Origin of the sequence: Pseudomyxococcus flavus (assembly GCF_050038885.1) — a bacterium.
GTDB lineage: Bacteria > Myxococcota > Myxococcia > Myxococcales > Myxococcaceae > Myxococcus > Myxococcus flavus.
On sequence record NZ_CP143624.1, the window covers coordinates 7,071,813 to 7,187,155 of the forward strand.

84 protein-coding genes and 1 pseudogene (2 of these 85 cut by a window edge) are annotated in these 115,343 nt (G+C 70.8%); 44 read left to right on the forward strand and 41 right to left on the reverse strand.

What is annotated here, in order from left to right; translation table 11 throughout:
* A protein-coding gene (locus VZL07_RS29435) for a hypothetical protein (RefSeq protein WP_426751194.1) crosses the window boundary here: on the forward strand, positions 1–559 show its 3' portion. Its footprint begins 398 nt before the window's first position; the window shows 559 of its 957 coding nt (coding positions 399–957); the start codon falls outside the window, past its left edge; its stop codon occupies positions 557–559.
* 5 nt (positions 560–564) lie between these two features.
* Here VZL07_RS29435 and VZL07_RS29440 read toward each other — a convergent pair whose 3' ends face one another.
* Both VZL07_RS29440 and VZL07_RS29445 read right to left on the reverse strand, forming a co-directional pair.
* Positions 565–1,626, reverse strand: coding sequence for a BamA/TamA family outer membrane protein (locus VZL07_RS29440; RefSeq protein WP_426751195.1), 1,062 nt, complete (start codon positions 1,624–1,626; stop codon positions 565–567).
* Positions 1,627–1,635: 9 nt separating this feature from the next.
* Positions 1,636–2,946: an alpha/beta hydrolase family protein gene (locus VZL07_RS29445; protein ID WP_426751196.1), complete on the reverse strand. Its 1,311-nt coding sequence runs from the start codon at positions 2,944–2,946 to the stop codon at positions 1,636–1,638.
* A gap of 156 nt (positions 2,947–3,102) precedes the next feature.
* On the opposite strand from VZL07_RS29445, the gene VZL07_RS29450 reads away from it, so the two are divergent.
* Positions 3,103–3,702 (forward strand): TetR/AcrR family transcriptional regulator, encoded by a 600-nt coding sequence (locus VZL07_RS29450; protein ID WP_426751197.1) that lies wholly within the window; start codon positions 3,103–3,105, stop codon positions 3,700–3,702.
* 80 nt (positions 3,703–3,782) lie between these two features.
* Here VZL07_RS29450 and VZL07_RS29455 read toward each other — a convergent pair whose 3' ends face one another.
* Positions 3,783–5,873 (reverse strand): lamin tail domain-containing protein, encoded by a 2,091-nt coding sequence (locus tag VZL07_RS29455; protein ID WP_426751198.1) that lies wholly within the window; start codon positions 5,871–5,873, stop codon positions 3,783–3,785.
* Positions 5,874–6,269: 396 nt separating this feature from the next.
* A complete protein-coding gene (locus VZL07_RS29460) occupies positions 6,270–6,599 on the reverse strand; it encodes a hypothetical protein (protein ID WP_426751199.1) in 330 nt (109 codons plus the stop codon).
* A gap of 305 nt (positions 6,600–6,904) precedes the next feature.
* Between VZL07_RS29460 and VZL07_RS29465 the strand changes: the two genes are divergently transcribed.
* Positions 6,905–8,101: an AI-2E family transporter gene (locus VZL07_RS29465; protein WP_426751200.1), complete on the forward strand. Its 1,197-nt coding sequence runs from the start codon at positions 6,905–6,907 to the stop codon at positions 8,099–8,101.
* A 94-nt stretch (positions 8,102–8,195) separates the two neighbouring features.
* On the opposite strand, the gene VZL07_RS29470 is transcribed toward VZL07_RS29465, so the two are convergent.
* The 3 genes from VZL07_RS29470 to VZL07_RS29480 all read right to left on the reverse strand — a co-directional run bounded on the left by VZL07_RS29470 (position 8,196) and on the right by VZL07_RS29480 (position 14,176).
* The gene (locus VZL07_RS29470; RefSeq protein ID WP_426751201.1) at positions 8,196–11,768 is read right to left on the reverse strand and encodes an endopeptidase; all 3,573 of its coding nucleotides are present in this window, start codon (positions 11,766–11,768) and stop codon (positions 8,196–8,198) included.
* A gap of 253 nt (positions 11,769–12,021) precedes the next feature.
* Positions 12,022–13,524, reverse strand: coding sequence for an ArnT family glycosyltransferase (locus VZL07_RS29475; RefSeq protein ID WP_426751202.1), 1,503 nt, complete (start codon positions 13,522–13,524; stop codon positions 12,022–12,024).
* An 88-nt stretch (positions 13,525–13,612) separates the two neighbouring features.
* Entirely contained in the window at positions 13,613–14,176 is a 564-nt protein-coding gene (locus tag VZL07_RS29480) for a ferritin-like domain-containing protein (protein ID WP_426751203.1), read from the reverse strand.
* Positions 14,177–14,433: 257 nt separating this feature from the next.
* Between VZL07_RS29480 and VZL07_RS29485 the strand changes: the two genes are divergently transcribed.
* Together VZL07_RS29485 and VZL07_RS29490 are read left to right on the forward strand one after the other, a co-directional pair.
* Positions 14,434–16,029, forward strand: a complete 1,596-nt coding sequence (locus tag VZL07_RS29485) for a xylulokinase (RefSeq protein WP_426751204.1) — start codon at positions 14,434–14,436, stop codon at positions 16,027–16,029.
* A gap of 17 nt (positions 16,030–16,046) precedes the next feature.
* On the forward strand, positions 16,047–17,576 hold the full coding sequence (locus VZL07_RS29490; protein ID WP_426751205.1) for a pyridoxal phosphate-dependent decarboxylase family protein: 1,530 nt from the start codon (positions 16,047–16,049) through the stop codon (positions 17,574–17,576).
* A 15-nt stretch (positions 17,577–17,591) separates the two neighbouring features.
* Here VZL07_RS29490 and VZL07_RS29495 read toward each other — a convergent pair whose 3' ends face one another.
* The 3 genes from VZL07_RS29495 to VZL07_RS29505 form a co-directional block, all read right to left on the reverse strand.
* The gene (locus tag VZL07_RS29495) at positions 17,592–18,773 is read right to left on the reverse strand and encodes an iron-containing alcohol dehydrogenase (protein WP_426751206.1); all 1,182 of its coding nucleotides are present in this window, start codon (positions 18,771–18,773) and stop codon (positions 17,592–17,594) included.
* Positions 18,767–19,084: an antibiotic biosynthesis monooxygenase gene (locus VZL07_RS29500; RefSeq protein ID WP_426751207.1), complete on the reverse strand. Its 318-nt coding sequence runs from the start codon at positions 19,082–19,084 to the stop codon at positions 18,767–18,769. The genes VZL07_RS29495 and VZL07_RS29500 overlap by 7 nt, the downstream gene beginning before the upstream one ends.
* A gap of 85 nt (positions 19,085–19,169) precedes the next feature.
* Positions 19,170–20,468, reverse strand: coding sequence for a heparin lyase I family protein (locus VZL07_RS29505; RefSeq protein ID WP_426751208.1), 1,299 nt, complete (start codon positions 20,466–20,468; stop codon positions 19,170–19,172).
* Between the two features lie 496 nt (positions 20,469–20,964).
* On the opposite strand from VZL07_RS29505, the gene VZL07_RS29510 reads away from it, so the two are divergent.
* The gene (locus VZL07_RS29510) at positions 20,965–23,235 is read left to right on the forward strand and encodes an AAA family ATPase (RefSeq protein ID WP_426751209.1); all 2,271 of its coding nucleotides are present in this window, start codon (positions 20,965–20,967) and stop codon (positions 23,233–23,235) included.
* Between the two features lie 129 nt (positions 23,236–23,364).
* Here VZL07_RS29510 and VZL07_RS29515 read toward each other — a convergent pair whose 3' ends face one another.
* Entirely contained in the window at positions 23,365–24,720 is a 1,356-nt protein-coding gene (locus tag VZL07_RS29515) for an IS1182 family transposase (RefSeq protein WP_426751210.1), read from the reverse strand.
* Between the two features lie 100 nt (positions 24,721–24,820).
* On the opposite strand from VZL07_RS29515, the gene VZL07_RS29520 reads away from it, so the two are divergent.
* On the forward strand, positions 24,821–25,978 hold the full coding sequence (locus tag VZL07_RS29520) for an LOG family protein (protein ID WP_426751211.1): 1,158 nt from the start codon (positions 24,821–24,823) through the stop codon (positions 25,976–25,978).
* A 2-nt stretch (positions 25,979–25,980) separates the two neighbouring features.
* Here the strand turns inward: VZL07_RS29520 and VZL07_RS29525 are convergent, their stop codons facing one another.
* The 3 genes from VZL07_RS29525 to VZL07_RS29535 form a co-directional block, all read right to left on the reverse strand.
* Positions 25,981–26,256 carry a hypothetical protein gene (locus tag VZL07_RS29525; protein ID WP_426751212.1) on the reverse strand — a complete coding sequence of 92 codons (276 nt, stop codon included), beginning with the start codon at positions 26,254–26,256 and terminating at the stop codon, positions 25,981–25,983.
* On the reverse strand, positions 26,253–26,642 hold the full coding sequence (locus VZL07_RS29530; protein ID WP_426751213.1) for a flagellar export chaperone FliS: 390 nt from the start codon (positions 26,640–26,642) through the stop codon (positions 26,253–26,255). Before VZL07_RS29530 ends, VZL07_RS29525 begins: the two co-directional genes overlap by 4 nt.
* Positions 26,643–26,881: 239 nt before the next feature.
* Positions 26,882–27,916 carry a sigma-54 interaction domain-containing protein gene (locus VZL07_RS29535; RefSeq protein WP_426751214.1) on the reverse strand — a complete coding sequence of 345 codons (1,035 nt, stop codon included), beginning with the start codon at positions 27,914–27,916 and terminating at the stop codon, positions 26,882–26,884.
* Between the two features lie 1,189 nt (positions 27,917–29,105).
* Here VZL07_RS29535 and VZL07_RS29540 point away from each other — a divergent pair.
* Positions 29,106–29,297, forward strand: a complete 192-nt coding sequence (locus VZL07_RS29540; protein ID WP_426751215.1) for a hypothetical protein — start codon at positions 29,106–29,108, stop codon at positions 29,295–29,297.
* Between the two features lie 55 nt (positions 29,298–29,352).
* On the opposite strand, the gene VZL07_RS29545 is transcribed toward VZL07_RS29540, so the two are convergent.
* Both VZL07_RS29545 and VZL07_RS29550 read right to left on the reverse strand, forming a co-directional pair.
* Positions 29,353–30,021: a sensor histidine kinase gene (locus VZL07_RS29545; protein ID WP_426757402.1), complete on the reverse strand. Its 669-nt coding sequence runs from the start codon at positions 30,019–30,021 to the stop codon at positions 29,353–29,355.
* Between the two features lie 27 nt (positions 30,022–30,048).
* A complete protein-coding gene (locus tag VZL07_RS29550) occupies positions 30,049–31,296 on the reverse strand; it encodes a PAS domain-containing protein (RefSeq protein WP_426751216.1) in 1,248 nt (415 codons plus the stop codon).
* A 264-nt stretch (positions 31,297–31,560) separates the two neighbouring features.
* On the opposite strand from VZL07_RS29550, the gene VZL07_RS29555 reads away from it, so the two are divergent.
* The 4 genes from VZL07_RS29555 to VZL07_RS29570 are packed head-to-tail and all read left to right on the forward strand — an operon-like array spanning position 31,561 to position 35,262.
* A complete protein-coding gene (locus tag VZL07_RS29555; RefSeq protein ID WP_426751217.1) occupies positions 31,561–32,244 on the forward strand; it encodes an HAD family hydrolase in 684 nt (227 codons plus the stop codon).
* Positions 32,235–33,044 (forward strand): STM4013/SEN3800 family hydrolase, encoded by an 810-nt coding sequence (locus tag VZL07_RS29560; protein ID WP_426751218.1) that lies wholly within the window; start codon positions 32,235–32,237, stop codon positions 33,042–33,044. The genes VZL07_RS29555 and VZL07_RS29560 overlap by 10 nt, the downstream gene beginning before the upstream one ends.
* Positions 33,041–34,357 carry an STM4012 family radical SAM protein gene (locus tag VZL07_RS29565; protein WP_426751219.1) on the forward strand — a complete coding sequence of 439 codons (1,317 nt, stop codon included), beginning with the start codon at positions 33,041–33,043 and terminating at the stop codon, positions 34,355–34,357. Before VZL07_RS29560 ends, VZL07_RS29565 begins: the two co-directional genes overlap by 4 nt.
* Positions 34,354–35,262, forward strand: coding sequence for an STM4011 family radical SAM protein (locus VZL07_RS29570; RefSeq protein ID WP_426751220.1), 909 nt, complete (start codon positions 34,354–34,356; stop codon positions 35,260–35,262). The genes VZL07_RS29565 and VZL07_RS29570 overlap by 4 nt, the downstream gene beginning before the upstream one ends.
* 28 nt (positions 35,263–35,290) lie before the next feature.
* Here the strand turns inward: VZL07_RS29570 and VZL07_RS29575 are convergent, their stop codons facing one another.
* Genes VZL07_RS29575 through VZL07_RS29620 form a run of 10 tightly spaced genes read right to left on the reverse strand, consistent with a single transcriptional unit; the run spans position 35,291 to position 48,172 of the window.
* A complete protein-coding gene (locus VZL07_RS29575) occupies positions 35,291–36,427 on the reverse strand; it encodes an STM4014 family protein (RefSeq protein WP_426751222.1) in 1,137 nt (378 codons plus the stop codon).
* A gap of 6 nt (positions 36,428–36,433) precedes the next feature.
* A complete protein-coding gene (locus VZL07_RS29580; RefSeq protein WP_426751224.1) occupies positions 36,434–37,789 on the reverse strand; it encodes a WGR domain-containing protein in 1,356 nt (451 codons plus the stop codon).
* 51 nt (positions 37,790–37,840) lie between these two features.
* Positions 37,841–39,340 carry a hypothetical protein gene (locus VZL07_RS29585; RefSeq protein ID WP_426751225.1) on the reverse strand — a complete coding sequence of 500 codons (1,500 nt, stop codon included), beginning with the start codon at positions 39,338–39,340 and terminating at the stop codon, positions 37,841–37,843.
* Positions 39,341–39,347: 7 nt separating this feature from the next.
* Positions 39,348–40,370: an AAA family ATPase gene (locus tag VZL07_RS29590; RefSeq protein ID WP_426751226.1), complete on the reverse strand. Its 1,023-nt coding sequence runs from the start codon at positions 40,368–40,370 to the stop codon at positions 39,348–39,350.
* On the reverse strand, positions 40,367–43,639 hold the full coding sequence (locus tag VZL07_RS29595; RefSeq protein ID WP_426751227.1) for a hypothetical protein: 3,273 nt from the start codon (positions 43,637–43,639) through the stop codon (positions 40,367–40,369). Before VZL07_RS29595 ends, VZL07_RS29590 begins: the two co-directional genes overlap by 4 nt.
* Positions 43,639–43,905 (reverse strand): hypothetical protein, encoded by a 267-nt coding sequence (locus VZL07_RS29600; protein ID WP_426751228.1) that lies wholly within the window; start codon positions 43,903–43,905, stop codon positions 43,639–43,641. Before VZL07_RS29600 ends, VZL07_RS29595 begins: the two co-directional genes overlap by 1 nt.
* Positions 43,898–46,018, reverse strand: coding sequence for an AAA family ATPase (locus VZL07_RS29605; RefSeq protein ID WP_426751230.1), 2,121 nt, complete (start codon positions 46,016–46,018; stop codon positions 43,898–43,900). Before VZL07_RS29605 ends, VZL07_RS29600 begins: the two co-directional genes overlap by 8 nt.
* Positions 46,015–46,581 (reverse strand): hypothetical protein, encoded by a 567-nt coding sequence (locus VZL07_RS29610; RefSeq protein ID WP_426751231.1) that lies wholly within the window; start codon positions 46,579–46,581, stop codon positions 46,015–46,017. The genes VZL07_RS29605 and VZL07_RS29610 overlap by 4 nt, the downstream gene beginning before the upstream one ends.
* Complete coding sequence (locus VZL07_RS29615; RefSeq protein WP_426751232.1) at positions 46,578–47,654, reverse strand: hypothetical protein; 1,077 nt, start codon at positions 47,652–47,654, stop codon at positions 46,578–46,580. The genes VZL07_RS29610 and VZL07_RS29615 overlap by 4 nt, the downstream gene beginning before the upstream one ends.
* A complete protein-coding gene (locus VZL07_RS29620; protein WP_426751233.1) occupies positions 47,651–48,172 on the reverse strand; it encodes a 4Fe-4S single cluster domain-containing protein in 522 nt (173 codons plus the stop codon). The genes VZL07_RS29615 and VZL07_RS29620 overlap by 4 nt, the downstream gene beginning before the upstream one ends.
* 333 nt (positions 48,173–48,505) lie before the next feature.
* On the opposite strand from VZL07_RS29620, the gene VZL07_RS29625 reads away from it, so the two are divergent.
* Positions 48,506–50,296, forward strand: a complete 1,791-nt coding sequence (locus VZL07_RS29625) for a sigma 54-interacting transcriptional regulator (protein ID WP_426751234.1) — start codon at positions 48,506–48,508, stop codon at positions 50,294–50,296.
* Positions 50,297–50,303: 7 nt separating this feature from the next.
* Here the strand turns inward: VZL07_RS29625 and VZL07_RS29630 are convergent, their stop codons facing one another.
* Entirely contained in the window at positions 50,304–51,647 is a 1,344-nt protein-coding gene (locus VZL07_RS29630; protein ID WP_426751235.1) for a hypothetical protein, read from the reverse strand.
* A 533-nt stretch (positions 51,648–52,180) separates the two neighbouring features.
* On the opposite strand from VZL07_RS29630, the gene VZL07_RS29635 reads away from it, so the two are divergent.
* Entirely contained in the window at positions 52,181–53,035 is an 855-nt protein-coding gene (locus VZL07_RS29635) for a ThiF family adenylyltransferase (protein WP_426751236.1), read from the forward strand.
* 22 nt (positions 53,036–53,057) lie between these two features.
* On the opposite strand, the gene VZL07_RS29640 is transcribed toward VZL07_RS29635, so the two are convergent.
* Both VZL07_RS29640 and VZL07_RS29645 read right to left on the reverse strand, forming a co-directional pair.
* Positions 53,058–53,504, reverse strand: coding sequence for a DofA protein (locus tag VZL07_RS29640; protein ID WP_426751237.1), 447 nt, complete (start codon positions 53,502–53,504; stop codon positions 53,058–53,060).
* Positions 53,505–53,678: 174 nt separating this feature from the next.
* Entirely contained in the window at positions 53,679–56,216 is a 2,538-nt protein-coding gene (locus tag VZL07_RS29645; protein WP_426751238.1) for an acylase, read from the reverse strand.
* 145 nt (positions 56,217–56,361) lie between these two features.
* Here VZL07_RS29645 and VZL07_RS29650 point away from each other — a divergent pair, with 145 nt between their 5' ends.
* From VZL07_RS29650 to VZL07_RS29710, 13 genes are all read left to right on the forward strand, one after another.
* Entirely contained in the window at positions 56,362–57,006 is a 645-nt protein-coding gene (locus VZL07_RS29650; protein WP_426751239.1) for a CDP-alcohol phosphatidyltransferase family protein, read from the forward strand.
* Between the two features lie 156 nt (positions 57,007–57,162).
* Positions 57,163–60,129, forward strand: a complete 2,967-nt coding sequence (locus VZL07_RS29655) for a choice-of-anchor D domain-containing protein (protein WP_426751240.1) — start codon at positions 57,163–57,165, stop codon at positions 60,127–60,129.
* Between the two features lie 108 nt (positions 60,130–60,237).
* Entirely contained in the window at positions 60,238–60,624 is a 387-nt protein-coding gene (locus tag VZL07_RS29660; RefSeq protein WP_426751241.1) for a hypothetical protein, read from the forward strand.
* A 128-nt stretch (positions 60,625–60,752) separates the two neighbouring features.
* On the forward strand, positions 60,753–63,065 hold the full coding sequence (locus VZL07_RS29665) for a protein kinase domain-containing protein (RefSeq protein ID WP_426751242.1): 2,313 nt from the start codon (positions 60,753–60,755) through the stop codon (positions 63,063–63,065).
* A 19-nt stretch (positions 63,066–63,084) separates the two neighbouring features.
* Complete coding sequence (locus VZL07_RS29670; protein ID WP_426751244.1) at positions 63,085–65,559, forward strand: protein kinase domain-containing protein; 2,475 nt, start codon at positions 63,085–63,087, stop codon at positions 65,557–65,559.
* Positions 65,560–65,847: 288 nt separating this feature from the next.
* Positions 65,848–66,372 (forward strand): MerR family transcriptional regulator, encoded by a 525-nt coding sequence (locus VZL07_RS29675; RefSeq protein ID WP_426751246.1) that lies wholly within the window; start codon positions 65,848–65,850, stop codon positions 66,370–66,372.
* A gap of 42 nt (positions 66,373–66,414) precedes the next feature.
* Positions 66,415–66,906, forward strand: a complete 492-nt coding sequence (locus tag VZL07_RS29680) for a sigma factor-like helix-turn-helix DNA-binding protein (RefSeq protein WP_426751248.1) — start codon at positions 66,415–66,417, stop codon at positions 66,904–66,906.
* Between the two features lie 105 nt (positions 66,907–67,011).
* The gene (gene purH, locus VZL07_RS29685; protein WP_426751249.1) at positions 67,012–68,556 is read left to right on the forward strand and encodes a bifunctional phosphoribosylaminoimidazolecarboxamide formyltransferase/IMP cyclohydrolase; all 1,545 of its coding nucleotides are present in this window, start codon (positions 67,012–67,014) and stop codon (positions 68,554–68,556) included.
* A gap of 5 nt (positions 68,557–68,561) precedes the next feature.
* Complete coding sequence (locus VZL07_RS29690) at positions 68,562–71,402, forward strand: tetratricopeptide repeat protein (protein WP_426751251.1); 2,841 nt, start codon at positions 68,562–68,564, stop codon at positions 71,400–71,402.
* A 1-nt stretch (position 71,403) separates the two neighbouring features.
* Positions 71,404–72,669 carry a phosphoribosylamine--glycine ligase gene (gene purD / locus VZL07_RS29695; RefSeq protein WP_426751252.1) on the forward strand — a complete coding sequence of 422 codons (1,266 nt, stop codon included), beginning with the start codon at positions 71,404–71,406 and terminating at the stop codon, positions 72,667–72,669.
* Positions 72,666–73,778: an LptF/LptG family permease gene (locus tag VZL07_RS29700; RefSeq protein WP_426751253.1), complete on the forward strand. Its 1,113-nt coding sequence runs from the start codon at positions 72,666–72,668 to the stop codon at positions 73,776–73,778. Before purD ends, VZL07_RS29700 begins: the two co-directional genes overlap by 4 nt.
* Entirely contained in the window at positions 73,775–74,890 is a 1,116-nt protein-coding gene (locus VZL07_RS29705) for an LptF/LptG family permease (RefSeq protein ID WP_426751254.1), read from the forward strand. The genes VZL07_RS29700 and VZL07_RS29705 overlap by 4 nt, the downstream gene beginning before the upstream one ends.
* Before the next feature lies 1 nt (position 74,891).
* A complete protein-coding gene (locus VZL07_RS29710) occupies positions 74,892–76,217 on the forward strand; it encodes an O-antigen ligase family protein (protein WP_426751255.1) in 1,326 nt (441 codons plus the stop codon).
* Positions 76,218–76,307: 90 nt separating this feature from the next.
* Here the strand turns inward: VZL07_RS29710 and VZL07_RS29715 are convergent, their stop codons facing one another.
* Positions 76,308–77,432 (reverse strand): glycosyltransferase family 4 protein, encoded by a 1,125-nt coding sequence (locus VZL07_RS29715; RefSeq protein WP_426751256.1) that lies wholly within the window; start codon positions 77,430–77,432, stop codon positions 76,308–76,310.
* 89 nt (positions 77,433–77,521) lie between these two features.
* On the opposite strand from VZL07_RS29715, the gene VZL07_RS29720 reads away from it, so the two are divergent.
* Positions 77,522–78,667 carry a glycosyltransferase gene (locus VZL07_RS29720; RefSeq protein WP_426751257.1) on the forward strand — a complete coding sequence of 382 codons (1,146 nt, stop codon included), beginning with the start codon at positions 77,522–77,524 and terminating at the stop codon, positions 78,665–78,667.
* Between the two features lie 218 nt (positions 78,668–78,885).
* Positions 78,886–80,280, forward strand: coding sequence for an undecaprenyl-phosphate glucose phosphotransferase (locus VZL07_RS29725; protein ID WP_426751258.1), 1,395 nt, complete (start codon positions 78,886–78,888; stop codon positions 80,278–80,280).
* A 66-nt stretch (positions 80,281–80,346) separates the two neighbouring features.
* On the opposite strand, the gene VZL07_RS29730 is transcribed toward VZL07_RS29725, so the two are convergent.
* On the reverse strand, positions 80,347–82,305 hold the full coding sequence (locus VZL07_RS29730; RefSeq protein WP_426751259.1) for a trypsin-like serine peptidase: 1,959 nt from the start codon (positions 82,303–82,305) through the stop codon (positions 80,347–80,349).
* Positions 82,306–82,777: 472 nt separating this feature from the next.
* On the opposite strand from VZL07_RS29730, the pseudogene VZL07_RS29735 reads away from it, so the two are divergent.
* Together VZL07_RS29735 and VZL07_RS29740 are read left to right on the forward strand one after the other, a co-directional pair.
* Positions 82,778–82,984, forward strand: a pseudogene (locus tag VZL07_RS29735) (hypothetical protein); the annotation flags it as partial.
* Positions 82,985–88,735: 5,751 nt separating this feature from the next.
* Positions 88,736–89,923: a hypothetical protein gene (locus VZL07_RS29740; RefSeq protein WP_426757403.1), complete on the forward strand. Its 1,188-nt coding sequence runs from the start codon at positions 88,736–88,738 to the stop codon at positions 89,921–89,923.
* A gap of 81 nt (positions 89,924–90,004) precedes the next feature.
* Here the strand turns inward: VZL07_RS29740 and VZL07_RS29745 are convergent, their stop codons facing one another.
* Complete coding sequence (locus tag VZL07_RS29745) at positions 90,005–92,794, reverse strand: vitamin B12-dependent ribonucleotide reductase (RefSeq protein ID WP_426751260.1); 2,790 nt, start codon at positions 92,792–92,794, stop codon at positions 90,005–90,007.
* 606 nt (positions 92,795–93,400) lie between these two features.
* Between VZL07_RS29745 and VZL07_RS29750 the strand changes: the two genes are divergently transcribed.
* The 7 genes from VZL07_RS29750 (at position 93,401) to VZL07_RS29780 (ending at position 101,446) form a co-directional block, all read left to right on the forward strand.
* On the forward strand, positions 93,401–93,742 hold the full coding sequence (locus VZL07_RS29750) for a (2Fe-2S) ferredoxin domain-containing protein (RefSeq protein ID WP_426751261.1): 342 nt from the start codon (positions 93,401–93,403) through the stop codon (positions 93,740–93,742).
* Between the two features lie 155 nt (positions 93,743–93,897).
* On the forward strand, positions 93,898–95,694 hold the full coding sequence (locus VZL07_RS29755) for a glycosyl hydrolase family 18 protein (protein WP_426751262.1): 1,797 nt from the start codon (positions 93,898–93,900) through the stop codon (positions 95,692–95,694).
* Positions 95,695–95,805: 111 nt separating this feature from the next.
* Positions 95,806–96,900 carry a hypothetical protein gene (locus VZL07_RS29760; protein ID WP_426751263.1) on the forward strand — a complete coding sequence of 365 codons (1,095 nt, stop codon included), beginning with the start codon at positions 95,806–95,808 and terminating at the stop codon, positions 96,898–96,900.
* Between the two features lie 44 nt (positions 96,901–96,944).
* Entirely contained in the window at positions 96,945–97,538 is a 594-nt protein-coding gene (locus VZL07_RS29765) for an RNA polymerase sigma factor (protein ID WP_426757404.1), read from the forward strand.
* Positions 97,535–98,707 carry a tetratricopeptide repeat protein gene (locus VZL07_RS29770; protein ID WP_426751264.1) on the forward strand — a complete coding sequence of 391 codons (1,173 nt, stop codon included), beginning with the start codon at positions 97,535–97,537 and terminating at the stop codon, positions 98,705–98,707. Before VZL07_RS29765 ends, VZL07_RS29770 begins: the two co-directional genes overlap by 4 nt.
* Entirely contained in the window at positions 98,704–99,921 is a 1,218-nt protein-coding gene (locus tag VZL07_RS29775) for a DUF7305 domain-containing protein (protein WP_426751265.1), read from the forward strand. Before VZL07_RS29770 ends, VZL07_RS29775 begins: the two co-directional genes overlap by 4 nt.
* Positions 99,922–100,147: 226 nt before the next feature.
* Complete coding sequence (locus VZL07_RS29780; protein WP_426751266.1) at positions 100,148–101,446, forward strand: hypothetical protein; 1,299 nt, start codon at positions 100,148–100,150, stop codon at positions 101,444–101,446.
* A gap of 72 nt (positions 101,447–101,518) precedes the next feature.
* On the opposite strand, the gene VZL07_RS29785 is transcribed toward VZL07_RS29780, so the two are convergent.
* The 3 genes from VZL07_RS29785 to VZL07_RS29795 form a co-directional block, all read right to left on the reverse strand.
* Positions 101,519–102,673, reverse strand: coding sequence for a lytic polysaccharide monooxygenase (locus VZL07_RS29785; RefSeq protein ID WP_426751267.1), 1,155 nt, complete (start codon positions 102,671–102,673; stop codon positions 101,519–101,521).
* Positions 102,674–102,811: 138 nt separating this feature from the next.
* Entirely contained in the window at positions 102,812–103,522 is a 711-nt protein-coding gene (locus tag VZL07_RS29790) for a Bax inhibitor-1/YccA family protein (protein ID WP_426751268.1), read from the reverse strand.
* A 99-nt stretch (positions 103,523–103,621) separates the two neighbouring features.
* Positions 103,622–105,094, reverse strand: coding sequence for a hypothetical protein (locus tag VZL07_RS29795; RefSeq protein ID WP_426751269.1), 1,473 nt, complete (start codon positions 105,092–105,094; stop codon positions 103,622–103,624).
* A gap of 327 nt (positions 105,095–105,421) precedes the next feature.
* Here VZL07_RS29795 and VZL07_RS29800 point away from each other — a divergent pair, with 327 nt between their 5' ends.
* From VZL07_RS29800 to VZL07_RS29825, 6 genes are all read left to right on the forward strand, one after another.
* On the forward strand, positions 105,422–105,856 hold the full coding sequence (locus VZL07_RS29800) for a hypothetical protein (RefSeq protein WP_426751270.1): 435 nt from the start codon (positions 105,422–105,424) through the stop codon (positions 105,854–105,856).
* 274 nt (positions 105,857–106,130) lie between these two features.
* Positions 106,131–106,637 carry a hypothetical protein gene (locus VZL07_RS29805; protein WP_426751271.1) on the forward strand — a complete coding sequence of 169 codons (507 nt, stop codon included), beginning with the start codon at positions 106,131–106,133 and terminating at the stop codon, positions 106,635–106,637.
* A gap of 81 nt (positions 106,638–106,718) precedes the next feature.
* On the forward strand, positions 106,719–107,093 hold the full coding sequence (locus VZL07_RS29810; RefSeq protein WP_426751272.1) for a hypothetical protein: 375 nt from the start codon (positions 106,719–106,721) through the stop codon (positions 107,091–107,093).
* A gap of 20 nt (positions 107,094–107,113) precedes the next feature.
* Complete coding sequence (locus tag VZL07_RS29815) at positions 107,114–107,716, forward strand: hypothetical protein (RefSeq protein ID WP_426751273.1); 603 nt, start codon at positions 107,114–107,116, stop codon at positions 107,714–107,716.
* Between the two features lie 10 nt (positions 107,717–107,726).
* Positions 107,727–109,460, forward strand: a complete 1,734-nt coding sequence (locus VZL07_RS29820; protein ID WP_426751274.1) for a hypothetical protein — start codon at positions 107,727–107,729, stop codon at positions 109,458–109,460.
* A 124-nt stretch (positions 109,461–109,584) separates the two neighbouring features.
* The gene (locus tag VZL07_RS29825) at positions 109,585–110,136 is read left to right on the forward strand and encodes an isochorismatase family protein (RefSeq protein WP_426751276.1); all 552 of its coding nucleotides are present in this window, start codon (positions 109,585–109,587) and stop codon (positions 110,134–110,136) included.
* A gap of 6 nt (positions 110,137–110,142) precedes the next feature.
* Here VZL07_RS29825 and VZL07_RS29830 read toward each other — a convergent pair whose 3' ends face one another.
* The 6 genes from VZL07_RS29830 to VZL07_RS29855 all read right to left on the reverse strand — a co-directional run.
* Positions 110,143–111,015 (reverse strand): metal ABC transporter permease, encoded by an 873-nt coding sequence (locus VZL07_RS29830; protein ID WP_426751277.1) that lies wholly within the window; start codon positions 111,013–111,015, stop codon positions 110,143–110,145.
* The gene (locus tag VZL07_RS29835) at positions 110,996–111,808 is read right to left on the reverse strand and encodes a metal ABC transporter ATP-binding protein (protein ID WP_426751278.1); all 813 of its coding nucleotides are present in this window, start codon (positions 111,806–111,808) and stop codon (positions 110,996–110,998) included. The genes VZL07_RS29830 and VZL07_RS29835 overlap by 20 nt, the downstream gene beginning before the upstream one ends.
* Positions 111,795–112,652, reverse strand: coding sequence for a hypothetical protein (locus VZL07_RS29840; RefSeq protein WP_426751280.1), 858 nt, complete (start codon positions 112,650–112,652; stop codon positions 111,795–111,797). The genes VZL07_RS29835 and VZL07_RS29840 overlap by 14 nt, the downstream gene beginning before the upstream one ends.
* A 3-nt stretch (positions 112,653–112,655) precedes the next feature.
* Positions 112,656–113,585: a metal ABC transporter substrate-binding protein gene (locus VZL07_RS29845; RefSeq protein ID WP_426751281.1), complete on the reverse strand. Its 930-nt coding sequence runs from the start codon at positions 113,583–113,585 to the stop codon at positions 112,656–112,658.
* Between the two features lie 17 nt (positions 113,586–113,602).
* The gene (locus VZL07_RS29850) at positions 113,603–114,958 is read right to left on the reverse strand and encodes a zinc-regulated TonB-dependent outer membrane receptor (protein WP_426751282.1); all 1,356 of its coding nucleotides are present in this window, start codon (positions 114,956–114,958) and stop codon (positions 113,603–113,605) included.
* 76 nt (positions 114,959–115,034) lie between these two features.
* Positions 115,035–115,343, reverse strand: partial view of a hypothetical protein gene (locus VZL07_RS29855; protein ID WP_426751283.1) — the 3' portion only. Its footprint extends 117 nt past the window's final position; only the last 309 of its 426 coding nucleotides appear in the window; the start codon falls outside the window, past its right edge; it ends in the stop codon at positions 115,035–115,037.

Sequence of the window (115,343 nt, forward strand, 5' to 3'; positions counted from 1 at the left end):
GTGCTTCTATGGCAATCAGACGCGAGTGGACTCGCGCTGCACGCCGTCGGAGGGACAGCTCCCGCTGAACGAGGTGACGGGCAGCTTCACCACCAATCTCTTCAGGATGGAGCTCCACACCCGGCTGGCGTTCGACGTGAAGCCTGACCTGCGCAGCGCATGGATTGTGGGTGGGTTCGCGGCCATCGAGCTGAACACGTCCGTGGGCCCCGGCCGCATCACCCGCTCGCAGCGCATCGTCTATGGCGACGGGCAGTGGGCCGCCGGCCTCATGGGGCAGCGCACCTGGAATGACCACCGCTTCCCGCTGGAAGCATCGCTGTCGAACCCCTTCGGAGAGACGCCGGCGCGGCGCGCCACGCTGAAGGTGGAGCTGGGCGCCTATCCACGCTGGGGCGCGGGCTTCGGTGTGTTCGCGCGGTACGTGAAGGGGCAGGACTACTACAACATCCTGTTCCTGGAGCCGGTGGCGCTCTGGCAGTTCGGGCTCGCCTTCGAGCTCAATCCGGGCGCACGCCTGCGGAGGGCCGAGGAAGGGCGGCCACCGGGTTTCCCCTAGAGGACTCAGAAGGCTTCGCCCACGTTCAGGTAGAAGCTCGGCTCGTTGCCATAGGCCACGTCGAGCCGGAGGTTCACGGGCACATCGGAGAGCGGCGCGAAGCGCAGGCCCACACCGGCCGCGGGCTTGATGTCGCGCGCGTCGAAGTCGCGCGGACTGCGAGCCACGGTCGCCGCGGAGACGAAGGCCACGCCACCCAACCGCCAGAAGAGCGGGGCGCGGTATTCGAGCTGGGCGCCCAGGTGCTGGCGCTCTCGGAAGCGGCCCTCCAGATAGCCCCGGCTCAGCTCCATGCCGCCCAGGCGCCCGGTGTCGTAGAAGGGCGGCTCGCCGTCGCGCAGCTCCACCAGTCCCTGCAGCGCGAGCACGTGGCGCTGTCCCCAGGGCAGCGTGAGGTAGCGCCGGACATCCAGCCGGAGCACGTCGAAGGCGTAGTCGGAGCCCCAGGCACCGCGCGCCCGCCGCAGGTTGAGCCGCGCCAGGACTCCTGTCACCGGGTTCAGGGTGTTGTCCCGCGAGTCATACAGCGCGGTGATTCCGAGCTGGAGGGTGGTGCCGCCCTCGGCCCCTGTCGTGAGCCGGACGGCGCCGTCCTCCGCCATGTGGGTGAAGCGCGCGCGTTGATAGCGCACGGTGGGGCCCACGTAGAGCCGGGGGGCGACGCGCCACTTCGGGCTCAGCTCGAGCTCGAGGAAGATGGGCGTGAAGTCCTCCTCGTCCTCCGCCCGCGTGCGCGCGCCCATGCCGAAGAAGCGGTCGGGGAAGCGCGCCGCGCTGGCGGTGGCCGTGAGGTTGAGCCGGTCGTCGAGCAGGTTCACATCCGGCTGGAGGAGCAGGGTGAACTGGCCACGCGTGCTCGCGGCGGCGGCCAGCATCACCTGCGACTCCCGGCGCCCCCGCGAGGCCGGGGGCTGGTACACGAGCGACGCGGCGCCACCGAGCAGGAAGCTCGTCTCCGGCTGGTACGCGGGCAGCACGAAGGGGACGACGCTGAAGCGCCCCTCCCTGGGCTCCTCGGGCGTGGCCACGAGGAGGACGCCGAGGACGGCCGTGAGGAGCGGAGTCATCGCGGGGCCTCAGACGTTCTCGTCGAGCCAGTCGAACAGGCGCGCTTCCGCCAGCGCCGTGGACGCCGCCTGGCAGTGCAGCGGCGCGGCCTCGTCATGGGTGAACAGCATCAGGTGCTTGGGGCCCCGGAGCGCGTCGTAGAGCTTCTGGGACTGGCCCGGCGAGGCGTCCTCCGCTTCGCCTTCCATGATGAGCACCGGGCAGCGGATGCGGTCGACGATGGCCTCGTTGGTGAATGCCTCCAGCTTGCGGAAGAGCTCGGACGGCGAGCGGGCGCCGTGCTTCCAGTACACGTCCCGCAGCCAGTACTGGGCGGTGGGCCAGCTGTCCGCGAGCGCGCCAATCGCCTGGTCGAACTTCTCCGGGTGCGACTTCAGCAGCGCCAGGGAGCCCGGGAGGAAGCGCTCGAAGTGCGAGCGCATGGACTCCCACCAGCTGAGGACGCCCGGGTTGGCGATGCACAATGCGATGCGCGGCTCGAAGGCCGCCGCCCGGGGCGCCAGCGCGCCGCCAAAGGACAGGCCCATGAGCAGGATGCGGCGCGGGTCCACGCCGCTGATGCGCTCGGCCGCGTCCACCACCGGGCTGACGGCCTTCTCCCAGTCCGGCCGGAAGCTCAACCGGTGCTCGCGCAGCGAGCGCCCCTGGCCGGGCCCGTGGAACATCAGCACGTGGTAGCCCCGCCGGGCCGCGCCCTCCCAGACCCACTTCGTCTCCTCGGGCCAGGCGTGCAGCCCCTGGTGGAGGAGGATGACGGGCGCGCTCGGCTTCGCGTGCGGCGAGCGTACGAAGTACGCGGCGAGCGTGGTGCCCTCATAGGGAATGGCCAGCGGCTGCACGTCATGGCCGAGCAGCCCGTTCGACTTCTCGAACGTGGTGGCCGCGTGGCGCGTCACCTCGAGCATCCGCGGGTCCTCCAGGTCCGTGTAGTGAATCGTCGCGGCGCGGTAGTAGTTCGCGGCCCGCGCGTAGGCCTGTCCCGCGCTCAGCAGGTGCCCCTTGGCCTCGGCGTCCCGGGCCTGTCCGTGGACCCGCTGCGCCGTCTTCCGCCACGCCTCGAACCAGCTCTCCTCGTCGCCGGGACGGATGCGGCTGGCCGTCTCCAGCACGTCCCCCACGTCGCTTTGCCCATGTGCCGCATGGCCCAGGTACCAGAGCACCTGGTTGTCCATCAGCCCGTCCCCCGTGAGCCGGATGTCGTACCAGGCGTCTCCACGGGGATTGATGCCCTGCACGTCCTGGGATGCTGGCGCCAGCGCGCTCCTCAGGCCCAGCGCGGTCGCCGCGCCACCTGCGAACAGCCCCGCCCCCAGCAGCACACCTCGTCGAGACGGCCTTCCTGCGGTAGTTTCGCCTCCGGACTTGGACATGGGATTCAATCTCCTGGGTTAATCTGTTGATTGAATCGATAGGTTGAGACTCGCTCGGCTGTCAAGCGCCGGCACGGACGCGTGTCGTTTCAGGGGTTTGCAGGGATGGGCAACAAGGAGCAGGAAGCCCGGGAGCGGATTCTCCGGGCGACCATCATGTGCATCGGCAGGGACGGCCTGGACGCGACGGGCATCCGGGAGATTGCCCGTGAGGCGCAGGTGAACAGCGCGGCCATCAGCTACTACTTCCGGAGCAAGGAGAAGCTGGTGGCCCTGGCGCTGGAGCAGACGCTGAACGAGGCCTTCGGGAACGTCATCGAGGACTTCGACCGGCTCCGGCAGGAGGGGCTCGCCATCCGCGAGGCGTTCGAGACGCTGCTCGGCGACTTGCTGAGCAACAGCGGGCGTTACCCGTACATCGCCCACGCGCACTTCCATGATGCGCTGGCTCAGCAACGCTACGACGGCAGGGCCATCCAGCGCCTCAACGCGTTCCTGGCGGAGCTGGCCGGACGGCTGGCCCCGGCGACGCCGCACCTGACGGAGAATCGGCTGCGGATGGCGCTGACCCAGGTGTGGTCCTCGATCAGCCTGCTCTCGATGATGCCCCGGCTGTTCGACCAGTTCATCCTGCTGGACTTCGGCACGCTCGAGACGCGCAGGGCGTGGGTGCAGCAGGCGTCACGGCTCCTCTTCGTGCCGTGACGCGCGGAGGCAGTGGGGCCCGCCGGCGGGCCCCGGGCGCGCCACGAGGCCCAGTGAGCCGCGCGGCGCGCGCCGCATTTTCAGAACGGTGAGCCGTCCGCGCGCAGGCCCGGCGAGCTCGGGAGGCCCGACGTCAGCGTGTCATGCGGCACGAAGCTCGCCTCCGGCGTCGCATCCGGAGAGCGGTTGGCGGACACGCCAGGCACGGTGGCCGTGTAGTCGAACTGGTCCACCAGCGAGCTGTCCGACCGGCGCAGCCGCACGGAGTCGCTGCTGTTGCCCAGGCCCAGGAGCCCTCCGGAAGCCGCCACCGCGTTGGCCAGGCCCGTGGGCACCGCGGCGGCGCCTCCGAACACGACCACGGCCTGGCCACCGTCCAGCTGCGTCCCGGCCGCGAAGACGTGGCGCGCGGAGCCGTTGGTGGCGTCCCACAGCGTCCAGCCGGAGAGGTCCACCGGGAAGGGGCTCGCGTTGACCAGCTCGACGAACTCGTGGGCCGCGGTCTGCTCGCCTTCGTTGGCGAGCACCTCGTTGATGAACACCCGCGCCGGGCCGCTGACGAGCGTCAGCGCCTCGTCATTCACATCCACATGGGCTGGATTGTAGGCGTCCACCACGCGCACGAAGACCTCGGTGGCGTCCAACTCCGGCACGGTCCAGGCGTAGCGCCCCAGGGCCGCGGGGACCGAGGCGGCCACGACGTTCCACTCCGCGCCGCCGTTGGTGGAGACCTCGACGCGCACCTCGCCCACGCCCCAGGACGTCCAGGTGATGGGCAGCGTGCTCCCGCTCTGGTACGTCCCGCCCTGAGGGGCCTTCAGGCGCAGGAAGGGGCCGGTCTCCGCGCTGAAGCTGTAGCTGCTGACGACCGGGCGGTGGTCGCTCACCACGTTGAGGAAGTCCGGGAACCACGTGTCCGCGTAGATGACGCGCGCCGAGCCGGGGACGTAGCGGTCCGCCACCTCGTTGGTGGCCAGGGTGTGGTCGACGACGTTCTCGAAGCCGATGGAGGTGTCGTCCCCCGCCAGCGACAGCTCGCGGGTGATGAAGGTGTAGCGGTCCGGGTCGGAGACGAAGTTCTGGTAGGGCGTGGCCAGCGGCTCGCTGGTGCTGGGGTCGAGCGAGATGGAGTCGTCCACGTCGTCGTTCCAGTCGCCGATGACGAAGACGTGCTGGGTGGGCAGGTTCTCGTCCAGGTACGCCTTGAGCGCGGCGGCGGCGCGCTCCCGTGCCTCCCTCGGGCCCGTCGGGTCGGCGCTGTTGGCGCGCATGTGGACCACGATGACGGTCAGCGGCGTCTCCTCGCCCTGGATTTCCGTGGTGAAGTCCACGCGGAGCGGCGGGCGGTCGGCGAAGTCGCTGATGTTGCCAATCCGGACCAGGCTCGCGCTCTGGAAAGTGAGGGAGCTGTCATAGAGCACGCCCACCTTCTGGCTGCTCGTGCCATACGGCGAGGTGCCGCCGGAGACGAAGGCCGCGTCGTTGGAGAGGAAGCCATTGAAGCCGGGGAGCTGGGCCTTGAGCAGCTCGAAGTCGGCGGCATCCACCATCTCCACCATGGCCCAGAGGTTGGCGCCCGCCGCGAGCATGATGTCCCGCGCTCCGGCAATCTGGAGGTCATCCGAGGTGCCACCATCCGATGAGGAATTGGCGGGACCGCGCGAGTCGGAGCCGAAGTACGTCAGGTTCCACTGGCCCACGGTGAACACGGGCGCGCCCGGTGCGACCACGGAGAGCGTCAGCTCCCGCGACGCACTCTGACCGTCCGCGTCCTCCACCGTGACGGAGACGGTGCGGTCCGCCACCTCCGCGGGGGTGCCGGACAGCGTGCCCGCGGCAGACAGGGTGAGGCCCGGGAGCGTGGTGCCCTCGGCCAGGCTCCAGCTCAAGGGCGCGCGGCCGCCCGTGGCGGTGAGGGTGACCGAATACGGTCGTCCGACGGTGCCCTCGGGCAGCGCCTCCGTGGTGATGCTCGGCGCCAACTCCTGCCCGGCGTCTGTTCCCGCATCCGCGTCTAGGCCCGCGTCTGGCTCGGAGCCCGCGTCCGGGTCGGTCCCCGCGTCGGTGATGACGCCGCTGTCCGGGGGCGTGGGCTTGGGGTCGTCATCGCCAGAGCAGGCGGTCAACAGGAGCAGGACGAGAAGCGGCGCTAGCAGGCGGGGTGACGGCATGAACGACTCCAGGGGCGGTTGACGAAGCAAGACAAACAGCGACGGTAGCCGATGAGGCGGACACGCGCCGTCTAGCACGACAACACGCTGGCGCGACACGGCAGGGGCCCGTGTCACGGCGCCATCAGGTCCTGCCTGCTTCGACGATGGCCTGGAGCGCCGCCAGCCCGAGGAGGGGAGCGGTCCTGCGCGCCTCGGACAGCTTCTGGCTGGATAGCAGCCTCGAGCTCACGCGCAAGTCATTACGTTGTATCGGGACCGCGCTCGAACGCGACGATGAAAGGCTTGTCGTCGCGGAGGTCGCGATGGGGTGGCTCGCCCAGGTGGATATCGGCGAGCCCACGCGACCGCGGAGAACCTGAGCGGGCACCCGGGGGGCGCGGTGATGCTCGCGCCTCAGGCGGGGACTTCGAGATTCATTGACAGTCCAGCTTCGAACTCGGGCGCCTGCCGAAGGCGCTCCAGGACGATGCGCGTGCAGTGGAGCGTGACGAGGGGAATCGTCCCTGGCTCGCTGATCCACCGGACGGCGTCCATCAGGTGGTGGGCCCGCAGGAAGGCCAGCACGGCATCGCGGAACCGGCGTCCCTCCTCCAGCGCGGCCTCGTACGCGGACCGGCGGTCCGGAGGCGAGGTCCTGACGGCGGCGGCGCCGCGCTTGCGGCGAGGCAGAGGCTGATACGGCGAAGCGCTCTGCCGGGGCATGACGATGGCTTCAATCCACATCGCGTCACCCTCCACACTCCGGGTCCTGGGGTGGGTCTGGGGATTATCGGACATGGCGCGTGCAGGTTGCGCCGCCTTCGCCTCGCCCTCAAGTGTGGGGCCCGCTCGCCCCCATGGCAGGGGTCGGCCGAGGGCGTCGTGTGGCACGCTCTGGCCCCGGGTGTGCTGGCGTGGGCCCGGCCGGCCGCTTGCCCCCTCCCGGAAGGCGCCAACCCCTTGAAGTTCGAGCCTGGGCATGTCCGCTGGTGCGCACGGAGCCCTCGGGCTGCCTGGCGTCCGGGCAACCACATCCTACCTTGTGAGGCATGAAGGCCTCGCGTCGGCAGCTCCCCGTCTATGTGCCACCGCGCACGGTCTGGACCGTCGGGCTCCAGGTCCTGCTGCTGGTCCTGAGCTGGACGGTGCTTCGCGCGCTGTACCCCGTGCTCACCTTGCTGGCGGTGGTGTTGTTGCTCGCCATCGCCTTGAACCCCCTGGTGCGCTGGCTGACGCAGTGGGGATTGCCGCGCGGTGTGGGGGTGGCCGTCGTGGCGCTGCTGCTGCTGGGGACGATGGGCGTCCTGGTGGGGACGCTCGTGCCGATGCTGGTCAACCAACTCCAGGGACTGGTCGAGACGATGCCGGCGGCCTTCGAGCGGCTCGCGGAGTCCCGCTGGGTGCAGGAGCTGAGCAAGCGCTATGGCGTGCAGGTGCACGCGGAGGACCTCGTCCGCTTCGAGCCGTCGGACCTCGCGGGCCGCCTCATCAACGTGCTGTCATCCACGTTGGGGCTGGTGGCGGGAGGCATCTCCGTGGTGGTCCTCACCGTGTTCAGCCTCCTGTTTGGCGAGGACCTCTACGAGAGCATCCTGCAGTGGGTGTCGCCACGCCGCCAGCCGCGCGTCCGGATGCTGGCGTCCCGGATGCGCAAGGCCGTGGCCAACTACCTGGCGGGGACGCTGCTGGTGATGACCATTGGCGGGACGGTGGCCGCCACCATGGCGCTCATCCAGGGCGTGCCGTACTTCCTGCCGCTGGGCATGGTGGTGATGTTGCTGGGCATCATTCCCTTCCTGGGCAGCATCGTCAGCGCGGTGCTGGTGGGCGTCGTCACCCTGGCGACGGTGGGGCTCAAGGACGCGCTCATCGCGGTGGCCGTGTTCATCGTGTACCAGCAGATCGAGTCCAACGTGCTGAGCCCCATGATTCAGCGCCGGGCCATCCGCATGAATCCGCTGCTCATCTCCATCGTGGTGCTGAGTGGCGGCGCCCTGGCGGGGATGTCCGGCATCGTGCTGGCGGTGCCCCTGGCCGCGGCGGCACAGGTGCTGGTGCAGGAGGTGCTCACGCTGCGCCGGGAGTCCTGGCGGCGGACGCACCGGCAGGAGGTTGCCCGGCGGGAGCCAGGGCGCGGAGCGGCGGAGGAGGGGTTGCTCTTCGCGGGGCCCATGGAGCCGCCTCGGCCGCACGCGCCGCCGGGGGACGCGCCTGCTTCGCCGCCAGAGCATCCGGAGTCTCACTGACGTCAGCGGCGGATGAAGGAAAGGGCTCCCGGCGGACGGCCCGGGAGCCCTTCTCGGCCATTCCACCGTCACTCACGACGGCGGCGTGGGGACGTCAGCGGCTGGCCTGCGTCGACCGGCCCTGGACGGTACGCGCCTTCGTCGGCGGCGTGGCGGCCACGGCGGCCGCCACGCCGAAGACGAGGTCATCGCGGTCGTTGAACGAGCCCGAGGTGCACGAGCTCGCCGTGCCGCCGTAGCGGAACTGCGCGCGGATGGCGTGGTTGCCCGCGGTGGCGCCCAGGTTGAACGTGTGCGTGAAGGTCCGCGCCCCGGAGCCCGTGCACGCCACGTTGGTGGTCAGCGCCGTCCACGACGGAGCGGAGGCGTTGGTCGTGTAGTAGAGGTCGAAGCGGTCCGTGGACCCCCAGCACCACACCGTCACCTCGGCCGTCACCTGCTTGCCCACGGCGAAGGCGCCGTGGTCCACCGTGCGGAGGACCACGCGGTCGACGCTCTCGTCGTTGTGGTAGGTGCCGGAGCTGCCGTCCGCGCAGGAGTTGTTGATGGTGTTGGGCTGGTTGGGCTCCACGCCGCCGGACAGATTGCCGCGGCCGTTGACGAGCACCGGTCCGGTGTCACACCCGCACACGTTGCCGCAGGACGGGGCCCGCAGCGTGCTGTTGTAGGCGGCCGCCACCGGCGTGCAGATGTTGGTGGTGGTGAAGCTGCGGGCGGTGCTGTAGGCGCCGGTGCCGCAGGAGTCCGCGGCCCGGGCGCGCCAGTAGTACGTGGTGCTGCTGCTCAGCGCCGGCGTCACCGTCCAGGCGCTGGTCGTCAGCGCGGTGGCGGAGCGGACCACGTTGGTGAAGGCGGCGTCCGTCGCCACCTGGACCTCGTACGTGGAGGCGTTCGTCACGTCGCTCCAGTCGAGCGCGGCCGAGGTGCCGATGCCGGTGGCGCCGTCCGCGGGGCTGCTCAGCGTGGGGGCCGCGAGGGTGACGCAGCCGCGCGTGGTGAAGGACGACGCGGAGCTCCAGGCGCCCACGCCACCGCACGAGTTGCTGGCGCGCACGCGCCAGTAGAAGGTGGTGCTGGTGGGCAGGGGCGGGGTCACCGTCCAGGTGCTGGCCGTCAGCGACGCGGCGCTGGCCACCACGTTGGTGAAGGCCGCGTCGGTGGCGACCTGGACCTCGTACGTGGAGGCGCCCGACACGTCGTTCCAGTCCAGCACCGCGGCCAGCGTCACGCCGGTGGCGCCGTTGGACGGCGTGGCGAGCACGGCCGTGCCAGGCGCGGCGCAGACGGGCGTGGCGCAGGTGCAGGTGCTGGCGGCGCCGTAGCACGCGTTGGAGGAGGCCGGGACGATGGAGTAGCAGTACTGCCGGCCGTTGGCGACCTCGGTGTCGGTGTAGCTGGTACCGGTGACGGTGGCGACCTTGGCCTTGCCGAAGTCGCAGCCCGCGAAGCCCTCCGTCTTCATCACCCAGTACTGGGTGGCGCCGGCGGACGCATCCCAGCTCAGGTCCACCTCACCGTCACCCGCGGTGGCGGTGGTGTTGGCGGGCGCCGCGGTGGGGCCGGCCGCGCAGCCGTTGTCCGTCACCGTCGGCGTCGAGCAGGCGATGCGGTGCCGGTTGTACGCCGCGTAGATGGCGGACATGTGCGGCGTGCCGTTGGCCAGGTTGCCGTCGTCGTCGTCCGCGGCCAGCCACTGCATGTAGCCGTTGGTGGCGCCGCAGCCGTCGGAGGTGCCCTGCGAGCAGTTGCAGGCGTGCCACGTGCCCACGTTGCCGCTGCCCTGGTAGAAGATCTTGTTGCCCACGATGAAGGCGGTGTTGGAGTCGTAGTTGAACGGCGGCGCCGTCAGGTCACGGGTGACGAAGTCCCAGGCGGCCTGGCGCACGGGCGAGGCCGCGCAGTGGACCTGGCGGCTGCACGGGCCGCTGCCGGAGCTGCACATGGGGCACACGAAGTTCTGCGGGGTGGCGGGGATGTTGGGCACGCTGGCGGCCCAGTCCGCGTCACGCACGCCGGAGCACCGCGTGTTGCACCACGACTGGCCGGCGACCTGCGCCTCCTGCTGGTTGTAGCCGGTGTTGTCCGGCGTGCGGCCGCACCCGGTGTTGACCGACTCGAAGAAGCCATAGCCCACGCAGGACGTCTGCAGGCGGTAGATGGCCGCGATGTCCGCGTAGCCCTCCGACGAGTTGCTGAGCGTGCCGTTGGCGTCGAAGTCATCGATGCCGTGGCCCCACTCGTGGTCGAACACGGCGCCAATCTCACCGGTGTTCCGGCAGCCGCCGCCGCTCCGGTAGAAGTTCACCGAGGAGCCGTTCCAGAAGGCATTGCAGGTGCTGTTGAGGTTGACGTTGGAGAGCAGCTGGCCCTGGAGCCAGGTGTTGGTGGGCAGCCACCCGCGGGCCTGCTCGGCCAGCTTGTTCAGCTCGTAGAAGCTGGAGCGCGACGCGGCGGTGTTGCCGGGCGAGGTGCCCGGGGGCACGGTGCAGTCGTGGTCGTTGTTCTGACCGCCCAGGTCCAGGTTGCCCGTGGTGGAGCTGACGTTGATGGCGCCGCAGTTGTCGTTGACGCGGACGTACTTGCCCGCCAGCGTCGTGGTGACGGTGCCGGAGCTGTAGTTCACGATACCCGCGCCGTCCGTGAAGTTGTTGGGTGCCGGCAGCCCCGTGTTGGCCCAGGGCATGGGCGTGTTGGGCTGCATCGTGCCGCACGTCTCGTTGGAGGTGCAGGAGCCGATGTTGGTGGACGGGTAGACGCCGCCCTTCATCTGCGCGTCGAAGTAGTGGTTGTCGTCCTCGATGGCCAGCACCTCGCCGGTGTTGGCGTCGACCGTCGTCTTCCAGCGCTGGTGGCCGTCGGCCTCGGAGAAGCCATACGTGTACACGAGCCGGTGCTCGTAGCCGGTGCCCACGGCGCCGTTGAAGGACTCGCCCTGGAGCGCCACCGGGGCAATCTCCAGCGTGGGCTGCTGCCACAGCGTCTGCGGGCTGGCGTTCAGCCCCACGAAGCCGTTGCCCGCCACCAGCGCGTCCTGCGGGGCGAGCAGGGGGCGGGTGCCGATGCGCACGTTGGCCCAGGCCTCGGTGCCCAGGAGGATGAGGTTGCCGTGGCTGATGGTCGCCGCGATACGGCCATGCCGCACGGGGACGCCGTTGACCTGCTGGGCGATGTGGACCTGGATGAGGTCGTCGTGGACGAACGTCACGCGCGGGCTGCTCAGCTGCATCAGGTCGATGTTGAGCGCGGCCTGGTTGTCCGCGATGAACTTGAAGATGAGGTCGGCGATGGTGCTCTCGTCCACGTCCGCGATGGAGCGGCCGATGGCCTCGCGGACCTGGTCCATGGTGACGCGGTTGTTGAAGCCATCGCCCGGGATGAGGGGGATGGTGCCCTGCACGGCGGTGGGCGTGCCGGTGCGCGGGTCGAGGTAGACGTTGAACTCGCGGCCGTTGCGCTTGAAGAAGTCATCCCACGCGTCGGCGCTGAGCGAATGCATGCGCTGGCGGGCCTGCTTCAGCGGCATGTTCTGGATGGGGAGGTACAGCTCCGGCTTGAAGAATGCCTTGTCGGCGACGGCGCTCGGTCCCTTGTCCGGCGGCTGAAAGGCCCAGGTGGTCGTGGCTAGGAGCAGGACGAGACATGCTGCTGACACCCGTGTGTTGCGCATGCGTTTCTCCTCTGCGGCTCCGCGAGGGACGGGCCCTCGCGGGGGCTCCTGGAGGGAGCTCGGAAACGCTGATAGCGGGTGCATGAATAAAGCTGAATACGAGGTATTCCGTATCTAATTCCCGAGCGACGAACCTCAAGAAAAACGGGCACTAACGGTGTTCACTGTTAGTGAAGTCGGGGCGGTTGGGTGCGGGAAGCGCCGCGGCCTCATGGCGCCGGGATGAAGTTTTCCGATGGAGGCCGCGCGGCCGTCACTCTGGCCAGATGCGCACCCAGTCATCCTGGATGAGCTTGCCGCTGGTGGTGTCGGTGCTGCCGCTGGCCATGAAGCGGCGGGGGGCCGCCAGCGCGAGGGCGCCCGCCTCCACCCAGAGCAGCAGGAGCGCGGCGGCGGCGATCGCGGGCAAGCGCGTGGCCCAGGGCCGCGCCGGCGCTCGGGCGGCGAGCGCCACGAGCGGGAGCAGCAGCAAAGGGATGAGTGCTGGAAAGACGGCGAGCAGCCCCCGCGTGTAGCCGAAGAAGGCCACGGTGATGAGCGCGCGGTGCAGCAGCACGAGCGTGAAGAGCGAGAAGCCGCGCCACGCCGGACGCAACGACAGCGCCGCGCCGGTGAGCAGGAGCAGCGTGAGGGGCCACTTCAGTCCCGCGCCTTCCGGGACGAAGACGTCCACGGGCGCCCGGGCGCCATTCAGCCCCGCGGGCTGGTTGGTGGTGCCCAGCCCCAGCCGGAAGCCGTCCAGCCAGCGGTCCAACTTGGCCACCCACAGGCGCGCCGCGTCCGCGGGGTGGTCGCGCATCCACGCGAGCCCCTCCGCATACCCGTGGAGCAACAGGTGACGCTGCGCGGGGTTGGCCACGTCGAGGAAGCCGTCCTGCCCGGCGCTGTTGACGCTGTCGGGTGTGAAGCCCCCCGTGGCCCCGGCGTGGTTCGCCATGGCGAAGTTGATGGGGCCATACACGGTGATGGGCGCCAGCACGGGCAGCGGCTCCAGCCGTGGCGTGCGGGCATTCAACTCGCGGAGGACACGCGCGTTGTGCACCGCCCAGGGGGCCAGCACGACGGCGGTGACGAGCAGGGCTGTGCCCCAGCGCAGGGCCAGCGTGCGCACCGGCTGGGCGCCCCGCTGGAGCCACGCCCACGCGAGGAGGAAGGGCCAGAGGTAGAGGTGCTCGGCACGGGTGAGCGAGCCCAGGCCCATGACGACGCCCAGCAGCACCGCGCCCCACGCCGTGGGCCCCTCGCGGTGCTGGAGCATCAGCGCGCAGGTGGCCGACAGGAAGAAGGCGTAGAGCACCTCGTTGCTGTACGTGGTGGACAGCACCAGCCAGCCGAAGCTGCCGGCGAAGAGGGCCGCGCCCAGCAGGCTCCAGCCCGTGCCCAGCACCCGCCGCCACCACACCCAGGTGAAGGCCACGGTGGCCGCGTTGAGCACGGCGAGCGCGAGCTTGTAGGGGTAGGCGCTGCCTTGCGGCGTGCCCAGCGCCCCGTAGAGCAGCCCCAGGAACGCGGGGAACAGGGGCGGGTGGTAGGGCAGGGTGGCGGGGCCCGGCTGCCCACGCACGAGCTCGAGCGCGTAGGCGTGGAAGAAGCGCGAGTCGCCGTAGAAGAAGATGGAGAAGGGCCACGTCCGGTCGGGCGCCGCCTGGAGGAAGAGCCACCGCAGGAGCAGGCTGAGGCCAAACGTCACGGCGGCACCGAGGGCCACCGGGTGCCGCGCGCACAGTCCGCTCGCGATGGTGAAGAGCCTGCGCATGCCACCCCCCGGGTCGCGTTGCGCAGCACCTTATACCGGGCGTCCGGCGGGCGGCCAGGAGGCGTCAGGCCTTGCGGCCTCAGCGCCCTCAGCTCTTCAGGTTGGGCTTGCCCTGGTGGGCGACGAGCAGGTCATGCATGTCGTTGGCGTGCTCCTCCTCCTTGGAGAGGATGTCCTCCATCATCCGGCGCGTCGTCGGGTCATGGTTGGCGAAGTAACGGACCATCTCCTGGTACGTCTGGATGGCGATGCGCTCGGCGATGAGGTTCTCCTTGATCATGTCCACCAGGTTGTGCCCCTCGGCGTACTGGCTGGCGCTGCGAGAAAGGAGGCCCTCGGGATTGAAGTTCGGCTTGCCGCCGAGCTGATTGATGCGCTCGGCAATCCGCAGCGCGTGCTCCTGCTCCTCGCGCGCGTGGTCGCCGAACTCGTCCTTCACCGCCTCGCTGTGGATGCCCACAGCGGCGATGTAATGATAGGTGTAGCGCAGCACGCAGACGATTTCCGTCGCCAGCGCGTCGTTGAGCAGCTTGATGGTGGCGTTGACGTCGCCCTCGTAGTCCTCGGTGATGGCGCCTTCCTCCAGGTGCTCCCGGGCCCGTCGGCGAATCTCGGTGATGTCCGTGAGGAAGGGCTGCTGTACTTCGGCCATGGTGATTCCCCTGGGCCCCGTGGTTCCAGTGGACTGTCCGCGCGAGCGCGGGGCGGGGCCTCGCGCAAAAGTAGGAAGCCCGCGGCGCGCCGGAGGGGCTCACGGGAGGAACGGTCCGCCGCCACGGTCCGGGAGCGGACGAGGGCCCTGCGTGCCCCGGGCTTTCAGAAAACCAACGAACTTCCACGTCAAGGTGGCAGGCTGCGCCGGTTCGTTCCCTAGACTCCGCCACCCCACAGCCTGGTACGGAGGGAAGCGTGTCTGACGCAGGTGAGCAGTCCATCCTGGCCATCGACCTCGGCACGTCGGCCGTCAAGGTGGCGGCGGTCACCCTGAGGGGCCGCATCCTGGGCGGAGACGTGGAGCCCCTGGAGCTGTCCTTGCTCCCGGACGGTGGCGCCGAGCAGCAGCCCGAGTCCTGGTGGCGCGCCATCGTCCTGGCGACGCGGCGCCTGCTCGCGTCGGGCGCCGTGCGCGCCGACGACGTCATTGGCGTCAACTGCAGCTCCCAGTGGTCCGGTACCGTCGCGGTGGACGAGTCGGGCACCCCGGTGTGCCCGGCGCTCATCTGGATGGACTCACGCGGCGCGCAGGACGTGAAGCGCGTGGTGAGCGGCTTCCTCCCCATCGAGGGCTATGGCGTCCGGCAGCTCCTGACGTGGATTCGCCTGACGGGCGGCGTGCCGAGCCTGTCGGGCAAGGACCCGGTGGGCCACATCCTCTACCTCCAGCGCGAGCGGCCGGACGTGTACCGCCGGACGTACAAGTTCCTGGAGCCGAAGGACTGGCTCAACCTGAAGCTGAGCGGCCGCTGCGCCGCCTCGTATGACTCCATCACCCTGCACTGGGTGACGGACAACCGGACGCTGGGCCGCATCGTCTACGACGACCGGCTGCTGAAGCTGGCGGGACTGGAGCGCGACAAGCTCCCGGACCTGGTGCCGGCCTCCACGGTGCTCGGGCCGCTCCAGGCGGAGGCCGCGCGCGCGCTGGGCCTGCGTGAGGACGCGCAGGTGGTGACGGGCGCGCCGGACATCCTCGCCGCCGCCGTGGGCTCGGGCGCGGTGGGCGACTTCGAGCCTCACCTGTGCGTGGGCACGTCGTCATGGCTGTGCTGCCACGTGCCGTACAAGAAGACGGACCTCTTCCACCAGATGGCGTCGCTGCCCTCCGCCCTTCCGGGGCGCTACCTGCTGGCCAACGAGCAGGAGTCGGCCGGCATCTGCCTCACCTTCCTCAAGGACAACATCCTCTACGGACGCGACACGCAGGCGGGCACGGAGCGCGACCCCCCAGACCTGTACCAGGTCATGGAGCAGCAGGCCGGCGGCGTGCCTCCCGGGAGCGACCAGCTCATCTTCATGCCGTGGCTGAATGGCGAGCGCAGCCCGGTGGACGACAAGTTCCTGCGCGGCGGCTTCTTCAACCAGTCCCTGAAGACGACACGGGCCCACATGGTGCGGGCGGTGATGGAGGGCGTGGCCTACAACTCACGTTGGCTCTTCACCTATGTGGAGCAATTCGTGGGACGGAAGCTGCCGTCGCTGCGCATCATCGGCGGGGGCGCCCGGTCCGCGCTGTGGTGCCAGATTCACGCCGACGTGCTGGGCCGCACGGTGCAGCAGGTGGACGAGCCGGTGCTGGCCAACGCGCGTGGCGCCGCCTTCCAGGCCGCGGTGGCGCTGGGCCGGCTGACGGTGGAGGAGATTCCCGCCCTGGTGCCCGTCGCCCGTACCTTCCAACCGGACGCCAGGAACGCGGCGCTCTACGACGAGCTGTTCCGCGAGTTCGTCAATCTCTACAAGCAGAACAAGGCCATCTTCGCGCGGCTCAACCGCGCGCGAAGCGCCTGAACCCCGAGGACCCCGCCATGGCACTTCCCGACCTGAAGTCGCTGCGCCTGCTGAACCATGTTCCGCCACGGCTGCTCTCCGCGGCCGAGCGCTACCTCAAGGCCGTTCCCGGTGTGAAGGACCTGCTGTCGAAGGAGACGGGCTCGCTCCTGTCCGAGCTGGAGGGAGGCCTCAAGCCCTACCGGGGGAAGATGCCGTCCTACGAGCGCCTGCCCCCCACGGGGCGCTCGCGCGAGGACGTGTTGCGAGAGCTCCAGGCCCTGGAGTCCCAGGAGGAGTACCGCTGGCGCGAGGGCCGGGTCTCCGGCGGCGTGTACAACGGTGACGCCGAGCACATCGCGTTCCTCAACCGCGTGTACGCGCTCCACTCGCAGAGCAACCCGCTGCACGCCGACCTGTGGCCCAGCGCCACCAAGTTCGAGGCGGAAGTGGTGGCGATGACGGCGAGCATGCTGGGGGCGGACGTCGCCAACGCCGGCCAGCCCGAGGAGGCCCGCATCTGCGGCGCCATGTCGTCGGGCGGCACGGAGAGCATCATGCTGGCGATGAAGACGTACCGGGACTGGGCCCGCGAGACGAAGGGCATCACCCGGCCGGAGATGGTGGCGCCCGCCAGCGCGCACCCGGCCTTCGACAAGGCGGCGCACTACTTCGGCATCAAGATGGTGCGGGTACCGGTGGGCCCGGACTACCGCGCGGACGTGGCCGCCATGCGCAAGGCCATCAACCGCAACACCATTGTCCTCATCGGCTCCGCGCCGGGCTTCCCCCACGGCGTCATCGACCCCATCGAGGCGCTGTCCGAGCTGGCTCGCAAGAAGCGCATCGGCTTCCACACGGACGCGTGCCTGGGCGGCTTCGTGCTGCCCTTCGCGCGGAAGCTGGACTACGACGTGCCGCCCTTCGACTTCCGGCTGCCGGGCGTGACGTCCATGTCCGTGGACACGCACAAGTTCGGCTACGCGGCCAAGGGCTCGTCGGTGGTTCTCTACCGGGGCACCGAGCTGCGCTCGTTCCAGTACTTCACGGCGACGGACTGGCCCGGGGGCATCTACTTCTCGCCCACCTTCTCCGGCAGCCGGCCCGGGGCGCTCATCGCGTCCGCGTGGGCCGCGCTGGTGAGCATGGGCGAGCAGGGCTACCTGGACGCCACCCGGAGCATCCTGGAGACGGCGGCGACCATCAAGCAGGGCATCCGCGCCATCCCCGAGCTGCACGTGCTGGGAGACCCGCTCTTCGTCATCGCGTTCGGCTCCGAGTCCCTGGACATCTACAAGGTGATGGAGCGGATGAGCGAGCACGGGTGGAACCTCAATGGCCTGCACAAGCCGTCCGCCGTGCACCTGTGCGTGACGCTGCGCCATACACAGCCCGGCGTCGCCGAGCAGTTCCTGACGGACCTGCGCGACGCGGTGGAGCACGTGAAGGCCCACCCCGGCGAGAAGGGGACGATGGCGCCCGTCTACGGCATGGCGGCCAGCGTGCCCTTCCGCGGCCTGGTGAGCGACCTGCTCAAGAAGTACATGGACCTGCTGTACAAGGTGTAGCCGGCCTCCGAGGGGCTACAGCGAGCGGAGCGCAATCTCCGTCAGCTCCGTGTCCGTCAGCACCAGGGGGTTGGCCTTCATGCTGCTGGCCCCCTTGGCCTTCGCGACCAGGGCGGGCACCTGGGCCTCCGTCAGGCCGTAGCGCCCCAGGCCCGGGATGCCGAGCGCGGCGCGCTGGGCATCCACCCACGCGACGGCGTCCTCCGGCCGCGCATCGGGCTGGCCCGTCAACAGCACCGCGAGCTCCTGGAAGCGCGACGTCGACGGATGGCCGGGCGCGCGGGCCCGCAGTGCCCGCAGGTTGACGTCCAGCACCGCGGAGAGCAGCGCCGCGCATACCGCTCCGTGGGGCGCGTCGAACATGCCGCCCACCGGGGCGGCGAAGCCGTGCACCGCGCCCAGCCCGGAGTTGGCCAGACACAGGCCGCCGAAGAGGCTGGCCAGGGCCAGGTCCTCGCGCGCGGAGGCATCCGGACCCTCCAGCACCGCGCGCCGCAGCGAGCGCGCCGAGCGGCGCATGCCCTCGCGGGCCAGCGCGTCCGTCAGCGGGTTGGCCCGCGCGGAGAGGAAGGGCTCGATGAGCTGGGACAGCGCGTCCATGCCGCTGGAGGCGAGCACGGCGGCCGGCGCCCCCGTGAGCAGGTCCGGGTCCACCAGCGCCACGCGCGGCAGCATGTGTGGACTGCGCAGGCTGGCCTTCACCTTCGCGTCCTTCGACCCGAGCACCGCGTTGCGCGTCACCTCGGAGCCGGTGCCGGCGGTGGTGGGAATGGCCACGAAGGGCAGCGAGGGGCGGGTGAGCGGCTGGCCCCGGCCAATGACCTCCAGGTAGTCCAGCGGGTCACCCCCATTGGCGGCGAGCGCCGCCAGGGCCTTGCCCGCGTCCAGGGCGCTGCCACCGCCCAGCGCCACCACCGCGTCACAGCCGGTGTCGGCCACGCGGGCGGTGCCCTCGCGGGCCAGCTCCACCGTGGGCTCGCCGTCCACGGAGAAGACGTGCACGTGCAAGCCCTCGCGCTCCAGGGCGTCGCGCAGGGGCCGGGCGCGCGAGGCGTCCTTCCCGGTGACGAGCAGGATGCGGGAGCCCCCGAGCGCGCGCACGGCCTGGGGCGCCTTCGCGAGGCGGCCGGGGCCGAAGAGGACGCGCGTGGCGGTGGCGAACTCGAACGAGGTGGGCGCGCTCACGGTCGTCACCACCCGGTGTCGTCGGGGAAGCGGTTGACGAACTTCCGGCTGGTGCGCGGCTCGGCCATCATCGGCGCCACGGTGTCGCGCCAGGTGAGGTAGTGCGCCGTCTCCTTGTGCGCGGCGGGAGCCTGGGGCGTGCGGTACGCCTCCACGAGCACGAAGCGCGTGGGGTCCTCGGCGTCCTGCATGACGTCGAAGCGGGCGATGCCGGGTTCCTTCACGCTTTCGCGCGCGTTGGCGAGCGTTGCCTGGTGGAAGGCTTCCACGTGCTCCGGCTTGACGTGGACCTGCACGTGGACGACGAGGAGGCTGTGGGACATGCCCTGAAACTACTCCGGGCCGGGGCCGCGTGGGGACGCGACCGCCGGCCCGGGTGGGGCAGGGCTGTCTTCTGCCCGTCAGTGACTACGGCGCCTTGAAGACGGCCGTCGGGCTGATGACGTCTTCCAGCTTCCGGGCCATGGTCCACCCGTCGTGGTAGACGATGCCCACGGGGCTCACGGTGTCATTCCGGTACAGGCCGACCTTCAGGTAGTTGAGCTGCCCCCTGTACTGCGTGGCGATGTACCGCTTCGGCAGCACCAGCTTGCCATCCAGGTACAGCTCCACGAAGCCCACCTTGGAGTCCGGCGACCACTTCACGTGGAAGATGAAGTCCAGCCACCTGCCGCGCACCAGCGGCGTGCGCCAGACGATGGTGCCCGGGTTGCCGCCGATGTTGAGGCGGATCTCCTCACCGTAGACGTAGAACTCCACCGGGGGCGAACCCGAGTTGCCCTCGTGGTGCCACTGGGTGAAGAGCTGCCACGTCTTGGCGCTCGGGAAGCTCGAGTCGAACATCGTGCTGAAGCGGTAGTAGTACTCGGAGCCCACGGGCTCGCGCGTCATGCGCACCAGCTCGTTGCGGTTGCCGCTGGCGTTGATGGGGTCATCCCCCCTGCGCACCGTGGCCTTGAGGGCGTAGCGGCCCTGCCGGGCGGGCGAGGTCACCAACGCCAGCCGATCCGCGCTCACCATCTGCGTGCTGCTCCACTGAGAGCGGCTGTTGGTCTCGAAGTCACCCACCCACACCACGCTGGAGCCGGTGCCCGGCTGCGGCCCCTCGGTGGGAGGCGGCTCCTCCGTGGGAGGCGGCTGCGTCGTCGACGTGGACGAGCAGGCGCGCGCCTCGGCGATGCTGGCCCACTCATTCAACGTATTGCTCAGGAAGGTGACGCGGACGCGGCGCGTGGTGATGGTCGGGAAGCTGTAGGTTTCCGCCGCGGTCGTCTTGCCGCTGCTCTTGCCGGAGTACACCTGGGTATAGGTGTAGCCATCCGGTGAAACAGAGACGAAGAATTCATTGGAACGCTTGTTTCCCTCGTGCCAGGCGACGGAGACACCGGAGACCTGCTTGAGGGAGCCCAAGTCGTAATCAACCCAGGAACCCCGGCCGAGGCGGCTCCAGCGGGTGCCCAGGTTGGAGTCCATGGTATTGGCCGGGACGTTGCCGTCGTGGCCATTGGAAATCACGGACTTTGCCGTCAGCTGGGTGCAGCCGGTGGTGGTCAGCGCCGCGGCGCTGACTTCCTGGCTGTCCTGGCTCTCGAGGCCATCGACTTCGATGGGCGAGTCGCCGGATTCGAGGGAGGCATCGTCAGGCGTACCGCAGCCCGCGCTGCCCATACCGAGCAGCGTTCCAACCAGCAGGAGCGTCTTCTTCATGGGGATTCTCTGAGAACTAATGACAGACGGGGGAGGTGTCCGCGCCGTGGGGGGACGGGCGGGAGGGGGAGGTGTTTGGCTTTGTGTGTCGGGCTTCTCCAAGGTCACGGCGGGGGTTGCCGTGTGAGCCCGCAACGAGCATCCGCCAAATCTATTTCGTATTCAACATGCGAAATCGTGCCTGCCTGCTCTCCAGGGGGCAGCTCCGGACACGCATGTCGCTGTTTCATCTGGCGTGGGTGGAATTGTCTGTCATTGCCAGATGCGGGGGCTGAGGCCGCGCGCTGTGTGAGGCTTTGATGCACTGCGGGCCTGGGGAGGCAGCGCGGCCGCCAGGGACGGCGGTCGGAGCCGTGCGGTGGGGAGCGAACAGTCCCACACCCCCGGAGGCCGGAGGCGCGCCGGTGCACCCGGGCGCTACAACACCGCGGGTCGTACCGGCGGCGCGAAGCATCGGCGTTCGACGCACACCACGTCATCCTGCAGGGAGGTGGTCATGACTCCGTCCTCGGGCTCATGCGTCGCGTGTGGGGCCCGTTTCCTGGGAGGCGTACTGGCCTGCCCGCGAGGCCCGCCGGGTGGGGCTCGGCACGCGCCCGTCCGCCGGTGGTCGCCCGGGCTGTGCCAGCCTGCGCTGGTGGGGCGGGCCGCGCTCCTGAGGCGCCTGCTGGCGCTGGGCGATGACGTGAGACGGGGGCTGGGACGCGCGGTGTGGTTGATGGGGGAGGCGGGGCTGGGCAAGACGCGGCTCAAGGACGCCCTCGTCGACCTGCTGGTGGCGGATGGCTTCGAGGTGTGGGAGGGCAGCGCCCTGGCGCTCCCGGGGGCACCGGCAGGCATCTTCCGCGAGCTGCTCGACGCGACTCGGGCGCTGAGCCCGCCCGTGGGAACAGGCCGTGTGTCCAGCGCGGACGCGGAGCGAATCAACCGCTTCCTGGAAGGCCGTGAGCGGCAGGGAGTTCCGGCCAGTCTCGTCTCCGAGCGCACGGCACTTTTCGACTCACTCTGCCATGCGTTGATGCCGCACCGGCGACCCCGCCTGCTGGTGCTGGAGGACTGGCAACATGGGGACCCGCTCAGCCACGCCCTGGTGGAGGAGCTGGTGTCGCGGTTGTCGCACACGCCCTTGTTCCTGCTGGCGTTGCAGCGTCCGGGGGGCACGGCGCCGGCGCCAGTGGCGGCGGAGGTGATGACGGTGGGGCGGCTCGGTCTCGCCGAGGCCGCCGCGCTGCTGGAGGAACGGCTGCGTGGCCGGGACGCGCTGACGCCCCTGGCCCGGGAAGCGCTGCTGCGCGGGAGCGCCGGGCATCCACTGCACCTCCTGCACGCGGCGACGCTCCACGAGGAGCAGCCGGGGCGGGCGGTGCCGCTCACCGGGGAGGCGGCGCTGGCGGCGCGCCAGGCCTCGTTGCCGGAGGCGCAGCGGGCGGTGCTCAAGGCCGCCTCGGTGCTGGGGCCGTCATTCCCCCGGGCGGTGCTGGCGGCCCTGGCGGGCGGGCATGGTCCCCTGGCGATTCTGGAGACGGGAGGGTGGCTGCGTTCCGTCGCGGGAGGGCGATACACGTGGGCGGTGGAGCCCGTGCCAGGCGTTGACGACGTGCCGGAGGCGGAGCTCCCCGCGGCGCACCGACGGGCCGCGGAGGCGTATGAGGCATTGGCCGAGCCGCTGCGCCACCAGGCGTGTATGGAGTTGACGCGGCAATGGCTGTCGGCCGAGGACTGTGCCCGGGCGCTGCCGTACCTGGTGGCGCTGGCGGGCTGGCACCTCGCCGCGCAGGAGCCCGGGCCCGCGCTGGCCGTGTATCGCTTTGCCCTGGGGCTGGCGGACGCGCTGGCTCCCGATGTTTCACGGGAGTGGCAGCGCCGGCTGTGGGAGCACATGGGGGATGCGCACCGGCTGGCGGGGGAGATTTCGGATGCGGAGGCCGCGTGGCAGACCGCGCGGAAGCTGGATGGTGGGGGACTGGCGTCTGCGATTGGCGACCGGGCGCGGCGGCTGTTCAAGCTGGCCTCGGTGGTGCTCGCGCTCGGCAGGCATGAAGAGGTGCTGGGGTTGGACCGGGAAGGGCGGCGGGATTGCCTGACCGGGGCACCGCTGATGTCCGTGTCGATGGATGCGCTGGCCGCGCTGGCGCTGGCCGCGCTGGGCCGGCTCGAGGAGGCGCGCGCCCGGATTGTGCTGGCCCGCGAGCAGCTCCAGCTCGCGTCTGGGGAGGCCGGGCCCGCCAGGGCGGGCGTGGAGGCGCTGCTCCATCGCGCCATGGGCAGCGTGCAGCTCGGGTTGGGGTACCCCGAGGCCGCCGCGGCGGAGTACGTCCAGGTGCTGCGCTGGAGCGAGCGGGCGGGCGACACGTGGGAGCACTCCACCGCGCTGCTGAACCTGGGGGATGCCTACTCGCGGGCGGGGGACCGGGAGCGCGCGGCGCACTTCTTCCAGCTCGCGCTGGAGCTGGACTCGCGCACCGGGGACCGGCGGGGCATGGCGTATACGCACCATGGCCTCGCGCTCCTGCACACACGGGCGGGGGCGCCCGAGCTGGCGAAGGAAGACGCCCTGCGCGGGCTCCACCTGGCGTCGATGCTGGAGGACCGGCGACTCCAGTCGCTGCTGCGGTGCGTGCTGGGACGGGCGCAGCTGCAGCTCGGGGAGCTGGAGGAGGCCGGGCGCCAGCTTCAGCTCGCCGCGCGGGATGCCTCCGCCGCGGGGGCCCGGCTCGAGTTGCTCCAGGCGGAGGCGTGCCTCCGGGTGTTGGAGGCGCGGCGCTAGCGTCTCCTCCGCGGAACCTCCAGCCGAGGGGCCTTGGGGCGCACTCCTCGCTAGGAGTGTGTCGCGGTAATGGGGTTGGGAGCGAGGCGGGGTGAGAGACGCCGGTGGGCCGCAGGGTGCGGCAGGCCGCTACGCTGCTGCCGTCGCTCGGAAGAGCTTGAGGAGGTTGTGGGTGGCGCAGATGAGGGCCCACTCCTCCCGGGCGGCCTTCAGGCCTCGGCGCAGCAGGGCGCGGATGCCGCGTGCCTCTTTGATTTGGCCGAAGACGGGTTCCACAATCGCCTTGCGCATCCGGTACACCTCCTTGCCTCGCTTCGTCGCCAGCTTCCGGACCATCCGCTCCTTGGGGGTGAGCCCCGCGGGCGGACGGCCCCTGACTTTCGGTGGCGCTTCTCCATGCTTCTGGCGGCCGGTGGCGAGGTACGGCTCGACGCCCACCGACTCCAGCCAGCGGACATTCTTCGCGGAGAAGTAGCCCGCGTCCGCGCTCAGCTTTCGGGGCACTTCTTCGAGGTGGGCGGCCACCCGGTCCACCAGTGCCGGCAGGTGCTCGGCGTCCGGAGGCTGGTTGGTGAGGGCCTGGGCGACAATCACCTGGTGCGCCGCGTCCACCGCCGCCTGCGCGTTGTAGGCCTGCTCGAAGCTTGCGCCCTTCTTCATGATTCGGCTGTCGGCGTCGGTGAAGTTGCGCTGCGCCTTCGGCGTCGGCTTGCCCTCGGCCGTGTGGGGCACGGTGTGGCCGGGCAAGTCCTGGGCGGGCGGGGGCGCGTCGTCGTCATCATCCTTGCCCTTGTCTGCTTCGGCGGCCGCCTTGGCTTCGGCCTCCAGCGCCTGCCGGGCCTGACGAATGCGCTGCAGCCGCTCCCGCGTGCGCCGCAACTCCTCGGGAAGCTCGTCGCCTCGCTTGCCCTTGCCGTGGCGGGCGTCCTCTTCCGCGTCGACGGCCTCCGCCTGGGCCAGCAGGTGCCGCACCTGCTCGCGCAGCTTCCCTTCCTCCTGCTTCATCCGCTCGTAGCTCATCGCCTTGTGCTTGCTGGCGTTCGCCTTCAGCTTCGTGCCGTCCAGCGCCACGTGCCCCAGCTTCACCAGCCCCGCCCTCGCGCACAGCTTCAGCATCTGCACGAAGAGACTCTCGAAGTGCGCCCCGTGCCGACGTCGAATCTCCGAAATCCGCGAGTGGTCTGGGGACTGGTTCGCCGCCAGCACGCGGAAGGCCACGTCCTCCTGCGTCTTCCTCTCAATCTTCCGAGAGGACGTCACCCCAGTGCAGTACGCGTACAGCAGCAGCGCCACCATCATCTTCGGCTCGTACGGCGGGTAGCCTCGCAGCTGCTTCTCGTACGACTCGTAGATGGGCCCCAAGTCCAACTCCTCCACCACCTCCAGCACGAAACGCGCGAGGTGGTGCTCCGGCAGCCAGTCCAGCAGCGACGGCGGCAGCAGGAAGTCCTGCTGCACATTCCAGGGGCGGTACTTCTTGCTCATGCGGGGCATTGAGCCCCTTCAGACTCCGCCGGGCAAGCCCCTCGCGATTACCGCGACAGGCTCCTAGCCGCGCCACCGCGAGGCATGAAATCGTTGAGGCGTGATTGAAATCGAGACCATCGAGGCCTTCGAGCGGCACCTCGCGGCGGGTGTGGGGTTCGCCAACGTCATCATCCAGGGGTTGGACTTGCGGCGGTATACGCGCGAGCTGGTGACCGCCAGGCTCGCGGGCGCCGTCTTCCTGGGCTGTGAGCTGGAGAAGGACGCGCTGAAGGCCACCGTGGACCACGGGGCCATGGTGTTTCCGCCCATCTCCGGCGTGCCCTATCTGCCCTACCGAAGCGCGCTGTATACACCGGAGGAGCTCTACGCGGGCTTCGACCCCGCGCGGCCGGAGTCGTACGAGGACACGCCGGACGCACGCATCTACGCGCACTGGGCGGCGAATGGCCGGGGCAGCCCGCTCTCGCTGCTGGAGACGCTGGCGCAGCGGCTTCATGACCACTCGGTGACGGATGCCATGGAGGGGCTGCTCTATCGGTCCGGCACCGTGCGCAAGGTGGTGGCCATCATGGGCGGCCACTCCATGAAGCGCGGTCAGCCCGACTACCGCGCGGTGGCTTCCCTGGCGCGAGAGCTGGCGCGCCGGGGCTTCTTCATGGTCAGCGGCGGAGGCCCTGGCGCCATGGAGGCCACCCACGTGGGTGCCTGGTTCGCGCGACGCACCGAGGCGGAGCTGGACGAGGGTCTGGCCCTGCTCGCGCAGGCACCCAGCTACACGGACCGCGAGTGGCTGTCTCGCGCCTTCGAGGTGCGCCGGGCCTTCCCCCTGGGCGAGGACGACCTGCCGTACTGCGCCAGCCTGGGCATTCCCACGTGGCACTACGGGCACGAGCCGCCCAACCCCTTCGCCACGCACATCGCGAAGTACTTCGCCAACAGCGTGCGGGAAGACGGTCTGCTGACCATCGCCAAGGGCGGCATCATCTATTCGCCCGGAAGCGCTGGCACCATCCAGGAGGTGTTCCAGGACGCGTGCCAGAACCACTACAACTCGGTGGGCGTCATCAGCCCCATGATTTTCCTGGGCACCGAGTTCTGGACGCGCACCCGGCCCGTGTATCCGCTGCTGCACCAGCTCGCGCAGGGCTACGACTACGCGCGCTACCTCCTGCTCACGGACTCGCAGGACGAGGTCATCCAGGCGCTGGAGGCCTATGCGCGCGAGCAGGAGCCCGTGAGCGCGACGGGCTCCTGACCTTACGCGCCGCGGTAGGCGCGCGCCGCCCGGCGTTCGGTGCCCTCATGGTCCATCTCCGCGCAGAGGAGCTCCACCAGGGTGCGGGCCGCGCCCTTGCAGCGCTCCACGAGGTCGACCAGCTGCCGCTGCTCCTCGGGCTTCAGCGGCACGAAGCCGGGCCGTCGGACCAGTCGCTGGGCGGCGTCCAGGTGGGTGGCGGCGTCCACCGCGTCTCCCAGGACGAGCGCGACGTGCGCGTCCTGCATGCAGCTGAGGAGGGTGCGCTCGCAGCTCATGACAGGCTCTCCGCGGGACTCCGGCCCGGGCGGGCCATGGCCTTCACGAAGGCCTCGGCGAGCGGGGCGGCGGCACAGTCCGCCTCACGCACCGGGGCGTAGCGACGGGTGGGGGTGGCTTTGGTGAGGCGCGAGCGGACGAGCTCGCAGCTGGCCGCCAGGCGCTCGCACGGCTCGGGCGCCTCGCAGGGACGGATGGCAGCGAGCTCGAGGACGATGCCCGCCGAGGCGCGGGCGAGCGGCTGGCGAGCATCGATGGGTCGGCCCATCTCGAGCACGGCGGCGGCGTGGTCGTTCCGGAGGGTGGCTTGGGAGAGAGGGGCCAGCAGCCGCTCGCGCGAGGCTGTCTCCTTCTGTGTCTGTGAATAACGGGCGAGGGCATTCATGGGTTCGTCAATCCTGCTGGGAAGTGCGTTGCTCCTGGCTGATGTGGTCGTCGCCCATGGGCCTCAAGCCGCTGCCTGCCGCTTCATGACGGCGCAGTGGGAAACGAGGCGGGCTTGGAAGGCGTTGATGCGCGCGTGCACAGGCATCGGTCCTGCTGGAATCTGCTCGCGCAGGGGCCGCCAGTGGCCCACGGAGCCAGCGGCGGGAAGGCGTGAATGGAGGCAGGGCGCGTGGAGCGTCAGGAGGCCGCGAGCGGCGCGGGCGTGCGGCGCCGGAGCTTCTCGACCAGGGTGGTGCGCTGGAGGCCGAGCATGGAGGCGGCGGCCTTCTTGTTCCCACGCGTGGCGGCGAGCGCGGCGCGGATGTAGCGCTCCTCGAGCTCCCGGAGCAGCGCGGGCAGGTCGACGGGTGCCGAGCACGTGGAAGGCAGCGGAGGGAGCGTGGGCAGCGTGAGGTTCCCGTCAGCCGCCTCGCTGGCAGGCGGCAGGCAGGCGGGCGAAGGGACGATGGAGAGGTGGGCAGGAGGGGCCGACGCCGGCGGGAAGGCCACCGGCGAGGGGCAGGCGGGCGGGACATCGGGCAGAACGTCTGTCAGGTCCTCCATCCGGACGGACGAGCCCTCGGCGCAGACGGACAGGCGCTCGGCGAAGTTCTCCAGCTCCCGGATGTTTCCCTTCCATGGCAAGGAGGTGAGGTGTTGGAGCACGGCCTCGTCGACCGGGCGGGTGTCGCCAGCGCGCTCCCAGAAATGCAGGAACAGACTCGGGATGTCGCCGCGACGCTCGCGGAGCGGGGGAAGCTGGAGCGGGCAGACCAGGAGCCGGTAGTAGAGGTCGCTGCGGAAGCGCCCAGCCTCGACCTCCGCGGCCAGGTCGCGGTTGGTGGCGGCGATGAGGCGGAAGTTGGCGGAGACGGAGTGCGCGGAGCCCACTGGCTCGTAGGTCCGCTCCTGGAGCAGGCGGAGGAGCTTGACCTGGAGCGACAGAGGCAGCTCGCCAATCTCATCGAGGAAGAGCGTGCCGCCCTCGGCCATCGCCACGCGGCCCTTGCGGTTGGCGCTGGCGCCCGTGAAGGCACCCTTCACGTGCCCGAAGAGCTCGCTCTCGACGAGGCTCTCCGCGATGGCGCCGCAGTTGACGGCCACGAAGGGCCCCGAGCCGCGCAGGCTGCTCGCGTGGATGAAGCGCGCGAAGACCTCCTTCCCGGTGCCCGTCTCCCCAGTGATGAGGACCGTTGCGTGCGAGTGCGCCAGGCGCTGGCCCTTGCGAATCAAGGTCTCGAGGGGGGAGCCCGGTGCGTGCCGCGGCAGGAGGGACTGGGTGTCAGGGGAGGGGGCAGGACAGGACGGGTTCATTCTGGATGGAGACGTGGCACCGGGAAATCAGGTGCGCTGTATGGGATTGCAACGCGCGGACCACGCTCCATGATTCCGTGACACAGCAGCACCAGGGGCCTGGTGCGCCCCCTCCCGGGAGAGATGCATGGTGCTCACTGTCGCCCTGGAGTCTTTCGACACCCATGCAGGGGTTGATTACAACCCGTTTCTCGGATTGCAAGGGCGAGGGCCATGATTCCAAGAGGATGCGAGGCGCTGCGCCGTCACGCGGACAGCCCGTGAATCCCATTGTTGGGATTCGCCTCTTGTGAGTGATTGGTGTTCAATTGATTGCCGATACACGTGCAATACAGTGTAAAATGAATTTGGTTGTTACAAGGCCGTGGGTGGGGAGCATCGGCGCGCGGACTTTGCGCAGGCCCTGTTCGGGGCGCGCGAGGGTTGCGCGGATTCGTGCGGGGGCGTGTATCGGGCGCCTGTTGTTTCAGGGGGTTGGCGCAGGCGGGACCTTCGGCCGCCGCGCAGGGACCGCGGTAAAACGCGTCTTGCCTGTGAGTTGAAATAAAGCCAGGCAGGAAGCCATGCGTGCAGCCTGCCAACCTCTGTGTTTGCCTGCCTGGCTGCCATGGGGAGCGTCGGCGCGCCAGGATTCCGGCACCGCGGGATCGCCCAGAGAACGCCGTGTCACGAAACTGGCAAGCGCTCCCCAGCCAGGCGAGGCCGCGTTGCGGTGCCTGTCGCTGGCAATTCCATGCGGTGCGTGTCGCCTGGTGGATGTGTCTGTTATTGCCAGTGTGGGAGAGGGAGCGTCAGACGTCTGGCGCGCCGACGCTGGCGCAGCCGGACGGGGACCGCGCTTGCCGTGGGACGGCTCCCGCACTGATGGGGCGTCACTGCTTCCAGGAAGGCAATCTCGCTCTCCATCCCGTCCGCCTCCGAAGGAGGCTCCCACCAGAGGCTGCGGCGCGAAGGACGTTGTCCCAGCGGCCCTCTCCGCGGCCGGTGGGGGGACTGCCGCCGGGAGCGAGGGGCGGCTGGTGGATGCCTTCCAGGACGCACGGCTTGCCCAGGAAGCCAGCGCGAGGCCCGGGGGCGGCGGTCGGTCCGAGGAGGGCACGACGATGACGTGCAGGGCCTCCAGTGCGCCGGTGTGCCGGAGGCGCGAGAGGAAGGCGAAGCCGTCCATGCGCGCGGCATCAGCATGTCGAGCAGGATGGCGCACGGGCGTCGCATCCGCGCGAGCTTCTCCAGTCCGTCCTCGCCACTCCCGGCGGTGACGGCGTGGTACCCGGCGTCCCTCCAGCAGGTCCTGGAGTGACTCTCGCATGTCGGTGTCATCGTCGATGACGAGGACGGTGGGCGGCGTGGCGGCGTCAGGCGGGCACATGGCGTGTGCGGGGCACGGAGACGTAGAAGGTGGTCCCGTGCCGGGCGTCCGACGAGACGCGGATGCACCCTCCGTGCGCACGGGTCAGCTCGCGGACCAGGTACAGGCTCAGGCCGAGCGAGTGCCGCACCGTCTTCTCCACGCGTGAGTCGCGCCGGATGGGTTCGAAGAGCGTCGCGCGGACCTCCGGGGGAATGGGCGCGCCCTGGTTGCGCACGCCCAGCAGCACCGTCTTCCTGCTTGCCCGGCAGAGCACGTCGATGGGGGTGTGGGGCGCGCCGTGCGTGAAGGCATTGTCCAACAGGTGGTTCAGCAGGCGCTCCAGCCGCTCCGGGTCCCAGTCGCCCAGGGCGTCGCCACATTGGATGAGCCGCACCTCTCGTCCGGGGTGGGCGGCCCGTGCCTTCTCCACGGTGGACGCCACCAGCGCTTGCAGGTCTCCGCGGACGGGCTCGAGCTGGATACCGCCACCGAGCTGGGCTTGCGTGAAGTCCATCAGCACCTGGACCAGGTGCTCCACCCGGCGGGCGCTTCGCTCGATGCGCTTGAAGGGCCGTCGCATGGTCTCATCCATCGGCCGGCGTGCCAGCATGCCGGTGGTGGTGATGATGGCGGCGGTGGGGCTGCGGAGGTCATGTCCGACGATGCCCAGCAGACGCTGGGCGACGTCGCCGACTCGCCGCTACTCCGTGACGTCGGTGGTGATGCTGGCGAGCGCGGTGGGCCGGCCCTCCGTGCTCCGGAGCGGGAACTTGAGTGAATGGAAGACGCGGGCACCCTGGTGATTCGACGCGAGCTCCTCCACCTCGAGTGGATGATTCGTCGTCAGCACCTTGACATCGTGGCCACGCATGATGGCGGCCTGCTCCGGAGGAAAGAGGTCCATGTCCGTGCGGCCCAGCAACTGCTCCCGGCTGCGTCCCAGTTGCTTTTCGAAGTGGCGGTTGACCATCAGCATCCGGCCATCCGGGGACTTCACGTAGATGGACGCGGGCGCCTCGTCGATGATGGCCTGGAACCGGGCCTGGCTCTCCCGGAGCTCCTGCTCCGCCGCCTTGCGCCGGCTGATGTCGGAGACGGTGCCCACCCATTCGCGGATGGTGCCGTCCGCCTCACGCAACGCCACGGCCCGGGCATGGACCGGCGTGTAGCGCCCGTCCGGACGTCTCACGCGGTACTCCGAATCGAAGTGGGATTGCGTCGCCAGCGCCCGGCGCCAGTCCTCGCAAACCCGCTCGTGGTCCTCGGGATGGACCATGCCCAGCCAGCCTTGTGCCATCGCCTCGCGCTCCGTCTGCCCCGTGAAGTCGGACCAGGCCTGGTTGTGCCCGGTGCAGCCGGACGCATCCGCGGTCCACACCACCTGGGACATGGCGGTGACGAGGCTGCGGTAGCGCTCCTCGCTGCGTCGCACGGCTTCCCAGGAACTCGGGTCCTGTTGTGCGTCTGGCCGCGTCTGCGCTCGCGTGGGAGCCTGCCGGGTCGCCTCCAGCTCCGCGTTCCTGCGCGCGAGCGCGGCCGCGGCCTGCTTGCGCTCGGTGACGTCGTGTCCCTCCAGGAGCAGGCACACCACGCCGCCCCCGGCGGCACGCACGGGAGCGAGGGAGAGGTCGAGGATGCGCGCCTCTTCGTTCGGCGTGCCGTGCTGGAGCTCCACGTCTTCGCGGAAGCGCTCGCCCCCCGCGGCGCGCGCGGTCGCCTGACGGAGGCGTTCTTGCGCCCGGGGTACCCTCTGCCAGAGGGGCAGTTTCCAGAAACGGCGGCCTCGCAGCTCCCCGACCGACGACGCACGCAGCCACGCCAGCGCCGTCCGGTTCAGGTCGAGCAGCCGCCCCTCCATGTCCAGCAGCGCGACGAAGGTCTGCAGAGCGTCGAGCGCGATACGCGCAGCGTCCGGGCGCTCGACGTCATCGATGTTCCCCTCTACCACGCGCCGTACCAGGACCCTTTCAGGCCGGGGGAAGGACGTTGCGCTCCCTCGGCACCTTGCTCTTCAAGCGGCGCTGCCTCGCCTCCACGCCGCGTCCGGCACGACAGGGATGGGCCATGCCGCCGGGTGCCGGTGCCAGCGGATGCTGTGTCTTTCCACGATATGGAGGGGGCGGAGCGGCGGCCAGGACGCGGCGCGAGCCGGGCCCACGCTGGTCCGGGCGAGCAGGGCGGCGTATCCTGCCCGCTCGGGAGGAATGCTGGGATGCGGCCCCGTGCCGTCTTCTTCGACCTGGACGACACGTTGATTGACCGCGCGGGCGCCTTTGACCGGTACGTGGAAGACCTCTTCCTCCGCCACCCACAGGCCTTCTCCATGGTCGGTCGGGCGCGAGCGCTGGAGGTGCTGCGCGGCCTGGATGGCCGAGGCTCCGGCGATCGCGACGCGTTCTGCCGCGATGTCGTGGCCGCCTTTCCGGCCTTGCCGCTGAGCGCGGAGGCGCTGTGGGCGGACATGTCTTCCCGGTTGCCCACCTTCACCCGGCCCGACGAAGGCACGGGAGCGATGGTCGCGGCGCTTCGGCGGCGCGCGCCGGTGGTGGTGGTGTCCAACGGCTCGGGTCGGGTGCAGCGCGCGAAGCTGGCGCACGCGGGCCTCACGGCGCACCTGCCGGAGGTGTTCCTCTCGGGAGAGGTGGGCGCGCCGAAGCCTGACCCGCGCATCTTCCAGGCGGCGCTGGCGTCGGTGGACCGGGCGCCGCAGGAGGTCCTCCACGTCGGCGACGACCCGGAGCGGGACATCCAGGGCGCAGCGCGCCTGGGCCTCGCCACCTGCTGGGTGTCTCATGGCCGCGCGTGGCCCCCGGCGCTGGCGCCTCCCACGTACACGGTGGAGCGAATCGTCGGGCGCTCGCAGGACTTCGCCAGGGTGCTGTCGCAATGGACATGAACGCCGTCATCGGCACGCATGACCTGCTCTTCGTCACCCTGGACACCCTGCGCTACGACGTGGCGGAGGCGCTCGCCGCGCAGGGACGCACGCCCCATTTGTCAGCGGTGCTGCCCGGGGGACGGTGGGAGCGGCGGCATTCGCCCGCCAGCTTCACGTATGCGGCGCACCACGCCTTCTTCGCCGGCTTCCTGCCCACGCCCGCCACCCCGGGCCGTCACCCCCGGCTGTTCGCGATGCGCTTCGAGGGCAGCGAGACGACGGCACAGGGCACCTGCGTGCTCGATGCGCCGGACCTCGTCACGGGGCTCGGCGGCCGCGGCTACCACACCGTGTGCATTGGCGGCGTGGGCTTCTTCAACAAGCGCAACCCGCTGGGCAACGTGCTCCCTGGCCTCTTCGCGGAGAGTCACTGGAGCCCCGAGCTGGGCGTGACACATCCGCGCTCCACGGAGCTTCAGGTGGCGCTGGCCGTCCAGCGGCTGGAGGCGCTGCCGCGCTCGCAGCGCGTGTTCCTCTTCCTCAACGTGTCCGCGTTGCACCAGCCGAACCGCCACTACCTGCCGGGGGCCTCGGAGGACTCGCTCGACTCCCACGCCGCGGCGCTGGAGTACGTGGACACGCAGCTTCCTCCGCTCTTCGCGGCGCTGCGGCGCCGGGGCCCCGCCTTCTGCATCGTCTGCTCGGACCACGGGACGGCCTACGGGGATGACGGTTATACCGGACACCGCCTGGGGCACCCCGTCGTGTGGACGGTGCCCTACGCTGAGTTCACGCTGGAACGAGACACCGCACCATGACGCGTCTACAGCAGATGCTCGAAGGGTCGCCCTACGTGGCGTACCTCTACGGCTACCCGCACAAGACGGCCTACCGGCCCTTCACGCCCGCACTCCCGCTGGAGTCCGTCTGGGCGGACGAGCGCCGCGACGCGCTGTTCCTCTACGTCCACGTGCCCTTCTGTGAGATGCGCTGCGGCTTCTGCAACCTCTTCACCGCCGCCGGGCCGAAGCAGGACGTCGTGGACGGGTACCTGGGCGCGCTGGTGCGTGAGACGCGCCGGGTGAAGGAGGCGCTGGGCACAGCGACCTTCGCCCGGGCCGCCATCGGCGGTGGCACGCCGACGCTGCTGGACGTGGCGGGGTTGAACACGGTGTTCGACCTGGCCGAGGGCGTCATGGGCGCGGACATGAGGAACATCCCCGTGTCCGTGGAGGTGTCGCCGGAGACGGTGGACGCGGCGAAGCTCCAGGTGTTGCGCTCCCGCGGCGCGGACCGGGTGAGCATGGGCATCCAAAGCTTCATCGAGGCGGAGGTGGCCGCGGTGAAGCGGCCCCAGAAGACGGCGCAGGTGGAGGCGGCGCTGGACCTCATCCGCTCCACGGGGTTCCCCACGCTGAACCTGGACCTCATCTACGGCATGGAGGGGCAGACGGAGGAGAGCTTCCTCTACTCGCTGCGTGCCGCGCTTCGCTTCGCGCCCGAGGAAATCTACCTCTACCCGCTCTACGTCCGGCCGCTGACCTTCCTGGGCAAGAAGGCGCGGGCGTGGGACGACCTGCGCCTGTCGCTGTACCGGGTGGGGCGCGACTTCCTCCTGTCGCAGGGCTACACGCAGGTCTCCATGCGGATGTTCCGCGCGAGCCACGCACCGGACGCGGGCGGCCCGGTGTACCGCTGCCAGGAGGACGGCATGGTCGGGCTGGGATGCGGAGCGCGCTCGTATACGGGCGGGGTGCATTACTCGTCCGAGTACGCGGTGGGCTCGCGCGAGGTGCGCTCCATCATCCAGGCGTACAGCGAGCGGACGGAGGCGTCGTTCGGCGAGGTGGGCTACGGCTTCCGGCTGGACGCCGAGGAGCGTCGGCGCCGCTACATGCTGCTGTCCCTGCTGGCGGAAGGCGTGGACCTGGCGGCGTACCGTCAGCGCTTCTGCACCGACGTGCTGGAGGACTTCCCGGAGCTGGAGGAGCTGGAGGCGCACGGACTGGCGCGAACGAACGGTGGGGTGGTGCAGCTCACCGCGGCGGGCGTGGAGCGCTCCGACCTGATTGGCCCCTGGCTCCACTCCGAGCAGGTGCAGGCGATGATGAAGGAGTACGCCTGGCGATGAAGCTCACCGTGCTCTATCGGGGCCCGCTGTCGAGCTGCAACTACGGCTGCGAGTACTGCCCCTTCGGCAAGTGGAAGCACACCGACGAGGAGCTGGCCAAGGACCGCGCGGACCTGGAGCGCTTCGTCGCATGGGTGGAGGCTCGCACGCAGGACACGGTGTCGGTGTTCTTCACGCCGTGGGGCGAGGCGCTCATCTGGCCGTGGTACCAGGAGGCGCTGGCCCGCCTGTCGCACCTGCCTCACGTGGAGCGGGTGGCCATCCAGACGAACCTGTCGTGCAAGCTGGACTGGGTGTCCCAGACGCGGGCGGACAAGCTGGGCATCTGGGCCACGTACCACCCGGAGTGGACCAGGCGGCATCGCTTCCTGGCCCAGTGCGCGAAGCTGACGGAGCTCGGTGTCCGTCACAGCGTGGGCGTGGTCGGTTTCCTGCGCTTCACCGATGAGGCCGAGGCCCTGCGCGCCGAGCTGCCCGCGGACACGTACCTGTGGATCAACGCGGTGAAGGACGGGCAGGAGGAGCCGTACACGGCGGAGGACGTGGCGCGCTTCACGCGGCTGGACCCGCTCTTCCCGGTGAACAACACGCGTCATCCGAGCCTGGGGCGCGCGTGCCGGGGAGGGGAGTCCGTCATCTCCGTGGATGGGGAAGGCACGGCGCGACGGTGCCACTTCATCGAGGAGCCGATTGGCAACATCTACGCGCCGGACTTCGACGCCGCGCTGAGGCCCCGGCCCTGCGCGAAGCAGACCTGTGGGTGTCACATCGGGTACGTCCACCTGGAGTACCTCGAGCTGGACCGGGTCTTCGGCTCTGGAATCCTGGAGCGCGTCCCGGCAACGCCCCTGTGGAAGGTCGGGCATCCGGCGTCGAGAAACAGCGCCGGCTCCGGGATGAGCTGAACCGAAGGAAGGTCAGGCGGGTGGGGTGTCACGAGAGGTCGCGGAGGGCTTCGCGAATCTCCCATTCATAGACAGTGAGCCCGTCCCGGCGGAGGTTGGGGAGCAGGTCCCCGAAGGCGTTGGCTTCCAGCACGCGGTGCCCGGTGAAGTGCTCCTCGTACATGAGGTCGATGCCCACGTGCAGGCAGTCATGGGTGCGGGCCACCGTGCGGCAGCTCTCCATGGCATCCGCGAGCTCATTCGGGGGGACGGTCGCGTGGAAGTCGTCCAAATCTCCCCGCCAGCCGCCCAGGTGCAGGTTGGTGATGGGCCGCATGCTTTGCCGCACCACCGTGAAGGCCGGCTCACCCCGGACCATCAATACGCGGCAGTCGAAGTAGTCGCCGCCGAGCCGCGCCTTGGGAATGGAGCGCTCCACCTGTGAGCCCTCACCCAACAGATACGCGAGAATTTCATCCACCTGCTCGGGGTCATCGACGCGGCGGACCTTCAGCGAGTTGTACCAACCCGTCTTCGCCACCTCGATGGTCGTGGTCAACGTGTCCTTCGAGCGGCCTCGCCGGTAGATAGCGAGGCACGACGCGGAGGAGCCACACGACACCTTCACGAACACCTCGCGGCAGTCTTCCTCCTCCATCCGTTGGCGCAGCGATTCCACATTCGTGACGCCGTCCAGGGGCTCGGGAACGGGCACGCCCACCGCCGCGTAGCGCCGGGAGGTGATGCGCTTGTCGAAGAGGTCCGCGATGGCGGAGGGCTTCTGGAGGACACGCCAGCGTGGATGCGCCGCGAAGATGGCCTCCAGCTCCGCCAGGACGCGCAGGAAGCCCAGGTGGTGCTGCCGAGGGCTGAGAATCCGGCCGTGGTCCTCGGGCAGGCGGTCCACCTGCTCCGGCGTGAGGACGGAGCAGCCATGCCCCAGCGCATCCGCGTAGCCCCGCTTGAGCAGAGCCTTCTCGACCGCCCAGTTCTCTCCCGTGGAGTCGATGCGGACCAGCGCCTCCATGTCGGGCAGGTCCGCCAGAAGCCCGGGGGCCGCTAGCAACTCACGCCAGGGCACGACGTGAGCGGCGGGAAGTCCCTGTCGGGCAAGTGCCTCCTGGAACCACGTGACGCGCCGGTTCTCCGCATTGCCGATGAGGATGAACGGCGGCGCGCTCCTCATGTCGGTCTACTCGCCCACCGCGGCGTAGCGGTAGTCCTCTTCGTACTCGCGCTGATTGCCCACGCTGGCGTGGGGAATCGCCTTGGACAGCAGCGACTGGCCCTCCTCCGTCAGGGTGTTCTCGGTGAGGTCGAACTGCTTGAGGTGGGAGAAGGCCGCCGCCTTGTCGGCCAGTGCGCGGGCGCCCTCGTCGGACAGGGTGCCCATGGAGATGTCCAGCTTCTCCAGCTGCGGGAGCACCTTCGCGGTGGGCAGCACCTGGGCGAGCGCGTCGGTGAACTCGGAGTTGCGCAGGCCGAGCTGCTTGAGGTTCGGCAGGCCCTTGCCGTCGAGGATGGGCTGGATGTCCTCCACGCCGCCCTCCGCGCCGTAGTCGTTGCTGCCGAACCACACCTCCAGGCGCTCCAGCTTCGGCCACTTCGCGCTGGCGATGGACTTGATGGCGCCCAGGGGCAGGCCGCCCGTCTCCACCGTGAACTCGCGCAGCTCGGGCAGGTCGATGTCGCCCAGGCCGAGCTCGCCGCCGCGCAGCCGCAGCGTGCGCAGGTTGGGCAGCACCTTCAGCGCCGCCGAGACATCCGTCAGGTGCGTCCAGGAAATCTCGGTGTCATCGGGGTACTCGAAGTCGCCGATGAACAGGTCCGTGAGCGTCTTGGAGCCACCGGCCTCCGCGATGGCGCTGATGACGTCACCGTAGTCGTTCTCGCCATCGAAGCTCGCCATGCCGATGGTGAGGCTCCGGATGAAGCGCGCGGAGGGCAGGGCGAGCAGCTCCCGGGTGGCCTCGGCGATGTCCCGGTCGGAGTCGTAGTCCTTCTGGCCCAGGCGCGCGGAGCGGATGAAGCCCAGGTGCCACTCCACGGAGAGCTCCTCGGACTTCACCGCGTCCGCCAGCTCGCCCAGCAGCAGCGACGGGTGCTTCTTGATGAGCGCGGTGGCCTTGCGCTTGAGGTCACTGGCCTCCGTGCCGGTGGCCTGCGAGGCCGCGTGCTGGAGGGCGATGAGCTCGCCGCGCGGGTCGCCCTGGCTCTGGAGCCAGTCGCCGTAGACGAGGTACGCGTCCACGTTGTCCGGGTCCTTGAGGATGGCGGCCTCCAGCTCGGGGTTGGAGGCGGCCTCGGCGCCCTCATCCTCGCCGCCCTCGTCGTCCTCGCCCTTGCCCGCGAGCACGTAGCCCTTCTTCTCCTTCTCGCGGACGAGCTTGTCGTGCTCCTTCTCGGCTTCGGCGGGCGAGGCGAAGGTCTGCGTCTTCTCCTGGCCATCGGTCCCGATGCGGCCCCACCGCGTGGTGAAGGTGTTGCCGGAGAGGGTGATCTCCCAGAACTTGTTGGAGCTGCCTTCCTTGAACTCGTACCGCGCCATGGCCCGTCCTTCGTCCGTTGCGCCGCTCAGGGCGCGTTGTCAGCCCGGACGCTAGAGAAGCCCCTGGGCAAGCTCAAGCGTTACGCCCGTCCAGGCCTCCCACGGTTCGCCGTGGCCATCGGCCCCCGCGGAGGGCTCCAGCTTTCGAGAATCCAGGACTTCGCGCTTGCCTCGGATGAAGCGTACGAACGGCGAGGGGCCGCTGAGGTCCAGCAGGTGCAGGCCCACGCGGGACGACGCGGTCGGGAACGGCTTCGTGGCTTGACTGCTCGCGTCGAGCAGCACGACGTCCACTCGCGCCCGCTTTGAAGCCGCCTCGGCTGTCTCCAGAACGTCCTCCAGCGCGGCGGCGGTGAGGACCTCCGCCGTGCCCCGGGCGCGCCACTCGCGCAGCAGCAGCTCGCACAGGCCCCGCTCCGACTCCAGGGGCGCTCCATCGCTTCTGGCGTGGAGGAAGACGACGCGGAAGTGGAGCTCCTCGCTGCCCAGCCACAGGGAGAGCCGCCGCACGAGGCAGAGCAGCAGTCCCAGTGCCACCACCCAACGCTGCCAGCGGACGCCGCTGTCCTTCACGCGCGCGTCCGCCAGTGAGGGCGACAGGACGAAGGTGATGACGCGCCGGCGCCGCACGGAGATGCTCTCGTCGCGGGTGTAGTAGAGGAGCTCGCCCTCCACGTAGCGCACGTCGAAGAGGTCGAGGTTCGGCGCGTCCTCCATGTAGACGAGCTCGGAGGTGACGAGGTTCTCCAGGCTGCCGACGTTGGAGACGGAGGAGAAGCCTCCCTGCGGGAAGGCGGCTTCGTCCTCCAGGGCCATGGGCACGGGCGCGACGCTCACCGGGCGGGCTCGCAGCTTGGGGGGCAGCGACTGTGACAGGGACTCCGCCGCTTCCACCGCCTGCTCCAGGGCCATCCGCTGGGCCTTGCCCTGGAGGTGCTCCAGGTTCTCCAGCGTGAAGGCCTCCGCGTCGCCGAGCAGGGCGTGCGCACGACGGGCCGCGCTCGCCAGGGCTTCGTAGGCTTCCGCGAGCCGCTCCAGCATGGTGCTGGCGCTGGACTCGCGCAGCGCCGCGTAGCCCGTTTGGAGCAGCTCCGCGGGTGGTCGTTCCAGGACGCGCCGGGCCTGCGCCGGGCTCACCGGGTTTCCGGTCGTGTAGCCCATGCGCGCCAGCACGCGTGTCACCAGGAATGCAATGCCGCGAGGCCGGAGCGCCTCGGGCAGCCGCGCCAGAGCGGCGGAGACCGCCTCCAGGTGGGGCTCCGCGGCCAGCCGGGCCAGCACGTGGTCGTCATACGCGCGCACCGCATCGCGCAGTCGGGGCAGCGTGTCCGGCACGGGCGCGGCAGGCGCGAGCGGTACTCCCGAGGCGAGCCTCCCGAGGTCCGCGACCAGGGCCGGCGGAGGCAGGGCCGGCGACTCGGCGAGCGCAGCCAGGAGCCAAGGCACCGCCGTGGCCAGCGCCTCGGCCGAGAGGTGCTCCTGCCGCGTCAGGCACAGCCCGGCGCACAGCCAGCGCTCCGTGTCCCTGGGACTTCGTGGCTCCGTGCTCATCCGCGGCTCACGAGAGGCCCAGCAGCCGGGGCACCTTCTCCTCCAGCAGGTCGATCTCCTCCCGCGTCTCACCCAGGTAGGAGAGGAGCTGGAGGTCCGGCCGCTCCACCGCGCCGCCGTGGAAGATCCACGCCCGCGTCCGCAGCAGGCGGTAGAGCTTCACCAGCTTGCGGTCGCTGATGAACACGCCGTCCTCGCGCGTCAGCGTCTGCACCACGCGGCGGAACTCGCGCAGCAGGTCGTCGCGGAAGAACAAGTCCCTGTCCCTCAGCTCACGGCCGTCCGGGCCCGTCTCGCGTCGCCCCATCATCAGCGTCAGGTAGCGGTGCGCCTTGAGCACGTCGTCCAGCGTGGCGTGGCCCTCCGCCCAGGGCTTCTGGTTCAGCTCCCGGTGCGTCTGGGACTCCAGGCCGGAGTCCAGCAGCTCCAGGAAGTAGCTGTCCTGCACCGGTCGGCACGCGGCCTTGAGACAGAAGCGGTCCTTGAGCGCGCCCAGCTCGGCGTGCTCGGGCAGCTCGTTGGTGGCGGCGAAGAGCACCTTGAGCTTCACCGGCTGCGGCACGCCGTCCTGGTAGAACTTGCGCTCGTTGATGACCGTGAGCAGCGCGTTGAGGATGGCGGAGCTCGCCTTGAAGACCTCGTCGAGGAAGACGAGCCGGGCCGTGGGCAGCTTTCCGCCCTCGCGCCGGATGTAGCGGCCCTGGCGCAGCAGGTTGATGTCGATGGGGCCCAGCACCTCCGACGGCTCGGTGAAGCGCGTCAGGAGGTACTCGAAGTAGTCCTCGTTGGGGATGCGCAGCGCGTCCCGGAACTTGAGGACGAGGTCCGACTTGGCCGTGCCCGGCGGGCCCACCAGCAGCAGCGGCTCCTGCGCCACCGCCGCCACCGTCATCAGGTCCACCAGCGTCTGCTTGCCCACGAAGTGACGGCCCAGCGCCAGCCGGAAGCGGTTGAGGCGCTCGCGCAGGCCGTGGGCCTCGCTGGCGAGCGCGTCGAACGTCAGCTCGGAGATGGCGGGAAGACTGCTCATGTGCGCTCCTCCAGCTCCCGATGGATGCGCCGTCGCACCAGGAATTCGTCTTCGTCCAGCCAGCTCCGCGCGCGCTCTCCAGTGCCCTGCGCCACCTCCACGTGGCCCAGCACCAGCGCGTCCGCCAGCTCCACCACGGAGAGGCAGAAGTGGCTGTTGGTGTTGTAGCTGTCCGTCACCGTCGTCAGCCCTTCCGAGATGCGGACCAGCCCTGGCAGGGCCAGCGCCACTGGCGCATGGGCCAGCGCGCTCGCGAGGCTTCGCATCAACGTCAGCCGCTCCGGCAGCGAGCCCTTCGCAGCGCTCAGTGCTTCGAAGGCGGTGTCGAACACGCTGACGGCCTCGGCAACACGTCCCACCATGGCCAGCCCCGCCGCCACGGCGAGCTGCGCCGTCAGCGGTGTCTTGGGCCGGGTGAGGAGCCCTTGCGCCGCATTCACCAGCTCCGCGGCTTCGCGCGCCAGGCCCACCCGGCGCAGGCCCCGCAGGCTCACGCCCAGGATGCCCTGTGCCCAGGCGGGCGACGTGGGAGGAAGCGCGGCGAGCACCTTGTTCAGCCGCGTCGCCATCGCCACCGCGTGGTCCGCGCGGCCGAAGAGGGCCGCCAGGGTGAGCGCGTTGCCCAGCAGCACGGCCTGGGCTTCCCCGGGCAGCGCGTCCAGTGACGAGACGAGCTGATTCAGCAGCGGCACGGCCCGCGCCGGCGCGACACGGGGCAGGGTGTCCAGCAAGCCCCCGATGAGCCGCTGCCGCTCCGCGAGAGGCTGGCTCGTATCGGTGGCGCGGCCCGTCAGGGCCTGCATCTGCGCGGCCACCTGTGCCGGGTCCTTCAGGTCGCGAAGCGCGGCGAACTCCTCGCCGCGCAAGTCCCTGGCTCCGCGTCCGAAGGCCCTCGCCGGGTCGAGCCGCTCACTGGGCTCCAGCAACACCGAGGCCTGCCGCAGCCGGTCCACCTTGTATCGCTGGAAGGTGCCCAGCGCGTTCAGCTCTGCGGCGATGTCGGGGGGGAGGGGTGTCTCGGGCGGCTGGCCTTCCAGGGCCTGGGCCACACGCGCACCGTAAGCGCGTGAGAGGAAGCCGTGGATGACGTCCTGCGCATCGACGGCCCCGGCCGCCTCGGACGCCAGCGCCCGGGCGCGGTCCGCCTGACCCAACCGCGCGAGCCCCACGGCGAAGACGAAGCGGACATACGCCAGGGTGAGGGCCGGCGCCGCTTCGATGGAGGAGCGGCGCCGGGGCGTGGTCTCGAAGCGCTCCAGCAGGGCCTCCAGTTGCGACACCACCCGGGGCGCATGGGCCACGTCGGTTTCACCTCGCAGGAAGCGAGGCACGTCCCGCGCGAGCGACAGGCCTTGCTGGAGCATCTCCAGCAGCCGGTCTCCCGCACGCGCCAGTCCCAGCGCATCGCCCCCGGAGAGCGAGTCCAGCGCCGTCCTCGCGAGCCAGAACGCGCGGACGTCGAGCTCCGCGTCATGCCGGTCCAGCCACCGTTGGAGCGGCGCGACATCGCCGGGCGCTTGTTCGCCGGGCGCCAGCGCTGCGCGCACCAGGTTGCTGGCGACGGCGCGCACGTCTTCGCCCGTCGGGGAGGGAAGGGCCAGCCGCTCGGCGGCGGGGGCCCCGTCCGTTTCCGCGTCGGCCCAGCGCCGCGCCAGCTCCGCGGCCTCGGTGGCGTCGGACGCGGACCACAGCGCGCGCGTCCAGCACAGGCTCGCGTCCCGCTTTCGGCCCAGCCGACCGTTCAGCTCCGCCATGTGAATCCAGAGCGCCTGGCGCGAAGGGGAATCCGCTGGCTCGTCCAGCGCGAGAAAGGACTTCTCCAACGTCCCCAGCTCTTCTTCCACCGCGCTCAGTTGTGAAGGCGTGAGCGGCGCGAGCCGGGCTCCGGTGGGCGCGTGCTGGGCGACACGGACCGCGACGATGGGCGGAGGACTCGCGGGGAACTCCGGCGCGGTGGAGGCGGTGCGACGGGAGCGGCGGGAGCCTCGCGCGCTTCGTTCGTCCTCGTCGTCCGACGTCGCGGCGCGGGCCGCTGCCTGCCACTCACCCTCCGTGGCCTCGAAGGCAGCGAAGTCGAAGGTGGCGCTCCGGACCCAAGGCGAGAGCGCCTCGGCGCTGGTGTCCACAACGTAGTCCACCCATGCGTCGAGCGGCTGGAACGCGGACTCCGGCAGCCGCTCCGCGCGGAACCCGCCGCCGCCCGTGGGATGCAGCCACGTCACCGTGTCCGGCTGGGGCACGAGCAACGCGCGCAGCCTGTCCCGGCGCACGGGCGGCTCCAGCAGACCGTCACAGGGGAGGAAGAGGTCCGCGAGCTGGGGCAGTGGCGCATACGCCATGCCCGAGAGGCCCAGCTCGGGTGGCCGTTCCCGCCCCGCCCGGGCGCGCAGCACGATGCACGGCGCATCGGGCGGCCCCGAGACGGCGAAGCGAAGCTGCGCGAGCAGCGGCTCCGGCAGCGTGTGGACCAGGGACTCCACCTGGGCGAGCGCGTCCTCGCGCAGCACCCAGAGGCTCGCGGGCTCCGTGCGCGCCGCTCGCGTGAGGCGCAGGGGCACCGTGAGCCGGCCCGGCGTGGGCGAGGGCGTCCAGTCCTCCGCGGGCTCCGGGAGCCGCAAGTCGGTGTGCTGATACAGGTCCGTCCACGGCCCATCCGGCGCGGTCAGCCACGGGCGCTCGCCCTGGATGAGCAGCAGGGTGCCTCGGGGCGCCTGGAGCGTGCGCGCGAGCGGATGCGTGTAGCCCAGCTCCACCCAGACGGCGTGCTGCCCGGGGACAGCGGGGACGAAGGCCCGAAGCGGGCCCGCGGCGTCCATCGCGCGGGTGAGGGTGAAGTAGGGCGGCGCCACCGCGCGCAGCAAGGCACGCCGGTTGTCTCCAGTAGAGGACGCGGCGAGGCACACCTCCTGCCGGTCACAACCCAGGCGCAGCATCTCTCCCGCGAGCGGCAGCAGCGCGTCCGCGTCCGGCGGCAGGAACAACACGGGCCCGGTGGGGGCGCTCTCCACCGGGACGCGCTTCGACGACACCAGCTCCGCCCAGCAGCGGGCCTCAGCGGCCTCCGCGGCTCGGGTCCGCGTCACCTGGACGCCCAGGGACGTGAGGCGCGCGAGCACGTCCTTCGTGGGCATCACCTCCGGCATGACGTGGAGGGCGCCATCGGGCGTCCGGTGGTAGCGCGCGGGGAGGGCCTGGACTTCCGCGGGGACGAGGCTGGAGGTCAGCGCCAGCCGGAGCGCTTCCTCACTGGGGAAGACGAGCATGGACATCAGGCCTTCTGGCCGACCTTGTCGGAGGCTTCCTCGGCGGTGGAGGCGGGCTCCGCAGTCCGGCCTGACGGAGAGTCGCGCTGGACGATGACCTTCCCCAGCTCGGAGGCCTTCAGCGTGCCGCCCTGGATGAGCGCGTCCACGAGGCGGCGGTGCTCGTCCTCGTGTTCCATGGGGAGCGCGTCCGCGTCGCTTTCGTACTGGATGATGACGTCCTTGCGGCCCGTCGCCGGGTCCACCTGGAGTCGCAGGATGAGGCTAGCCAAGCGCGGGCTCCTTCCGAGGCGCGGTGGACGCGGGCACCAGGTGGGTGAAGGCCTCGCGGTCCAGCACCTTGCGTTCGATGAGCAAATCCCTCAGGGCCACCAGCCGCTCCTTCTCCCGCTGGAGGATATCGCGCGCCCGGACGCGTTGGACGGAGAGGACTTCCTGGATGGCGGCCTCCAGGGTGCTGCGCGTCGCATCGGACAGCGCATGCCGGTCCGCCTGCCGCCCCGGGGCCTCGTAGCGGCGCACGGGCACGCCGTCGCCGCCCATGCCCAGGTCTTCCACCAGCTCGCGGGCAATCTCCGTGGCGCGCTCCAGGTCGTGCGCGCTGCCCAGGGACAGGTCATCCAGCAGCAGGGCCTCGGCTTCCCGGCCGCCGAAGAGCATGCAGATGCTGTCCAGCAACTGGCCGCGCGTGACGACGTACCGGTGCGCCGGGTCCGCGTACTGCACGTGGCCCAGCGAGCCCGCCAGGTCGCCGCGGATGCTGATGCGGTCGATGGCGGGCGCGTGCTCGCAGAAGAGCGCGCACACCGCGTGGCCGGCCTCGTGCGTGGCGACCACACGCTCCTCCATGGGCGTGAGCTCCGGCCGGTCCAGGAACTCCGTGAGCGCACGCTCCACGTCCACGGCGTCGGTGGGGCCCTGGGCGCCTTCGCGCAGCCTGCGCCGCGCGAGTGCCCGGCACAGCGCCTGGATGTGGTCGCCGGAGAAGCGCGTCCCGGTGCCCTCCACCCGGTCGCCCGTGCGCTTCACCGCGTAGTCCATCGCGCGCTCCGTCATCGCCAGGCCCAGCTTCTGGTCGTAGATGGAGAGGATGGCGCGCCGGTCCGCGCTGTTGGGGTAGGGGATGCAGAGCTGGAACTCGAAGCGGCCGGGGCGCAGTAGCGCGGGGTCCAGCGACTCCACGAAGTTGGTGGTGCCCACCACGAAGACGAGCTCCTCCTTGCGGAAGCCGTCCATCTCCGTGAGGAGCTGGTTCACCATGGAGTGCTCCACTCCCGAGCCGGTGTACGTGCCGCGCGCCGAGGCAAAGGAGTCCAACTCGTCGAAGACGATGATGCTGGGCGCCGCCTGCCGGGCGCGCACGAAAATCTGGCGGAGGTTCTCCTCGCTCTCGCCCACCCAGCGGCTCTTCAGCTCTGGCCCGCTCACCACTTGAATGGCGGCGCCGAGCGCGGAGGCCATGGCCTTGGCGAACAGCGTCTTGCCGGTGCCCGGAGGGCCCCAGAAAATCATGCCGCGCGGGAGCAGCGCCTCCACGCGCTTCACGGCCTCGGGGTCGCTCAGCGTGTCCTTGCGCGCGAGGACGTCGAGAATCTCCTGCTGGAGCCGCTGCTTCACCTTCGCGTAGCCGCCGATGTCCGCGTGCAGCTCCAGCTCCGGCACGCTGAGCGAGCCGGTGAGCGTGGCCGATCGGAGCTGCGCGTAGGCGGGCTTCGGGTTGGCGGGGTAGTCCTCGCCGGTCATCGCGCCCAGCAGCCGCCGCAGGCGCACCGCGTTGACGCCGGAGACGTGCTTGTAGAGCGCATAGGGCTGGAGGTCCCGCCCGAACTTGCGGCTCTCTCGCTGGGTGACGAGGTAGCGCAGCCGGTCGCGCCCCACGCCGAGGATGCTCTCCTTGTGAGGGAAGAGGTTCTCGATGACGCGGGGCACGGCGAAGGACGGGTCCTTGAAGCCGACCCAGACCATCTCCGGGTTCTCGTAGAGCAGCGGGATGACCTCGCGTGCCTCGCTGGTGAGCCCGCCGTTGCTGGTGGTGAGCAGGTCCAGGTGGGGCAGCACGACGATGCGCTCCCGCACGGCGCCGCGCACCGCGTCCCGCAGCTGCGCGATGAGCGTGGCCATCATGCTCGGCGCGGGCATGCCGGGGGGCGGCTCCTGCGCGGTGCGGCCATCCAGGTAGAGGAACTGCTTGCCGTCCTTCTTCAGCCTGTCGCGCAGGCACTTGTAGAAGTAGGGCGTCAGCTCCTTGTCCGCCTCCACCATGACGGGCAGCCCGCGCAGCAGCGCCTCGCAGACGCGGTTCAGCTCGGCGGGGTAGGCCGCCTCGACGGCCGCGAAGGGCGACAGCTCCGTGGGCAGCGACGCCTCGGGGATGCGCTGGCTCATACGCGCACCTTGATGGTCAGCGAGCCCGTCGCCGCGTCCTCGTGGACCTCTTCGATGGTGCCGAGCTGCCCCGCGCGCACCTTGAGCGCCTCCGCCGTCACCTTGTTGGAGATGGCGTCCAGCTCCGACTTGAGGTCACGCAGCCGGCCTTCCAGCTTCTCCGTCAATTGTTGCCTCAGCTGGTCGGAGGCGACGTCGGCCGCGTCCTCCAGCTTCGCGCGCGCCAGGTCCTGGGCCCGCAACTTCGCCTGCTCCACCTCGTGCGGGCTTTCGACGGCCAGCTCACCGCGCGCCTTCAGCGCCACCTCCTGCTGGCCACTGAGCGTGACGCTGACGTCGCCCGTCGCCACGTCCACCGCGATGCGCACGCCATCCGCCTCGGTCCGCAGCGCCACGTCACCTTCCCGGGTGAAGCCCCGGCTCGCCAGCTCCGCCGCCAGCAACCCGGCCAACTCCTCTCGCGACAACAAGGGCAGCAGCTCCAGCCGGGTGCAGAGGCCGTCCTCGGCCTGGACCACGCGGTTGAGGGACTCGGAAACGGAGACTCGGTAGGCGCGGCTCATGGAGCGCTCCCGGGGAAAGAAGGTGGAACCGCGGCGGCGGCGCTGGTGAGGGACGTGCCCAGCTCCCGGGCGTGGTCCTCGGCGCGGCGGAAGCCCGCCTCACCGAAGGCGCCCCATTCGGACAGCAGGAGCTGGGCGGTTTCGTAGCCATCGTCGAAGAACCGCACCGCGCGGTGCTCCGCGTCCCAGCGTGACAGCCGGGATAGGGCGCGAAGGAAGGCCGCGGCGGCTCGGGCGGCCTCGGCCCGGGAGGCGAGCGTCGCGGACCGGGAGAGGCCCTCTACCCACCGTGAGGCGGGCTGCTCCAGCAGCGGTCGCGCCGCGTCGATGAGGAAGCTCGCGAGGTCCCTCCGCCCGGCGGTGTCCACCGCGTCCAGGTACGCCGCCAGCACGGCCTCCTGCGCGGTGCCCAGGGCCAGCGCCTCGGAAGGGGAGGAGAGGCCTCGCTTGGACTCCTCCAGCCCGCGCCACCGTCGGGCGAGCTCAGGCCTGAGCGCATCCAGCAGCCACGCGCCGTCCGCCAGCAGCGGCGCGAAGTCGGCAGCCGTGAGCTCCGGCGGCTTCGGCCCGAACTGCTCCGGGAAGCCCAGCCAGCAGAGGGCGGAGCGGCGGAAGAGCGGCTGGGCGCCCAGCGTCGGCGCGCAGGGCGTACCCGCCACGAGCCGGCAGCAGAGATACAGGAAGAGCGCGTCCGCCGACGTGGGCGTCCCCTCCACCTCGAGCGGCGCGGCGCCGTACTTCAGCAGGGGCTGTTCGAGCAGCCACCGCAGCGTGTGGAGCGTGACGGGCGAGAAGTGCAGCGCCGGCGGGGCGTGCCGTTCCCACATGCGCCCGGAGCGCACCGCGCCGTCGTGGAGGGCGCGTTGCCGCCGCCAGCCGCCACACCGGGCGAGCGCGAGCACGCTGCCCTTGGCGAGCGTGTCCCGCAGGACGTGCATCGCACCGGGGCTGAAGCGGCGCGGGACGGCGTGCAGGCCGCGGAGCAGGTCCTCCACGGACGCATACTGGCCCAGCCCGACAATGGCTCGGGCGAGCGTGAGCAGCGGATGCTCCGACGGCGAGACGCGAATCATGACCGGAACGCGTTGGCGAGCGCGGGCCAGCCGTTGATGACCAGCCGCCCGCCCACGAAATGGACCTCCGCCGTGTTGGGGGCGGTGAAGCACGGGGCGTCCGGTGCGTAGCGGTCAGTGAGGAAGTGCATGACCTGGTTGCGCGAGCCAATCCACCGGCGCGTCGTCTCGGGCTGGTCCTTCTCGAAGCGGCCGTCCACCAGCAGGTCCACCGTCGCGAGCAGCCGGTCCACGTCAGGACGTGCCTGCGCCCGCAGCTCCGCGAGCGTGTAGCCGGTGAAGACCATGATGCTCAGCCCGGCGGCGCGGAGGCGCTCGCACAGGGCCGCGGCCGGGCCGGGCTGGGAGAAGGGCTCGCCGCCCAGGAGGGTGAGGCCCTCGATGCCGGGCGTGCCCAGCACCTGCGCGGCGAGCGCCTCCACCGATTCCACGGTGCCCCGCTCGGCCGCGAACATCTCCGGGTTGCAGCACCCCGGGCAGCGCAGGGGGCAACCCTGGACCCACAGCGCGAAGCGCACCCCGGGACCCTCCGCTTCCGTGCGGGGGACTCTCTGGGCAATCCGGAGCGTCGGGCCGGAGCGGGAGGAGTTGCCTTCTGCGGTGTGCATGAGACCGGCCCAGCATGCCAGGAGCGGGGGGACACGGGGAGCACGGCCTCCATCCAGGGCGGGGCCGTCACCGGAGCAGGGCCACCCCCCTGACGGGGCTTGGGTGGGGGGCAGGGCTTCTCGCTTCCGCTACCCGTGGCGTTCATGACTTGTACCTACATGCAGGCCGAGTGATGGTTGGCGAATCTTCCCGCGCCGCAAATTGTCAGCGACGCTTCATCCCTCAAGTAGAGTGTGATGGTCATGACGCGGCCTGTGTCCGCCTACGCCCCCCGAAGCGAACGCAAGCCGCTATACGTGAAGGTGGTGACGCAGCCCGCGCTCCATGGGTGCTGGGCCGTCAACATCAGTGAGACGGGTATCGGGCTCATCGCCACGCCGCACTCGGCCTCGGAAGGGCCGCACGAGGGCGAGGACGTGGAGCTGTCCTTCTCCCTTCCCGATTCGGGCGAGCACATCCGCGTGCGCGGCGTGGTGCGGTGGCGCCATGACGCCTCCGGCGCGGTGGCGGCGCTGGGGGTGAGCTTCCGCGCCTTCGAGGACTCGGATGGCGTGAAGCTGGCGCGCTACCTGGCCTCGTCCCACCTCCAGGTGGTGGTGGCCTTCGCCTCCGAGCAGGAGGCGCGCTTCGTGAGCGCCGCGCTGGAGGGCGTGGCCAAGCTCCACTTCGCCGCCGTGCCGTCGGAGGCCCGCGCGCTGGTGACGCGCGGCGACGCGGCGTGCCTGGTGGTGTGTGGACAGGACGAGGAGCAGGCCCTGGCGCTGGTGGAGTCCCTGGCCGCCCGGCGCGCGGACGCGGACCCGTCGGGCGCGGGGCCCCCCAGTGATCTGGCGTCGCGCATCGTCTACTGCGCACCCGCGGCGCCGGAGCGGCTGGTGGACCTCTTCAATGCCGGCCGCATCTTCCGCGCGCTCGGACCTTCGCCCACGCGCGAGGCCCTGCACCAGGCGGTGCTCCAGGCGGGCCGCGAGCACGGGGTGCGCACCGAGCAGTGGCGCATGGCGCTGGAGCTGGAGCGCAGCCTGCTGCGCGAGCGGGCGCTGTCGCAGGAGCTGCCGCCAGCCCCCGGTGGCCGGGGTAGCGACGAGGTGGGCTTTCGCAGCGCCGCCATGCACCGGGTGATGGAGCTGGTGCGGCTGGTGGCGCCCCACCGCGTGGCGGTGCTGCTCCAGGGCGAGACGGGCACGGGCAAGGAGGTGCTGGCGCGCATCCTCCACCGGCTCAGCGGCCGGGGCGATGTGCCGCTCGTCGTGCAGGACTGCGGCGCCCTGTCGGAGACGCTGCTGGAGAGCGAGCTGTTCGGCCACGTGAAGGGCGCGTTCACCGGCGCGGTGGCGGACCACCCGGGCCTCTTCGTGCTCGCCAACGGCGGCACCATCTTCCTGGACGAAATCGAGAACACCACCCCGAACCTCCAGGCGAAGCTGCTGCGCGTGCTGGAGACGGGCGATGTGCGCCCCGTGGGCGGCACGCAGGTCCGCCACGTGGACGTGCGCGTGGTGGCCGCCAGCAACAAGGACCTGGGCGAGGAGGTGCGCGCCGGCCGCTTCCGCGCGGACCTCTTCTACCGCCTCAACAGCTTCACGGTGGACATCCCTCCGCTGAGGGAGCGTCCGGAGGACGTGCCGGAGCTGGCGCTCTACTTCCTGGAGCTGTTCAACCGCACCCTCCGCCGCTCCGCCAGCGGCATCGCGCCGGACGCGGTGGACGCGCTGCGCGCCTATGCGTGGCCGGGCAACGTGCGCGAGCTGCGCAACGTCATGGAGCGCTCGGTGCTGCTCTCCCGCCCGGGGGAGGTGGTGTCACGGCGGCTGTTGCCCCCGGCGGTGGGGGCCACCCTGGCGCTGCGCAACGAGCCCAGCGGGGATGGCTCCCTGCGCGCGAGGCTGGAGCGGGTGGAGCGGGAGCTCATCCGCGAGGCACTGGAGCGCCATGGCGGCGTGCTGCGGCGCGCGGCCGTGGCGCTGGGCATGGACCCCGTGACGCTGGGCCGGCGGGCCCGGCGCCACGGGTTGTGGAAGGGAGACGGCTAGGCCCGCTTCAGTGGGTCCGAATCCACTGGAGCATGGGCTTCCAGACGCGCACGCGCGCGTCGTCCGCGAGGAACAGGTCCGCGTGGCCGTAGTCCAGGGGGTGCGCGGCCTCCGGCAGCGTGCTCACGATGTGGACGGTGACGTCGTGGCTGCCCAGCAGCGACACGCTGTGCACGCCGTAGCGGCCCACGCCACCCGCGGCGCCCACGTACAGCACCGGCACCTTCACCTCGTGCAGGCGGTCGTCGTAGGGCACGTCGATGGCGCCGCACGCCCACGCCTCCGTCTCCACCACCTCGTTGAGGCTCTGGTACGGCGCGGCCCGCTGGCCGAACTCGAACATGTAGCCGTCCTGGGTGAAGGTGAGCTGCTCGGGCAGGCCCAGCGCGTCCGGCATGCTTCCAAAGAGGTGGTAGGCCGGGACGATGGGCTGCAGCGGCGCGGAGAGCACGCTCGTGGCGCCCGCCGCGACGATGGCCAGCTTCCGGTTGGTGGGCCGGCCCGTGCCCGGACCGAAGATGTCGTCTTGCACCAGCGGCGACGGCTCGTTCGGCTGCAGCGCGGCGAGCTGGCCCATGGTCTGCAGCATGACGCCGGGCGCCGGCCCCAGCAGTCCGCCTTCCAGCTGCCCCTCCTGGCGCGCCTCGCTCAGCGCCGCGTAGCGCTCACACGCCCACTGCTGCTGCTGCGCGTGCTCCGGGGCGAAGCGCACCGCCATGTCCACGGGGATGAAGCCATCCACCTGCCGAAGCGTCCGCGGCAGCCGCGCCTCCTGGTTGAGGTACGCGTAGCTCACCACCGCGCCGCGGCTCCAGCCCATCAGGTGCATGGTGCCCTGGAAGTTGCCTCCGGCCAGCCGCATCAGCCGCGCGACCCCCAGCCCCACGCCCACGTCCGACGCGTGCGTCTCCAGCGTCCAGCGCTTCATGAAGCGGAAGTCCTGCGTGTCCTGGTGGACGCCCGCCCACCGCAGGTCGATACCCCACACGTCCACGCCTTCCTTCGCCAGATACGCGGCCAGCGACTGCTCCGGCGGGACGTGCGCCGAGCCGGCGCTGGACAGGAACGCGGCCTCGAAGCCCCAGCCGTCTCCATGCACCATGAACACCGCCCGCGACGCGCGCGACGGCCACCACGGCCAGTCCTCCTTCACCACCCGGTGCAAGGTGACGACGTCATGCTCGCCAGCCCCCACCCGCAGGCGGTAGCGGTAGTGGGCCACGTTGTCGAACAGCACCACGCGCTCGCTCGCGCTCGGATTGTGGGAACCCAGGAGCGCGGCGACATCCTCGCCGGCGGCGAGCAGCTCCACGCCCTGGAGGGCGGCCGCCCGTGAGACAGCGTGTCGCATTTCATCAGAAGGGGCTGCTTCGGCGGGGGCAGCCAACGACAGACATGCCAGCGAGACACAGAGGAAGAACACGGAACGCATACAGACCTCGGATCGGCTGAAGGGGTACGGGGAGTCGAGTCACCGCCGGCCCATGGACTCCCTGGCGTGTCGGCCCCTGAGCAGATTCCACGCCAATCCCTAAACCCCTGTATCTCCTGGAGTGTTCTCCAGGTGGGGACTTCATGGGTGAAGGCCACTCTGCATCGAACCTCTGACATCCCCTGACGGCTGGCTTACTTCCGCGAATGCTTCATTGCTGAAGCCCGCGCGTCACCGGTGCGGCGTCCTCGCCGTTTCGAGGAAAACCGGCAGGGGTGAGAGGAAATGGCGACGGTTTCACGCAAATGACCACAGGCACTTAGAACGAGCAAGAGCCGATTAGCGCTCCAGGACGGGGGGATTGCCCGGGTCCGGACGGCACCAGTCCCCGTGGGCGGGGTGCTGAACACACGCCCCATGGGGCTCTCGCTACCCTCCGGGGTGGGGCGCAGATGGACGCCATGGTCGAGCAGCGATTCCAGCGCAATCTTGGCGTGGTGGACGAGGCGACGTTGGACAAACTGTCACGCACGCACGTGCTGGTCGCGGGCGTGGGCGGCGCGGGGGGGCAGTGCGCGGTGGATCTGGCGCGGCTGGGCTTCGGGGCGGTGACGCTGGCGGACTTCGACGTCTACGAGCGCCACAACATGAACCGCCAGGTGGGCTGCTTCGAGAGCACCCTGGGGCGCTCCAAGGTGGAGGTGGTGGGGCGGATGTGCCGGGACATCCATCCGGCGCTGCGCCTCCGGCAGGTGCCGGAGGGCATCACCGCCGCCAACGTGGAGGCCGTGCTCGACGGCGGGCGGGACGGGCCGCCGGTGGACTACGTGGTGGAGGTCATCGACATCGCGGGGGCGCGCGAGAAGGAGGTGCTCCACCGCGCGTGCCGCCGGCGCGGCGTGCCGGTGATGACGGGGCTGATGCTGGGCTTCGGCGCGGCGCTGCACGTCTTCCAGGCGGACGCGCCCCTGTACGAGGACCTCTACATCCTGTCGGATGGCCGCATCGACCTGCCGGCCATCATCCCGCACCTGGGCAGCTACATGCTCCGCGAGTACATGGACGCGTGCTACCAGGGCCGCGGCCACGCACCCACCTGCGTCGTGGGCGCCACGAGCGCCGCGGGGATGATGGTGACGGAGCTGACGCGCGCGGTGATGCACGGGCCCCGGGCGATGGTGTCGTGGCCGGAGTACCTCTACGTGGACTTCTTCGACCACTGCTTCGTCCGGGGCCGCGCGGCGCCGGCCCTGGCGCGGCGGCAGCCTCCGCCGCCGCGAGCGGCGGGCACGCCCCCCGTGGGGTGACGGTGGGGCGGCCAGGCGGGGCTCACACCACGCCGAGCGCCCGCGCCTCCTCGATGACCTTCACGCCATCCACCCCCAGGCTCTTGCCGAGGTAGGGCGCGACCAGGTCGGCGTGCTTGTGGACGCGGTGGAAGGCCTCGTCGAAGGTCCGCGTCACCAGGTTGATGCCGGAGATGATGACGCGCTGCAGGTTGTACTGCAGCTCATTGCCCTCGACGATGGCGTGAATCTCCGTGAACAGCGGCCGCGCGTCCGAGTGGAATGTGGACAGGTTGCGCCGCTGCTCGGAGTTGGGCACGGCCGACTTCGGCGAGAGGCTGGCAACGAGCACGAGCGGGTGGCGGAGCTGCTCGTGCGTGCCCTTCATCTGTTGAAAGACGGCGTGGATCTCCTCCTGGCTGGGTGGTGCCTCCCAGCGGAGGAAGAACACTCTGCCGATGACGGCGGTCTTGTAGACGGGTGTTTCCATGATGTCCCCCTTCTCCAGGAACGAACGAACGACGGTGCCTGGCGGTCTGCGCGTCCATTGGCGCGCGTTGCAGGAGCCGAAGGAATCGGACTGGAGGGCGGACATCCCCGGCGGAACAGTGCCCCGCCGGGCCGGAGGGTGTCCGGCCCCCGACGAATCGGGGGCCGGAGGACCTCAGTCGCCGGTGAGCGTGAGCTCCTCGGCCGGCGCGGCGGCGATCTCCTCGGCGGAGAAGAGGATGGGCCGCCACTGCTTCTGGGAGTACAGCCGCGTCTGGTCCGCGTAGTACGGCGAGGCCGGGTCGCTGGACTCGCTGTAGGTCAGCACGGCGCTGGCCTGCACGCCGGTGGGCGTGAACTCCATGGCCATGATGAAGCTGCTGCCGTTGTTGATGATGTAGCCACCGCGGCTCAGGCCGGTGCGCGAGTTGATGACCTCGCGCGTGGCGCTGTTGTACTCCGCGTCGGGGGCGGTGGACTTGAGCGTGCCGAAGCCGACGATGTTCGCCGCGCCGTCGTAGTTGGTGGCGCCGTGGAGGGGGATGCGCTCGCCCGCCACGCGCGGGGTGAACTGCGCCTCGCCCAGCGGGAGGTCCAGCGCGAGCCCGGCGTTGGTCAGCATCGTCACCGCCCGGGCCAGGTTCGTCAGCACCGGGTCCTCGCCCTCTGCCGGGGCAGGCGCCAGGGTGTGGGGCGTGGCGATGGGGTCGGCCGGGTCGAAGGGCTGGGTGTACAGCGCCGGGCTGTTCTGGAGCTGCCCAATGGGGTACGAGCCCACGAACTCGCGCCAGATGATGGCGCCCACGCTGTCCACGTCATAGCGCCGGTCCCACTGGGCCAGCAGCGCGCACGCCTGGCTGATGTCCACGGTGCCGCCCTGGTAGGGCACCGTCGTCTGGCCGGTGCAGCGGGCCACCACGTCGTCGAGGAGGAGCTCGGCCATCATGCCCCGGTTGTTGAGGATGGCGTCCTGCAGCTCGGTGCGGGTGAACTTGCCGTCGGCGCCGGACGCGCCGCCCTCGCGAACCTCGGTGAGCATCACCGCGTTGAGGCGCGTGCGCGGCGTCTGGGGCACGTCTTCCAGGCCGTGCATGGGCGAGAAGCCCGTGAGCGGCGCGGCGGGGTTGGCCAGCCAGTAGCTGTCGTTGGCGTTGAAGACGAAGTCGGTGCGGTCCAACTGGGGCACCTGGCTGAAAGGCACCAGCCCCGGGCTGCGGGCCCCCTCGACCTCCTGCCACTCGTTCTCCTTGTTGCTGCCGTCCAGCAGCACCAGGCCCATCTGCTGCCAGATGAGAGTGGTGGCGGGGTCGGCGCCCTGGCGGGCGGCGTTCCAGGTGGCCTGCGCCACGGGCGACAGGTTCGGCGTGGGCGCGGCGTCCGCGTACCAGGTGTTGCCCGCGCGGTCCGCCGCCATGGTGTTGACCCAGGGGATGCCCTGCTCACGCGCGTAGACGGCCTTGAACTCTTCCAGGCTTCGCGCCTGGTTCATGCCCAGGAACTGCGACAGCAGGGTGCGGTTCTCCAGGTTGGCGTCCCGGAAGGTGAGCACCGACTGCTCGGTCCACTCCGCCATGCCGGGGATGGAGATGATGGGGCCGTAGTGGCTGAAGTACATGCGCCGGGGGACCTCGACGAGCGTGCCGTCGTCCTGCCGCACCTGGATGGTGACGTCCTTCCAGGTCATCTCCCGCTCGGCGCCGTCGTACATGTACGAGGTCGGCTTGCCCGGCACGAGCTGGAGCCCGTACAGCGTCATGCGCTGGCCGGACGAGAAGGTGTGCGTCCAGGCCACGTCGTTGTTGAAGCCGATGAGCACCGCGGGCACGCCGAGCAGGCCCACGCCATAGATGTCCAGCTCACCCGGGACAATGAGGTGGCTCTCCCACAGCTTCAGCTCGCCCTCCCAGGGGAAGTGCGGATTGGCCACCACCATGCCGTGGCCGGTGGCGGTGCGGTCGCGGCCAATGGCCCAGCCGTTGCTGCCCACTTGGCTCAGCTCTGGCCGCTGGACCTTGACGTATTCCCGGTCCGGCAGGCCGACGGTGGTCGGGGTCACCTCGGGCGGCGTCGCGGCGGCGATGGGGAGGATGAGCTGGTAGCTGCTGCCCGTCAGCGCCACGCTGTAGGCGTAGGCGAGCAGGTCCACGTCGGAGATGGGCTTCACCCACTCCGCGTTGGTGCAGGGCGCGGGGAGCTGATCCTTGGGCGTCTCTTCGAGATAGCGATTGTAGCCGGCGGCGTAGCCCTTGAGCATCGCCTGGAGGTTGGCGGGCTGCTGGCTTAGCTCCGCCCCGGCGCGCTCATGGAGGCCGAGGGCACGGTAGGCGAAGTCGCTGGCCGCGTAGGTATTGCCCGGGCCCATGCCCAGGTATTGGGCGCGCTCACCACGGACCTTGACGATCTGATCCGAGAGGATGCAGACGTGATCCTGAGCGAAGGCGAAGCCATTGCCATACGCCACGCTGCCCATGTCCTTGCCGGTGATGTGCGGCACGCCGTGGGCGGTGCGGCGGATGGTGACCTCATACGTGGGCTTGGGGGTGGGTGGCGGGTGCGGCGAAGGCAGGGGAATCCCCTGGACGTTGTTGTCGCGGCCGCCACACGCGGTGGTGAGGAGCAGGCCCAGGCCCGCGGTGAGGGTGAGCTGCCAGCGGGTGTTCCGAGGTCGTTGGAACACACCGCGCCGGAAGGGCGATGAGAGATTTGAGTGCATGACAGTGCGAGAGCGTAGGGAGGGGTTGATCACACCGTCAAAAGCTTTCTGAAACTGGATGATTTCTCACGCCGCCGGGCACAACGCACTGTGGCAAGAACGTGCTACCGGCGGCGCGGGAGGGGTGTGGTAGGACGTCGCGCATATGTCGACCGAGCCGCCCCGTGCGCGCCGCCCGCGCCGCCACTTCTCGATGATTCGCACGTTCGTGCTCGCTGACTTCGTGACGCTGGGCAATGGCTTCGCGGGGGCGGGCGCCATCCTGGCCTCGATGCAGTACCTGGCGTCGGGGGATGTGGACTGGCTGTGGGTGGCCTTCTGGCTGATGCCGGTGGCGCTGGTCATGGACGTCATGGACGGGCGCATCGCGCGGTGGCGCTTCAAGAAGTCGCCGCTTGGCGCGGATCTCGACTCGCTGGCGGACGTCATCTCCTTCGGCATGGCGCCAGCGGCGCTGGGCTTCGCCGTGGGCATGCGCGGCTCGCTGGACGTGGCGGCGCTCCTCTATTTCGTGGCGTGTGGCATCAGCCGGCTGGCGCGCTTCAACGTCACCTCGGCGGACCTGTCGGATGAAACGGGGAAGGTGAAGTACTTCGAGGGCACGCCCATCCCCACCAGCCTGGCGCTGGTGATGGTGATGGCCGCGGCGACGTGGGCGGGCCGTATCGGCCCGGACCTCTGGGGCGGCGTGTGGCGCCTGGGGCCGCTGACGCTGCATCCGTTGGTGTTGATGTATGTGGCGAGCGGCAGCGCGATGATCAGTAAGACATTGCGCATCCCGAAGATTTGATACCGGACAGCGCCTCACCCCAGGGCGCAGGCTTACCCATTCATGGCTGGTTGCCCACCCTGGAGTGGGTGCCTAGCTTCGCCACCGTTACTTCCGCCGTCCTCCCTGTGGGGCGAGTGGCGACCAAGGTCGATGGTAGTGGGGAAGGAGTGGGCCATGACGGGGCGCTGGGGCTGGTTGGCCCTCGCGGTGGTGGGGCTGCTTGCCGGTTGTGCTGATCGCGAACGGTCGACGCTCGCGGACGGGCGGCTGACGGCAACGCCCGGTGGCGTCGACTTCCAGAAGGTGGCCATCTTCGATGCGCGCGAGGCGGAGATCTCGCTGCGCAACGTGGGGCGGGCCCGCGTCGACGTGAACGAGGTCTGGGTGGAGGGGCCGGAGGGCTCCTACCGCGCCGAGTTCACGCATGAAGGGCCACACAGCCTCCAGCCGGGGAGCGCGTGCTCGCTGCGCGTGCGCTTCGCGCCGCCCACGGAGGGCGCGCAGCCCGCGGTGCTGGTGGTGCGCTCGGATACGCGCATCGAGCCGCTCCTGCGCATCCCCTTGACGGGCCATGGTGTGGACGCCTGGGCCCGCCTGTCGCCGCGGCGGCTGGACTTCGGCCGCATCGAGGCGGACGCCACGAAGACCTTGCCGCTGCGGCTCGAGAATCCCACGGAGCTGCCCGTGGACGTGTCGCCGCGCCTGGTGGGCGCGGACCGCGACGAGTTCAGCGTGGCGCCGGTGACGCTGGCGCCCGGTGAGAGCCGCGAGCTCATGGTGACGTTCAGTCCGGTGCGCGTGGGACGAAAGCAGGTGGCGCTGGCGGTGTCGCCCTGCCGTGGCTGCGCGGACGTGACGGTGCAGGTGGCCGCCGAGGCGCTGGAGCGCGCGGTGGTGGCCGAGCCGACGGTGCTGGACTTCGGCGCGGTGCCGGTGGACCGGGACGCGGTGCGCGAGTCGGCCATCCGCAACATCAGCACCGAGCCGGTGACGGTGACACAGCTGACGCTGGAGGGCCGCGACGCGTCCTTCACGCATAACAACGGCGGCTTCCCCTTCGTGCTGCAGCCGGGAGAGGTCCGCACCTTCACCTTCCGCTACAGCCCGGACCACCAGGGCGCGGCGCAGGACACGGCGCTGTACCACGTGGAGAGCCGCCGCCACCCGACGACGCCGGTGGAGCTGCGCGGCTATGGCGGCGCGCCCGAGCTGTGCGTATCGCCGTCCTTCCATGACTTCGGCACGCAGCCGCTGGGTGCGAAGGTGCGCGTCGTCATCAACGTGAAGAACTGCGGCGCGTCCAACGAGGGTGGGCTCACCATCAACACCCTGGAGTGGCTGCCGCAGCAGGGGGGGGCGGCGCAGTTCAACCACACGCCGCTGGCGCTGCCCGTGACGCTGCCGCCGGGCGGCGAGGTCAACCTCGAGGTCTTCTACGAGCCCACCGAGCTGCGCGCGGCCGAGGGCTCGCTGGTGATGACGACCAATGCCTTCTCCGCCGCCACGGTGCAGATGGACTTCCGCGGCAACACGGAGGCGCATGCGCCCTGCGAGCTGACGCTCACGCCGCAAGCGCTGGACTTCGGCACCATCCCGCCCGGACAGGGCGCGGTGCTGGGCCTCAAGCTGGAGAACCGAGGCATGGACCTCTGCCCGGTGAAGAACATCCGCCTGCGCGATGATGGCGGCGGTGTCTTCACCCTGCCGGGCGGCGACCTCTACGGCGGTATCCTGTATCCGGGCGACTACTTCAGCTTCCAGGTGGCCTTCATGGCGCCGGTGGCGGGCGGCCACTTCACCGGCACCGTTCAAATCGAGCAGATGCAGCCGGCCAACCCGGTGCTGCTGGTGCCGCTGGTGGCCAACACGCAGGCGGTGTGCCTGGTGGCGTCGCGCCGCTACATGGACTGGGGCGTGGCGCGGCCGGACTGCCCCGCCGAGCCCATGGAGGTGAACTTCCTCAATGCCTGCGCCGCGCCGGTGGCGGTGAACGACGTGTGGATTGGCCCGGGGACCACGGACGCGGAGTTCGGCCTGACGTCGGTGCCCGACCCCATTCCCTTCCTGCTGCCGCCCAACGAGGCCTTCACGGTGGGCGTGGAGTACTTCGGCATGGTGTCGGGCATGAACCTGTCGCCGCTGTACGTGGGCAGCAGTGATCTGCCGGCGCCGCTGATGATTCCGCTGGTGGGTGAGTCGTCGATGCGGGTGGAGAAGACGGACACGTTCGTCCAGCAGGACGTGAGCAAGGTGGACGTGCTGCTGGTGGTGGACAACACCGCCTCCATGGCCGTGGAGCACCCGCGGCTGGTGGACGCCATCCCCACCTTCGTGCAGACGGCGCTGGACCGGGGCGTGAGCCTGAACGTGGCGGTGACGACGACGGGCATCCACCCGGTGACGCCGCCGGACCCGGCCAATGCGTGCCCGGGCGACGCGGAGGGCGGGGAGGCGGGCCGCTTCTTCCCGGTGGACAACTCCCTGCCGCGCATCCTCACGAGCGCGACGCCGAACCTGGCCCAGCAGCTCCAGCAGAGCGTGCAGGTGGGCCAGTGCGCGGAGGTGGAGCAGGGCTTCGAGGCCATGCGCCGCGCGCTGTCCCAGCCGCTGGTGAACAACGCGGACGACCCGCGCACGCCGCTGCCCAACGACGGCAACGCCGGCTTCCTGCGGGAGGAGGCCGCGCTGGTGGTGCTCTTCGTCAGCGACGAGGATGACCACTCGCCGGACGCGGTGGACACCTATGTGTCATGGGCCCAGCAGCTCAAGGGCCAGAATCAGCCGCAGCGCGCGACGTTCTACGCCATCGCCCCGCCCGCCAGCGGCTGCGCCACCGCCGGTGGTGCTGGCACGCGCTACGCGGAGGCCACCGCTCGCACGGGAGGCGAGGTGGTGAGCGTCTGCGCGGAGGACTACCGGCCGCTGCTCCAGGCCGTGGGCGACAAGGCCTTCTCCGCGCAGGAGCGCTTCCCGCTCAGTGACGTACCCGAGCCGGGCAGCGTGACGGTGAGCGTGAATGGCACGCCTGTCACCACGGGCTGGACCTACGACGCCGCCACCAACAGCGTGGTGTTCGACACGGTGCCGGCCGCGGGGACGCGCATCGCCATCCACTACCGGCGCTCCTGCGACGCGATGTAGCGCAGTGGAAGGGCCGGGCATCCGGCCCTCGACAGTGGTGTCAGTCCCCGGTGCTACAGGTCTGCTTCCCCCTGTGCGGATGACCAGAAAATTGGAGGTCACCTCGCGGTGTGTACCCTGAGGTCGTACCTGCAGCTGCCGAGGAGGCACCCGGTGAACTCCCAAGACTTCGACGCAACGATGACGAGCGCCGCCCGCCCCGCGCGAAAGGCCCCGGGCTTGCGCGTCATCCGGGGAGAGGGGCAGCGGAGGGAGGAGCCGCTCGCCTCGCGGGACGCCGTGGCCCGGGTGCTGATGGAGGCCGGGGCGGACCTGCTGCTGCGGCGTATCAGTCCGGCGCGGGCCGGGGAAATCGAGCGCCAGGTGGACCGCGTCCTCGACCTGTTCGACCGGGTGGACGCCGCCCCGGTGCTGATGCCGGTGCTGAAGCGGCACCTGGACGAGCTGGAGGCGCTGATGCGGGAGACCCGCGAGGTGCGGGCCGCCCGGAGATAGCCAAAAGGCGGTTTCCGGGGCGCTTGGGGGTTTGACCCTCATTCCCGGTGCGCTTACGCTCGGGTCCTTCCCGCGCCCGGAACTCGGGGCCACTTGAGGGTGGTTGTCCAGGGGCCGGTCAGGTCGCCGTGTCCATCGAAACCTATGGCAGGTACCAGCTCCTGAAGCGTCTCGCCACGGGCGGGATGGCGCAGATCTACCTTGCGCGGCCTCAGGGGGCGGAGCCCGACAAGCGGGTGGTGGTCAAGCGGATCCTCCCGCACCTCGCGGAGAACGACGACTTCGTCAAGATGTTCCTGGACGAGGCGCGCATCGCCGCCCGGCTCAACCACCCCAACGTGGTGCAGATTTTCGACCTGGGGGCCCAGGACGACTCCTTCTTCATCGCCATGGAGTACATCCACGGCGACGACCTGCGCCGGCTGTGGAAGCAGTCGGAGCTGATGGGGCAGCCGCTGCCGGTGCCGCTGGTGTGCCGCATCCTCATCGAGGCCTGTGCCGGGCTGGACTACGCGCACAAGCGCACGGACCCGACGACGGGCCGCCCGCTGGGCATCGTCCACCGCGACGTCTCCCCGCAGAACATCCTGGTGACGTTCGAGGGTGGGGTGAAGGTGGTGGACTTCGGCATCGCCAAGGCGGCGGACCAGGCCACGGTGACGCGCTCCGGGGTGCTGAAGGGCAAGTACTCGTACATGTCGCCGGAGCAGGCGGCCGGCCTGCGCGTGGATTGCCGCTCCGACATCTTCGCGCTGGGTATCGTGCTGTACGAGCTGCTCACCGGCACCCGCCTGTTCAAGCGCCCCAACGACATCCAGACGCTGACGGCGGTGTCCGAGTGCCGCGTCATTCCGCCCTCGCAGGTGACGACGCGCGTCCCGGCGGACCTGGACGCCATCGTGCTCAAGGCGCTCGCGAAGGACACGTCGGAGCGCTACCAGGAGGCGGCGCAGCTCCAGCACGCGCTGGAGGACTGGCTGAGCGCGCGCCAGCTGCCCGCGTCGTCCGCGGACCTGTCCGCCTTCATGAAGGCCGTCTTCGCGGAGCGGCTGGCCGAGGAGTCCCGGGCGGGTGAGGTGTGGGGCGAGGAGTCCGATTCCGGGTCCTCCCGGCAGGAGGCCCCGCCGCGCCGGACGGGGCTGCGGCCCGCGCTGCCACCGCGTCCGCCGCCCCTGTCGCCGGAAGATGACGCGACGGCGGCGCTGCGCCCGCGTCCCGCCGCCCGGACGGGCCGCTTCGAGCTAGAGCCGGAGAAGCCGGCCCCGCGCCTGACGGGGCAGCGGCGCGCGGTGGACCCCGAGCGCCCGTCGCGCTCCGGCATGGGCGTGCTGCCGCCGCTGCCGACTCCGCCGGTGGAGGAGGATGCGCCCACGGTGGACGTGCGCGCGCCCGCGCGGGTGACGCTGACGGACGTGAAGCTGGGCGGGGCCGCCGCGGCGCCCACGGACCCGCGGGGCGCGCCTCGGCCGGGGCTGGGCACGGGGCGCTTCGACGTGGGGGGGATGGACGACGAGGACGCGCCCACGGTGGATGCCCGGGCGGGAAGCCGCTCGCAGGTCCGGGGTGGGTTCGTCGTGGAGGAGGACGCGCCCACCATCGCGATGCCGGACCATTCGCGGCCCGCGCGCGTGGTGATTCCGCTGGCTGATGGCGAGCCGCTCGAGGAGGACGCGCCCACCTTGTCCCTGGGGATGTCGCGTCCGGCGAAGCGGCCTCCCGCGGCGGCGAGCACCACGCCGTGGCTGTACGTGGGCCTGGGCCTGCTCCTGGTGGCGGCGGCGGTCGTGGTGTTCTGGTCGTGGACGCCGCGCGGGCCGGTGCCCATGCCGTTGCCGCCCGAGTCGGTGGCGCCCGCGCTGGTGCCGGACACGGCCGGGGCGCCGACGGTGACGCCGACCGAGCTGCAGCCGCCCCCCGTGGTCCCCCAGCCGCACGCGGAGGCGACGCCCGCGCCGGTGCGGCTGCGCATCGAGACGCAGCCGGCGGACGCGGCGGTGTTCGTGAACGGCCAGCGTCAGGTGGGAAGCCCGGTGGTGCTGGACACGGCGGTGGGAAAGCAGGTGGCCGTGCGGGTGGAGGCCGAGCGCTACCAGGCGCAGTCGCGCACCGTGACGGTGGGCGAGGACGCCGAGCAGGTGACGCGTTTCGTCCTGGAGTCGGAGCCGGAGACGCGTCCGGCGGCAGCGGTGGTGCGGGAGCGTCCCGTCCGGCACGAGCCCCGTCAGGAGACGCGCACGGCCCGGGTCCGGTTCGTCGTCCACCCCTGGGCCGTGGTGACGTGCGGAGGCAAGCGGCTGGGCGAGACGCCCTTCGAGGCCGTGGAGCTTCGCGTGGGCACCTACGACTGCCGGTTCGACAACTCCGACCTCAAGAAGACGTTCAGCCGACGTATCGAGGTCAAGCCCATCGACCTCAACGTGGTGAGCGTGAAGTTCGAATAGCCATGCCTTGGATTCTCCCGTGACGCTCGAAGCCGGCACTCACATCGGCAAGTATGTCGTCCGCCGCAAGCTCGCCGAGGGCGGCATGGCGGAAATCTACTTGTGCACGGCGCGCGGCGCGGAGGGCTTCGAGAAGGAAGTCGTCATCAAGCGGGTGCGTGCGTTCCTCGCGAGCGACCCTGAGTTCGTCGGGATGTTCATCGCGGAGGCGCGGCTGGCCTCGCGGCTCAACCACGCGAACGTCGTCCAGATCTTCGACTTCGACAAGCACGAGGACACGTACTACCTGGCCATGGAGTACGTGCGCGGCTGCTCGTTGTGGGAGCTGCGCAAGCGCGGCAAGGAGCTGATGGAGCCCGTGCCGCCGATGCTGGTGGCGCACATCGGCGCCGAGGTCGCCCGGGGCTTGCACTACGCCCACCGCCTCCGGGTGAACGGGCAGCCGCTGGACCTGGTGCACCGGGACGTCACGCCACACAACGTGCTGCTGTCCTTCGACGGGGCGGTGAAGCTGACGGACTTCGGTATCGCCAAGGCGGGCAACAAGCTCACGCAGCCCGGCGTGCTGAAGGGCAAGTTCGCGTACATGTCGCCCGAGCAGGCCCGGGGCGAGGCCGTGGACGCGCGCACGGACATCTTCGCGCTGGGCGTGGTGCTCTGGGAGATGCTCACCGGCGGCCGGCTCTTCGACGGGGACTCCGAGGTGGCGGTGCTGCGCGCGGTGCAGCAGAGCGCCATTCCGCCGCCGGCCCGGCTCAATCCCGACGTGCCCGCGGACCTGGACGCCGCCGTGGTGCGGGCGCTGGAGCGGGACCCCGCGCTGCGTTTCCAGACCGCGGCCGAGCTCGAGCGCGCCCTGGCCCAGTGCGTGCTGACGCATGCGACGTCCGTGGACGACACGGACCTGAGCGCCTTCATGCGGCGGCTGTTTCCCACCAGCCTCACCCAGGCGATTCCGACGGTGCAGGAGCGCACGCACGTGGTGGAGGGGGAGCAGGTGCCGGGCGCCGTGGCGGGCGCGGTGGCGGTGCCGCGCGAGCCCACCGCGGTGATGGCGCCCCCCGGCCGCAGTGGACTGGCGCTGCCGACGTCGCCGGACGAGGACGTCAACGCCCCGACCTTCGTGCTGCCGCGCCGTGGCGAGGACGTCGCGGTGGCCTCGGCGCCGCTGCCGCCCATGGCCACGCCGATGATGCCGCTGCCCGCGGTGGCTTCGTCACCCGTGCCCCGGAGTGGCGCCGCGCAAGGGGCACATCCGCGGCTGGATGGACAGCCTGGCGTGTCCGACTCCAGTCCTTCGGCGCGGGTGGACGGGCTGGCCGGAGCCGAGGGTGTCGCTTCGGAGCGGACCGATGGACGACCGGGGATGTCCGCCTCCGGTGCTTCGGCACGGGTGGCCGAGTTTTCCGGAGCCGCCGCCGGCGCGTCGGGGCGGACGGATGGCCGGCCCGTGGCGGGAGCATCCATCGTCTCTGCGCAGACGGAAGGGGCGTCCATGCCCGCGGCGCCGCGGCGCCCGAGCCGGCCGGACGGTGTGTCCCTGGTGGACGGAGCGGTGCCCACGTCGCCTTCAGACCGCGATGCCGCGCAGGTGGCCGGTGAGGGCCGGCAGCTCATGGACACAAGCGGCTCGGACGCTCGTGCGGTGAGGGCGCCCGGAGCGCGGACTCCCAGTCGCCCCGAGGGCTTCCCCGCCGTCGCGTCGCCTCCGAAACCCGTGGGCGGCCTGGGGCTGGCGGGGACGTGGGACGACGAGGATGACGACGAGGTCGACACCGCTTCGACCACGGAGCCGGAGCCGCGGCCAATGGCTGTGCACCGTCCTTCCGGTGGCCAGCCTGCTGTTGCCTCCGCTTCCGGCGCACCCGGTCCCGTTCCCGGTGCTCCGTCCCCATCGCGCCGCTCGTGGGGGATGGGGCTCTCCGTGGCACTGGGGCTCGCCGTCGTCGGGGGCGGCGTCGCCCTGCTGCGCGCTCGGTCCGAGCCGCCTCCCGCCCCCGTGCCGCAAGCGTCCACCCCCATCGCTCCGGAGGCTGAGAAGACGCGTCCGGAGACGACCGCGCCCTCCACGTCCGAGGCCCTCGCCGCCGCGCCCTCCGGGGGCTCGGAGGTGAAGTCGGACACCGGGGGAGGGGGGCCGGCGAACCCAGGTGCCTCTGACTCCGAAGCCGAGGTGGATGGGCTGATGCGCGAGGAAGTGCTCGCCGCGGCAAACGCTCCGGCCGACGACGCCCCGCCCGCCGCGGAGGAGGTCCAGGAGACGGAGCGCGCCGCGCCGGCCAGCGGCACCCTCCAGATTCAGGCCGCGCCCTACGCCACCGTGTTCATCAACGGCAAGCGCATGGGCGAGGTGACCGGGCGCGCCTCGTACCGGCTGCCAGCCGGTGTCCACAAGCTCGTGTTCCAGCACCCCGCCGGTGAGCGGCGCTACGACGTCACCGTCACGGCGGGCGGCACCGTGAGCCGCGAGTTCCGCGCCCCGCGGGGCCGCTGAGCCCGCGGCCGCGTGCCCCACGAGGCCCCAGCTTCTGGGGCTGATCACTCCCGCTAAACCCCAGGTCGCGGCGTGCCGTCCCGGCATGGCCGCGGGCCTCCTCATGCCCAACGTCCGGTCCTGAACGTCACCGGCGACCGGGCTCCAGAACCACCTCCTCCTACCTCTCGCGTCGCGTGTCCGCTGACGAGCGATTCGTCCGCGAACGCCCGCCTGCCTGGTGGTCTGCCTTGACACCCGGCGGTCGACTCTGGCACTCAGTGGCCCCCATTCAGTGGATTATATTCAATGGAATCCATGGACCTGCTGGCTCCTGAGGAGATTGCTCGGATCGAGCGCGAGAACGCGGGCGGCCTGCCCGCGAGCGCCATCCTGGAAATCTTCCGGCCGCGGGGCGTGCGCCTGTCGGAGGCGACGTTCCGGAAGTACGTGCAGGCGGGCCTGCTACCCAGGAGTCGCCGGGTGGGCCGGAAGGGAAAGCACCAGGGGAGCCGTGGGCTCTACCCGGTGGAAGCGGTGCGCCGCATCAATGTCATCAAGAAGATGATGGCGGAGGGGCACACCCTGGAGGACATCAAGCGGTCCTACGTCTTCCACAGCAACAACATCGACCAGTTGGAACGGGACCTTACGGGAGTCCTGGACGGGTTCCAGGAGGAGCTGGGGGACCGCGCCTTTGGGGGGGAGCATCGGCGTTCGCTCGAGGCACAGTTGGCAACCTTGCGGCAAAGAGCGCAGGATCTGGTCCGGGATGTCGCCCGGCTGGGTAGCGCCGTGACCGCACGCGCAGACGAAACGATCCGTTCGCAATAGAATACCCGGGAACCGGGTAGACTGGCCTCACGTGGAGGGGACATGTCGGAAGTGAAGCAGCTACAGGAGGAGGGGGGAGACCAGGAATCGGACCAGGCGCAGGAGCGCCGCCGTTCCAAGACCATGTCGCGCAAGGAGATGGCGCGCGACCTGCGGAGGCGCCGCCTCACGGGGCAGGTGGACCCTGAAGAGGCCGAGCTGCTGAAGCAGATGGACGACACGCGCCCCCGGACCCGGGCGGACTGCGTCAATGGCCCCCGGCCGTGCAACTTCGTCTCCTGCAAGCACAACCTCTATCTGGACGTGAATCCGGAGACGGGGTCCATCAAGCTCAACTTCCCGGACAAGGAGATCTGGGAGCTGGAGCACACCTGTGCCCTGGACGTGGCGGAGAAGGGCGGCATCACGCTCGAGGAGGTGGGGGAGATCATGAACCTCACCCGCGAGCGCATCCGCCAGGTGGAGACGCGCGGCCTGATGAAGCTGCGTGAGGCCACCGAGGCCGAGCCGCCGGTTTCGGCGCGCAAGCCCTGATGCATCGGGTGGGTTTCCACCCGCAAACGGAGGGCCGACGTGTTGCGTTGACACCCCTGGAGGTGGTTGCTACTACCGCCGCTTCCCGCACACCGAGGCCCACACGTGCTGGCTCTCCTCAGCGTTTCCGATAAGCGAGGTCTGGTTCCCTTCGCCCAGGGGCTCGTCCGTCTGGGCTTCCGGCTGTTGTCCACCGGGGGCACGCTCGAGGCGCTCAAGGGCGCGGGGGTGCCCGTCACGAAGGTCTCCGAGCACACGCAGAGCCCCGAGATTCTGGGTGGCCGCGTGAAGACGCTCCACCCGCGCATCCACGGCGGCATCCTGGGGCGGCTGGAGCTGGAGGCGGACCGTGAGGAGATGAAGGCCCACGGCATCGAGCCCATCTCCCTGGTCGCGGTGAACCTGTATCCCTTCCGGCAGACGGTGGCCTCGGGCGCCGCGGAGCCGGACGTCATCGAGCAAATCGACATCGGCGGACCCGCCATGGTGCGCGCGTCCGCGAAGAACTTCCGGCACGTCTCGGTGGTGGTGGACCCGGAGGACTACCCGGCGGTGCTGGCGGAGCTGGAGCAGCAGCAGTCGGTGAGCGAGGACACGCGGCGCAAGTTGATGCGCAAGGCCTTCGCGCACACGGCGGCCTACGACGCCTCCATCTCCGCGTGGCTTTCCGCGCAGGCGGGTGAGCCGTTCCCGGGCGAGCTGTCGCTGGCGTTCCAGAAGGCGCAGGACCTGCGCTACGGCGAGAACCCCCACCAGCGCGGGGCCTTCTACCGCGAGCACTCCGCGCCGCAGGAGCCGACGGTCGCCTTCTCCAGGGTGCTGCAGGGCAAGGAGCTCTCGTACAACAACATCCTCGACCTGGACGCGGCGCTGGGGCTGCTGCTCGAGTTCCCCGAGGCGCCCGCCGCGGTCATCATCAAGCACAACACGCCCTGCGGCGTGGCGGTGGACGGCTCGCTGGAGAAGGCCTACCGCACGGCCCGCGCGGTGGACGAGGTCTCCGCCTTCGGAGGCATCGTGGCGCTCAACCGCGAGGTGGACGCGGCCACGGCCCAGGCCATGGCGGAGACGTTCCTGGAGGCGGTCATCGCGCCGTCCTACTCGGCCGAGGCGCTCCAGGTGCTGTCGGCGAAGAAGAACCTACGGCTGCTGGAGGCGGGCCCCGCGCTGGCCAGCCCCCAGGCCCGGCCGCGGGCCCAGCTGGACGCCCGCAGCGTGTCCGGCGGGATGGTGCTGATGGACCGGGACGCGGTGGAGCCGCCGCTGTCCTGGAAGGTGGTGTCCAAACGAGCGCCCACACCGGAGGAGGAGCGGGCCATGCGCTTCGCCTGGAAGGTGTGCAAGCACGTCAAGAGCAACGCGATTGTTTTCGCCTCCGAGGACCGGTTGCTGGCGCAGGGCGGCGGGCAGACGAACCGGGTGGACTCGGTCCGCATCGCGATGCAGCGCGGCGGGGCGGCTCTGCGGGGGAGCGCCGTGGCCTCCGACGCCTTCTTCCCCTTCCGGGACGGGCTGGACGAGGCGGCCCGGGCGGGGGCGACCTGTGTCGTACAGCCCGGCGGCTCGGTCCGTGACGCGGAGTTGATTGCCGCCGCGGACGAACATGGGATGGCCATGGTGCTGACGGGAGTGCGACACTTCCGGCACTGAGCCCCATGCGCATCGTCTGTCAGAAATGCGCGGCCGCCTACGCGATTGATGACAAGCTCATCACCGCCAAGGGCGTTCGCGCGCAATGTCCCCGCTGCCGGAACCTCCAGCTGGTCCGGCGCGATCCTTCGGCCGCGCCCGCTGCGGCGCCGCAGCCCCAGGCGCCCGTCACCCTGACGCCCGTTTCCAGCGGGGCGCCCGCCGCGAATCCCGCGGACGACCTCTTCGGGGACTTCGGTGCGCCGCCGCCAGCGGCCGCCCCCGCCAGGCCCGCTCCGGGTGGCGGGGCGGCGCCGGCCTCGGACCTGTTCGGCGACGTCGGCGCGCTGCCGTCGCCTGCGCCGGCCTCTTCGCCGCCGGTGGACCCCTTCGCGGACCTGGGCTCGCCCGCTCCGAGCAGTGGCCGGCCCGCGGTGGATGACCCGCTGCTCGACTTCCTGGGGCCCCCGCCGGCCGCGCCGCCGGGCACGGAGCAGGCACCGGCCCGGCCTCCGAAGGCCGCCGCGGCGCCGAAGCCGGCGACCACGGGGTGCCGCGTCTGCCAGAAGCCGCTGACGGACTCCTTCGACCAGGCGCTGGGCGTGTGTGACGATTGCCGGCAGCCCGGCGCCGCGCAGGTGCCTCCAGCCCCGGCGAGCCGCCCGGCGGCAGCGGGCAACGCGGACTTCCTGCCGCCGATGACGGACCTGGGTGGCGGCGCCGCGTCCTCCGGCGCCCAGCCCCCGCCCGGTGCTGGCTCCGAGTCCCGTGGGGGCGCGCGCGTCCCCATCAGCACGGACATCATCCCGGACATGGGGCCGGAGCCGCGCAGCGGCGTGCGCACGTCCGTGCCGCAGCTCGGGGCCGAACCTCGCAGCGGCGCGCGGGGTTCGCCTTCGAGAATCGGTCCCGCGCAGCCGCCGGCCGCGGGGCGCTCGCGAGGCGGGAAGGGCGCGCTCGTGGCGGGCCTCGTGGGGCTCGTCCTCGTGGGGGGCGGCGTGGGCGGCTACGTGCTGTACCAGCAGCATTCCGAGGACGCGCGTCGCAACGCCGGCCCTCCGCCCGCGCCGGCCATTCCGGACGCGGTGCAGGCGGTGCTGCCGCGCTGGAAGCTCAAGTTCCTGGAGATTACCGGCACCAGCGCGGAGCGGCTCGCGGAGGGGCAGCAGCAGCTCGCCCGCGACGAGCGCTTCGCGTACTCGGAGGCGGAGGAGTCCTTCCAGCAGGCGTTGCTGCTGGACCCGACCAGCGACGCGGCCATCGCCGGCTACGTGCAGGCGCTGGCGCTGGGGCGTGGCGCGCGCATGGACGACGCGACGTTCCAGGAGGCCCGCGCGCTGCTGACGGCGGCCGAGTCCCGGTCGGGGCGCACGGCGCCGCTGCTGCTGGCGCATGCGAACCTGCTCCTGGCCCGCTCGGGCCAGCCGGAGCAGGCGCGTCCGCTGGCCGAGGAGCTGCTCGCCCGCGCGGAGCTCCCGGACGCGCAGAAGGCCGAGGCCCACCTCGTGCTGGGCCGCACGTGGCTGTCGTCCTCGCGGGAGCTGGCGCGCAGCCACTTCGACTCCGCGCAGAAGCTGTCGCCGGACATCAAGCGCCTGCACTACTACCGCGCGCTGGCGCACGCGTCGGGCGGTGAGTACTCCGCCGCGCTGGACACCCTGCTGAAGCGCCTGGAGACGCACCCGAAGGACTGGGACAGCCTGGGGCTCACCGCCCGCATCTACCAGGAGGTCGGCGAGCCCGCGGAGGCGCGCAAGCTGTACGAGGCGCGCGTGAAGGCGGAGCCCGGTGAGCTGCGCGCGCTGTTGCCGCTGGCGATGCTGCGGTACCAGTCGGAAGGCAACGCGTCGGGCGCGGTGCGTGACCTGCGCGCCTTGCTGAAGAACCGCGCCCGCTATGACGAGCCCGAGGTGGCCGAGGTGCTCGTGCACCTCGCGGCCGCGGAGCGAACCGCCGGCAGCACGGACGCGGCGGTGAAGGCGGCCGAGGAGGCCCTCCAGCTGGTGGAGGACCTGCCCGAGGCCCACCTCCAGCTCTTCATGGTGGCGCTGGGCCGCCGTGATGCGGAGAAGGCCCGGGCGCGGCTGCCCGGCTTCCGCGGGCAGCTCGAGGACGGCGCGCTGGAGAAGGTGCTCGAGGGCCGGTTGCTCCTGCTGGAGAAGAAGCCGCAGGAGGCGCTGGAGGCGTTCCAGGCCGCGGCGAAGCTGGACTCGCGGCGGCTGGACGCGCAGCTGCTGGCGGGGGTGGCCGCGGCGAGCGCGAAGCGCCGGGACGACGCGTTCCGCGCGCTGCACCAGGCGCTGCAGTCGGACCCGCTCCGGTTGGAGCCGCGGCCCGTCATGTCCGCGTACTGGCTGCGGCCGCGCGAGACGGTGGAGGGCGTGGAGGGCGTCATCCTCGCGCTCGCCGAGGGGCCCGAGGACCCGTCCCCGCTGCTGTACGAGGGGCTCCTGCGCTTCCACCAGCACCAGTTCGACACCGCCGAGCGGCACCTGCGCAGCGTGCTGGAGGTGGACGCGAACAACGCTGGTGCCCTGGCGTACCGCTCGCTCATCGCCCTGGAGCGTCGCGCGACGGCGGACGCGCGGCGCCTGGGGGAGCGGGCCGCTGCGGCGGGACGGCAGCAGCCGGTGGCCCATCTGGCGCTGGGGCTGGCGCTCGCGGAGGCCAGGCAGGTCGAGCCGGCCAAGCGCGCGCTCCGGGACGCGCTGGCGCTGGCGCCGACGCTGTTGTCGGCCCAGGCGCGGCTGGCGCAGCTGGAGGCGCCGCAGGGCAAGGGCGCGGCGCGCGACACCCTGGTGAAGGTGGTGGGGTTGGACCCGGCGTACCTCCCCGCGAAGCGGATGCTCTACCTGTTGGAACGGTGAGGTGGATGTGAAGGTCCTGCTGCTCGGTTCCGGTGGCCGTGAGCACGCGCTCGCGTGGAAGCTGTCGCAGAGTCCCCGGTTGACTCAGCTCCTGTGTGGTCCGGGCAACCCGGGGACGGCGAAGGTGGGCACCAACGTGCCGCTGCGCGCGGACTCGCCGGAGGACGTGGCGGCGTTCGCGAAGCGCGAGGCGGTGGACCTGGTGGTGGTGGGTCCCGAGGCGCCGCTGGTCGCGGGCGTCGCGGACGCGCTGGCGGGCGTGGGCATTCCGTGCTTCGGCCCGGTGGCGGCGGGCGCCCGCATCGAGGGCTCCAAGGCCTTCGCGAAGGAAATCATGGCCGAGGCGGGCGTGCCCACCGCGGCGTTCCGCACCTTCACGGACGTGGCGGCGGCGGAGGCCTACGCGGTGGCGCAGGGCCGCATCGTCGTCAAGGCGGACGGCCTGGCCGCGGGCAAGGGCGTCATCGTGGCCCACGACGTGGAGGCCGCGCGCGCGGCGGTTCGCGCCGTGGGCGCCATGGGCGTGGCGGGCCAGACGATGGTCCTGGAGGAGCTGCTGGAGGGCGAGGAGGTCTCCGCCATGGCGCTGTGCGACGGCGAGCGCTACGCCATGCTGCCGCTGTCCCAGGACCACAAGCGGGTGGGCGAGGGCGATACCGGTCCCAACACGGGCGGCATGGGCGCCTACAGCCCGGCGCCGTTCCTGTCCGCCGCGCAGCTCGCCGAAGTGGGAGAGCGCGTGGTCGCTCCAACGCTGGCCGTGCTGCGCCGCCGCGGAATTCCCTTCCGGGGTGTGCTGTATGCGGGGTTGATGCTCACGCGAAGTGGGCCGAAGGTGCTGGAGTTCAATGCCCGCTTCGGTGACCCGGAGACGCAGGTGTTGATGATGCAGCTCGGTGAAGACCTGCTGCCGCTGCTGGATGCGTGCGCGAAAGGCACGCTGGAGCCGCGGACGCTGGTGTCGGCGCCGGGGGCTTCGGTGGGCGTGGTGCTGGCGGCGCGGGGCTACCCGGATGCACCGGAGAAGGGCCAGCGCATCGACGGACTGGACGCGGTGCCATCGGACGCCACGGTGTTCCTCGCGGGCGTGGAGGCGCGCGACGGGGGGCTGGTGACGGCGGGAGGCCGGGTGCTGACGGTGTGCGCGCGCGGTGAGGACCTGGCGCGCGCACGGGAGCGGGCCTACGCGGCGGCCGCCGCGGTGCGCTTCGAGGGCATGCACTTCCGCCGGGACATCGGCGCGCGAGGGCTGAAGGCTTCCCCGTGAACCGCCTGTCCCGCTACCTGCTCAGGGAGCTGCTGGTCCCGCTCGGCGTGTGGGTGGCGTTCATGTTCCTGCTGCTCTTCGTCATGCAGTTCCTGCGGGGCACGGACGTGCTGCTGGGCTCGTCGGTGACGCTGGGGGACATGGTGCGGCTGCTCGCCTACCTGGCGCCGCACTTCCTGATGATGGCGCTGCCCATCGCCTTCCTGCTGGCCATCCTCCTGGGACTGGGGCGGCTGGGCGAGGACCGGGAGCTCACCGCGCTCCAGGCGATGGGCATCGGGCCCGTCCGCCTGGTGGCCGCGCCGCTGGGCATCGCCGTGGCGCTCAGCCTGCTGATGCTGGTGATTACCTCCACGGCCCAGCCCTGGGGCCTGTCGAGCCTCAAGGTGCTGGTGAGCGAGGTCATCCGGAAGAACGCCGTGGGCGACGTGAAGTCCGGCGTCTTCTACGAGGACCTCAGTGACCTGACGCTGTACGCGGAGCACGTATCCGCCGACGGCAAATGGACCAACGTGCTGCTGCACGATGACCGGGAGGCGAACTCGCCGCTGCTGGTGCTGTCGAATCGGGGGCAGGTGGGCACGTCCACCAGCGGCGAGGTGCTTCGCTTCGCGCTGGAGGAGGGCGAGGTGCACCGCTCCGCCGGCCGTGAGGAGGAGGCGTACAGCGTCATCCGGTTCGACCAGGCGGAGATCAGCGTGGGTGTGGGCGCGTCCATGGGCAAGCGTGGCCGCTTCTCCTTCTCGCGCGAGGAGCTGACGCCCGCCGAGCTGATGGAGGCGGCCCGCGAGGCGGACGCGACGGGCGGGGACTCGCGCCTGTTCCGGATGGCGCTGCACAGCCGGCTGGGCAACGCGCTGGCGCCCATCGCCTTCGCGCTGCTGGGCACGCCGCTGGCCATGGGGCGACGTCAGGGCGGCAGGGCGTGGGGCTACCTGCTGACGCTGGGCGGCTACGTCCTCTACTACCTGCTGAGCCGCGTCTTCGAGCAGATGGGACAGAAGGGCCAGATGCCCGTGGGGCTGGCGGGGCAGATGGCCAACCTGACGTTCGTCGCGGTGGGGCTGGTGGCGCTGTACCGCGTGAGCCGCTCGGGGACGGTCAAATGAGGGGCACGCTCTTCGCCTATGTGCTCCGCACCTACGTGCGCTACGCCCTGGGCATCCTGGCGGGGCTGGTGCTCGTCTTCGTGGTGGTGGACTTCGTGGACCGCGCGAAGCTGTACACGGGGCCGGGCTGGGCCCTGGACGCGGCGGAGCTCTACTTCTACAAGGCGATGATGGCGGTGCAGCAGCTCGGCCCGGCGGCGTTGCTGCTGGCGGCGGGCACCACCGTGTCGGCGCTGCGCAAGCAGGGAGAGGTGACGGCCATCCGGGCCCTGACGTTCGGCCCGTCCGCGCTGTACCTGCCCATCCTGGTGGCGTCCTTCGTCGCGTGCGTGGGCCTGGTGGCCTTCGACGAGCGGGTGGCGACGTACTCGGGCCGGCGCGTGGATGAAATCACCACCCAGCGCTTCAACAAGTGGGGCGACTGGCGCTTCTATTACACCCCCAAGCAGTGGTTCCGGCGCGGGGAGAACATCTTCTTCCTCCGAGGGGGCAGCGCCCAGGAGGGCTTCCAGGACGTATCCGTCTTCACCGTGACGGAGTCATTCGATTTGCGGCGGCGCCTGGATGCGTCTGGCATGTTCCCCGTGGAGGGCATGCGCTGGCGCCTCACGGACGTGGTGGAGCGCACCTTCGAAGGCGAGGGGAAGACGCGCGTGCAGCAGTTCCCGGAGGCCGTCTACGACCTGGGCGTGGCCGTCACCGCCTTTCGCATCCGCCCGGGGCGCCCGGAGCAGATGCGCGCGTCCGAGCTGCGGGAGCAGATCGAGGCGCGCCGGGACGTGGGTCTGGCGACGAAGCAGTTCGAGCTGGCGCTGCAAAACCGCTTCGCCTACCCGATGGCGGCCTTCCCCGCGGCGCTGCTGGGCGTGGGGCTGGCCCTGCGCGCCAACCGCCGAGGCCACCTCACCGCGGCCATCATTGAAGGCCTGCTGACCGCCGTGGCCATGTGGGGTCTGATGATGGTGTGCCGGACCCTGGTGCTCACCGAGCGGTTGCCGCCGGTGGTCGCCGCCTGGGCGCCCACCTTCCTGCTGGCCCTCATCGCGGGCGCGGTGTGGCTGCAGCGGGAGGGGCTGCTGCCGCTGCCACGGCGCGGGTTGCTGGTGAGATAGCGTGGCGGCGCTCATGGGAACCGCGTCCGAGCTTCCGCTGGACTTGCGCTGGCGTCGCGCCGTCACGGGCGTGCTCGTGATGTGGACCGTGGGGCTGGTGCTGGCGGAGGTGGTCCTCCAGGTCGCGACGGGCGCGGCGGTGCTGCTGGCGGTGCTGCTGCTGACGCGAGGCAAGCTCCAACTGGCGCCGGACGTGCGGGCGTACGCGGTGGCCAGCCTGGGGTTGTGCGCGTGGCAGGCGGTGTCGCCCGCGGTGGCCCTGCTCACGGGGGCCGCGGAGGCGTGGCCTCGCAGCTCGCGCTATGGCCAGGTGCTGGACTCGCTCGCGGGCGCCGCGGCGGCGTGCCTGGGCACCGTGGGCGTGCCGTGGCTGCTGCTGGCCGGGGTCCTCGCGGGGGGCTGGCTGCTGGCCTCGCTGCTGGGCATCTTCCAGAACCGGGTGCGCTGGTCGGTGGAGCTGCCCGCCTTCCTCAAGCTGAACCTGGGACGGCTGCACGAGAACTTCGGCACGGAGGAGTCTCCGCGTTACGCCGCGGGCGGCTTCTTCTCGCACCGGCTGCGCTTCGCTCACGGGGCCATCGCGGCGCTCGGGCCCGCGCTGTCGGTGCTGGGCGGCGCGGAGCAGGCGCGGCGGCGCATGCTCGCGGGCGCGGTGGTGATGGGGATGCTCATCTCCGTCTACAACGCCTTCGCGCGCGCGGCGCTGGGGGCGGCCCTGCTGGTCAGCGTGCTGGCGTTGCTGCTGCTGGTCCAGGGCGCCGCGCGGCGGGTGGGGCTGGTGCTGGTCGCCGTGCTGGTGGTGGTGGTGTCGCTCACGCCGGCGTGGCGCGCGCGCATGGAGAAGGCCCTGGGCAACATCTACGGCGGTGAGCGCGAGCACGCCATGTCCGTGGGCTGGAGCCTGGTGCGCGAGCACCCGCTGACGGGCGTGGGGTTCGGCAACCACAAGCCCGCGGCGCTGGCCACGCAGGACGAGACGGGCATCACGGACCTGCTGGCCACGGACTCCCACAACCTGTGGCTGACGGTATGGGCGGAGACGGGCCTCGTGGGTTTGCTGTTGATGCTGGCGGTGCATGGCCTGCTGGCGCGGGCGCTCATCCGCCGCTATCGGGAGGGCTCGCTCGCGGCCACCGGCGCGCTGCTGTCGTGGGTGGGGTTCCACACCCTGGCCCTGGTGCATTACCTGCCGTTCCACTCCAGCGTGTACCTGTCCTTCTCGCTCGTCTGGGGCCTGGGCTTGTGTGAGGGCAGCGACGTCCTTCGGGGCAGGGCGGTGCGGGAGCCGCTCGTCGGACTGCCGGGCGCTCCCGGTGCCGCGCCGTGAATGACGGGGCGCGGGCGTGCCGTGGCGGGGCGGCCAGGCTCGGCGCCGTGGGCGGCCTGTCGCCGAGCGGGCCCGCCACCATCGGTGCTGCTAACGGCCGCGAGCGCCGCCGGGAGAGGGCGCTTCCAACGCCCGCCGGTAGACAGCGAGCGTGCGGCGGGCGCAGTCGTCCCAGTTGAAGTGCGCCACGCGCTCCCGTCCGAGCTCCACCAGCTCGCGGCGCAGCGGCTCGTCCCGAAGCACGCGCAGCGCCGCTTCGCGCCACGCGGCCGGGTCGTCCGGCGGAAGCTTCAGCGCCGCGTTGCCCACCACCTCGGGCAGGGCGGACGCGTCCGACGCGAGCACCGGGCAGCCCGTGGCCATGGCTTCCAGCGCGGGCAGGCCGAAGCCCTCGTACCGCGATGGCAACAGGAGCGCCGATGCCGCGCCATAGAAGAGCGGCATCTCGTCCTCGGGCAGCTCCTCCAGGTCGAGCACGTTCTCGTGCAGGCCCAGCTCGTGCGCCACCGCGCCCTTGCCCGCGAGCAGCACCACCGGGACGGGCAGCTCGGCGGCGAAGTCCTTCAGCAGCGCCAGGTTCTTGAACCGCTTCGCGTTGCCCACCGCCGCCAGGTAGCGCGCTGGCAGCTCATGCCGGGCGCGGAACGCCGTGGCTTCGGCCTGGGTGGGCGGCTGGAAGCGGGCCTCCACGCCGTTGTGAATCACCTGGAGGCGATAGGGCGACAGCTCCAGGTGCCGGGCGATTTCGTCCCGCGAGAAGTCGGACACGGTGATGAGCGCCGTGGCCCGCCTCGCGCGTGGCCCCACCACCGCGCGGTAGTAGATGGCCTGCGCGGGCGTGTACTGGTCCGCCAGGGCCAGGTGGTTGGCGTCGTGGAGCGTGGCCACCAGCCGCCCGCTCCAGAAGAGTGGCAGGGAGAACGACGTCGCGTGGAACGCGTCCGGGGCCAGCCGCACCAGGTCCGCCGTGAGCGCCGGCTGTTCAAGAGGTGACAGAAAGCCCGCCAGCGAGCGGTGCAGCGGCATGCGCGGCGTGAGCGCTCCGAGCCCGCGCGAGAGCCCTTCTGGCGGCACCAGGGCGGAGAAGCGCAGATCGGGCGCGAGCGCCGGCATCCGCCGCGCCAGCTCCAGGGCGTAACGGGCAATCCCATGCAGCCGGCCGCGCACCATGCGCAGGTCGAGGAGGACGTGAGCCACGGCCCTCGCGTACCACACGCACGGCCTCCGTGGGGGGCCAGGCGGGCACGCCCCCGGTTCATCTGTGCTTGCAGCGGCGCGCGCGCCCGATGCTAGAAGCCCTGCCCGTGAAGGTCGCCCTGGTCCATGATTGGCTCGTCACGCACCGCGGAGGTGAGCGCGTCCTCGACGCCCTCTGCGAGGTGCTTCCGGACGCGGACATCTACACGCTCGTCCACCAGCCGGGCACGCAGTCGCCGGCCATCGAATCGCGCCGCATCTTCACGTCCTTCCTCCAGCACATCCCTGGCATCCACGCGCGCTACCGCCACTTCCTGCCGCTGATGCCGAGCGCCATCGAGTCGCTGCGCCTCCAGGGGCGCTACGACCTGGTGCTCTCCTCCAGCCACTGCGTGGCCAAGGGGCTGCGCACGCCGAAGGGCACGCCGCATCTGAGCTATGTGCACGCGCCGATGCGGTACATGTGGGATTTGTTCGATGACTACTTCGGGCCGGGTCGCGCGAGGCTCCCCGTGCGCGCGGCGGCCCATGCGGTGCGGCCCTGGCTGCGCCAATGGGACCGGCGCACGGCCGCGGGCGTGAATCGTTTCGTGGCGAACAGTCGGCACATCGCCGCGAAGGTGAAGCGCTTCTGGGGGCGCGAGGCCGCCGTCGTCCATCCCCCCGTCGCGCTGGAGCGCTTCGCCCAGGTGCCGCTGGAGGGCGGCGGTCAGGGGGGCTACTTCCTCTGGCTGGGCGCCTTCGCGCCCTACAAGCGGCTGGACATCGCGCTCGAGGCGTTCCGCCAGCTCGGAGCACCCCTCTGGGTCGTGGGCACGGGCCAGGAGGCGACACGCCTGGGCGCGCAGCGTCTGCCTGAAAATATCCGTTTCCTTGGCAACGTTTCGGACGAAGCCCTCCCGGCGCTGTATCGGGATGCGCGCGCGCTCATCTTCACGCCCGAGGAGGACTTCGGCATCACCCCGCTGGAGTCACAGGCGGCGGGGCGGCCCGTCATCGCCTACGGCAGGGGCGGGGTGCTCGAGACGGTGACGGGGCGGACGGGGCTCTTCTTCTCCGAGCAGACGCCGGCGTCGCTCGCCGCCGCCGTTCGCCGCTTCGATGGTTGGGAGGCGGGCTTTCGTCCGGAGGAGGCCCGCGCGCAGGCCGGACGCTTCAGCCGCGCCGCTTTTCAGCAGGCGATGCTGCGGGAAATCGAGCACCTCCTCGGGAATCTGTTGCCAGAATCCCCAGGCGCCGCTGCGGGACTGTGACGCCGCTGTCACTCCCATCTCTGTCTTCCGTGGCACGCAGGCCGACACAGGGCCTGCATGGGAGGGAGGGGCGGTCGCAACCCATTGGTTTCACGAAACTTTTCGTGTTAGCAACCGCGGCCGTCAAACGGTGTTGGGCAAGGCGCGTGTTCGTTTGCTGAGGGCGCGAGTCTTGCACCGGGGTGGCCACCCGTTGATCACGCTACAGGAGTACCGCGGTGTTCAGTCGTCTCCAGCGTTTCTACACGTCGATCAAGGTCGTCGCCGACATGGTGATGCTCGCGCTGGCCTTTGGCCTCGCGTACGCCACCCGCTTCTCCGGCATCGTCCCCGTCACGGAGGGGACTCCTCCCTGGAGTGACTCGCTCTTCTCGCTGCTGATGGTGCTCGTCATCTTCCCGGTGACCTTCCATCAGTCGCGTCTGTACGGAACGAACCGCTCACGGACGAATACGGGCGAGGTCTTCGAGGTATTCAAATCCACCATCACCGCGGCGCTCATCCTGGTGGCGGTGACCTACTTCGTGCGCGAGCGGTATTCGCGCCTCACGCTGGCCATCTTCATCGTCTACGCCTTCGCGCTGGTGACGTGCAGCCGGCTGGGGTTCCGCTACGTCCTGAGTGAGATTCGCCGCCGGGGCCACAACCTCAAGTCCATCCTCGTCATCGGCGCGGGAGACCTGGGGCAGCGGGTCATCGAGACGGTGGAGCACCACCGCGAGCTGGGCTTCCGGGTGATGGGCGTGCTGACGATGCGCCACGAGAAGGTGGGCCAGTACGTGGGCGGCGTGCGCATCATCGGCCACGTGGACCAGGTGAACGAGGTGCTGGACGCGCAGCCGGTGGACCAGGTCATCCTCGCGCTGCCGCTGGAAGGCCATGCGCACGTGAAGGGGCTGATGGACAAGCTGGCCCTGCGCACCGTGGACGTGCGCGTGGTGCCGGACCTGTACCAGTACATCACGCTCTACGGCGGCCTGGAGGAGTTCGGCGGCCTGCCCATCATCCGCCTCCAGGGCGACCCGATGGAGGGCTGGAGCCGGGTGGCGAAGCGGGCCTTCGACATCATCTTCTCGCTGCTCGCCATCATCGTCACCGCGCCGCTCATGCTGGCCACCGCGCTGGCGGTGCGGCTCACGAGCCGGGGGCCCATGCTGTACCGGCAGGAGCGCATGGGCATGGACGGGCGCACCTTCTCCATCCTCAAGTTCCGCACCATGCGCATCGACGCCGAGCACGGCGGGGCGATGATGGCCCGGCCGGACGACCCGCGCCGCACGGTGATTGGCACGTTCCTGCGGAAGTACTCGCTGGACGAGCTGCCTCAGTTTTTCAACGTCCTGCGCGGCGACATGAGCCTGGTGGGTCCGCGTCCCGAGCGCCCCGTCTTCATCGAGGAGTTCAAGCGGCAGATTCCCCGCTACCACCTGCGGCACAAGGTGAAGGCGGGCATCACCGGCTGGGCGCAAATCAACGGCCTGCGCGGGCAGACGTGCATCGAGAAGCGCATCGAGTACGACCTGTACTACATCGAGAACTGGTCGCTGCTGATGGACCTGAAGATCCTGGTCCGCACGGCGCTGGGCGGCTTCCTGTCGAAGAACGCCTACTGACGCCGCGAGCCCGGGCGGTGGCGGCTGCCACGGCCCGGGCCCGGTGACGGCGGCTTCGTTCGAGCGCTACTGGATGTTCCACACCACGGTGCCGGAGCACGTGGTGTTGCTGTAGCAGCCCGCGCGAATCTGCAGGGTGGCGTTCGTGGGCGCGGTGTACGTCAGGCTGGAGCCCAGGCCGCTGCCACACCCGTCGTCATTACCGGCCACCTGCGTGGCGCCGTTGAAGAGGCGCAGGTAGGTGTCGCCCGTGGTGCTGGAGCCTGGCACGCCACAGGTGGCCACGGTGATGCTCTGGCCCGCGGAGATGGCGACGTTCTCGTTGGTGGTGTTCTGCTGGGCGCTGTTGGTGTTGCTGGCATTGAACGGGAAGCTGCCGCTGGTGGGGTTCGTGGAGCCGCCGGTGATGGTCCAGGCGACGCGGCCGGTGCAGCTCCCGCTGGTGTAGCAGCCCGCGTGGATGACGTAGTCGCCGCCGGTGGAGGCGGTGAAGATGATGTTGGAGCCACGGCCGCCGCAGGCGTCGTCGTTGGCCGCCACCTGGGCGCCCATCGCGTCGCGCAGGCGCAGGTACGTGTCGCCGGTGAAGGACGCGCCCGTCACGCCACAGGTCCCGATGTTCAGCGTCTGCCCCGCCGTCAACGCGATGGTGTAGCTCGTGGTGTTCTGCTGGGCGCTGTTGGTGTTGCTGGCGGAGTAGTCGAACGGGTTGCCCGGCGGCGGAGGGGGCGGCGGAGGAGGCGGGGGCGGCGGCGGAGGCGGTTCACCGTTGCCGTTGGGGTTCGGGCAGCCGGTCGCGGGCAGCGCGCACTCGGGAAGGCTGGTGCCCAGGTGGCTGATGACGGCCTGGATGGGCACGCCACGGTTGGGGCAGTAGGCGCAGTGGTGCAGCGCCACCACCAGGTTGTCGGCGTGGCCGATGACGGGCGAGCCAGACGAGCCGCCCTGCGTGTCCGCGTAGTAGCCCACGTCATCGGGGCCACCCGACTGGCACGAGGCCTCATTGAGGTTGTAGACCTCGGCGAAGCCGGACTGGTCCTGGGCGTGCGTGGAGCGCACGGCAATCTTCTTCCCGTGACCGGCCGGGTGCTGCGGCACGTAGATGCGCTCGTTCACCACGGCGCCGGTCGCGCGCAGCTGCAGGTAGCCATAGGTGTTGACGGGGTTCTGCGACAGCTGGATGAGGGCGTAGTCGCGCGGCGCATCCACCTTCACCAGCGTGCCGCCGGCGATGACGTTGCCCGGACAGCCAAACCAGCTCGCGCAGCTCGTCGAACAGCTGGCGCCTTCCGCCATGAACTCGTAGTTGGTGTTCTGCGCTTCGCTCGCGGTGCCGATGCAGTGCTGGTTGGTCATCAGGTGGCCCTGGCTGCCCACGAGCCAACCGGTGCAGGCGCCAGTACCGTTGATGAGCAGGCGCGCCACCGGGCGGGCACGGCCGTAGAGGGTGGGGTCGCTGGAGGCGTAGCAGGGCGCCCACTGCGAGTCGTCCGTGCCGCACACCGCCTTGTCCCCGCCCGTCGGGCCCATCTCCTCGTTGGTGTAGCCGCGCGCGTACCGGTCGATGGAGTAGCCGTGCTTGTTGAGGATGCCGCGGCGGTTGCTGCTGTCGCGGCTGTGCAGCTCGATGATGGCCGTGTCACCAGGGATGTGGATGGCCCAGAAGCCGGTGCGGGCGCCGGGGTGCCGGTTGTCGTACTTCCAGGTGCGCGTCCCATCCGGTGAGCGCACGACCACGAAGTCGCCGTCCTCCAGGTGCAGGCGCTCGAAGTGCGGCGCGATGTACGCCGCGCCGGCGTGGGTGATGACGTCCGTGTGGATGGGCGCGTCGGAGGCACGGATTTGCGTGGTGGCGTATGGGTGGGCCGTTTCGAAGCGCCGGAAGACCTCCTCGCCCACCTTCGTGGCCCGCTGAGATGCAGGGGAGGATTCCGCCGGCGGCTGGCACACGGGGTCCGAGGCCAGTGCCACTGGGGTGCTGCTGACCAGCGCCGTGACAAGACATGCGAGTGGGATGCGTTTCATCGACTCTCCTGGAAGTGAGTCCTCGCAGCGGTTTGCTGCACTCCCAGTTATAGTCGTCAATCCTGACAATCCCGACTGGTGGACGCGGTTTCAGAGCGATGGACCACGTGACTGGAGAATTTCGCTTTCACGGCGCGTGAGGTTGAGGCTCGCGAATGGCGCCATGGGGCGTAGATGACCACGGCCGTGGGCTTCACGCGGAGCGGTGGTTTGCAGGTCCGCACGTGCGCCCAGGCAGCCTCTCGGGGAGCTTTGCGCCATGGAGGGGCGTCTCTGTCGCTGAGAAGACGTTTAGAATCGGCGGGACATGGCCGAAAAGCTCGGAGCGATCCTGGTCCGCAAGGGCCTCATCACGCAGGCGCAGCTCGACGAGGCCCTCCGGGCCCAGCTCATCTACGGCGGTCGGTTGGGCTCCAACCTTGTCGAACTGGACGCCCTCGACATCGACACGCTGGCGATGGTGCTCGGGGAGATGTGCCGCTATCCGGTGGCCCAGGAAGCGGACTTCGAGGCGGCGCCGGATGCCGTGTTGCAGTTGCTGCCCGCGGCAATGGCGGAGAAGCACCAGGCCTTTCCGCTGGCCCAGGAGGGGCGGCGGCTGAAGGTGGCCATGGCCAGCCCGCTGGAAATCGAGCACGCGGATGCGCTGGGCTTCATCACCGGCCTGCGCATCGTCCCGTACGTCACGCCCGAGCTACGGCTGTTCCACTTCCAGGAGAAGCGCTACGGCATCAAGCGCGAGACGCGCTACATCCAGATGGCGTCGACCCGGCGTCCGAAGCGGACGGAGGCCGTTGCGCCGCACCTGGCGGCTCCCTCGCAGCCGGTGGGCTTGAGCATGAGCTTGGCGGCGCCACCTCCGCCTGCGCCAGTGCGTCCGGAGGCTGAGGGGATTTTCGGCGGACTGGCGCCGGGGCAGTACCTCAGCGGTGATGATCCGGATGAGGAGGCCGCGGATGTTGGAGCGGTCCGGTGGGCGCCGGCGGTGTCGGGCAGCGCGCATCCGCTGGACCACATGCCGCCTCCCGCGCCGCCCGTGGCGATGATCGACTTTTCCGAGGACGGTGAGATGCGGGTGGTGACGCCCGAGGTCCCGGGGCCGCCGGTCCTGGCGCCCGTGGCCGCGGTGCCCGTAGCCGCGGCGCCCGTGGCCGCGCGCCCTGCTTCGCCGCCTCGGCTCACGCCTCCGGAGACGCCGCGTGTCGTGGCGCCGCCCCCGCTCGTGATGACGCCGGAGCCCTCGGAGGAGATTGACCTCCTCGAGGAGGGCGAGATTCTGGATGACGCAGACGTCGTCGAGGAGGGGGGCTCCGCGCAGGACGGCTTCGAGCGAGCGCCTGTCTCGGTTGCGGCGGTGCCGCACGGCGCGGGGGCTCAGCCTCCGGGGTTGATGTCGCGGCATGGCGGTGGAGCTCGGGCGCCAGGGGGCGTTGCGGCGCATGCGCTGGCTGGAGCTGGAGCGACGGAGGGCCAGGGCGTGCCGCCGGGGATGGTGGCGCGGCCGGGGGCACCTGCGCCTGTGCCGCCTGGGATGATGGGAGCTCGGCCTCCGTCGTCGCCGGGGCTTCCCGCGGTCCCCGCGCCTCAGGGGGCGATGGGGGCTCGGCCTCCCGCGACGCCAGGCGCTGCTGCGTTGTCCGGGGCGCACGGGACGGTGCAGCCCGGGATGGTGGGGGCTCGACCTCCGAGTGGGCCCGGTGTGCCAGGGCCCTCGGTGCCTGGGCCTCATGGTGCGGTGCCTCCTGGGATGGTGAGTGCGAGGCCCGTGAGTGCGAGCGGGCCCGCGGTGCCTGGGCATCAGGGCGCGGTGCCTCCGGGCATGGCGGGTGCTCGGCCGCCGTCCGCGACTGGGCTGCCGGCGGTGCCTGGGCCGCAGGGCGATGTGCCTCCAGGAATGGTGGGTGCTCGGCCTGCATCCGCGACAGGGCTGCCAGTGGTGTCTGGGCCACAAGGCGAGGTGCCTCCAGGAATGGTGGGGTCACGGCCGCCGTCCGCGACTGGGCTGCCGGCGGTGCCTGGACCGCAGGGCGCTGTGCCCGCGGGAATCTCGGGAACGCGTCCCACGTCCGCGCCTGTGCCTGGGGGCCACGGTGCCGTGCCCCCCGGAATGTTGGGTGCTCAGCCAGCGGGTGGCTCGGGAGGACCGGGGCCTCATGGCGTGCCTCCGGGGATGACGGGCATGCCATCAGCGTCTGCCATGGGAGGGCCGCTGCCCCCGGGGCCACATGGCGCGGTGCCCCCTGCGATGACAGGCGCTCAGCCGCCCTCCGCCATGGGCGGGCCGGCTCCGCACGGGCCGATGCATCCTGGGATGATGGGCGCGCGGCCTCCTCTGGCGACGGGGATGCCCGCAGCACCGGGGGCGCAGGGCGCGGTGCCGCCCGGGATGATGGGCGCTCGGCCTCCTTCGGCGACGGGGATGCCCGCAGCACCGGGGGCGCAGGGCGCGGTGCCGCCCGGGATGATGGGCGCTCGGCCTCCTTCGGCAACGGGATTGCCGGCGGTGCCAGGGCCCACTGGGCCAGTGCCGCCCGGGATGATGGGCGCGCGGCCACCCCCGGGAACGGGGCACGCTGCGGTACCGGGGCCCCAGGGGCCAGTGCCGCCCGGGATGATGGGCGCGCGGCCTCCTTCGGCGACAGGGTTGCCTGCGATGCAGGGGCCTCAGGGCCCCGTGCCTCCTGGAATGATGGGGGCTCGGCCTCCGTCTGGAACGGGCATGCCCCCGGCGCAGGGCGCGGTGCCGCCCGGGATGATGGGCGCGCGGCCTCCTTCGGCAACAGGGCTACCGGCTGTGCCTGGACCCCACGGCGCCGTGCCTCCAGGCATGCCTGGGACGCGTCCTCCGTCCATGTCGGGATTGCCGGTGGCGCAGGGGCCTGTGCCCCCCGGAGTCGCGCACCCGCCTGTTGCCGGAGGAGGAATGCCCCCTCCTGTGCATGGCGCTCCACATCCCGCATCCGCACATCGTCCGTTCAACGGGCCTCCTGCGAGCGCGCGTCCGATGCCACCGCCTGGGACGCCTGTGGCCGGTACCCCGCCGCAGGCCCAACCTCCCGGAATGCCTCATGGGGGCGTGGGGGCGCAGCAGGTACCCGTGGGCGCGGGGCCTGTGCAGGCGAACATGCCCACGCCGTCGCATGGCGCACCAGTGGGGCCGGTCGCGAGCTCGCATCAGGCGCAGGTGGTTCCGCCCGCGGCGGACGTGGCGCGTGCCGCGATGCCACAGGGCACCGTCGCGGCGTCGGCCGTCGTGCCGGTGCCGTCCGCTGCACAGCCGCCGCCGGGAACGGTGTCCGCTGCACCGGCGAACCTCGATGATGCTCGCGGGGCGGCGCTGGATGCATCGGCTGCGTCCGAGCCTCGCGCTGGAGCGGCGCTGCCCGAGGTGGCTGCTGCGTCTCCGGTTTCGGATTCCGCGCAGGTCCCAGTGGTGGCCGCAGGCGCCAGTCTCGGTACGGTGGCCGAGCCGCCTGGGCCTACGCTGCATGCGGCCGATTCCCACGGCCATGTCGATGTGTCGCCCGCCGTGTCCAAGGCGCCCGGCAGCTCGGAGGACGTGGCCTCGCAGGGCTCGGCGCACGTGGCTGCCCCGACAACAGAGCCTCTTGGTGGCGCGAGGCCGACGGACACCGCTGCTGTCGAAAGCCCAGCCGTTGGGCTGTCCACGGCTTCGGCTGAAGCGACGCCCGTGGCCGCTCCTCCGCCGGAGGCGCTCGCGAGCGCGGTGGTTGCAACGTCTGCGGACTCCGCCGTTCCCAGCGCCTCTGTGGCAGAGGCACCTGCAAGTCCGGACGCGGCGGCTTCAACTCAAGCGACGCCCGTGGCCGTTCAGTCGCCGGAGACGCTCGCGAGCGAAGGGGCTGCGACGTCCACGGACGCCACTGTTGCAGAGGCGTCTGCAAGTCCGGACTCGGCGGTTTCGTCGGCAGCAACGCAAGTGTTCGTTGCTTCAGCGGAGGCGCTCGCGAGCACGGATGGCGCCGCTACCGCGGACGCAGCCATGGTCGCGGCTCCTGCGCAGGAGTCGACTGCAGGCGGAGAGATGGGTGCCTCCGCGAGCACGGCGGTGGGGCCGGCGGGTGATGGCCATTCGGCTCAGGCACAGCTTGAGGACGCCCTTCGCATTGCCAGTTCGGGCACTGCGCAGCCTGCCACGGAGGGAGTGGCGGGAACCGATGTGCCAGCTGACGGCAGAGAGGCCACGCAGGCTGTGCCTGCGCTCTCCGAGCCTCTGTCGAGCTCCAGTCCCAGCGAGCTTGTCGAGCTGAGCGCCACGGACGTGGCGCAGCCGGTTGCTCTCGCGGATGAGGGCAAAATCTCCCTGCCGCCTGAGCCCGGTGCGCAGGTCGCGACGACCACCGGTTCGGAGGGTCGCGCGCATCCTGGCAGTGATACTGGAGCCGCTCAGGTCCTGGCTGGCAGTGCGGATACCGAAGCCCAGCCGTCTCCGGCGGCCAGCGAGTCGCGCGCTGAGGTGCCTCCGGTCCGCGACGACGCCGGTGCCCAGCCGCTGGTTGACGCCGCGCAGGGAGAGGCACTGCGGTCGCCAACGGCCGACGTGCCCGAGGTGGCGTCGCCGGCAGCCGAAGTGGAGCCCTCGCGGCCAACGCAGGACGCGGACGCGACGACTTCCTCGGTGGCGGCGATTCCAAGTGCGGAGCCATCTGCGGTTGCGCCGGTATCGGACTCGCTGGCGCAGCAAGTGCTCGACGAGCAGCTCCAGGCGGCCACAAGCCAGGCTGCGCTGACGGAGCCTGTCGCGGCTCAGCCAGCGCCTCTTCCCACGAATCAATCGCTCGAGGTGGCTCGGTCAAGCTCTGACGCCACGCTTGATGCGGGCCCGCGTGTTCCTCAGGAGGCCGTTTCGCTGGAGCGTGGCGAGCCTGCCATGGCTGCTGGTACCGCAGGCAGCGAAGCTCCGCGGCCCGATGCGCCCGCGACGCCAGCGCTCGTTGTGGAGCCTCCCGCAGGGAGCGGCTTGCCGGACGCGGCAGGGCCAGACGTTGTGCCTGCAACGTCCGGGCAAGAGACGTCCACGGCCGCCAAGACGGGCAGCGAGCCGCCCGTCCGCGAAGATGTGCAGGGAGAATCCTCGGCGCACACCGATGCGTCTCCCCACGCTCTCGATGCGAGCACCTCCGTGCCGTCGGCCCAGCGCGCAGAGCCCGGGGTGCTGACCGCGTCCACCAGCGAGCCCACCGTTTCCTCTGCGGCCGAGGCGGATGCCTCACCGAATGAGGCCTCTCCGTCCACGCACGAATCGACGTCGGTCCCGACGAGTGAACACGCTGCTGCGCAAGGCGAGTCGAGCGCCGATGCGGGAAGCGCGCTCGTGGAGACTTCGAGCGAACCGGCAGCACCGGTCACGACCACCACTGTCGCGGTTGTCGAGGCAAGTGATGCCGTTGCGGCCCACGCTGTCGCGGAGGCGCCAGCTGAGGGTAGCCCTGCTGTCGAAGTGGGGAATGCGGTGGCATCCTCTGCCACTTCGCTTCTGGCGGAGGCACCGGTTGATGTCAGCCCTGTTGCCGAAATGGGGCATGCGGAAGCGCTCGCTGTGTCTTCGCAGCCGGGCGAGGCCGATTCGATCGCCGAGCAGCCTTCGACCCTCGGTGAGTCTTCGGCGACCGAGGCGCCGTCAGTCGATGCGGTACCCGCCACCAGCGCGTCCTCAAACGCCTCAGGCCAGCCGACTCCACAGGAGTCATCTGGCGCCAGCGCGCCCATCGATGTGGCCCCAGCTTCCGATGCAGGGGCAGACATCGCGGTTCATACCGTTGGCGCGACACACATCGACGAAGCGCCTCCGGAGTCCGTTGCCGCGCATGGCGCCGAGACGCCCACCGCTGAAGCAGTGTCCGGGCCAGCCACGTCAGCGGTGGGCGACGCCCTGGAGGCGCCCGAGGAACTTGTGCGTTCCCAGGGGGCCGAAGGTGCCACGGTAACGTTGGCGCTGTCGGACGACGCGGCGCAGGGGGCAGTGACGGCCCTGGCGACGGCCGATGCGACCGAAGGCCTCGACGCGGCGACTGCATCAACAGTGCAGGAGGGCACAGCGGTCCAGACGCCAGCTCAGTCATCGACCGTTACCGCCGAGGCCGGATCGATCGCGGCGGCCTCTCCAACGCAGGCCGGAGTGTCGCTGGATGCGAAGGAGACCGAGGCGTCTCCGGGTGAACGGGGCGATACGCCCGCGACGTCGTCGCTGGCTGGGGCTGAAGCATCGACAGAGGTCCAGGCGCCCGTCGCTGCCCCAGTGCCTGCCGATGTCACTGCGCCCACCGACGCGGGGGCGGTGAGTGCCTCTTCCGAACATGCCGACGCCCGGAGTCCGGAGCAGGTGGCGGCAAGCGCCCCGGCATCCGGCGGGGAAACACCGTCTGGCGGAGCCGTAATACCGTCTCTGGAAGCTGCTTCCACACCAGAGATGGACGGCGCGGTCGCGAGCGCACGCGACGCAGTCACCGAGGCCGCCGCGCCTGCTCCAGCCAGCGCAGTCCATGCGGAGGTCGAAGTCACCCAGCCATTCGGTAAGCGGCTGGAGAGCACGGACCTCGAGGAAGGGGAGGGCGCGCTGCCCGCGAAGGAGGCGGCGGCGCCCACGGGTGAACGGGGCGACGCGCCACAGGTCTCCGAGCTCACGGAGACGGCCACGCAAGCACTGCTCGAGCCTCGTGGCTTCGTCGTGGCGGAACACGGCGAGTTGCTCACCACGCCCGTCGCGCCGGCCATCGTCCACGACATCCCCGCGAGCGCGGAGACCCTCGCGGCCGGCGAGTCGACCGACCTCACCCCGCACGCGGCCACGCCACGTGCTCCCATCGAGCTCGATGAGCTGCCCGGTGCGTCGGACGAGCCGATGCAGCTCGCATCGACGTGGGAGTTCGTCGGGTGGCAGGGGAACGATGACTCGGGAACCATCGGCCATGCGTCGGACACGACCTGGGCGGACCGCGTGGTGGACCTGGAAGGCCCAGCCGTCACTCCCCCGGCCACCGAGCTCCCCCTGGCCTCCGCCTGGGACTTCATCCAGCAGCCGTGGCAGCCCCAGCCCCAGGAGCCCGCGGAAGCCGTCACCGCGCTCCTGTCCGCGGCGGCCAGTGCGGCGACGGACGTTCCCGCCGGAGGCCCCCCCGTGACAGCGGAGCAGGTCCTGACGGCGCTCGATGCCGTGAGCACCCAGGGGACGCTCGGCAAGGTGGTGCTGGCGTACTGCGCGGGGCGCTTCCAGCGAGCCTTCCTCCTCGGCGAGAGCCTGGGGCTGGCTCGGGTGGGGCACGCCTGGGGGCCTGGCAGTGACAGCGAGGCGGTCGCCGGGCTGAAGGTCGACCTCGAAGCGCCCTCGCTGCTCCAGGCGGCAACGGCGTCAACGGGCCCCAGCATCTTCAGCGTGCCGGAGTGCGCCCAGGACGAAGCCATCTTCGCCGCGCTGGGCGGCGCCAGCGCTTCGCAACTCGCGGTCGTCACCATCCGGAACCAGGGGCAAGCGGTGGCGTTCATCGTCGCGGACCCTGGCGCGGAGCCACTCGCCGGCCCCGCGCTGGACGAGCTCGCCCGCATTGCCCAGAAGGCCTCGGAGGCCTTCGCCCGGCTCCCCACGTCCCGGCGCGGCTGACGCGGGGCAGGGTGGAAAGCAGAAGGGCTCCGGAGCGCGCGGCTCCGGAGCCCTTTTCACGTCATGCGCCTCGCGCCGGGCTCAGCTGCAGCCGCTGGTCGCACCGCAGTTGCTGCATTTGTAGCAGGCGCCGCTGCGCACCATGATGGCGCCGCAGGTGTGGCACGGCGGAGCGTCCGCCTGATTGAGCCACGTGGACCGCTTCGACTGCGACGAGGGGAGCTGCAGCGCGCCCGTATCGGAGGGCAGGGCCTCGCGCTGGGGCTGGACGTCCAGCCGGTCCAGCACCGCGTCCTCCTCCTCGCGCGGCATGAACTTCAGCTCCAGCCAGCGGAAGATGTAGTCGGTGATGGACTTGGCGATGGGGATGTCCGGGTTGCCGGTGAAGCCGCTGGGCTCGAAGCGGGTGTGGCTGAGCTTGTCGATCAGGACCTTCAGGGGCACGCCGTACTGGAGCGCCAGGGACACGCTGGTGGCGAAGCTGTCCATCAACCCGCTCACCACCGAGCCTTCCTTCGCCATGACGATGAAGAGCTCACCCGGCAGGCCGTCCTCGTACATGCCCACCGTCAGGTAGCCCTCGTGGCCGCCGATGGAGAACTTGTGCGTGATGGAGCGGCGCTCATCCGGCAGCCGCCGGCGAACGGCGCGCGGCTCCGGCTTGACGGCGGGGGCGGGCTCGGCCGCCACCGTGGCCTTGGCCGAACGGGTGTCCTTCACCTGCTCCTTGGACGTGTTGAGCGGCTGCGTCCGCTTGCAGCCGTCGCGGTACACGGCAATCGCCTTGAGCCCGCGCTTCCAGGCCTCCAGGTACGCCTTCTCGATGTCCTCCACCGTGGCGTCCGACGGCATGTTCACCGTCTTGGAGATGGCGCCGGAGAGGAAGGGCTGGCAGGCCTCCATCATCTGGATGTGGCCCATCCAGTGGATGCTGCGCTGGCCCTGGGCCGGCTTGAAGGCGCAGTCGAACACCGGCAGGTGCTCGGGCTTGAGGTGCGGCGCGCCCTCGATGGTGTCCTGCTTGTCCAGGTAGCTGATGATGTCCTGGGCCTGCGTCTGCGGGTAGCCCAGCTTCTCCAGCGCGAGCGGCACCGTCTGGTTGACGATCTTCAGCATGCCGCCGCCCACCAGCTTCTTGTACTTGATGAGCGCGATGTCGGGCTCGATGCCGGTGGTGTCGCAGTCCATCATGAAGCCGATGGTCCCCGTGGGGGCCAGCACCGTCACCTGGCTGTTGCGGAAGCCATGTGACTCCCCCAGCGCGAGCGCGCGGTCCCACGCGTCCTTCTGCGCGGCGAACAGCGCCTGGCTCACGCCCTCCGGCGCGATGTTGTAGGCAGCCTTGCGGTGCTTGCGGATGACGCCCAGCATGGGCTCCGCGTTCTTCGCGTAGCCGGCGAAGGGGCCCTGCTTCTCCGCCATGCGTGCGCTCATCGCGTACGCCTCGCCGCACATCAGCGATGTAATCGCCGCCGCGTAGTTGCGGCCCGCGGGCGAGTCATACGGCAGGCCCGTGGCCATCAGCAGCGCGCCCAGGTTGGCGTAGCCCAGGCCCAGGGGCCGGTAGTCGTGGCTGTTCTTCTGGATGCGCTCGGTGGGGTAGCGCGAGTTGCCGACGATGATCTCCTGCGCCATCAGCATGATGTCGACCGCGTGGCGGAACGCCGTCACGTCGAAGTCGCCGTCGATGGTGCGGAAGTGCATCAGGTTCAGGGACGCCAGGTTGCAGGCCGAGTCGTCCAGGAACATGTACTCCGAGCACGGATTGGACGCGTTGATGCGCGCTGTGCCCGAGCACGTGTGCCAGTTGTTCACCGTGGTGTCGAACTGCATGCCCGGGTCGCCACACAGGTGCGCCGCCTCGGCGATCTCCCGGAACAGCTCCCGGGCCTTGTAGGTGTCCAGCGGCAGGCCCTCGCGCACCGTGCGCGTCGTCCACGGGCCGTCGTCCACCACCGCCTTCATGAAGTCGTCGGTGACGCGAACCGAGTTGTTCGAGTTCTGGAAGAAGACCGAGGAGTACGCCTCGCCGTTGAAGGACGGGTCATACCCGGCCTCGATGAGCGCCCACGCCTTCTTCTCCTCGCTCGACTTGCAGCGGATGAACTCGAGGATGTCCGGGTGGTCGGCGTTGAGGATGACCATCTTCGCCGCGCGGCGCGTCTTGCCGCCGCTCTTGATGACACCGGCGAAGGCGTCGAAGCCGCGCATGAACGACACTGGACCGGACGCGGTGCCGCCACCGGCCAGCAGCTCCTTGCTGCCGCGGATGGTGGACAGGTTGCTGCCCGTGCCGCTGCCGTACTTGAAGAGCATTCCCTCCGTGCGCGCCAGCGTGAGGATGGACTCCATGCTGTCCTCCACGCTGTTGATGAAACAGGCGGAGCACTGCGGCTGGGTCTCCACGCCCACGTTGAACCACACGGGGGAGTTGAACGACGCCTTCTGCCGCAGCAGCAGGTGCGTCAGCTCCGCGTGGAAGGCCTCGCGGTCCGCGTCGCGGGTGAAGTAGCCGCCTTCCACACCCCAGCGGGTGAGGGTGTCCACCACGCGGGCGACGAGCTTGCGCACGCTCGACTCGCGCTCGGGAGTCCCGGGCGTGCCCCGGAAATACTTCGACGCGACGACGTTCGTCGCCAGCATCGACCAGGACTTCGGCACCTCGATGTGCTTCTGTTCGAAGACGGCCTTGCCATCCTCGCCCGTGATGCTGGCGCTGCGATATTCCCAGGCCAACTCGTCCGCGGGGTCCACGCCCGGCGTCGTGAAGAAGCGCTCCACCGTCAGGCCCGTGGCCGCCGCGCGCGCCTTCCGCGCCGTGCGCCGCTCCTTCCCGTTCACCGTGGACTTCGAGCTCAGCTCTTTATCCATGTCGCCACCCTCCGCGAATTCACTACGAGTTCGGATGCAAAATTTGCAAAACGCTAACGTCGCGAGATCCCGATGGATCCGAGGAGCCCTCCGCGGTGAGCCGCGGCTGATCTCGGAGCTGGATTCGCGACGTCAGCGCAGGGGCGCGCCCGGCCCCTCGTTCGATTTCTGGGAGATGCCCGCCAGACTGCCGGACGGGGCCATGGATAGACCCCTGTAGCACCTCCGTCAAAGAAACTGCTGATACAACAAATGGTACTAAGCAAGTTCATACCCACCATGAATTGTGTACACCTGGGAGGTGGGTGAGATGGGCCTGCCTGCTCGCCCAGCCGCTACAACGTGGATCAGGGACGCCCGATCTAGAGCCCTCGGCTGGCCATGGCAACACATGCTTTGCAGTGCCTGCGTCCAGATGGCGAGCCATGTATCGTCACTCCAAGGCAAGCAAGCGTGATCACTGGGAGACGTTTGCTGTGAGTCTGTGCATGTCTCATGCGTGCGCCAAGTGATCCGACCTGGAGTGGGCGGTGGATCAGCGTCGGCCGCGGTCCGCTGGTGAACGAGGGCGTCGATTTTGGCCAGAGGCCGCGTTAGGAGGCGGACATGGCTCCTCCATTCCAGCGCCACGTCTTCGTCTGCACCAACCGCCGCCCGGATGGGCACCCCAAGGGGTGCTGCGCCACCAAGGGCGCGGAGGAAGTGCGCGCCGCCTTCAAGGCGGAGCTCGACAAGCGCGGCCTCAAGGGACGCATGCGCGCCAACGCCGCGGGCTGTCTCGACACGTGCGCCTTCGGTGTCGCCGTCGTCGTCTATCCCGAGGGCACCTGGTACGGCGGCGTGAAGGTGGAGGACGTGAAGGACATCGTCGAGCAGCACCTCATCGAAGGCCGCCCCGTGGAGCGGCTGCTGATGCCCTTCTCGCGCAAGGCCCAGCAGCCCGGCTAAGCCGCGCTACCCGCGATTAACCCGAAAAAATCGACGCATGGCTCTCTCTTCGCGAACCCGCAGAGGAGCCGCGCGGGCAGCATCAGGATTGGTCCGGAGCCGTCGCGCTCCGAGGCTGGGACTGGTGTGCGCCCGTCGCCGCGAGGAGTGCACGCATGCGTCGCAGTTGGTGGGCCTCGGGCCTGATTGCCACCGCCTTGAGCGTGGCTGGCTGTGATTCCGAAGTGACGACGTTCCATGGCGCGGATCCGGCATCGGTCCAGACGTCGGCGCTGGCCGCGGAGTGGGCCGTGGGCGTTTCGTACAGCGTGGGGACGCGCGTCACCTACCAGGGGCGGCTCTACGAGTGCCGGCAACCGCACACGTCCCAGGCGGACTGGACGCCGACCGCGGTGCCCGCGCTGTGGCTGGATCTGGGGCCGGCGGGCGGTGACATCGACGCGGGCACGGGTGGCAACGACGGCGGGACGGGGGGAGACGTCACCGCGCCGACGGTCGGCTTGAATGCCAGTGCCTCGCGCATCACCGCAGCGGGCCCGCTGACGCTGACCGCCACGGCGACGGACGACGTGGGCGTGGCGCGGGTGGAGATCCTGGAGAACGGCACCGTCGTCGCCAGTGGGACGCAGTTCAGCCGCGCCTTCACCGGCTGGGAGCAGAACGGCACGTACGTCTACGCGGTGCGCGCCTACGACGCCGCGGGCAACGTGGGGACCACCACGCTCACCGTCGTCGTGGAGATTCCGGGCGGGCCTCCGCCGGGAGGCAAGCGCATCGTCGGCTACTTCACCGCGTGGGGCATCTACGCGCGCAACTACCACGTGTCCAACGTGCAGCCGTCGAAGCTGACGCACATCAACTACGCCTTCTCCAACATCTCCGCGGATGGGCGCTGCATCCTGGGCGATCCGTTCGCGGACATCGACAAGAGCGGCGGATGGCAGGGCGAGTGGAACCCTGGCCAGCTGCGCGGCAACTTCCGGGCGTTCAAGGAGCTGAAGCGGACGAACCCGCACCTGAAGCTGCTCATCTCCGTGGGCGGCTGGTCCTGGTCCACGCACTTCTCCACCGTGGCCTCCACCGCGGCCTCGCGCGCGGCCTTCGTGAAGTCCTGCGTGGACCTCTACATCCGCGGCCAGTACCCCGGCGTGGACCCGGTCAACGGCGAGGGCGTCTTCGACGGCATCGACATCGACTGGGAGTACCCCGTGGGCGGCGGCCTGCCTGGCAACAGCAACAGCCCCGCGGACAAGCAGAACTACACGTTGCTGATGCAGGAGTTCCGCAGCCAGCTCAACGCCGTCACCGCGCAGACGGGCAAGCCGTACCTGCTGACCATCGCCACGGGCGCCTCGCCGGACCTGCTGGAGAACAAGCAGGAGACGAAGAAGCTGTCCGACGTGCTCGATTGGATCAACGTGATGTCCTACGACTACCACGGGGCCTTCGAGAGCACGACGAACTTCCACTCGGCGCTCAACCGCGTCACGGGAGACCCGGGCGCCGCCGTGGGCTTCTATACCGATGGCTCGGTGTCGAAGATGCTGGCGCTGGGGGTGCCGCCCTCGAAGATTGTCGTCGGCGTGCCCTTCTATGGCCGTGGCTGGGGCGGCGTGGCCAATGTGAACAATGGCTTGTTCCAGAGCGGCGTCCCCACTCGGGGCACCTGGGATGACGGCTCGTCGGGCCTGACGGGCGTGTTCGACTTCAAGGACATCAAGGCCAACTACGAGCGCGCCGGTTCCGGTTACACGAAGTTCTTCCACCCGGAGGCGAAGCAGGCCTACGTGTACAGCCCGGCCACGGGCATCTGGATTGGTTACGACGACGCGCAGAGCATGAGCGCCAAGGCGGACTACATCCTGAGCAAGGGCCTGGGCGGCGCGATGTTCTGGGAGCTGAGCGGGGATGATGGCTCGCTCCTGGATACGCTGGCACAGAAGCTGCGCTGAGCGGAGTGGAGCGTGCACTGCCTGACGTGCTGACAGGCATTGCGCGCGTGTTGTGAAGCCATACGCCGGGGGACTTCTGTTCCCCGGCGTCATGGCGATAGGGTTTGCAGCATGTCCTTCGCGGCTGCTGTCCTGCTGGTGGCGCTCTCCAGCTCTTCCGTGGCCGCGGCGCCGTGGACCGCCGTGGTGCGGGTGACGTCGGAGGAGGACGGCGCGCTGCTGGCCCGGGTGAGAGGGCAGAGCAGCGACCTGGCCGTGCGGCTCGAACCGTCACCGGGAATGCCATGGTCGGGGACGCCTGCCGAGCAGTGGCGCGCGGCGGAGCAGCTGGCCGCGCGACATCAGGCCCGCGCCGTCCTCTGGTTCGTGCGCGAGGGGCACGAGGTGCGCGTCCTGGTGGCGGAGCTCCAGGGCCGGCACCTGTTCACACGGGCTGCCGGGCTGGGGGAGACGCCGGGCTCGCTGGAGTGGTCCGCGGGGGCGGAGGCGCTGGCGCTCGCGGCCCGCTCCGCGTTGCGCGCGGTGGAGGCGGGGGCGCCGCTTGGCGAGGTGGTGGAGACCGTTCCGTCGCATGGGGACGTGCCTGGGGGCGCATCGGAGCAGACCGTCACGGCCATGCTCCACCGGCCGAACGCGGGCCCGTCCGTACCGGAGCCTTCCGCGCGCGCGGAGCGCCCGATGCGGCGATGGTGGCTCTCGGTCGGGGGGCATGCCGCGTTGGATGGATACACCCGAGCCGGGCATCAAGGGCTGTCCCTGGGCGCGGGCGGGCAGCCGGGACGGGCGCGGCTGCGCGCGCAGCTCCTGGCCGGATGGCCGTCACGGCTTCGCGATGCACGCACCGAGGTGACCTTGGGGCAGTACGCGGCGTCACTGTGGGCGGGGCTGCCCTGGGCGCTGGCGGAACGTCTCGACGTTGAAGCCGGGCTCGGGCTGGGCGTGGTGGGCTTCCGACGTCACACGGCGGCGCTGGCCCCAGAGGTGAAGGCCGCACCGCCTGGAACGATGCTGGCCATGCTCCTCGGGTCGGAGCTCCGCGCCCGGTGGCGGCTGGCGGCTCGCGTGGGTGTGGAGGCGAGCGTGTCCGCCGAGGTCCTCCTGGGCCGGCCCGAGCTGCGGTACGCCGTTGACGGAAACTTCGTGTCGCGTGGTGATGGCTGGGCCGTTCGCCCCCGGCTGGGCCTGGCGCTGGTGGTTTTTCCGTGAGCGGGGATGACCCGATTGGACGGTGGGCGTCCTCCATGCCGTCAATGAGGAGCTCGGGCTCACAGGCGGCGGACAGGCCTCGTTCGGCGGAGGACCCTCGCATCCAGGCGGCCATCCAGGGCGAGCGCGAGGCGACGGGGGCGCTGCTGCTGGAGTTGCTGCCCCGGGTGCGGAACCTCGTGCGCTATCTGGTGCGTGGGGACGCGGACGTGGAGGACATCGCCCAGGAGGCGCTCATCGCACTGGTGCGAGGACTCCCCTCGTTCCGTGCCGAAGGCCGCTTCGAGGCCTGGGCGGACCGGGTGGTGGCGCGGACCACGTTCGCGTGGCTGAAGCGCTCACGGGGGCGGGAGGCGCAGCACGCGGATGAGCCGGTGGAGCTCGTCGCGGTTCCTTCCGAGGACGCGCTCCCCGACGAGTATGTTCATCGCCGGCACATGGTGACACTCCTGGACCGGCTATCGAACGAGCAGCGGCATGCGCTGGTGTTGCATCACGTGTTGGAGTTGAGCGTGCCGGAGATTTCGTCGGAGCTGGGCATCCCCTTCGAGACGGTGCGCAGCCGTCTCCGCTTGGGGCGGACCGCGCTGCGCTCGTTGGCCACGGCGGAGGATGGCGGAGGGGAGGCGCGGGGATGAGTGACTTCAGGGAAGAGGGGGATGAAGCCCTGAACGCGCTGCTCCGGCCTCTCGACGAAGCAGCGGGACCTGCCCGGCGCATCTCCCGGGAGAAGTCGACGGCGATGGTCCTCGCGGCACTGGATGCAAGCGCACTGACGGCGCAGCCGCTGCGGCGGCCCCGTGCCAAGCGGCCACCGGTCTGGCTGATGACGGGCGTGTTGCTGGCAGCGGGCGCGGCGGCCGCGGCGGTCTGGACCTTCACGCGCCCCGGCCGCGTATCGGGCACCCAGGCGTCCATGGCGGTCGAGCGCGCCGACGAATCGAAGCGGCAGGCGGCGCAGCACATGGCTGGAGCCGCCAGCACGACCATGGAGGGGCACGGCACCCTCGAGACCACCGAGGTGTCCGCATCGCAGGGAGCAGCGTCATCGCCCGGATTGCAGACGCCTGCCGAGTCAGTCGCCGCTGAGGGGGCTGTGCCGCCGCCCGGGTTGCAGAAAACCGCCGAGCCATCCTCCGTGCAGGGAACAGTGCCGTCGCCCGACTTACAGAAGAGCGCCGATTCAGTCTCCGCGCAGGGGGCCGCGCCATTGACTGTGTCGGAGAAGTCCGCCGACGCGCACGGCGCGCTGGAGTCAGCGCCGTCGCTCACGTCGAAGGTGGGCGCAGAGGCCGCCGGCGACAGGGGGGAAGGGAAGGGAACGGCCCGAGCCCACCAGCAGCCCACCAGCACCGCGAGGCCGCCCGTCGCGCGCGCCGTGGAGGACCAGCAGCCCACCAGTGCTGCGAGGCCGCTCGTCGCGCGCGCCGCGGAGGACCTGCTGCTCAAGGCCAATGCGCTCCGCTCGGAGGGGCGGTGGAAGGACGCTGAGTCGCTCTACCTGCGCGTCATCCGCACCCATCCGTCATCCCTCGCGGCGTACGTGGCGCGGGTCGCGTCGGGTTCACTCCGCCTGGAGCACCTGGGCGATGCACGCGGCGCCCTTCACCAGTTCAAGGCGGCGCTCCGCCTCCATCCTCGCGGGGTACTCGACCAGGAGGCGCAGCACGGCATCGCCGAAGCGCACCGCGCGCTGGGGAACCGTGAGGCCGAGCGCAGCGCGCTGGAGGACTTCCTCTCCCGCCACCCGGAGTCGCCGCTCGGGCCCTCGGCGCGTGCGCGGGTCCAGGAGTTGACCGCGCCATGAGTCGGCCAGGGTGCGTGGCGTTGGCGCTGGCCATGTCGCTGGGCGGCTGCACGCGCGGAGACCTGGTGGCCACCGTCGATACTCCGGATGGGGGCGGGGTGGGCTCCTCGGTGGACGCGGGGACGTCGGACGGCGGTGAGCCGCCCGACGACTGGGAGGCGTACTGCGCCGGGCGGGGACCTGCCATCTTCGTGGGGGAGCACGTGTGCAGCGGGCGTCTGGCCGAGCAGACCTTCCGACACGCGCTGTGCACCTGTGAGGGACTGGCCCTGGGCGCCTCCTTCGACACGGACGCCTTTCGCGGCTCGGTAGGGACGTACCAGCCCGGAGGCCCAGGCGGCGACGTCGGGGTGAATGGCGCGCTGTCGGCCAACGACGCGGTGTCGGTGGGGGGCTCCCTGAGTGTCGGAGGTTCTGGAGGCGTCCAGCTCGGGCGCTCATTCCAGGTGGGCGCATCGCTGCATAGCAGCGGCCCGCTGACGGGGAATCCCTCCTCGGCGTTCGTGGCGGGTGATGCACGGGTGCGAGGTGACGTTGCGTGGCCATCGCTCCAGGTGGGAGGCGTGCTGACGGTGCCGGAAGGCTTCTCGCTGGGCCCAGCCCAGGCCGCGGAGGTCCGTCGCGAGCCCGTGGACGCCGTCACGCCGTGCGCCTGCGACGAAGCCTCACAGGTGGATGTGTCCGGCATCATCGCCCGGCACGCGCGCGACAATGACAACGCCGCCATCGGGCTCGATGCCGCGGCGCTGGAGGGAATCGAAGGGGCGCGTGAGCTGGTGCTGCCCTGCGGTCGCTTCCACCTGACGCGCATCACCGGGACGGGACGCGCGAGAATCTCCATTCGCGCCAGGACGGCGCTCTTCATCGAGGACATCGTGGACCTGGGCGAGGGGCTCACCGTGGACGTCCAGGAGCCTGGAGAGCTGGACCTGTTCCTCGGTGGTGCCGTGGCGGTGGCGGGGCCGCTCACGATCGGCTCCACGGCCACGCCTTCGCGCGTCCGGGTGTACGTCGCCGGTTCGAGCGTACTGGCTTTCTCCGCGGGCAGTACCTTCGCGGGCAACCTCTACGCACCGCGTGGTGTCCTCAGCCTGAGCGGCGAGGCAGAGGTCTTCGGCTCCCTGTTCGTTCGCCACGTCGAAGCGTCCGGCCCGCTCCGCCTCCACTACGACGCCGACATCCGGGAGGCCGGCGCCAGCTGCACGGACGGCTGACTTTCGCCTGCCGTCACGACCCAGCTCGAGTGGGGCACACGCGCCGCGTCGGGGTGCTCGCTTTGCTGGGCACGGAGCGGAAGCGGATTCCACACGCATGCGGCCTGTGAGGGCCTCGGCTGGGACCATGTCCACAGCAGAATCCAGGCTGCTCCCGCCGGGCGACTGGTGTGGGACGCACCGCACCCCAGCTTTGCGCCGGCATTCGCGAAGGGGGAGGCTGCACATGAGGCGGGATGTGATGTCCGGCGTGGCCGGGTTGCTGCTCGGGTCCATGCTGGTCGGCTGCGGTGGAGGGACGGCTGGGGACGAAGAGCACGAGGGCGAGGGGCGCGCGGTGATGAAGTCGCCGGCTCATACGGAGGCCGGGCTCGAGGCGCACGACGTGGCGTACGTGCCTGCCGCGTTGGCGCGCGTCGGGCCGGCGGTGGCCTACGGAGACGGCAAGTACTTCGCGGTGTGGACGGACGTACGGACCGGCGGCATCTACGGCACCCGGGTGAAGCAGGACGGCACGGTGGTGGACCCGGAAGGCATTCGCATCAACATCAGCGACGAGCCCGGCAGCCAGCCCGCCATTGCCTTCAACGGCACGCACTTCTTCGTCGTCTGGCAGACCGACGTTGGCGTCGATGGCGTGCGCGTGAAGCCCGACGGCACCGTGGTCGGCCCGGTGTTCCGCGTCATCCAGACCGACGAGTCGTTCGGACCGGTGCGGGTCTCCTGCTCTCCGAAGGTCTGCCTGGTGACCTTCACCATCTCGGGTGATGCCGAGACGGTCATCTTCTTCACCCGGGTGACGAAGAACGGCGTCGTGCTCAGGGAGGCCGACAGGTCGCTCAGCGCCGGGTTCAACTTCGCCCGTGACGCCTCGTCGGCGTGGAACAACAGCAAGAAGGAGTTCCTGGTCGTCTGGTCCGACGAGCAGGGCATGGGCCCCGAGAACGCGGACATCTTCGGCAATCGCGTGACGGAGGACGGCGTCGTCCTGGACGGCGTCGGCTTCCCCATCTCCACGGCCGAGGGTATGCAGGCCATGCCGGATGTGGAGTGGAGCGGCAAACGCTACCAGGTCGTCTGGTCGGACGACCGGGACGGGGCCGCGGACATCTACGGTGCTCGCGTGCGCTCCAATGGCACGGTCGATGACCCTGACGGCATCCCCATCTCCACGGCCGTTGGCGTGCAGTCGGAGCCGCGCCTCGCCCACCACAACTCGAAGTCCCTGGTCGTCTGGGATGACACCCGCACCGGGGCGCACCGCATCTGGGGCGCGCGCTGGGGTGAGAACGGCGAGGTGTGGGACCCCGCCGGCGTCCCCATCTCCGGCGGAGACCAGGCGGAGGAGTACCTGCCGGACGTCGCCTACGGGGGCAACAAGTTCTTCACGGCCTACGCGGGCTGGTCCTCGGTGGCGCTCTTCGAACCGCCGCACTTCATCCTGGGCACGCGGGTGACGCACCAGTTGGAGGTGAAGGACGATCCCGCCCTGGTGCTCACGTTGGAGCCGGCGCTGGAGCCGTGAGCCACCGGCGTGGCTGACCCAGGCTCCGGGCGGCCCGGCACGCGGACAGCCCTTCGCTGTCCGCGTGCGTGCTCAGGGGATGCGCTCCCAGGCATCCTGCCAGTTCAGCCCCGTCCCTGGCGCGTAGTGCAGCGCGGAGCCCTTGCACCAGCCGGAGTAGGGGAAGGGCTTGCAGCGGTAGCGCAGGCCGTCGGTGCCCTGTACCACCGTGCCCGCCGTGTAGCCCTCGATGCCCGCGGGGTAGATGGGATCGCCACTGCCGCCGGGCGGAGGCTTCGTGATGTCGAGCTGGAAGGTGTAGCCGGTGTCTCGCGCGTAGACGCGGTTGGCCGTGGCGTTCTGCACCGGATTGACGCGGCCCTCGGCGTCGAGCACGCCCACCTGCACGCGGCTGGACGCGGCGTTCACCCGCTGCGCGAGCGCGTGAATCCACTGCGCCGCGGGCGTGGCGGTGGCCAGCGGGTGGACGTGGGATTCGGCGTCACCGCCCTGCGCGTCGAACACGCGCAGCGTCACCGAGCTCCCCGCGGGCAGGTCCTCGCGGGCCTGCACCTGGCCCAGCTCCTTCCAGGGCGAGGGCGGCGGCGGCGTGTCGCTGAACTTCACGTCGGTGCAGGCGTAGAACGCCTCCGGGCTGTCGGAGCGCTGCCAGATGACGTAGATGACGTGCGAGCCCGTCTTCCCTTGAGGGAACGGGCAGCTCAGCCGGTAGCGGTTGTTCTGCGCGGTGGCGTGGGTGATGGAGCAGAAGGGGTTGGCCTCCAGGTCCGACCACTTCAGCGGCAGCGCGGGGTTGTAGCCCTCGCGGGTGACGTAGAAGTGGAAGTAGCGGGTGGCGTGCACCGCCGTCGCATGGAAGACGAACTCGAAGCGGCCCTGCGAGTCCGGGGCGATGAGCGTGGACGGCCAGTCCGTGCGCGCGAGGTCCAGGCCGCGGTGGCTCTCGTTCGCCGCGCTGCACAGCTTCCCGTCCGGGATGATGTCGCGGTGCCGGTCATTGGCGTTGCCCTGACGCACGCCATTCCAGTCATACAGCGCCTGCGTGCCGCCCGCCTGGATGAGCGCCTTGCACGCGGCGGACTTCGGCGTCTCCGGCCCTTCCTTGAAGCAGCTGTAGACGCGGCTGAGGGGTACTTCCATGGAGCCATGCGCCAGCGCCACGCTGGCGGACAGCATGGAGACGACGGCGAGCGAGACGCCGACACACCGCTGCACTGCTGGGGTCATCCCTTCCTCCTGTGATGCGAGGAGGGAGGGCGCGCACCCGGAAATCGGGTCAACGGCCCCTGAAACGGCGAAGCGGCGGACGTGCCCGCGTTGGGGACACGCCGCCGCTCCGGAGCGCCAGGCCCGAGGGTTCCGCGCCTAGCGGCGCGAGCCCGTCAGCCGCAGCAGGGCGATGAAGAGGTTGATGAAGTCCAGGTACAGCGTGAGCGCGCCCACGATGCTCAGGGCGGCGATGCTGTTGTAGCCGGCGCCGGTGTGCATCTCGCGCAGCTTCTGGGTGTCATACGCCGTCAGGCCCGCGAAGACGACCACGGACGCGCAGGAGATGACGAAGCTCATCGCGTCGCTGCGCATGAACAGGTTGACCACGCTGGCTAGCACCACGCCCACCAGGCCCATGAAGAGGAAGGTGCCCCAGGCGCCCAGGTTCTTCTTGGTGACGGTGCCGTAGATGGCCATGGCGCCGTACACCGCCGCGGTGAGGAAGAACGCCTGGGCCAGGCTGCCCGCCGTGAAGATGAGGAGCAGCACCGACAGCGTCATGCCGGTGAGGGCGGAGTAGCCCAGGAAGAGCACCGCGGCGGCGGGGCCCGACAGCCGGGGCGCCATGAAGGACAGCGCGAAGACGGCGCCGAGCTGCGCCACGATGAACGCCAGGCGCCATTCGAGCACCGCGTTGAGCAGCGCCGCGTTGCTGACCGTCAGCAGCGCCGTCGCGCCGGTGACGAGCAGGCCGACGAACATCCAGCCGTGGACGCGCGACATGAACGCGCGCTGAGACTCTTGAACGAGAATGGAGTCGGCAGCGCCGCTGCTGCTCGTCTGCCACCCCGAGGTTTCCCAGGCCATGAGGCCACTTCCTTTCGAGCCAGGAGCCTTCCCGGCAGCGCACTGCTTATAGCGCGTCCGGCCCGGGCGTGCGCGCAGCCCGGGCCCACGTGAAACCCCTTAAAAGGCCTTCCACGCCATCAAAAGCTTCGAAGCGACTTCCGAGGTGATGAGCGGCAGCACCCCGCCACCGCCGACGATGTTGACGATCTCCGACATCGACCCACGGCAGACGCCGCCCCAGGCCGGCTGCCTCGCCAGTCCCACGGAGGCGTAGGCGGAGTAGTCCACGAAGAACGAGGTCGGGAGCACCGTCCCGTTGGGCTCGCACAGCAGGTGCTCCTCGGGCGGAGAGTCCACCACCTCCTGCACCACGAAGCCGCCGCCCGCCATGTCCGCCGCCGTCCGCGCGCACAGCTCCGCCCACGTCAGGGGCGCGCCGTAGGCGCTCGTCACGCGCTCGGTGTAGGGGACGGTACCCGCCGACCGGCCCAGGAAGACGGCCCGGCCGCCGTAGTCCCACGCTCGTTTGAGGACGAAGCGCTCCGGCGACGCGGCGACCAGGGCCACCAGGTCCTCCACCCGCTCACCGTCAGGGCCCTGGGCCGGGCCGGGGCGGAACAGGCGCGTCCAGGGCACCGAGGCGCGCACGGCCTCCAGCTCCTCCGGGGCGAGGCCCGCTGCCTCCGCCAGCGCGGGCTCGACCAGGGCCTGGGACAGGCGGGCGAAGGTCAGCTTCACCTCCACCTGCGAGGCGGGCGGATTGAGGAACACCGCCTTCTTGCCAGGCACCGTGCTCAGGAAGTCCTCCACCCAGGGCGAGGGGGACTCCTCCAGTCGCCGCACGAAGAGGTGCCGGTACACCAGGTCGTACTTCTTTCCGTGGGCCACGAAGGCGTCGTCGCCGGACACCTCGTCCGGGTGGACCAGGTCGGCGTCGGCGCCGAACTCGCGGAAGCGCTCGCACAGCCAGCGCAGCTCCGTGATCTGCGCGTCGTTGCGGCGGCACAGCAGGGCCACCGTGTCCGGCATCTGACCGTTGCGCTCGGCGGCGTAGCCATCCAGCAGCGCCCGGTACAACGCCAGGGCGTTGCTGCCGTTGAGCGACAGCAGCGCGTGAAGCGACTTCTCGGGGTAGCGGAAGTAGCGGCCCACCACCTCGATGAAGGTCCGGGCCGCGATGTCGGAGTACCCCTGCATGGCGGGGATGGTGGCGTTGACCTCCAGCGCCCAGGGCTTTCCCCCGGCGACGAAGTAGTCCACGCGGGTGGTGGCCAGCCGGGTGGCCTGGCTCCAGGTGCGCTCGGCGAGCGTGCGCTCGAGCGGAGAGAGGGCGCCCAGCAGCTCCTCGGCCGCTGAGCCCTGGAGGAGGGCGCGCGCCACCTTCGCCGTGGCGGAGGACAGCCGGGCGGACAGCTCCGCGCGGCGGCGAATCTCCGCGGCGTCCAGCACCACGGGCGTGGCGGTGATGGGGATGGGACGGGTGGTGCCGTCCGGCCGCGTGACGGCCAGGCCTCGCTGGTAGGCGAGCCGTGCCAGGTCGGGCGCGATATGGCGCGCCTGGCTCCGCAGCACGTCGATGAACTCTTGCACGAAGTCGTGACCTCGATGGTACGCCCTGGCCTCTGCCGGGCGGCGCGCACCCTACGTCCGGAACGGTCCGCGGGTCCATGGCGGCGGTGCGTCCAACCCCCACCGGACGTCCGTCTTCCCACGGACTGGCATGACGGGCCGGGCCGGACGCGTGCCCTCCTGGCCAGGGGCCGGGGGCCCTTCGCCAGGACGCACGCCGTGCTTCGATGGGCGTGTTGTTATTGTGTTGCTTTTGCACCAGGGCGCGGGGCGTGAGACAGACCGACTTGCGCGAACGGTCTGTCTGGCTTACAAACGCAGACGCTGTTCAACCGGGAATGTCCTGACGTGAGCCGCTCCACCCACCGCCAGCCCGTGAGTCCCGTCCGGTCGCGCCGTATGGCGCTGCCGCTCGTGCTCCTGTGTGTGCTGGCGTACATGGGCAGCGTCCTGCACTTCGCCCTGGTCCAGCACGCCACGTGCCTGGAGCATGGTGAGGTGGTTCACGTGGGCGCGGACGGGGAGCACGGCAGCGCACACGTGGAGACCTCCTTCGACGACGTGCGACTTGCCTCCAAGACGACGGAGGCGGACTCCCACGGTGCCGACGCCCACTGTGTCCACGCCTTCTTCCGCCGGGAGGCCCCGCCTCCGCAGCAGGACGCGCCATCCCTCCAGGTGGCGCCCGCCCGCTCCGCGCCCGCGCTGGCGGTATTCCGCTTCCACGCGGAGCCCGTCGCCCGGCTGCACCTGGCTCCCAAGGCGTCTCCGCCTCGCGCGTGAGGCCCGGGAGTCAGCTCGCTCATCCGGCCTGTCGCGCCGTGTGAGTCCCTCCGTCCGCTAAAGCCAGACACGGCTCCGTCCGCCTCGTGCGGTCCGTGAGTCATTGCGGCTTCGCGGCCACGGCGGCTGGGTTGTCTCACCGCGCCTGTGTTTCGTGCTCCGTGCACGCCCCTTCCATTCCCACGCACCCGTGGCGGCCCCTCCATGTCCTGGCGGTGTCCGTTGCTGGCGCGCGGGCGTGGCACACCCGCAGTCCATTCCGTGGAGTAACACCATGAAGAAGAAGCTCCTTGCTGCGTTCCTGCTGTCCTCCGCCCTCGTGTCCGCGGGTTGCGGCGACGACGCCTCCGATGAGGAACATGGCGTCGATGCCGAGGCGTGCGAGCACCTCCAGGAGGGGCCGGCGTCCGCCGTCACCGCGACGCTGGGCACCGACGCGCCCCCGGCGATTCGCGCCGACCACCGCCGCTACGACGTCACCCTGGCGGACGGACCTGATGGCAAGCAGGGCTCCGTGTCCTTCGCCGCGAGCGAGGCCACCGACTTCATCTTCTACACCAACGCGGACGTGCCCTTCTCCATCACCGACGCGAGCGGCGCGTCGGTGGATATCGAGGAGAGCACGAGCAGCTCCGAGGACTGCGCGGACATCAAGGGGCGCCACGTGGTGCCCCTGACGGTGGGCACGTTCATCCTGACCTTCGGCCCCACGACCGCGTCGACGATCTCCGTCCTCGTCGAAGAGGCGGCGCACGACCACGACCACGACCACGAGCACTGACGCCGTTCCCGGGCCGCTGGCCCGTTCACCCGGGGGCCGGTGCCGAGGTGCCGGCCCCTCGTTCCCCGAAGCGAGAAGACCATGGGTTCCTTCCAGCAGTTCCTGACGGACAAGAACATCCCCTCCGAGAAGCTCCTCCGCCTGTCGCGGCAGCTCGAGTCCAATGGCTCCGAGGGCCGCACCCTGCTGAGGCAGCGCAGCGCCAGCCGCAGGGGCAAGGACACGCAGGGCAAGAGCTACGAGTCGCTGTCCATTGGCAAGCCGAGGAGCGGCCGGGGCATCAGCGCCCAGCAACTCCAGGCCGCGCTGGGAGACCGGCCGCTGCCGGCCCGCGTGCGCGGAAAGCTGGTGCGCGCCGTCAACGCGGTGCTGGGGAAGCAAGGAGGAAGCCCCGTGGACGCGCCCACGCTCTTCGGTGCCAGCCCCGTGCGCCGCGGCGCCGCGAAGAAGTCCTGAGCTGAGAGGAGCGCGCGCCCATGTCCGGCCATGCCATGTCCACCGTGATTCCCTGCGAGCTGCAACGTGACGGAGACCGGCTGTTCGACGTCTCCATGTGGTGCCTGGGGCGGGATGTCCTCTGCCCGGAGGGGAACCTCCTCGTGCGCCGGGGGCTCGTGCGTCACGCGCGTCCCGAGGGCGCGGAGGGACAGAGCCCGTACACGATGGACCTGCCGGAAGGTGGGCGCTTGACGCTCTGGGGCTTCGGCGCGCTGTGCGAGTGCGGCGAAGCCGTCTTCGTTCCCCGGGCGGGCTTCGCGCCCGTCCTGCTGGACAGCGTGCCGGACACCCTGCCGTTCCGCGCGGAGGACCTGGGCCCGGTGCGCCTCGTGTCCACGGGGCCGCAGCGGCGGGCGCTTCGCGCGGGGCTCGTGACGCTCGCGAGCTGGCTGGCCGAGCACGAGGAGTGGGTAGCCCAGGAACTGGGGCCGTCCTGGCGGCGCGAGTGCTTCGCGGCACGTCGCAAGGCCCCACCTGTCGCAGCGGAGGGGCTGGCCGCGGCGTGGCGTCGCTTCGCCTCCCGTCTGCGTTCCCTGGACGCTGGATTCAACATCTGCACCGCCCCGGTCTCCGGGGCCTGAGGAGGACCTCATGTTGGCGCGACTCCTGCGAGCCGATGAACCTTCTGTCTACGTCCGTGCGCCCTGGGAGGCGCTCGCGGACGACGCGCTGCCTTCGCCTCGTCTTCGAGACGGCCTGGGTTGCGCGCACCTGGAGGTCACCACCTCCGAGCCCCGGGCGCAGGCCTGGTTCGACCAGGGCTTGCGGCTGTTGCACCTGGGGTGGGGCAGCGAGGCGCGCCGTGCCTTCGCGGAGGCCGCGCGGGTGGACCCCTCGCTGGCCATGGCGTGGTGGGGGCTGGCCCTGACGCGCGGGCCGGGGGCGCGCTTCGCCGCCGCCCGCGCGGAGGCCATGGGCCGCGCGCTGGCGTTGAGTGAGGGCATCACGGACCGCGAGCAGCGCTACATCGTCGCGGCCAGCCTGCTGGCGGAGAAGGGGCCCGCCAATGGCCGTCATGCCTTCGTGCGCGACATGGAGTGCCTCATCGACCGTTACCCCGAAGACGGGGATGCACGGCTGCTCCTGGCCGGCTTCCTCCTCGACGGCTACGAGCCGGATGGTCGGCCCGGCCAGGGCCAGCCGTATGCCCAGGCCCTGCTGCGCGAGCTCTTGCGCACCCACCCGGACTGCGCCGGCGTGCACCACGCGTGGGTGCAGGCGATGCTCGACAGCGGCCGGCCCGAGGCCGCCCGGGACAGCGCGCGGCGGCTGCTCGCGCTGGCGCCCCAGGCCAGCCCCGCGCTCCTCGCGGCGGGCCGCCTGCTCCAGCGCGTCGGCCTGATGGAGGAGGCGCACCAGGCGCTGGTGGCGGCGGTGGCCGCCGACGACGCGTACCTCGCGGAGGAGGGGCTGCCCGTCACCGACGCCCCCAGCGCGGAGGCCGCCATGCGGCTGCTCAGCCTGGGGTGTGCCGAGGCCGGCCAGTACGGGGAGGCGCAGGCCTGGGCCCGTCGGTTGCGGCAGCGGGTGGAAGGCGCGGACGGCGACAGCCAGGCCGTGCTCTTCGCCGCGTCCACCCTGGTGGCCGCGCACCTGCGCTTCGGCTTCTGGCGCGCGGCGGCGGACGTGCCCATGGACCTGCCCGCAGGGGCGGGGCTGGCCGAGCAGGCCCTGCGCGACGGCATGCGCCTCTACACGCGGGGGCTCAGCCTGCTGGAGGCGGGGCGCCTGGGCGAGGTGGAGCGCGTATGCGGCACGCTGGACGGCCTGCACCCGCCGCTCGTGGAGGCGCGCCGCTCGGAGGACCGGACGCTGTGCCCTCGGGACGTGGCGCGCGTCGTCGAGGTGGCCGCGCAGGAGCTGCGGGGCGCGCTGGAGGCGCGCAGGGGCGAGGTGGGGCGTGCCGAGGCCACGCTGACGCGCGCCATGCGCCTGGAGCGCCGCCTGCGCGCCGCGGGGCCGGCCGCCTTCTCGCGTCCGGCGCGCGAGGCCCTGGTCCGGCTGCGCCTGCGCTCGGACCGCGAGGACAAGGCGCTGGAGCTGGCGCGCTCGCTGGTAGCGGAGCGGCCCGGCTGCGGCCACTTCCGGCTGTTGGCGGCGGAGTCCCAGGTGGCCCTGGGCGCCTGGAGCGGCGCGGTGGAGGACTTCACCGCGTTCCTCGAATGCTGGCGGAACGCGGACCCGCATCAGCCGGAGCTTCGACGGGCCCGCGCCTTCATCGCGGGACGGGGCCGGGTGCTCCGTCTGGTCCGCCCGCCGGAGATCCTCGCCCTGCGTGAGCATGGGACGGCGGCGCTCTCCGCCCAGGGGACGGCGTCCTGTTGAGTGGCGTCGCGGGGCGCGGCTCGATTGTTACCCGCCGGAAGTCGGCCCCGCGCGAGCGTCCACGGCCAGCGCTGGCGGCGCCCGCCGCTTGACGGGCCCGCGTCCTTCGCGCGAGGAGGAGCCCATGCCTACCTTCCGCCTCAAGCAGGACCAGGCCGCGTTGCTCGTCGTGGACATCCAGGAGCGGCTGTGCGCCGCCATGGACCGGGACGCGCTGGACCGGATGCTCAGCCGCACCGGCGCCGCCATCGAGGGCGCGCGGGCGCTGGGACTGCCCATCCTCCTCACCGAGCAGTACCCCAAGGGGCTCGGGCCCACGCACTCGCTCCTCCGCATGCGCGCGCTCAAGGACGTCAAGGCGGTGGAGAAGCTGGAGTTCAGCGCCGCCGTGCCGGACGTGCTGGCCGCGCTCGGTGGGCGCACGCAGGTGCTGGTGGCGGGCATGGAGACGCACATCTGCGTCTTCCAGACGGTGCGCGACCTGGCCGAGCGCGGGTTGTCCCCCTTCCTGCTGGCGGATGCCGTGCTGTCCCGGGCGCAGGAGGACCGGAAGGTGGGCCTCCAGCTGTGCCGCGACGCGGGGGCGCACGTCGTCACGGTGGAGGCCGCGCTGTTCGACCTGCTCGGGCGCGCGGGCTCGCCCGAGTTCAAGCAGGTCTCCGCCGCGGTGCGCTGACGCCGCTCAGCGCGCCTTCTGCACGGCGTGGGCGAGCATCCGGATGACGGTCGCCACGGCCACCATGGCCGCGGCGAACACCGTCTGCGAGCCGCCCACGGGGAAGTCGTAGAAGAAGGCGAAGAGGTAGCCGCCCACGCCCGAGATGGCCCCCATCAACGTGGCGACGAAGAAGGTCCAGGGCAGCCGCAGCTCCAGCATCAGCGCGGCGATGGCGGACAGCGTGGAGAAGGCGAACACCGGCAGCGCGCCGAGGGCGCGGGCGCACACGCCCACCATGACGCCGATGCTGACCATCAGCACGCCGTCCAGCAGGCGCACCGGCAGCCCCTGCACCAGGGCGCCCGTCCGGTCGAAGCTGGCGAAGGTGATGCCCCGGTACCACCACAGCTGGATGAACATGACGCCCGCGCCGGCGATGGCCACCGTGTAGAGCTGCTCGGGCGTCACCAGCACCGCGGTGCCGAAGAGGATGCCCTGGATGTCGTGCGCCTCCTGGGCGATGCGGTCGCCCACGAGCACCGCCGCGCCACCCGCCAGCGCGTAGGCGAGTCCCAGCAGGCTCTCCCGCGTGAGGCGCAGCTTCGCCGGCTCCGTCATCAGCAGCAGCGTGGCCAGCAGGGCCAGCGTGGTGGCGCCCAGCACCGGCTCCACGTGCGTGCCCAGGTGGATGGCGGCATAGAAGGCGAGCGCCACGCCCAGGCCCGCCGACTGGGCCACGGCGGCGCTGACGAACACCATGCGGCGCAGCACCACGTACACGCTCAGGAAGCCCAGCACGCCGCCGGCGATGAGCGCGCACAGCAGCGGGTCCCTGAACAGGTCGAACGCCAGGTGGAACTGCTCCCACTTGGACGGTTCAGCGAGCGTCGTTTCCACGGTGAGGTCCCAGGGGCGCGCGTTGGCAGTACTCGTCGCCGTACTGGCGGCGGAAGGCGGGGTGACAGAAGACGGTGCGGGCGTCGCCCACGACGAAGGCGGACGTCTCGCGGTCCACGAAGACGAGCACGTCCGCGTGCTCCGCGGCGACCTCCAGGTCGTGGCACACCACCACCACGCCCAGGCCGCGCTCGCGGGAGAGGGTGCACAGCCGCTGCATCGTCTCGCGCTCGGCCACCGCGTCCATGGCGGCGGTGGGCTCGTCCAGCAGCACCAGGTCCGCCTCGGTGGCCACCAGCCGCGCCAGCAGGGTGCGCTGCTTCTGGCCCTCCGAGAGCTCGCGGTACGGGCGGGACGCGAAGGGCTTCGCGCCGGCCGTCTCCAGCGCGCTCTGCACCGCCTGCCGGTCCGTCTTCCGGGCGAAGGGCCACAGGAAGCTCCAGCCACGCAGCCGGCCCCAGCCCGTCAGCTCGTCCGCGCGCAGCGGCAGCAGCGTGTCGATGGCGTTCGTCTGTGGCACATAGGCGCTGCGCACCTGGGCCGATGCCCGGGAGATGGTGCCGGACACCGGCGGCAGCATGCCCAGCAGCGTCCGGAACCAGGTGCTCTTGCCGGAGCCGTTGCGGCCCACCACCGCCACGAACTGCCCGCGCCGGATGGTCAGGTCGATGGGCGGCAGGATGGCCTTGCCGTCGTAGCCGATGACGAGCTTCTCGCAGGTGAGCAGCGCGTCACCCGGGACGAACGAGGCCGGCACCGCGTGGGTGCTGGCCGTGGGCTCAACGGTCTTCACGGCGGACCTCCGCTTGCGGCTCCAGGGCGGACAGGGACTCCAGCAGCGCGGTCCGGAAGGCCGTGTGCTCGGGGGCGTTCAGGTCCACCACGCCGTCGGGGCCGGGCGTGAGGGGGGCCCAGTCCAGCGTGTCGAACAGCGCCGGTGACAGCGTGAGGTGCATGGCCAGCTTCACGCGCGGCTTGTTCTCCCGGTCGGCGGGGATGTCCACCGCACCCCGGAGCGCGAACAGCGGCTGGCCCTCCTCGGCGTTGTCGTCCGTCGTCAGGACGAGCCGGAAGGGGCGCTCGCCCGTGAAGCGCGGCGTGGCGCGGCTGTCGCGCACGGCGCCTTCCAGCCGCACGGTGGTGACGTCCCACTGGTAGCGGTTGATGGTGGTCCGGGCCAGCTCGCAGGACGGCTCGCACTCGGGCGTGAGCGTCTCGTCCGTCAGCAGGTCCAGGTCGGCGTCCACGTGCAGGCTGGCCACCGTGGCCTCCGAGCCACCTCCGCCACCATCCAGCTCCGCCTGGATGTCCTCGTAGTCCACCAGCGCGCCGTCATCGCGGTGGCAGTGGCCGTTGTGGCAGTTGGTGTAGCCCGGGGGCGGGTTGGCCGGGTCGAACGTGGTGGGGCCGCCGGTGCTCGCGCCGCCCACCAGGTCGATGTGGGCCACGCCCAGCGCGGCGCCGTCCAGCCGGAGCTGGAAGTCGGAGGCCAGCCGCTGGAAGCCGTTGCCCGCGTCGCGTGAGTCCACGGGCGCATAGTCCGCGCGCACGGTGGGCTCCAGCACGGCGAAGCTCTCACCGGGCTCCAGCGCGCAGCCGGACAGCAGGAGCAGGGGAAGGAGGAGGCGGGTGCGCATGACTCAGCTCCCCTTGCCGGCGAGCCCCTTCTCCAGGCGCTCGACCATCTCGTTGATGTGCTGGATGTACGTCTCGTTCGCCTTGAAGTCGGTGCCGCCGTGGAGCGTGACGAGCGGGGCGGGAATCTTCGAGGCCACCAGCCGCGCGGTGGTGTCCGGGTAGTAGCTCTCCATCAGCACCATGCGCGCCTTGCGCTGGCGGCCCTGGGCCAGCACGCCCGCGACGTGCGACGGGTTGGGCGGGATGCCGGGCTTGGGCTCCAGGTACGCGATGGTCTCGAAGCCCAGCCAGTCGGACAGGTACGCCGTGGTCCGGTGATAGGCGATGACGGGCTGGCCGCGCAGGGCCGCCAGCCGCTTCTCCCAGTCCGCGCGCGCCTTCTCCAGCTCGGTGGTGAAGGTGGCGAGGTTCGCGCGGTACGCCGCGGCGTTCTTCGCGTCGAGCTGCGCCAGCCGGTCGGTGATGCCGCGCGCCACGGCCAGCGCCTGCCGCGGGTCATAGAGGAAGTGGGGGTTGCCGCCCGGGTGGACGTCGCCCTGGCCCCGGTCCACCTGCACGGTGGGGACCTCCAGCAGCTTCGCGAACTGCGAGGCCACGAGGTAGCCCGGTGCGCCCACGAGGATCTTCGAGTTGCGCGCGCCCACCTGGAGCGTGGGCAGCCAGCCGACTTCCAGGTCCAGGCCCACGGCGATGAGCAGGTCGGCGCGGTTGAGGGCCAGGGCCAGGTTGGGCTTGGCGTCCACGAAGTGCGGGTCCTGGCTGGACAGCGCCAGGGCCTGCACCTGGACGTGCTTGCCACCCACCGCCTTGGTGAGCGCGGCCAGGTCCGGGAGCGTGGTGACGACGTTGAGGTCCGCGCGCGCGGGGGCGGCGACGAAGAGCGTGAGGGCGGCGCAGACGGCCGCGAACAGTCGGGTAGGGCGCATGGTCATGGCTCCTGCGAAAGGGTTCAGAATGCGTGGGCGCCGTGGGCACCCGTCACCAGCTCGAGCGCGAGCATCAGCGAGTAGCCGGCCTCGTCCCGCCATCCCGCCCGGTCCCTGGCCGCCTGGAGGCGCAGCCGGGAGAACTCGGTGGGCCAGAAGGTGACGTTGGCGGACACGCGGTTGCGCTCCTCCGTCCACTCCGGGTCCAGCGGGTCGGTGACGCGCTCACCGCCTTCCCCTCGCGCCGCCGTGCCCAGCTCGTAGCGCAGCGCGGTGGCCCAGCGCGGCGAGAAGCGCCACGCGGCCTGGGCGTAGGTGTTGAAGTCCGTCAGCACGTTCCCCGGCACCTGACGGCGGCGGTAATAGGCCTCCGCCTGGAAGGTGATGAGCGTGGTGTTGTAGGCCTGGGTGATGGGCCGGTAGCGCAGGTACACGTCCGTGCCGAACACGTCCGTGCGGTTGCGGTAGCCGGTGGGGTTGGGGCCGGTGGCGGTGGACAGGCCCCACATCAGGGACAGGTCGTCCGACAGCGGGAAGAACTGCTTCACCGCGCCCGTGGCCTGCAGGTCGAGCGGCGACTGCACGCGCTCACTGGTGGCGCCCAGGAAGCTGCGCGCGGTGGCCTCGCCCGTGGCGTCCGTGAGGCTGCCCATCACCTCCACGTACCAGGGCAGCGGGGCCAGCCAGGACACCTCCGCGCCCAGGCCGCGGTTGCCCTCGGCGCCGAAGATGCGGCCCACCGCGAAGGGCTGGTCCACGAAGTCCCAGGAATGCGGGTGGGTGGGGTTGATGCGGCCGAAGCGCGTGAGGAACTGACCGGCGCGCACCTGGAGGTTGTAGGGCAGCGCCAGCGTGGTGCCGTACGCCTCCTCGATCTCCACGCCGAACTGGCTGAAGACGATGTTGCCGTCGAAGCGGAAGTAGGGGTCCACCACCGAGCCGATGGACAGCTCGAGCTGCTGGAGGTTGAAGCCGTTGCGCGTGGGGTCGTGCGCGCCGCTCTGCAAGGGCTCCTTGTCCGTGAAGGCCGCGGCGGCCACGTCCAGGATGAAGCTCAGGTCGAGGAAGTTCGCCCCGGCGCCCGTGTTGTTCACCCCCGGAACGGAGAGCCCGCTGGTGGCGCCTGGCGTGCCGGAAGGCGGCGGCGTCGCGGTGCCGGTGGGCGCGCTCTGCTGCGAGGCCGCGGCGTCACTGCCGAGCGCCTCCTCGATCTCCTTCAGCTCCTCGGGTGTGAGCGCGGGGGCCGCTTCCTCCTCTTGAACGGGGGCGTCCGCGGGAGGCGCGGAGGGTTCCTGGGCCTGGGCGCCGCTGGCGTACAGCCACGGCATGAGTGAAATGACGATGAGTGCACCGCGCTGACGGTGCGAACGGTTGTCCACCTGGAATGCTCCACGAACGGGGCGCCCGCGAAGCGGCTGCGCCCACCATGACCTGCCAGACTTCAGACGACGCACGTCACGCGCGCGCTGGAGGCGAGGCCTTGGGAGCGGTGTCGAGGATGGCGAGGGGAGGGTGGACCTGGGGCGGGGCGGTGGCCGGACGGCTCACCGCGAGCAGCGTCAGCACCAGGGACGGATGGTAGGGCGACAGCAGCTCCGGGCGGGAGCTGGACGTCACCAGCGGACACTCCTCGTGCGTGAGGGCCGCCGAGTCCGTCGCCGCCTCGGGCAGGGCGGAAATCTGTGCCCCCTGCTCGAGGGCGACGCGGGCGATGCGGGCCCCCGTGCCGAGCGCCGTCTCTTCGAACGTCTGGTGCTGCGGACA

What these genes read in the sequence shown, in the direction of transcription:
- VZL07_RS29440 (WP_426751195.1), bottom strand. Translation starts at nt 1,626, where the DNA reads ATGACTCCGCTCCTCACGGCCGTCCTCGGCGTCCTCCTCGTGGCCACG.
- VZL07_RS29450 (WP_426751197.1), top strand. Translation starts at nt 3,103, where the DNA reads ATGGGCAACAAGGAGCAGGAAGCCCGGGAGCGGATTCTCCGGGCGACC.
- VZL07_RS29455 (WP_426751198.1), bottom strand. Translation starts at nt 5,873, where the DNA reads ATGCCGTCACCCCGCCTGCTAGCGCCGCTTCTCGTCCTGCTCCTGTTG.
- VZL07_RS29460 (WP_426751199.1), bottom strand. Translation starts at nt 6,599, where the DNA reads ATGTGGATTGAAGCCATCGTCATGCCCCGGCAGAGCGCTTCGCCGTAT.
- VZL07_RS29465 (WP_426751200.1), top strand. Translation starts at nt 6,905, where the DNA reads ATGAAGGCCTCGCGTCGGCAGCTCCCCGTCTATGTGCCACCGCGCACG.
- VZL07_RS29470 (WP_426751201.1), bottom strand. Translation starts at nt 11,768, where the DNA reads ATGCGCAACACACGGGTGTCAGCAGCATGTCTCGTCCTGCTCCTAGCC.
- VZL07_RS29475 (WP_426751202.1), bottom strand. Translation starts at nt 13,524, where the DNA reads ATGCGCAGGCTCTTCACCATCGCGAGCGGACTGTGCGCGCGGCACCCG.
- VZL07_RS29480 (WP_426751203.1), bottom strand. Translation starts at nt 14,176, where the DNA reads ATGGCCGAAGTACAGCAGCCCTTCCTCACGGACATCACCGAGATTCGC.
- VZL07_RS29490 (WP_426751205.1), top strand. Translation starts at nt 16,047, where the DNA reads ATGGCACTTCCCGACCTGAAGTCGCTGCGCCTGCTGAACCATGTTCCG.
- VZL07_RS29500 (WP_426751207.1), bottom strand. Translation starts at nt 19,084, where the DNA reads ATGTCCCACAGCCTCCTCGTCGTCCACGTGCAGGTCCACGTCAAGCCG.
- VZL07_RS29505 (WP_426751208.1), bottom strand. Translation starts at nt 20,468, where the DNA reads ATGAAGAAGACGCTCCTGCTGGTTGGAACGCTGCTCGGTATGGGCAGC.
- VZL07_RS29510 (WP_426751209.1), top strand. Translation starts at nt 20,965, where the DNA reads ATGACTCCGTCCTCGGGCTCATGCGTCGCGTGTGGGGCCCGTTTCCTG.
- VZL07_RS29515 (WP_426751210.1), bottom strand. Translation starts at nt 24,720, where the DNA reads ATGAGCAAGAAGTACCGCCCCTGGAATGTGCAGCAGGACTTCCTGCTG.
- VZL07_RS29525 (WP_426751212.1), bottom strand. Translation starts at nt 26,256, where the DNA reads ATGAGCTGCGAGCGCACCCTCCTCAGCTGCATGCAGGACGCGCACGTC.
- VZL07_RS29530 (WP_426751213.1), bottom strand. Translation starts at nt 26,642, where the DNA reads ATGAATGCCCTCGCCCGTTATTCACAGACACAGAAGGAGACAGCCTCG.
- VZL07_RS29555 (WP_426751217.1), top strand. Translation starts at nt 31,561, where the DNA reads ATGCGGCCCCGTGCCGTCTTCTTCGACCTGGACGACACGTTGATTGAC.
- VZL07_RS29560 (WP_426751218.1), top strand. Translation starts at nt 32,235, where the DNA reads ATGGACATGAACGCCGTCATCGGCACGCATGACCTGCTCTTCGTCACC.
- VZL07_RS29565 (WP_426751219.1), top strand. Translation starts at nt 33,041, where the DNA reads ATGACGCGTCTACAGCAGATGCTCGAAGGGTCGCCCTACGTGGCGTAC.
- VZL07_RS29570 (WP_426751220.1), top strand. Translation starts at nt 34,354, where the DNA reads ATGAAGCTCACCGTGCTCTATCGGGGCCCGCTGTCGAGCTGCAACTAC.
- VZL07_RS29575 (WP_426751222.1), bottom strand. Translation starts at nt 36,427, where the DNA reads ATGAGGAGCGCGCCGCCGTTCATCCTCATCGGCAATGCGGAGAACCGG.
- VZL07_RS29580 (WP_426751224.1), bottom strand. Translation starts at nt 37,789, where the DNA reads ATGGCGCGGTACGAGTTCAAGGAAGGCAGCTCCAACAAGTTCTGGGAG.
- VZL07_RS29585 (WP_426751225.1), bottom strand. Translation starts at nt 39,340, where the DNA reads ATGAGCACGGAGCCACGAAGTCCCAGGGACACGGAGCGCTGGCTGTGC.
- VZL07_RS29590 (WP_426751226.1), bottom strand. Translation starts at nt 40,370, where the DNA reads ATGAGCAGTCTTCCCGCCATCTCCGAGCTGACGTTCGACGCGCTCGCC.
- VZL07_RS29595 (WP_426751227.1), bottom strand. Translation starts at nt 43,639, where the DNA reads ATGTCCATGCTCGTCTTCCCCAGTGAGGAAGCGCTCCGGCTGGCGCTG.
- VZL07_RS29605 (WP_426751230.1), bottom strand. Translation starts at nt 46,018, where the DNA reads ATGAGCCAGCGCATCCCCGAGGCGTCGCTGCCCACGGAGCTGTCGCCC.
- VZL07_RS29610 (WP_426751231.1), bottom strand. Translation starts at nt 46,581, where the DNA reads ATGAGCCGCGCCTACCGAGTCTCCGTTTCCGAGTCCCTCAACCGCGTG.
- VZL07_RS29615 (WP_426751232.1), bottom strand. Translation starts at nt 47,654, where the DNA reads ATGATTCGCGTCTCGCCGTCGGAGCATCCGCTGCTCACGCTCGCCCGA.
- VZL07_RS29625 (WP_426751234.1), top strand. Translation starts at nt 48,506, where the DNA reads ATGACGCGGCCTGTGTCCGCCTACGCCCCCCGAAGCGAACGCAAGCCG.
- VZL07_RS29630 (WP_426751235.1), bottom strand. Translation starts at nt 51,647, where the DNA reads ATGCGACACGCTGTCTCACGGGCGGCCGCCCTCCAGGGCGTGGAGCTG.
- VZL07_RS29635 (WP_426751236.1), top strand. Translation starts at nt 52,181, where the DNA reads ATGGACGCCATGGTCGAGCAGCGATTCCAGCGCAATCTTGGCGTGGTG.
- VZL07_RS29640 (WP_426751237.1), bottom strand. Translation starts at nt 53,504, where the DNA reads ATGGAAACACCCGTCTACAAGACCGCCGTCATCGGCAGAGTGTTCTTC.
- VZL07_RS29645 (WP_426751238.1), bottom strand. Translation starts at nt 56,216, where the DNA reads ATGCACTCAAATCTCTCATCGCCCTTCCGGCGCGGTGTGTTCCAACGA.
- VZL07_RS29650 (WP_426751239.1), top strand. Translation starts at nt 56,362, where the DNA reads ATGTCGACCGAGCCGCCCCGTGCGCGCCGCCCGCGCCGCCACTTCTCG.
- VZL07_RS29655 (WP_426751240.1), top strand. Translation starts at nt 57,163, where the DNA reads ATGACGGGGCGCTGGGGCTGGTTGGCCCTCGCGGTGGTGGGGCTGCTT.
- VZL07_RS29675 (WP_426751246.1), top strand. Translation starts at nt 65,848, where the DNA reads ATGGAATCCATGGACCTGCTGGCTCCTGAGGAGATTGCTCGGATCGAG.
- VZL07_RS29680 (WP_426751248.1), top strand. Translation starts at nt 66,415, where the DNA reads ATGTCGGAAGTGAAGCAGCTACAGGAGGAGGGGGGAGACCAGGAATCG.
- VZL07_RS29690 (WP_426751251.1), top strand. Translation starts at nt 68,562, where the DNA reads ATGCGCATCGTCTGTCAGAAATGCGCGGCCGCCTACGCGATTGATGAC.
- VZL07_RS29705 (WP_426751254.1), top strand. Translation starts at nt 73,775, where the DNA reads ATGAGGGGCACGCTCTTCGCCTATGTGCTCCGCACCTACGTGCGCTAC.
- VZL07_RS29730 (WP_426751259.1), bottom strand. Translation starts at nt 82,305, where the DNA reads ATGAAACGCATCCCACTCGCATGTCTTGTCACGGCGCTGGTCAGCAGC.
- VZL07_RS29740 (WP_426757403.1), top strand. Translation starts at nt 88,736, where the DNA reads ATGGACGGCGCGGTCGCGAGCGCACGCGACGCAGTCACCGAGGCCGCC.
- VZL07_RS29745 (WP_426751260.1), bottom strand. Translation starts at nt 92,794, where the DNA reads ATGGATAAAGAGCTGAGCTCGAAGTCCACGGTGAACGGGAAGGAGCGG.
- VZL07_RS29750 (WP_426751261.1), top strand. Translation starts at nt 93,401, where the DNA reads ATGGCTCCTCCATTCCAGCGCCACGTCTTCGTCTGCACCAACCGCCGC.
- VZL07_RS29755 (WP_426751262.1), top strand. Translation starts at nt 93,898, where the DNA reads ATGCGTCGCAGTTGGTGGGCCTCGGGCCTGATTGCCACCGCCTTGAGC.
- VZL07_RS29760 (WP_426751263.1), top strand. Translation starts at nt 95,806, where the DNA reads ATGTCCTTCGCGGCTGCTGTCCTGCTGGTGGCGCTCTCCAGCTCTTCC.
- VZL07_RS29765 (WP_426757404.1), top strand. Translation starts at nt 96,945, where the DNA reads ATGAGGAGCTCGGGCTCACAGGCGGCGGACAGGCCTCGTTCGGCGGAG.
- VZL07_RS29770 (WP_426751264.1), top strand. Translation starts at nt 97,535, where the DNA reads ATGAGTGACTTCAGGGAAGAGGGGGATGAAGCCCTGAACGCGCTGCTC.
- VZL07_RS29775 (WP_426751265.1), top strand. Translation starts at nt 98,704, where the DNA reads ATGAGTCGGCCAGGGTGCGTGGCGTTGGCGCTGGCCATGTCGCTGGGC.
- VZL07_RS29780 (WP_426751266.1), top strand. Translation starts at nt 100,148, where the DNA reads ATGAGGCGGGATGTGATGTCCGGCGTGGCCGGGTTGCTGCTCGGGTCC.
- VZL07_RS29785 (WP_426751267.1), bottom strand. Translation starts at nt 102,673, where the DNA reads ATGACCCCAGCAGTGCAGCGGTGTGTCGGCGTCTCGCTCGCCGTCGTC.
- VZL07_RS29790 (WP_426751268.1), bottom strand. Translation starts at nt 103,522, where the DNA reads ATGGCCTGGGAAACCTCGGGGTGGCAGACGAGCAGCAGCGGCGCTGCC.
- VZL07_RS29805 (WP_426751271.1), top strand. Translation starts at nt 106,131, where the DNA reads ATGAAGAAGAAGCTCCTTGCTGCGTTCCTGCTGTCCTCCGCCCTCGTG.
- VZL07_RS29810 (WP_426751272.1), top strand. Translation starts at nt 106,719, where the DNA reads ATGGGTTCCTTCCAGCAGTTCCTGACGGACAAGAACATCCCCTCCGAG.
- VZL07_RS29815 (WP_426751273.1), top strand. Translation starts at nt 107,114, where the DNA reads ATGTCCGGCCATGCCATGTCCACCGTGATTCCCTGCGAGCTGCAACGT.
- VZL07_RS29820 (WP_426751274.1), top strand. Translation starts at nt 107,727, where the DNA reads ATGTTGGCGCGACTCCTGCGAGCCGATGAACCTTCTGTCTACGTCCGT.
- VZL07_RS29825 (WP_426751276.1), top strand. Translation starts at nt 109,585, where the DNA reads ATGCCTACCTTCCGCCTCAAGCAGGACCAGGCCGCGTTGCTCGTCGTG.
- VZL07_RS29840 (WP_426751280.1), bottom strand. Translation starts at nt 112,652, where the DNA reads ATGCGCACCCGCCTCCTCCTTCCCCTGCTCCTGCTGTCCGGCTGCGCG.
- VZL07_RS29845 (WP_426751281.1), bottom strand. Translation starts at nt 113,585, where the DNA reads ATGACCATGCGCCCTACCCGACTGTTCGCGGCCGTCTGCGCCGCCCTC.